At 72.7% G+C, this 103,590-nt stretch carries 93 protein-coding genes and 1 pseudogene; 25 read left to right on the forward strand and 69 right to left on the reverse strand.

What is annotated here, in order from left to right:
- On the forward strand, positions 1-220 hold a 220-nt coding region (locus tag AC068A_RS24385; RefSeq protein ID WP_478588151.1), incomplete at its 5' end, for a hypothetical protein.
- 208 nt (positions 221-428) lie between these two features.
- Here the strand turns inward: AC068A_RS24385 and AC068A_RS24390 are convergent.
- The 3 genes from AC068A_RS24390 to thyX form a co-directional block, all read right to left on the reverse strand.
- Complete coding sequence (locus AC068A_RS24390) at positions 429-2,114, reverse strand: ribonuclease J (RefSeq protein WP_478588152.1); 1,686 nt, start codon at positions 2,112-2,114, stop codon at positions 429-431.
- 123 nt (positions 2,115-2,237) lie between these two features.
- Entirely contained in the window at positions 2,238-3,137 is a 900-nt protein-coding gene (gene dapA, locus AC068A_RS24395) for a 4-hydroxy-tetrahydrodipicolinate synthase (protein ID WP_478588154.1), read from the reverse strand.
- A 258-nt stretch (positions 3,138-3,395) separates the two neighbouring features.
- Positions 3,396-4,136, reverse strand: coding sequence for an FAD-dependent thymidylate synthase (gene thyX, locus AC068A_RS24400; protein WP_478588156.1), 741 nt, complete (start codon positions 4,134-4,136; stop codon positions 3,396-3,398).
- A gap of 235 nt (positions 4,137-4,371) precedes the next feature.
- On the opposite strand from thyX, the gene AC068A_RS24405 reads away from it, so the two are divergent.
- Positions 4,372-4,638 carry a hypothetical protein gene (locus tag AC068A_RS24405; protein WP_478588158.1) on the forward strand — a complete coding sequence of 89 codons (267 nt, stop codon included), beginning with the start codon at positions 4,372-4,374 and terminating at the stop codon, positions 4,636-4,638.
- A 47-nt stretch (positions 4,639-4,685) separates the two neighbouring features.
- The gene (locus AC068A_RS24410) at positions 4,686-5,249 is read left to right on the forward strand and encodes a hypothetical protein (RefSeq protein ID WP_478588160.1); all 564 of its coding nucleotides are present in this window, start codon (positions 4,686-4,688) and stop codon (positions 5,247-5,249) included.
- Between the two features lie 34 nt (positions 5,250-5,283).
- Here the strand turns inward: AC068A_RS24410 and AC068A_RS24415 are convergent, their stop codons facing one another.
- From AC068A_RS24415 to eccD, 6 genes are all read right to left on the reverse strand, one after another.
- On the reverse strand, positions 5,284-5,736 hold the full coding sequence (locus AC068A_RS24415) for a hypothetical protein (protein WP_478588162.1): 453 nt from the start codon (positions 5,734-5,736) through the stop codon (positions 5,284-5,286).
- A gap of 20 nt (positions 5,737-5,756) precedes the next feature.
- A complete protein-coding gene (dapB, locus tag AC068A_RS24420; RefSeq protein ID WP_478588164.1) occupies positions 5,757-6,512 on the reverse strand; it encodes a 4-hydroxy-tetrahydrodipicolinate reductase in 756 nt (251 codons plus the stop codon).
- A 112-nt stretch (positions 6,513-6,624) separates the two neighbouring features.
- A complete protein-coding gene (locus tag AC068A_RS24425; protein ID WP_478588165.1) occupies positions 6,625-8,004 on the reverse strand; it encodes a M16 family metallopeptidase in 1,380 nt (459 codons plus the stop codon).
- A complete protein-coding gene (locus AC068A_RS24430; RefSeq protein ID WP_478588307.1) occupies positions 8,001-10,220 on the reverse strand; it encodes a polyribonucleotide nucleotidyltransferase in 2,220 nt (739 codons plus the stop codon). Before AC068A_RS24430 ends, AC068A_RS24425 begins: the two co-directional genes overlap by 4 nt.
- A 318-nt stretch (positions 10,221-10,538) precedes the next feature.
- Positions 10,539-10,826 carry a 30S ribosomal protein S15 gene (gene rpsO / locus AC068A_RS24435; RefSeq protein WP_360628148.1) on the reverse strand — a complete coding sequence of 96 codons (288 nt, stop codon included), beginning with the start codon at positions 10,824-10,826 and terminating at the stop codon, positions 10,539-10,541.
- Between the two features lie 168 nt (positions 10,827-10,994).
- The gene (eccD, locus tag AC068A_RS24440; protein ID WP_478588168.1) at positions 10,995-12,569 is read right to left on the reverse strand and encodes a type VII secretion integral membrane protein EccD; all 1,575 of its coding nucleotides are present in this window, start codon (positions 12,567-12,569) and stop codon (positions 10,995-10,997) included.
- A 138-nt stretch (positions 12,570-12,707) separates the two neighbouring features.
- Here eccD and eccCa point away from each other — a divergent pair, with 138 nt between their 5' ends.
- The gene (eccCa, locus tag AC068A_RS24445; RefSeq protein ID WP_478588169.1) at positions 12,708-16,673 is read left to right on the forward strand and encodes a type VII secretion protein EccCa; all 3,966 of its coding nucleotides are present in this window, start codon (positions 12,708-12,710) and stop codon (positions 16,671-16,673) included.
- A gap of 128 nt (positions 16,674-16,801) precedes the next feature.
- A complete protein-coding gene (locus tag AC068A_RS24450) occupies positions 16,802-17,047 on the forward strand; it encodes a DUF397 domain-containing protein (RefSeq protein WP_360628154.1) in 246 nt (81 codons plus the stop codon).
- Between the two features lie 95 nt (positions 17,048-17,142).
- On the opposite strand, the gene AC068A_RS24455 is transcribed toward AC068A_RS24450, so the two are convergent.
- The 4 genes from AC068A_RS24455 to eccB form a co-directional block, all read right to left on the reverse strand.
- Positions 17,143-17,451 (reverse strand): WXG100 family type VII secretion target, encoded by a 309-nt coding sequence (locus AC068A_RS24455; RefSeq protein WP_478588172.1) that lies wholly within the window; start codon positions 17,449-17,451, stop codon positions 17,143-17,145.
- A gap of 50 nt (positions 17,452-17,501) precedes the next feature.
- The gene (locus AC068A_RS24460; protein ID WP_478588173.1) at positions 17,502-17,843 is read right to left on the reverse strand and encodes a hypothetical protein; all 342 of its coding nucleotides are present in this window, start codon (positions 17,841-17,843) and stop codon (positions 17,502-17,504) included.
- Positions 17,844-18,056: 213 nt separating this feature from the next.
- Entirely contained in the window at positions 18,057-19,310 is a 1,254-nt protein-coding gene (gene mycP / locus AC068A_RS24465; RefSeq protein ID WP_478588175.1) for a type VII secretion-associated serine protease mycosin, read from the reverse strand.
- 11 nt (positions 19,311-19,321) lie between these two features.
- Positions 19,322-20,905 carry a type VII secretion protein EccB gene (eccB, locus tag AC068A_RS24470; protein WP_478588177.1) on the reverse strand — a complete coding sequence of 528 codons (1,584 nt, stop codon included), beginning with the start codon at positions 20,903-20,905 and terminating at the stop codon, positions 19,322-19,324.
- Between the two features lie 295 nt (positions 20,906-21,200).
- On the opposite strand from eccB, the gene eccE reads away from it, so the two are divergent.
- The 3 genes from eccE to AC068A_RS24485 all read left to right on the forward strand — a co-directional run bounded on the left by eccE (position 21,201) and on the right by AC068A_RS24485 (position 26,014).
- Positions 21,201-22,478, forward strand: coding sequence for a type VII secretion protein EccE (gene eccE / locus AC068A_RS24475; protein WP_478588179.1), 1,278 nt, complete (start codon positions 21,201-21,203; stop codon positions 22,476-22,478).
- Positions 22,475-23,185: a hypothetical protein gene (locus AC068A_RS24480; RefSeq protein ID WP_478588181.1), complete on the forward strand. Its 711-nt coding sequence runs from the start codon at positions 22,475-22,477 to the stop codon at positions 23,183-23,185. Before eccE ends, AC068A_RS24480 begins: the two co-directional genes overlap by 4 nt.
- A gap of 249 nt (positions 23,186-23,434) precedes the next feature.
- Positions 23,435-26,014, forward strand: a complete 2,580-nt coding sequence (locus AC068A_RS24485) for an SCO5717 family growth-regulating ATPase (protein WP_478588183.1) — start codon at positions 23,435-23,437, stop codon at positions 26,012-26,014.
- Between the two features lie 121 nt (positions 26,015-26,135).
- Here AC068A_RS24485 and AC068A_RS24490 read toward each other — a convergent pair whose 3' ends face one another.
- The 8 genes from AC068A_RS24490 to rimP all read right to left on the reverse strand — a co-directional run bounded on the left by AC068A_RS24490 (position 26,136) and on the right by rimP (position 34,457).
- Positions 26,136-27,101, reverse strand: a complete 966-nt coding sequence (locus AC068A_RS24490) for a bifunctional riboflavin kinase/FAD synthetase (RefSeq protein WP_478588185.1) — start codon at positions 27,099-27,101, stop codon at positions 26,136-26,138.
- 392 nt (positions 27,102-27,493) lie between these two features.
- Positions 27,494-28,396, reverse strand: a complete 903-nt coding sequence (gene truB / locus AC068A_RS24495) for a tRNA pseudouridine(55) synthase TruB (protein WP_478588187.1) — start codon at positions 28,394-28,396, stop codon at positions 27,494-27,496.
- Entirely contained in the window at positions 28,393-28,839 is a 447-nt protein-coding gene (gene rbfA / locus AC068A_RS24500; protein WP_478588189.1) for a 30S ribosome-binding factor RbfA, read from the reverse strand. Before rbfA ends, truB begins: the two co-directional genes overlap by 4 nt.
- A gap of 26 nt (positions 28,840-28,865) precedes the next feature.
- Positions 28,866-29,159, reverse strand: a complete 294-nt coding sequence (locus AC068A_RS24505) for a DUF503 domain-containing protein (RefSeq protein WP_054223643.1) — start codon at positions 29,157-29,159, stop codon at positions 28,866-28,868.
- 153 nt (positions 29,160-29,312) lie between these two features.
- Positions 29,313-32,375 (reverse strand): translation initiation factor IF-2, encoded by a 3,063-nt coding sequence (gene infB, locus AC068A_RS24510; protein ID WP_478588190.1) that lies wholly within the window; start codon positions 32,373-32,375, stop codon positions 29,313-29,315.
- Positions 32,376-32,524: 149 nt separating this feature from the next.
- Positions 32,525-32,812 (reverse strand): YlxR family protein, encoded by a 288-nt coding sequence (locus tag AC068A_RS24515; RefSeq protein WP_478588192.1) that lies wholly within the window; start codon positions 32,810-32,812, stop codon positions 32,525-32,527.
- Between the two features lie 131 nt (positions 32,813-32,943).
- Entirely contained in the window at positions 32,944-33,942 is a 999-nt protein-coding gene (gene nusA / locus AC068A_RS24520) for a transcription termination factor NusA (RefSeq protein ID WP_478588194.1), read from the reverse strand.
- A 2-nt stretch (positions 33,943-33,944) separates the two neighbouring features.
- Positions 33,945-34,457: a ribosome maturation factor RimP gene (gene rimP, locus AC068A_RS24525; RefSeq protein ID WP_478588196.1), complete on the reverse strand. Its 513-nt coding sequence runs from the start codon at positions 34,455-34,457 to the stop codon at positions 33,945-33,947.
- A gap of 172 nt (positions 34,458-34,629) precedes the next feature.
- Here rimP and AC068A_RS24530 point away from each other — a divergent pair, with 172 nt between their 5' ends.
- From AC068A_RS24530 to AC068A_RS24545, 4 genes are read left to right on the forward strand one after another with little or no spacing between them, the layout of a single operon-like run.
- The gene (locus tag AC068A_RS24530) at positions 34,630-35,169 is read left to right on the forward strand and encodes a hypothetical protein (protein WP_478588198.1); all 540 of its coding nucleotides are present in this window, start codon (positions 34,630-34,632) and stop codon (positions 35,167-35,169) included.
- Positions 35,166-35,606 carry a ferritin-like domain-containing protein gene (locus tag AC068A_RS24535; RefSeq protein ID WP_478588200.1) on the forward strand — a complete coding sequence of 147 codons (441 nt, stop codon included), beginning with the start codon at positions 35,166-35,168 and terminating at the stop codon, positions 35,604-35,606. Before AC068A_RS24530 ends, AC068A_RS24535 begins: the two co-directional genes overlap by 4 nt.
- A gap of 43 nt (positions 35,607-35,649) precedes the next feature.
- Entirely contained in the window at positions 35,650-36,552 is a 903-nt protein-coding gene (locus tag AC068A_RS24540) for an aminoglycoside phosphotransferase family protein (RefSeq protein ID WP_478588202.1), read from the forward strand.
- A 42-nt stretch (positions 36,553-36,594) separates the two neighbouring features.
- Positions 36,595-37,641 carry a slipin family protein gene (locus AC068A_RS24545; RefSeq protein WP_478588204.1) on the forward strand — a complete coding sequence of 349 codons (1,047 nt, stop codon included), beginning with the start codon at positions 36,595-36,597 and terminating at the stop codon, positions 37,639-37,641.
- Between the two features lie 49 nt (positions 37,642-37,690).
- On the opposite strand, the gene AC068A_RS24550 is transcribed toward AC068A_RS24545, so the two are convergent.
- The 11 genes from AC068A_RS24550 to AC068A_RS24600 form a co-directional block, all read right to left on the reverse strand.
- Positions 37,691-39,403 (reverse strand): proline--tRNA ligase, encoded by a 1,713-nt coding sequence (locus AC068A_RS24550; protein ID WP_478588206.1) that lies wholly within the window; start codon positions 39,401-39,403, stop codon positions 37,691-37,693.
- A 43-nt stretch (positions 39,404-39,446) separates the two neighbouring features.
- Positions 39,447-40,019: a GNAT family N-acetyltransferase gene (locus tag AC068A_RS24555; RefSeq protein WP_478588208.1), complete on the reverse strand. Its 573-nt coding sequence runs from the start codon at positions 40,017-40,019 to the stop codon at positions 39,447-39,449.
- Positions 40,020-40,153: 134 nt separating this feature from the next.
- Positions 40,154-40,999 (reverse strand): GNAT family N-acetyltransferase, encoded by an 846-nt coding sequence (locus tag AC068A_RS24560; protein ID WP_478588210.1) that lies wholly within the window; start codon positions 40,997-40,999, stop codon positions 40,154-40,156.
- Between the two features lie 152 nt (positions 41,000-41,151).
- Positions 41,152-42,309: a flavodoxin-dependent (E)-4-hydroxy-3-methylbut-2-enyl-diphosphate synthase gene (ispG, locus tag AC068A_RS24565; protein WP_478588211.1), complete on the reverse strand. Its 1,158-nt coding sequence runs from the start codon at positions 42,307-42,309 to the stop codon at positions 41,152-41,154.
- 179 nt (positions 42,310-42,488) lie between these two features.
- Positions 42,489-43,790 carry a M50 family metallopeptidase gene (locus AC068A_RS24570; protein ID WP_478588213.1) on the reverse strand — a complete coding sequence of 434 codons (1,302 nt, stop codon included), beginning with the start codon at positions 43,788-43,790 and terminating at the stop codon, positions 42,489-42,491.
- On the reverse strand, positions 43,787-45,040 hold the full coding sequence (dxr, locus tag AC068A_RS24575) for a 1-deoxy-D-xylulose-5-phosphate reductoisomerase (protein WP_478588215.1): 1,254 nt from the start codon (positions 45,038-45,040) through the stop codon (positions 43,787-43,789). The genes AC068A_RS24570 and dxr overlap by 4 nt, the downstream gene beginning before the upstream one ends.
- Positions 45,041-45,060: 20 nt before the next feature.
- Positions 45,061-46,401 (reverse strand): hypothetical protein, encoded by a 1,341-nt coding sequence (locus tag AC068A_RS24580; RefSeq protein ID WP_478588217.1) that lies wholly within the window; start codon positions 46,399-46,401, stop codon positions 45,061-45,063.
- A 63-nt stretch (positions 46,402-46,464) separates the two neighbouring features.
- On the reverse strand, positions 46,465-48,408 hold the full coding sequence (locus AC068A_RS24585) for an acyl-CoA dehydrogenase family protein (RefSeq protein ID WP_478588219.1): 1,944 nt from the start codon (positions 48,406-48,408) through the stop codon (positions 46,465-46,467).
- 210 nt (positions 48,409-48,618) lie between these two features.
- Entirely contained in the window at positions 48,619-50,064 is a 1,446-nt protein-coding gene (locus AC068A_RS24590; RefSeq protein WP_478588220.1) for an aldehyde dehydrogenase family protein, read from the reverse strand.
- A 238-nt stretch (positions 50,065-50,302) separates the two neighbouring features.
- Positions 50,303-51,883, reverse strand: coding sequence for a PucR family transcriptional regulator (locus tag AC068A_RS24595; protein WP_478588222.1), 1,581 nt, complete (start codon positions 51,881-51,883; stop codon positions 50,303-50,305).
- Between the two features lie 110 nt (positions 51,884-51,993).
- Entirely contained in the window at positions 51,994-54,264 is a 2,271-nt protein-coding gene (locus tag AC068A_RS24600) for an ATP-binding protein (RefSeq protein ID WP_478588224.1), read from the reverse strand.
- Between the two features lie 245 nt (positions 54,265-54,509).
- On the opposite strand from AC068A_RS24600, the gene gabT reads away from it, so the two are divergent.
- Together gabT and AC068A_RS24610 are read left to right on the forward strand one after the other, a co-directional pair.
- A complete protein-coding gene (gabT, locus tag AC068A_RS24605) occupies positions 54,510-55,844 on the forward strand; it encodes a 4-aminobutyrate--2-oxoglutarate transaminase (protein ID WP_478588226.1) in 1,335 nt (444 codons plus the stop codon).
- Positions 55,845-55,977: 133 nt separating this feature from the next.
- On the forward strand, positions 55,978-56,769 hold the full coding sequence (locus AC068A_RS24610; protein WP_478588227.1) for a phosphatase PAP2 family protein: 792 nt from the start codon (positions 55,978-55,980) through the stop codon (positions 56,767-56,769).
- Positions 56,770-56,800: 31 nt separating this feature from the next.
- Here the strand turns inward: AC068A_RS24610 and AC068A_RS24615 are convergent, their stop codons facing one another.
- From AC068A_RS24615 to AC068A_RS24645, 7 genes are all read right to left on the reverse strand, one after another.
- Positions 56,801-57,268 (reverse strand): bifunctional DNA primase/polymerase, encoded by a 468-nt coding sequence (locus AC068A_RS24615; protein WP_478588228.1) that lies wholly within the window; start codon positions 57,266-57,268, stop codon positions 56,801-56,803.
- A 151-nt stretch (positions 57,269-57,419) separates the two neighbouring features.
- Complete coding sequence (locus AC068A_RS24620) at positions 57,420-58,838, reverse strand: NAD(P)/FAD-dependent oxidoreductase (protein WP_478588230.1); 1,419 nt, start codon at positions 58,836-58,838, stop codon at positions 57,420-57,422.
- Between the two features lie 21 nt (positions 58,839-58,859).
- Entirely contained in the window at positions 58,860-59,654 is a 795-nt protein-coding gene (locus AC068A_RS24625; RefSeq protein WP_478588232.1) for an ABC transporter permease, read from the reverse strand.
- Positions 59,654-60,583 (reverse strand): ABC transporter permease, encoded by a 930-nt coding sequence (locus AC068A_RS24630; protein ID WP_478588233.1) that lies wholly within the window; start codon positions 60,581-60,583, stop codon positions 59,654-59,656. The genes AC068A_RS24625 and AC068A_RS24630 overlap by 1 nt, the downstream gene beginning before the upstream one ends.
- Positions 60,580-61,731, reverse strand: a complete 1,152-nt coding sequence (locus AC068A_RS24635; RefSeq protein WP_478588235.1) for an ABC transporter ATP-binding protein — start codon at positions 61,729-61,731, stop codon at positions 60,580-60,582. Before AC068A_RS24635 ends, AC068A_RS24630 begins: the two co-directional genes overlap by 4 nt.
- A 68-nt stretch (positions 61,732-61,799) precedes the next feature.
- Complete coding sequence (locus AC068A_RS24640) at positions 61,800-63,047, reverse strand: polyamine ABC transporter substrate-binding protein (RefSeq protein ID WP_478588236.1); 1,248 nt, start codon at positions 63,045-63,047, stop codon at positions 61,800-61,802.
- A gap of 51 nt (positions 63,048-63,098) precedes the next feature.
- Positions 63,099-64,613, reverse strand: a complete 1,515-nt coding sequence (locus AC068A_RS24645) for a gamma-aminobutyraldehyde dehydrogenase (protein WP_478588238.1) — start codon at positions 64,611-64,613, stop codon at positions 63,099-63,101.
- Between the two features lie 181 nt (positions 64,614-64,794).
- Between AC068A_RS24645 and AC068A_RS24650 the strand changes: the two genes are divergently transcribed.
- Positions 64,795-65,373 carry an NADAR family protein gene (locus tag AC068A_RS24650; protein ID WP_478588240.1) on the forward strand — a complete coding sequence of 193 codons (579 nt, stop codon included), beginning with the start codon at positions 64,795-64,797 and terminating at the stop codon, positions 65,371-65,373.
- Between the two features lie 466 nt (positions 65,374-65,839).
- On the forward strand, positions 65,840-67,441 hold the full coding sequence (locus AC068A_RS24655) for a TROVE domain-containing protein (RefSeq protein ID WP_478588242.1): 1,602 nt from the start codon (positions 65,840-65,842) through the stop codon (positions 67,439-67,441).
- Positions 67,442-67,523: 82 nt separating this feature from the next.
- Here AC068A_RS24655 and AC068A_RS24660 read toward each other — a convergent pair whose 3' ends face one another.
- Positions 67,524-68,222, reverse strand: a complete 699-nt coding sequence (locus AC068A_RS24660; RefSeq protein WP_478588244.1) for a DUF4190 domain-containing protein — start codon at positions 68,220-68,222, stop codon at positions 67,524-67,526.
- Positions 68,223-68,332: 110 nt separating this feature from the next.
- Between AC068A_RS24660 and AC068A_RS24665 the strand changes: the two genes are divergently transcribed.
- A complete protein-coding gene (locus AC068A_RS24665) occupies positions 68,333-69,358 on the forward strand; it encodes an adenosine deaminase (protein WP_478588246.1) in 1,026 nt (341 codons plus the stop codon).
- A gap of 21 nt (positions 69,359-69,379) precedes the next feature.
- Positions 69,380-70,069, forward strand: a complete 690-nt coding sequence (locus AC068A_RS24670; protein WP_478588248.1) for a glycerophosphodiester phosphodiesterase — start codon at positions 69,380-69,382, stop codon at positions 70,067-70,069.
- Positions 70,070-70,096: 27 nt separating this feature from the next.
- Here AC068A_RS24670 and AC068A_RS24675 read toward each other — a convergent pair whose 3' ends face one another.
- The 3 genes from AC068A_RS24675 to AC068A_RS24685 all read right to left on the reverse strand — a co-directional run bounded on the left by AC068A_RS24675 (position 70,097) and on the right by AC068A_RS24685 (position 73,385).
- Positions 70,097-70,567 carry a hypothetical protein gene (locus AC068A_RS24675; RefSeq protein ID WP_478588249.1) on the reverse strand — a complete coding sequence of 157 codons (471 nt, stop codon included), beginning with the start codon at positions 70,565-70,567 and terminating at the stop codon, positions 70,097-70,099.
- A gap of 71 nt (positions 70,568-70,638) precedes the next feature.
- Entirely contained in the window at positions 70,639-71,817 is a 1,179-nt protein-coding gene (locus AC068A_RS24680) for a polyamine ABC transporter substrate-binding protein (RefSeq protein ID WP_478588251.1), read from the reverse strand.
- Between the two features lie 128 nt (positions 71,818-71,945).
- Positions 71,946-73,385: a gamma-aminobutyraldehyde dehydrogenase gene (locus tag AC068A_RS24685; protein ID WP_478588253.1), complete on the reverse strand. Its 1,440-nt coding sequence runs from the start codon at positions 73,383-73,385 to the stop codon at positions 71,946-71,948.
- A gap of 169 nt (positions 73,386-73,554) precedes the next feature.
- On the opposite strand from AC068A_RS24685, the gene AC068A_RS24690 reads away from it, so the two are divergent.
- From AC068A_RS24690 to AC068A_RS24715, 6 genes are all read left to right on the forward strand, one after another.
- Positions 73,555-74,058: an Lrp/AsnC family transcriptional regulator gene (locus AC068A_RS24690; protein WP_385427317.1), complete on the forward strand. Its 504-nt coding sequence runs from the start codon at positions 73,555-73,557 to the stop codon at positions 74,056-74,058.
- Between the two features lie 3 nt (positions 74,059-74,061).
- Entirely contained in the window at positions 74,062-75,423 is a 1,362-nt protein-coding gene (locus tag AC068A_RS24695) for an aspartate aminotransferase family protein (RefSeq protein ID WP_478588255.1), read from the forward strand.
- Between the two features lie 215 nt (positions 75,424-75,638).
- A complete protein-coding gene (locus tag AC068A_RS24700; RefSeq protein ID WP_478588257.1) occupies positions 75,639-76,385 on the forward strand; it encodes an ABC transporter ATP-binding protein in 747 nt (248 codons plus the stop codon).
- The gene (locus AC068A_RS24705) at positions 76,367-77,440 is read left to right on the forward strand and encodes a hypothetical protein (protein WP_478588259.1); all 1,074 of its coding nucleotides are present in this window, start codon (positions 76,367-76,369) and stop codon (positions 77,438-77,440) included. Before AC068A_RS24700 ends, AC068A_RS24705 begins: the two co-directional genes overlap by 19 nt.
- Before the next feature lie 116 nt (positions 77,441-77,556).
- Positions 77,557-78,492, forward strand: coding sequence for a DMT family transporter (locus tag AC068A_RS24710; protein ID WP_478588261.1), 936 nt, complete (start codon positions 77,557-77,559; stop codon positions 78,490-78,492).
- 51 nt (positions 78,493-78,543) lie between these two features.
- Positions 78,544-79,473, forward strand: a complete 930-nt coding sequence (locus AC068A_RS24715) for a DMT family transporter (RefSeq protein ID WP_478588263.1) — start codon at positions 78,544-78,546, stop codon at positions 79,471-79,473.
- On the opposite strand, the gene AC068A_RS24720 is transcribed toward AC068A_RS24715, so the two are convergent.
- From AC068A_RS24720 to rpsB, 9 genes are all read right to left on the reverse strand, one after another.
- A complete protein-coding gene (locus tag AC068A_RS24720) occupies positions 79,436-80,488 on the reverse strand; it encodes an ABC transporter ATP-binding protein (protein ID WP_478588265.1) in 1,053 nt (350 codons plus the stop codon). The genes AC068A_RS24715 and AC068A_RS24720 overlap by 38 nt on opposite strands.
- A complete protein-coding gene (locus AC068A_RS24725) occupies positions 80,488-82,104 on the reverse strand; it encodes an ABC transporter permease (protein ID WP_478588267.1) in 1,617 nt (538 codons plus the stop codon). The genes AC068A_RS24720 and AC068A_RS24725 overlap by 1 nt, the downstream gene beginning before the upstream one ends.
- A gap of 98 nt (positions 82,105-82,202) precedes the next feature.
- A complete protein-coding gene (locus tag AC068A_RS24730; protein ID WP_478588269.1) occupies positions 82,203-83,306 on the reverse strand; it encodes a thiamine ABC transporter substrate-binding protein in 1,104 nt (367 codons plus the stop codon).
- A gap of 252 nt (positions 83,307-83,558) precedes the next feature.
- Positions 83,559-84,674, reverse strand: coding sequence for a dual-specificity RNA methyltransferase RlmN (gene rlmN / locus AC068A_RS24735; RefSeq protein WP_478588271.1), 1,116 nt, complete (start codon positions 84,672-84,674; stop codon positions 83,559-83,561).
- Between the two features lie 193 nt (positions 84,675-84,867).
- A complete protein-coding gene (locus AC068A_RS24740; protein WP_478588273.1) occupies positions 84,868-85,944 on the reverse strand; it encodes a phosphatidate cytidylyltransferase in 1,077 nt (358 codons plus the stop codon).
- Positions 85,944-86,501 carry a ribosome recycling factor gene (gene frr, locus AC068A_RS24745; RefSeq protein ID WP_478588275.1) on the reverse strand — a complete coding sequence of 186 codons (558 nt, stop codon included), beginning with the start codon at positions 86,499-86,501 and terminating at the stop codon, positions 85,944-85,946. Before frr ends, AC068A_RS24740 begins: the two co-directional genes overlap by 1 nt.
- A gap of 85 nt (positions 86,502-86,586) precedes the next feature.
- Complete coding sequence (gene pyrH / locus AC068A_RS24750; RefSeq protein ID WP_478588276.1) at positions 86,587-87,366, reverse strand: UMP kinase; 780 nt, start codon at positions 87,364-87,366, stop codon at positions 86,587-86,589.
- Between the two features lie 163 nt (positions 87,367-87,529).
- Positions 87,530-88,366: a translation elongation factor Ts gene (tsf, locus tag AC068A_RS24755; RefSeq protein WP_478588278.1), complete on the reverse strand. Its 837-nt coding sequence runs from the start codon at positions 88,364-88,366 to the stop codon at positions 87,530-87,532.
- Between the two features lie 136 nt (positions 88,367-88,502).
- A complete protein-coding gene (rpsB, locus tag AC068A_RS24760) occupies positions 88,503-89,333 on the reverse strand; it encodes a 30S ribosomal protein S2 (protein WP_385843183.1) in 831 nt (276 codons plus the stop codon).
- A 249-nt stretch (positions 89,334-89,582) separates the two neighbouring features.
- Between rpsB and AC068A_RS24765 the strand changes: the two are divergent.
- Positions 89,583-90,008, forward strand: a pseudogene (locus AC068A_RS24765) (peptidoglycan DD-metalloendopeptidase family protein); the annotation flags it as partial.
- Positions 90,009-90,159: 151 nt separating this feature from the next.
- Here AC068A_RS24765 and AC068A_RS24770 read toward each other — a convergent pair.
- The 17 genes from AC068A_RS24770 to AC068A_RS24850 all read right to left on the reverse strand — a co-directional run bounded on the left by AC068A_RS24770 (position 90,160) and on the right by AC068A_RS24850 (position 103,300).
- Entirely contained in the window at positions 90,160-90,717 is a 558-nt protein-coding gene (locus AC068A_RS24770) for a TetR/AcrR family transcriptional regulator (RefSeq protein WP_478588308.1), read from the reverse strand.
- 52 nt (positions 90,718-90,769) lie between these two features.
- Positions 90,770-91,606: an RNA polymerase sigma factor WhiG gene (gene whiG, locus AC068A_RS24775; protein ID WP_361095282.1), complete on the reverse strand. Its 837-nt coding sequence runs from the start codon at positions 91,604-91,606 to the stop codon at positions 90,770-90,772.
- 248 nt (positions 91,607-91,854) lie between these two features.
- Positions 91,855-93,096, reverse strand: a complete 1,242-nt coding sequence (dprA, locus tag AC068A_RS24780) for a DNA-processing protein DprA (protein ID WP_478588281.1) — start codon at positions 93,094-93,096, stop codon at positions 91,855-91,857.
- Positions 93,093-94,730: a YifB family Mg chelatase-like AAA ATPase gene (locus tag AC068A_RS24785; protein ID WP_478588283.1), complete on the reverse strand. Its 1,638-nt coding sequence runs from the start codon at positions 94,728-94,730 to the stop codon at positions 93,093-93,095. The genes dprA and AC068A_RS24785 overlap by 4 nt, the downstream gene beginning before the upstream one ends.
- Positions 94,730-95,101, reverse strand: coding sequence for a YraN family protein (locus AC068A_RS24790; protein WP_478588285.1), 372 nt, complete (start codon positions 95,099-95,101; stop codon positions 94,730-94,732). Before AC068A_RS24790 ends, AC068A_RS24785 begins: the two co-directional genes overlap by 1 nt.
- Positions 95,102-95,208: 107 nt before the next feature.
- Positions 95,209-95,517 (reverse strand): DUF2469 domain-containing protein, encoded by a 309-nt coding sequence (locus AC068A_RS24795; protein ID WP_358653186.1) that lies wholly within the window; start codon positions 95,515-95,517, stop codon positions 95,209-95,211.
- Positions 95,518-95,572: 55 nt separating this feature from the next.
- The gene (locus AC068A_RS24800) at positions 95,573-96,076 is read right to left on the reverse strand and encodes an NUDIX hydrolase (protein ID WP_478588287.1); all 504 of its coding nucleotides are present in this window, start codon (positions 96,074-96,076) and stop codon (positions 95,573-95,575) included.
- Complete coding sequence (gene lepB, locus AC068A_RS24805) at positions 96,066-96,893, reverse strand: signal peptidase I (protein ID WP_478588289.1); 828 nt, start codon at positions 96,891-96,893, stop codon at positions 96,066-96,068. The genes AC068A_RS24800 and lepB (AC068A_RS24805) overlap by 11 nt, the downstream gene beginning before the upstream one ends.
- Positions 96,894-96,935: 42 nt before the next feature.
- Positions 96,936-97,835 carry a signal peptidase I gene (lepB, locus tag AC068A_RS24810; RefSeq protein ID WP_478588291.1) on the reverse strand — a complete coding sequence of 300 codons (900 nt, stop codon included), beginning with the start codon at positions 97,833-97,835 and terminating at the stop codon, positions 96,936-96,938.
- Positions 97,836-97,947: 112 nt separating this feature from the next.
- Positions 97,948-99,057, reverse strand: coding sequence for a signal peptidase I (lepB, locus tag AC068A_RS24815; RefSeq protein WP_478588293.1), 1,110 nt, complete (start codon positions 99,055-99,057; stop codon positions 97,948-97,950).
- A complete protein-coding gene (gene lepB / locus AC068A_RS24820) occupies positions 99,050-99,823 on the reverse strand; it encodes a signal peptidase I (RefSeq protein WP_478588295.1) in 774 nt (257 codons plus the stop codon). Before lepB (AC068A_RS24820) ends, lepB (AC068A_RS24815) begins: the two co-directional genes overlap by 8 nt.
- Positions 99,824-99,866: 43 nt before the next feature.
- A complete protein-coding gene (rplS, locus tag AC068A_RS24825; protein ID WP_478588297.1) occupies positions 99,867-100,217 on the reverse strand; it encodes a 50S ribosomal protein L19 in 351 nt (116 codons plus the stop codon).
- Positions 100,218-100,350: 133 nt separating this feature from the next.
- Entirely contained in the window at positions 100,351-101,172 is an 822-nt protein-coding gene (gene trmD / locus AC068A_RS24830) for a tRNA (guanosine(37)-N1)-methyltransferase TrmD (protein ID WP_478588299.1), read from the reverse strand.
- Positions 101,172-101,723, reverse strand: a complete 552-nt coding sequence (rimM, locus tag AC068A_RS24835) for a ribosome maturation factor RimM (RefSeq protein ID WP_478588301.1) — start codon at positions 101,721-101,723, stop codon at positions 101,172-101,174. Before rimM ends, trmD begins: the two co-directional genes overlap by 1 nt.
- 81 nt (positions 101,724-101,804) lie before the next feature.
- Positions 101,805-102,044, reverse strand: coding sequence for an RNA-binding protein (locus AC068A_RS24840; protein ID WP_478588303.1), 240 nt, complete (start codon positions 102,042-102,044; stop codon positions 101,805-101,807).
- 2 nt (positions 102,045-102,046) lie between these two features.
- Complete coding sequence (rpsP, locus tag AC068A_RS24845; RefSeq protein ID WP_179176226.1) at positions 102,047-102,484, reverse strand: 30S ribosomal protein S16; 438 nt, start codon at positions 102,482-102,484, stop codon at positions 102,047-102,049.
- A gap of 216 nt (positions 102,485-102,700) precedes the next feature.
- The gene (locus tag AC068A_RS24850) at positions 102,701-103,300 is read right to left on the reverse strand and encodes a hypothetical protein (protein WP_478588305.1); all 600 of its coding nucleotides are present in this window, start codon (positions 103,298-103,300) and stop codon (positions 102,701-102,703) included.
- Positions 103,301-103,590: the final 290 nt, after the last annotated feature.

Genomic DNA, 103,590 nt, shown 5'->3' on the forward strand with positions numbered 1-103,590 from the left:
TCTGGCGTTGATTTTTGGCACGCTGTTGAGTTCTCAAGGAACGGACGCTTCCTTCGTACTCACCCTCTCGGGCTTTCCTCCGGGCTTTCGTTCTTGCGTTTCCCACTCTATCAGAGTGTTTCGCGCTCCGCTTTCCGGGTTCTTCGCTTTCGCGTTTTCCCCTTCCGGCGATTCCAACCTTACCAGATCCTTTTCCGTGCCGTTTCCGGTCCGGATTTGAATTCGGTGGCCGTTGGAGGGCCTTTCCCTTTCGGGCGGATCAGACCTTATCAGGTATTCCTGGGTGCTGATTCCGACCCGCTCGCACGACGAGTCCGGACACAGGAATGTGCCCGGGCTTGTTACGAGGTGGAGCCGTAAACGTACTGGAGCGGGGCCCCCGATGCAAATCCGGTTGCCCCGCTCCGGTGACACGGCTACGTCGGGGCTCAGACCTCGACGACGACCGGGAGGATCATCGGACGGCGCCGGTAGCCGTCGGAGACCCACTTGCCCATGGTCCGGCGGATGAGCTGCTGGATCTGGTGCGGCTCCGCCACGCCGTCGGCGGCGGCGCGGGCGATGGCCTCCTCGATCTTCGGCAGGACCGCGGCGAACGCCGAGTCCTCGATGCCGGAGCCGCGGGCCTGGATGTTCGGGCCGCTCACGACCTTGCCCGTGGTGCTGTCCACCACGACGAAGACCGAGATGATGCCCTCCTCGCCGAGGATCCGGCGGTCCTTGAGGGAGGTCTCCGTGACGTCGCCGACCGACAGGCCGTCCACGTACACGTAGCCGGCCTGGACCTTGCCGGCGATGCGGGCCTTGCCGTCGATGAGGTCGACGACGACGCCGTCCTCGGCGATGACGATGCGGTCCTTCGGGACGCCCGTCATCGCGCCGAGCTCTGCGTTCGCCCGCAGGTGGCGCCACTCGCCGTGGACCGGCATCAGGTTCCGCGGCTTGCAGATGTTGTAGAAGTACAGCAGCTCGCCCGCGGACGCGTGGCCGGACACGTGCACCTTGGCGTTGCCCTTGTGCACGACGTTGGCGCCCCAGCGGGTCAGGCCGTTGATCACGCGGTAGACCGCGTTCTCGTTGCCCGGGATCAGCGACGACGCCAGGATCACGGTGTCGCCGGGGACGATCCGGATCTGGTGGTCGCGGTTGGCCATGCGGGACAGGGCCGCCATGGGCTCGCCCTGGGAGCCGGTGCAGACCAGCACGACCTCGTCGTCCGGCAGGTCGTCCAGGGTCTTCACGTCCACGACGAGGCCCGGCGGGACCCGCAGGTACCCCAGGTCACGGGCGATGCCCATGTTGCGGACCATCGAACGGCCCACGAAGGCCACCCGGCGCCCGTACTCGTGCGCCGCGTCCAGGATCTGCTGGATGCGGTGGACGTGGCTGGCGAAGCTCGCCACGATGATCCGCCGCTGCGCGCCGGCGAAGACGCCGCGGATCACGTTCGAGATGTCGCGCTCCGGCGGGACGAAGCCCGGGACCTCGGCGTTCGTCGAGTCCGACAGGAGGAGGTCGATGCCCTCCTCGCTCAGCCGCGCGAACGCGTGCAGGTCGGTGAGCCGGTTGTCCATCGGGAGCTGGTCCATCTTGAAGTCACCGGTGGCGACGACCAGGCCCGCGGGCGTGCGGATGGCAACCGCCAGCGCGTCCGGGATGGAGTGGTTGACCGCGATGAACTCGCAGTCGAAGACGCCCAGGGCCTCGCGGTCGCCCTCCTTCACCTCGAGGGTGTAGGGGCGGATGCGGTGCTCCTGGAGCTTCGCCTCGATGAGGGCCAGCGTCAGCTTCGAGCCGATCAGCGGGATGTCCGGCTTCTCCCGCAGGAGGTACGGGACGGCGCCGATGTGGTCCTCGTGGCCGTGCGTGAGGACGATGCCGTCGACGTCGTCGAGGCGGTCCCGGATGGACGTGAAGTCCGGCAGGATCAGGTCGATGCCCGGCTGCTCCTCCTCGGGGAACAGCACACCGCAGTCGACGATCAGCAGGCGGCCGTCGAACTCGAAGACGGTCATGTTGCGGCCGATCTCGCCCAGGCCGCCCAGCGGGGTGACCCGCAGGCCGCCCTTGGGAAGCTTCGGCGGCGGGCCCAGCTCAGGGTGCGGATGGCTCAAAAGTATCTCCTCACCACGCACGCCACGTACCTCGTAAGGCACGTGGCGCGCATGTCAGTCGTGCATTCGTGCACTTGCATGTGTCTGGTTCAGGTCTTGCCTATTCAGTTGTGAAGTCTGTTGTCAGAGCTGTACCCCGCCGGCAGCAAGATCGATCTTGAGCTGGGCGGTCTCCTCGGGGGTCAGCTCGACCAGCGGGAGCCGCAGCGGGCCCGCGGGCAGGCCCTGGAGGTTCAGGGCGCCCTTCGTGGTGATCACGCCCTGGGTGCGGAACATGCCGGTGAAGACCGGGAGCAGCTTCTGGTGGATCTCGGTGGCCTTCTGGACGTCGCCGCCGAGGTGGGCCTCGAGCATCGCGCGCAGCTCGGGGGCGACCACGTGGCCGACGACGGAGACGAAGCCGACGGCGCCGACGGACAGCAGCGGCAGGTTCAGCATGTCGTCGCCGGAGTACCAGGCCAGGCCGCTCCGGGCGATGGCCCAGCTGGCGCTGCCGAGGTCGCCCTTGGCGTCCTTGTTGGCCACGATGCGGGGGTGCTCGGCCAGGCGCACCAGGGTCTCGGTGCTGATCGGGACGCCGCTGCGGCCGGGGATGTCGTACAGCATCACCGGGAGCTCGGTGGCGTCGGCGATGGCCGTGAAGTGCCGGTGGAGGCCCTCCTGCGGCGGCTTGTTGTAGTAGGGGGTGACGGCCAGCAGGCCGTGGGCCCCGGCGCGCTCGGCCTGGCGGGCGAGCTCGAGGGTGTGGCGGGTGTCGTTGGTGCCGATGCCGGCGACGACGTGGGCGCGGTCGCCGACCGCATCCAGGACGGCTCGTACGAGGTCGTTTTTCTCCGCGTCGGTGGTGGTCGGGGACTCACCGGTGGTCCCGTTGACGATCAGACCGTCGTTGCCTGCGTCCACCAGGTGGACGGCGAGCCGCTGCGCGCCGTCGAGGTCGAGTGCGCCATCCGCCGTGAACGGCGTGATCATGGCGGTGAGGACCCGCCCGAAGGGGGTCTGCGGAGTCGAGATCGGAGCCATGGGTAACACGCTACTCGCTGCCACGCTCACGGTGACCCCTCGGGGGACGTCAACGCCAGGTGCGCCTTCCTCTGGCCGCCGGGAGGGGCCTTGGAGCCCGGCACTGCCTGCTCGGGGGTTCAGGCAGTGCCGAGTCCGTTTGATCAGCCTAGATGAACTTCACGAAACGCCGCAATACGGACACTTCAGACTTGATTCCGTACATCCGTACGGATCGGGTGAATGTCCGTTCGCCGGGCCTTGCGCGGCCTTCGCCGCTTACGGGGCGATGCGGCCGTTCGCGTTGAAGGCGGCGTACGTGAGCGGCATCAGCTTGGCCCAGTGCTGCTCCATCTTCTCGCCGACCATCTCGATCTCCCGCTGCGGGAAGGACGGCACCTTCGCGAGCTCGTGCTGGGTGCGCAGGCCCAGGAAGTGCATCAGCGAGCGCGCGTTGCAGGTGGCGTACATCGAGGAGAACAGGCCGACCGGCAGGACGGAGCGGGCTACCTCGCGGGCCACGCCCGCCGCCAGCATCTCCTGGTAGGCCTCGTAGGCCTGGCGGTACGTGTCCTCCATGATCCGGCCGGTGAGCTCCAGCTGGGCCTCGGTGCCCTCGACGAAGACGTACTTGCCCGGGCGGCCCTCCTGGACCAGCTTGCGCTCCGCGTCCGGGACGTAGAACACCGGCTCGAGCTCCCTGTAGCGGCCCGACTCCTCGTTGTACGACCAGCCGACCCGGTGCCGCATGAACTCGCGGAACACGAAGATCGGGGCGCTGATGAAGAAGGTCATCGAGTTGTGCTCGAAGGGGCTGCCGTGGCGGTCCCGCATCAGGTAGTTGATGAGGCCCTTGGAGCGCTCCGGGTCCTTCTGGAGCTCCTCGAGCGACATCTCGCCGGCCGTCGAGACCCGGGCGGCCCACAGCACGTCCGGGTCGGCGGCGGTGTGCTTGACCAGTTCCACCGTCACATCACTGCGGAAAATGGGTTTCAGGGCTGAGGCGGCGGTCTCGCTCACCGGGGATCCTTCCGGACGACCTACAGGGGGCGCGCCCACTCTACGGCGCCCCTTGCGGCAGACCGCGCACGCGCCCCTCGGCGGCCGGTCGTCCGCACGGCTGACGGACCGCCATGAGATCTTCCCCGTTGTCCCGAATTCCGGCACCAATGGGGCGGTTCGCACGTCCTTACCGGTGGCACCCCGTCTCCACCCGACGCCCCACCGGGGCCCCGACCGTGAGGAGAGTCGCCCCATGCCCCTCCCCCAGCCCCCGCCGGGCGGTACCCCCCGGCGCGAGCCCGTCCCGTTCGCCTTCGTCGCCGAGGCCGACCGCTTCCGCAGCGATGTCGCCCCGCCGCGGCGCGAGCGCCTGAGCACGACGCAGATGGCCGCACGTAGTCTGGTCGGCCTGACCGTGGCGGCGGGGCTCGTCGGTTCCCTGCTCTTCGGCGTTCCCGCACTGCAGCCCCGCCAGGCACCCGCCACGTCGCAGCAGTCGGAGGCCTCGGAGGGGCGGTAGCCTCACGGACAAGCCCAACCGAACGTGCATGTGAGTGAGGTCCAGCCGTGCCCCTGCCCTTCCTGACGGCCGACGGCGCGTTCGACGCGCAAGAGGAAGACGTCCCCCTCGCCCACGACGACCACGACCGCTGGCGCCGGCCCTACCGGCCGGGGCCCTGGCGGGTGGCCGGCTCCGCGCTGCTGCTCCTGCTCGCGGCGTTCATGCTGCTCGCCACGATGATCATCGCCTTCGCGGGCGCGCTGGCCGGGGCGGGCGTCTGCCTCGTGGCCGCGCTCAGCGTCGTCGGGACCGCGGTGCGGATGCTGATGACGGGCGTGTGGGTGAGCCGTTCGGGGCTGCGCCGGGTCGGGTTCTTCAGCGCCCGCTCGATCGCCTGGAGCGAGATCGGGGAGATCCGCACGGTGCAACAGCCCGTGCGCTGGCTCGGGCTGCCGCGGACGGTGCAGGGCCAGGCCCTCACCGCGGCCCGCCGGGACGGCGCCGAGCTCCCGGTGCTGCTGACCGACCACAATGCCGACTTCCTGTCCCGGACCGAGGCCTTCGACCGGGCGGCCGACACGGTCGGGGCCTGGGCCGACGAGTACCGGACGGTGCGCGCCGCCGCCTGAGGCGCGCGGCGCGCACGAGGAGCCCGTACGGGGATCAGGCCTGTACGGGCTTCTTGTCGTGCAGGGCGATGGCCCGCTGCATGGCCTTGCGCGCCCGCGGGGTGTCGCGGGCGTCGTGGTAGGCGACGGCGAGGCGGAACCAGCTGCGCCAGTCCCCCGGCGCGTCCTCCGTCTCGGCCTTGCGGCGCGCGAAGACCGCATCGGCGGAGTCCCGCAGGATCCGCCCGTACGGGTCCCGCTCCAGCTCGTCGACGGGCAGCCCGCCCTCCGCGTCCAGCTCGGCGGCGAGCTGGTTGGCCCGCGTGACGAACCGGGTGTTCTTCCACAGGAACCAGACGCCGATGACCGGCAGGATCAGCACGGCCGTGCCGAGGGCGACCGTCAGCCAGGTGCCCTGCCCGATCAGCATCAGGCCCCGGCTGCCGACCAGGACGAAGTAGACGACCAGGACGGCGGCCGTGATGAAGTAGGTGATCTTCGCGCGCATGGGGTGTTGCCGCCTGCTCGTCAGCCGAGGTCGAGGAAGTGTTCCAGGCCGAAGGTGAGGCCCGGGGTCTCCACCACGCGCCGCACGCCGAGCAGGATGCCCGGCATGAAGCTGCTGTGGTGCAGTGAGTCGTGACGGATGGTCAGGGTCTCGCCCTCACCGCCGAGCAGCACCTCCTGGTGGGCCAGCAGGCCGCGCAGGCGGATCGCGTGCACCGGGACGCCGTCGACGTCCGCGCCGCGGGCGCCGTCCAGGGCGGTGGCGGTGGCGTCGGGCTGTGGGGCGCAGCCGGCCTCGGCGCGGGCGGCCGCGATGAGCTGGGCGGTGCGGGTGGCCGTGCCGGAGGGGGCGTCCACCTTGTTCGGGTGGTGCAGCTCCACGACCTCGACGGACTCGAAGTAGCGGGCGGCCTGTGCGGCGAACTTCATGGTGAGGACGGCGCCGATGGAGAAGTTCGGGGCGATCAGCACACCGGTCTCGGGGGACTGGGCGAGCCAGCCCCGCAGCTGGCCGAGGCGGTCCTCCGTCCAGCCGGTGGTGCCGACGACGGCGTGGATGCCGTGGCGGATGCAGAAGTCGAGGTTGCCCATGACGGACGCGGGGGTGGTCAGCTCGACGGCGACCTGGGCGCCGGTCTCGGCCAGCGTCTCCAGCTTGTCCCCGCGGGTGAGCGCGGCGACCAGCTCCATGTCCTCGGCGGCCTCGACGGCCCGGACGGCTTCGGATCCGATGCGCCCCTGGGCGCCGAGTACCGCGACCCGCAGCTTGCTGCTCATGCGTACTTCCTTCGCTTCCACTGGTCGTGGCGGCCAGGCCGCCGGGGGTGCGGGCGGGGCGGCGGCCGGCCGTCCCCGAAGGGGGCCGGCCGCCGCCCGTGCCGCGCATGGCTCAGGCCACCGCCTCGTCGAGGCGGGCGGCCTGCTTCTCCTTCAGCGGGCCCATCACCGCGAGCGACGGCCGCTGGGCCAGTACATCCTGTGCGACCGAGCGGACGTCGTCCGGGGTCACGGCGGCGATCTCGGCCAGCATGTCGTCGACCGACATCTGGTCGCCCCAGCACAGCTCGCTCTTGCCGATCCGGTTCATGATCGCGCCGGTGTCCTCCAGGCCGAGGACGGTGGAGCCGGACAGCTGGCCGATGGCCCGCTTGATCTCCTCGTCCGTGAGGCCCTCCGCGACGACCTTCTCGAGCTCGCCGCGGCAGATCCGGAGCACGTCGTGGACCTGGCTGGGGCGGCAGCCCGCGTACACGCCGAACAGTCCGGTGTCGGCGAAGCCCGAGGTGTACGAGTACACGCTGTAGGCCAGGCCGCGCTTCTCCCGGACCTCCTGGAAGAGCCGGGAGGACATGCCGCCGCCGAGGGCGGTGTTCAGCACGCCCAGGGCCCAGCGGCGGTCGTCTGTGCGGGCGAGGCCCGGCATGCCGAGGACGACGTGGGCCTGCTCGGTCTTGCGGCTGACCAGGTCGACGCGGCCGGAGGTGCGGATCCGCTTGGTGCCGCCGCGCGGGCCGATCGGCTGGGCGTCGGTGCGCCCGAGGGCGCCGGCCTTCTCGAAGGCCGCGCGGACCTGGCGTACGACCTTGGCGTGGTCGATGTTGCCGGCGGCGGCCACCACCAGGTGGGTGGGGTCGTAGTGCTTCCGGTAGAAGCGGTGGATCCGGTCGGCGCCGAGGGCGTTGATCGTGTCGACGGTGCCGAGGACGGGACGGCCCAGCGGGGAGTCGCCGAACATGGTGTGCGCGAACAGGTCGTGCACGCAGTCGCCGGGGTCGTCCTCGGTCATCGCGATCTCTTCGAGGATGACGCCGCGCTCGGCGTCGACGTCCTCCTCGCGGATCAGCGAGCCGGTGAGCATGTCGCAGACGACGTCGATCGCCAGCGGAAGGTCGGTGTCGAGCACCCGCGCGTAGTAGCAGGTGTACTCCTTCGCCGTGAAGGCGTTCATCTCGCCGCCGACCGCGTCGATCGCGGAGGAGATGTCGAGGGCGCTGCGCCTGCCGGTGCCCTTGAAGAGGAGGTGCTCGAGGTAGTGCGTGGCGCCGTTGAGCGAGGGGGTCTCGTCGCGGGAGCCGACGTGCGCCCAGATGCCGAAGGTGGCGGAGCGGACGGAGGGCAGCGTCTCGGTGACGATGCGCAGTCCGCCGGGCAGGACGGTGCGCCGGACGGTGCCGATGCCGTTCTCGCCCTTGAGGAGGGTTTGGGTACGGGCGACGGCCCGCCCCTCCGAAGAGGGGCGGGCCGTCACACGGGAACTACGCGACGTCACTTGTCGGAGTCGTCCTTGTCGGCGTCGGCGGCGTCTTCGCCCTCGATCACGGGGATCAGGGAGAGCTTGCCGCGCTGGTCGATCTCGGCGATCTCGACCTGGACCTTGGCGCCGACCGCGAGCACGTCCTCGACGTTCTCCACGCGCTTGCCGCCGGCGAGCTTGCGGATCTGGGAGATGTGCAGCAGGCCGTCCTTGCCCGGGAGCAGGGAGACGAAGGCACCGAAGGTGGTGGTCTTGACGACCGTGCCCAGGTAGCGCTCGCCGACCTCCGGCATGGTCGGGTTGGCGATCGAGTTGATCGTGGCGCGGGCGGCCTCGGCGGCCGGGCCGTCGGCGGCACCGATGTAGATGGTGCCGTCGTCCTCGATCGTGATCTCGGCGCCGGTGTCCTCCTGGATCTGGTTGATCATCTTGCCCTTGGGGCCGATGACCTCGCCGATCTTGTCCACAGGGATCTTGACGGTGATGATCCGCGGGGCGTTCGGGGACATCTCGTCCGGCGTGTCGATCGCTTCCATCATCACGTCGAGGATGTGGAGGCGGGCGTCGCGGGCCTGCTTGAGGGCCGCGGCCAGGACGGAGGCCGGGATGCCGTCCAGCTTGGTGTCGAGCTGGAGGGCGGTGACGAACTCCTTGGTGCCGGCGACCTTGAAGTCCATGTCGCCGAAGGCGTCCTCCGCACCGAGGATGTCGGTGAGGGCGACGTAGTGGGTCTTGCCGTCGATCTCCTGGGAGATCAGGCCCATGGCGATGCCGGCGACGGGGGCCTTGAGCGGCACACCGGCGTTCAGCAGCGACATGGTGGACGCGCAGACGGAGCCCATGGACGTCGAGCCGTTGGAGCCGAGGGCCTCGGACACCTGGCGGATCGCGTACGGGAACTCCTCGCGGCTCGGCAGAACCGGGATGAGGGCGCGCTCGGCGAGGGCGCCGTGGCCGATCTCGCGGCGCTTGGGGGAGCCGACGCGGCCGGTCTCGCCGGTGGAGTACGGCGGGAAGTTGTAGTTGTGCATGTAGCGCTTGCGGGTCACCGGGGAGAGGGTGTCCAGCTGCTGCTCCATGCGGAGCATGTTGAGGGTGGTGACACCCAGGATCTGGGTCTCGCCGCGCTCGAACAGGGCGGAGCCGTGGACCCGCGGGATGGCCTCGACCTCGGCGGCCAGGGTGCGGATGTCGGTGACGCCGCGGCCGTCGATGCGGACCTTGTCCTTGATGACGCGCTCGCGGACCAGGGCCTTGGTCAGGCTGCGGTAGGCGGCGGAGATCTCCTTCTCGCGGCCTTCGAAGGCCGGGAGGAGCTTCTCGGCGGCGAGCTCCTTGACGCGGTCGAGCTCGACCTCGCGCTCCTGCTTGCCGGCGATGGTCAGGGCCTGGGCCAGCTCGCCGCGGACGGCCTGGTCCAGGGCGGCGAAGACGTCGTCCTCGTAGTCGAGGAAGATCGGGAACTCGCCCTCGGGCTTGGCAGCCTTGGCGGCCAGGTCCGACTGGGCCTTGCACAGGACCTTGATGAACGGCTTCGCGGCGTCGAGACCGGCGGCGACGACCTCCTCGGTCGGCGCCTCGGCGCCGCCCTTGACGAGGGTGATGGTCTGCTCGGTGGCCTCGGCCTCGACCATCATGATCGCGACGTCGCCGTCCTCCAGGACACGGCCGGCGACGACCATGTCGAAGACGGCGTCCTCGAGCTCGGAGTGGGTCGGGAAGGCGACCCACTGGCCCTTGATCAGCGCGACGCGGACGCCGCCGATCGGGCCGGAGAAGGGCAGGCCGGCGAGCTGGGTGGACGCGGACGCGGCGTTGATCGCGATGACGTCGTACAGGTGGTCCGGGTTCAGCGCCATGATGGTGGCGACGACCTGGATCTCGTTGCGCAGGCCCTTCTTGAAGGACGGGCGCAGCGGGCGGTCGATCAGGCGGCAGGTGAGGATCGCGTCCTCGGAGGGCCGGCCCTCGCGGCGGAAGAACGAGCCGGGGATCTTGCCGGCCGCGTACTGCCGCTCTTCGACGTCGACCGTCAGGGGGAAGAAGTCGAGCTGGTCCTTGGGCTTCTTCGACGCGGTGGTGGCGGAGAGCACCATCGTGTCGTCGTCCAGGTAGGCGACGGCGGAGCCGGCGGCCTGGCGGGCCAGACGGCCCGTCTCGAAGCGAATCGTACGGGTGCCGAAGGAACCGTTGTCAATGACGGCCTCGGCGTAGTGGGTCTCGTTCTCCACTAGCGTTTTCTCCATTTTCGTCGTCTCCGTCCGCGGCCCGTGTGGCGGCGGACGGCCGGAGAAGCGCTCCTTGCGTGCGGGCCGGTCTTCGATCGAAGTACCCGGTTCGGCGCCCGTGGGGCATTTCCGGGTACCACTACCGAGGACCGGCGGCGTAGGAGGGCGCTCCTCCCTACTTCAGTTGTGCACCGCAGTGCGACGCGCACGTGCGTCCAGATTACAAAGCGTCGGGTACGTCCCGCACGCAGAGCGGGCGTACGGCACGTACAGCAAAGGGAGCGGTCCCCTCATCGTGGGAACCGCTCCCTTCTCAGCGTCTTACTTGGCGCCGGCCGCACCGCGGCGGATGCCGAGGCGGTCGACCAGCGTACGGAAGCGCTGGATGTCCTTCTTGGCCAGGTACTGCAGCAGGCGGCGGCGCTGGCCGACGAGGATCAGCAGACCACGGCGGGAGTGGTGGTCGTGCTTGTGGGCCTTCAGGTGCTCGGTCAGGTCCGAGATGCGGCGGGAGAGCATGGCGACCTGGACCTCGGGGGAGCCGGTGTCGCCCTCCTTGGTGCCGAACTCGGCAATGATCTGCTTCTTCGTGGCGGTGTCGAGCGACACGTTTACTCCTCTTGGGTGTTTCGTGGCCACCGAGTGCCCCAGGTCGTCGTCTCTGGGTATCTTCCGTGACTCGGGTGGCGGGTCCGTCGGGCGCAGTCCCCGAAAGGCTCCGGGGCGGCGTACACAAACGGCCGTCGCACAGCGTACCAGGCCGCCGTGCGGCGTGTCTCAGCTGGTGAGCGAGCGGGCCCGGGAGTACACGTCGAGGACGGCCAGGGCCAGCGGGACGAGGCTGAGCAGGACGGCCGCCTCGGTGAGGTCGAGGAGCCGCCCCCAGAAGGGTGACAGACCCTTGCGGGGTATGACCAGCGCAATTCCGGCGAGGAGGGCGGCGCCGGCGGCGACCGCGGCGGACAGCCAGATCGTCCGGAGGTCCAGGCCGCCGCGGTCGTGGTAGCGGGTGAGCTCCACGAGCAGGTCGGCGGGCGGGTGCAGGGCCAGGCCCAGGATCAGCAGGGCGACGGCGGCCAGTCCGGCGGCCAGGGCGGAGACGACCTGGGAGGTGTAGCGGAAGAGCCGGGCGCGCAGCAGCATGGCCAGCCCGGCGGCCAGGGCCAGGAGCCGGCCCCAGGTGTTGTCGGAGAAGCCGAGGACGGCGGCGGAGCCGACGACGACCGCGGCACAGCCGGCGACCAGGCCGAGCAGCATCTCGTGGCCGCGGCGGGCCTGGGCGGCGATGGCGTCGGCGTCGAGCGGGGTGCCGGGCTCCCCCTGGTCGGGGCCGGCGGCGGGATCACCGTACGGCTCGGTCTCGTAGCGGTCCGGAGTCTCGTAGACCTCGACGGCGCTCTGCGGGGCGGCGTAGCCGATGGGCAGCCGGGCGAAGCGGGCGGAGAGGCCGGGCAGGAAGGCGACGAGGCCGATGGCGACGGGGGCGCAGCCGGCGGCGGTGGCCGTGGCGGAGGCCTCGGTGACGATGGCGAGGAAGGTGGCCAGGGTGCCGGTGGCGGCGACGAAGGTGGCGGCGACGAAGGGGGCGTCGCCGTTCGGGGTGAGCGCGACCAGGGCGACGGAGGCGACCAGGACGCAGGCGCAGCCGAGCAGGAACTGGAGCCGGCCGGGTCCCTGGCCGGCGGCGGGGGCGATGCTGCCGGAGCCGGCGATCAGCAGCTGCGGCAGGGCGCCGAGGCCGAGGGCGACGGCGGAACCGCGGTCGTGGTAGACGCGGGCGCGGACGCCCGCGGCGGCGGTCAGCAGGAGGCCGAAGGCTCCGGCGATGATGCCGGGCAGGCCGTGCATGTCGTGCCGGACGGGGTCGGCGTACCAGAGGACGAAGCCGAGCAGGACGAGGAGGACGGCGGCGCCGGCCAGGCCCGCGCCGCGCAGCATGTCGTCGCTCCACAGGTGGCGGTCGCGGACGACGGCGGAGGCGACGGCGTCGGAGACGTCGTCGAAGACGGCGGGCGGCAGCGACTCGGCGAACGGGCGGAGGCTGAGCACCTCGCCGTCGAGGACCTGCTGGGCGGCGAGGGTGCGCGCGCCGTCGAGGACAGTGCCGTCGCGGCGGACGAGGTGGTAGCCGGTGGGCGTGCCGACGGGCTGGGTCTGGCCGGTGAGGCGCAGCAGTTCGGGGTAGACGTCGGCGACGGCGATGTCCTCGGGGAGGGCGACGTCGATGCGGCTGTCGGGAGCCACGACGGTGACTCTGCAGAAGCCCGTCGCTGCGGCCGTACTCACCTGTGGGACCCCCTGGTTGGCGGAGCGGGTGCGCCCCGCGGTCGTCTCGGATTCGCGGATGCGCATACTGCGCGGGTCACCCTACCGGGAGTATGCATGACAGTCGGCAAGTAGGATCACCGTCGCGCGGGGAGAGCCCCTTCGCGCCCGGGACTTGGGGCGCCGCAGCAGCGTCCGGTCCGTTTTCGAGGGATTGATGCTCCGGTGAGTCAGATCGTCGTCAAACGCCCGCCGCGGTCCCTGCCGCCCGAAGTCCCCTCGGACGAGCTGAGGCTCGAGGCTCCGCCGGAGCTCCCCCGGGGGCAGCAGGAGGGCATGCTGATGCAACTCCTGCCGATGCTGGGCATGGGGTCTTCGGTCGTCTTCTTCTTCATGCCGGGCGCGGCGCCGTTCATGCGCATCATGGGCGTGCTGATGCTGGTGTCGACGGTGGCCATGATCATCGCGCAGTTGGTCCGCCACCGGCGCGGTACGCAGGGGCAAATGGCCGATGTGCGCCGGGACTACCTGAAATACCTCGCGCAGACGCGCCGTCAGGTGCGCCGGACCGCGCGGGCGCAGCGCGATGCGCAGCTGTACCTGCACCCGGCTCCCGAGCAGTTGTGGTCGGTGGTGGCCGAGGGCTCGCGGCTGTGGGAACGGCGCGTGGGCGACGCCGACTTCGGGCAGGCCCGGCTGGGGCTGGGCGTGCAGCGGCTGGCGACGCCGCTGGTGGCGCCGGACACGGCGCCGGTGGACGAGCTGGAGCCGCTGACTGCGGGCGCGATGCAGCGGTTCCTGAAGGTGCACTCCTCGCTGGACGGGCTGCCGGTGGCGGTGTCGCTGCGGGCGTTCTACCACGTGACGGTGTCCGGGGAGCCGGAGTCGGCGCGCGGTGCGGCCCGGGCGATGGTGGCGCAGCTGGCGACGCTGCACTCCCCCGACGACATGGTGCTGGCCGTGGTGGCTGCGCCGGGTGCGGTGGAGGCGTGGGACTGGGTGAAGTGGCTGCCGCACACCCAGGTGCCGGGGCAGGTCGACGGGGCGGGCAGCAAGCGGCTGTTCGGCGACGACCTCACCGAGGTGGAGGCGCTGCTGGCGCCCCGGCTCGAGGGGCGGCCGCGGTTCAGCCGGGACACGTCCCCGGTGCTGGACCAGCCGCACCTGGTCATCGTGCTGGACGCCAACTCCCGCGGCGGGCTGGTGCCGGCCGAGTCGGCGTTCGCGGCGCCCGAGGGCCTGCAGGGCGTGACGATCGTGGAGGTGATCGCGGGCGAGCTGGACGAGCCGCGCGGCGGGCTGTCGGTCGTGGCGCGGCCGGGGAAGCTGCGGCTGGAGTCGGGCGGCGGGGTCGCCTACGAGGGCCTGCCGGACGGCCTGTCGCTGCCGGCGGCGGAGGCGCTGGCGCGGCAGCTGGCGCCGCTGCGCACGGGCGGCGGTGACGACGACGAGCCGCTGCTGGCCAATCTGGACTTCACGGACCTGCTGAACCTGGGCGACGCGGCGTCGATCGACGTGGCCCGGACCTGGCGGCCGCGGTCGGCCGGTGAGCGGCTGCGCGTGCCGATCGGTGTCGGCGAGGACGGCGCCCCGGTGATGCTGGACCTGAAGGAGGCCGCGCAGGAGGGCATGGGCCCGCACGGGCTGTGCGTGGGCGCGACGGGTTCGGGCAAGTCGGAGCTGCTGCGCACGCTGGTGCTGGGCCTGGCGGTCACGCACACCTCGGAGACGCTGAACTTCGTCCTCGCGGACTTCAAGGGCGGTGCCACGTTCACCGGGATGGGGCAGATGCCGCACGTCGCGGCGGTCATCACCAACCTGGCGGACGACCTGACGCTCGTGGACCGCATGGGCGACTCGATCCGCGGCGAGCTCCAGCGCCGTCAGGAGCTGCTGCGCGCGGCGGGCAACTACGCGAACATCCACGACTACGAGAAGGCGCGCGCGGCGGGCGCCCCGCTGGAGCCGCTGGCCTCGCTGGTCCTGGTCATCGACGAGTTCAGCGAGCTGCTGACCGCGAAGCCCGACTTCATCGACATGTTCATCCAGATCGGCCGCATCGGCCGCTCGCTGGGCGTGCACCTGCTGCTGGCCTCGCAGCGCCTGGAGGAGGGCAAGCTGCGCGGCCTGGACACGTACCTGTCGTACCGGATCGGTCTGCGGACCTTCTCGGCGGCGGAGTCGCGCACGGCGATCGGTGTGCCGGACGCGTACCACCTGCCGTCGGTGCCGGGTTCGGGCTACCTGAAGTTCGGTACGGACGAGATGGTCCGCTTCAAGGCGGCGTACGTGTCGGGCACGTACCGCTCGGGCGGGCGGGAGCTGTCGGTGGGCCGGTTCCCGGTGGAGCGGCGTCCCGCGCTGTTCACGGCGGCGCCGGTCCCGGTGGTGTACGCGGCTCCGGACCCGGCGTACCTGGCGGCGCAGGCCGAGCAGGAGGACGACGCGCTCGCGGACACGGTGCTGGACGTGATCGTGTCCCGGCTGGAGGGGCAGGGGGTGCCGGCGCACCAGGTGTGGCTGCCGCCGCTGGACCGGGCTCCGGCGCTGGACCAGCTGCTGCCGGCGCTGGCGGCCTCGGCGGAGCGCGGGCTGCACGCGGAGGGGTACACGCGGCCGGGCGGGCTGGTGGTGCCGCTCGGGCTCATCGACAAGCCGTTCGAGCAGCGGCGCGAGGTGCTGTACCGGGACTTCTCGGGTGCGGCGGGCCACATGATGGTGGTCGGCGGTCCGCAGTCGGGCAAGTCGACGCTGATGCGCACGCTGATCTCCGCGTTCGCGCTGACGCACACGCCGCGCGAGGTGCAGTTCTACGGGCTGGACTTCGGCGGTGGCGGTATGTCGGCGGTGGCGGAGCTGCCGCACGTCGGCGGGATCGCCTCGCGCCTGGACCCGGAGCGGGTGCGGCGCACGGTCGCCGAGGTGGGCGGCATCCTGAACCGCCGCGAGGAGTTCTTCCGGGCCCACGGGATCGACTCGATCGGCACCTACCGGCGCAAGCGGGCGGCGGGCGAGCTGCCCGGCGAGGCGTGGGGCGACGTTTTCCTGGTCATCGACGGCTGGGGCGGCTTCCGGAGCGAGTACGACGTCCTGGAGCAGGTGGTCACGGACATCGCGTCGCGCGGTCTGGGCTACGGCATCCACGTGGTGATCACGGCGGCGCGCTACATGGAGGTGCGGGCCGCGCTGAAGGACCAGATGCTGGGCCGGCTGGAGCTGCGGCTCGGCGACGTCATGGACTCGGAGTTCGACCGCAAGGTCGCGGCGAACGTCCCGCCGGGGATGCCGGGGCGCGGGCAGGTGCCGGAGAAGCTGCACTTCCTGGGGGCGCTGCCGCGGATCGACGGCTCGCACGACGTGGCGGAGCTGTCGGACGCGACGGCCGCGTTCGTGTCGGCGGTGAAGCAGAACTGGTCGGGGCCGGCGGCTCCGGGCGTGCGGCTGCTGCCGCGGCTGCTGCACGCGGACCAGCTGCCGGGCGGCGGGGCGTTCCCCGAGCGCGGCATCGCGATCGGCATCGACGAGACGAACCTGGAGCCGGTGTTCGTCGACTTCGAGACGGACCCCTTCCTCCTCGTCTTCGGCGAGAGCGAGTCGGGCAAGACGAACCTGCTGCGGCTCATCGCGCAGCAGATCGCGCAGCGGTACACCCCGGGCCAGGCCCGGCTGGTCGTCGGCGACTACCGGCGCAGCCTGCTGGGGGAGCTGCCGGAGGAGCACCTGCTGGAGTACGCGCCGATGGCGAGCTCCCTGCAGATGCACATGGAGGCGCTGGGCGGCGTGTTCGCCCGGCGGCAGCCGCCGGACGACGTCACCCCGCAGCAGTTGCGGGACCGCAGCTGGTGGACGGGTCCGGACGTGTTCATCATCATCGACGACTTCGACCTGGTGGCGACGAGCCAGGGCAATCCGCTGGCGCCGCTGGTGGAGTACCTGCCGTTCGCCCGGGACACGGGTGTCCGGTTCATCATCGCGCGCAACTCCGCGGGCGCCTCGCGGTCGCTGTACGAGCCGTTCATGCAGCGCATCAAGGAGCTGGGCGCGCAGGGCGTGGTGCTGTCGGGCGATCCGTCCGAGGGCGACCTGATCGGCACCGTGCGCCCGCGGCCGATGCCGCCGGGCCGGGCGTACTTCTCCTCGCGCCGGCGGGGGACGTCGCTGGTCCAGCTGGGCCGTATGCCGGGGGCCTGAGCCCCGGCCGGGGCCGCCCGGGCCCGGTCTTCCGGGGGAGCGGAGGGTGATCAACCGGAAACGCTCCCCCGGTGCGGTCCCGAGCCCTGATAATCGGCAGCGTAGGACCGCCGAAGGAGAGGCCGCACATGGGCACCCAGCAGGAGAAGGACGAGCTGTACGCGCTCGACATCAGCGGCGTGGAGTGGGAGGGCCCGCCCGGGACCACCCCGGACGAGGAGCGGGTCGAGATCGCCCGCCTGCCCGAGGGTGCGGTGGCGATGCGGTCTTCCCTGGACCGGGACACGGTGCTGCGCTACACGGCGGCCGAGTGGGAGGCGTTCGTACTCGGCGCCCGGGACGGGGAGTTCGACCTCGACCGCGGCCCGCACTGAGAACCGGGACCGGTACGGCCCGGTACGCACGGAAGGGGCGCGCCCGCAGTGGGCGCGCCCCTTCCGTGCGTACCGGGCCGTATGGCTCGGGCGGCTCAGTAGGCCTCGGTGAACAGGCGGGAGGCCTTCACGTCGGTGGCGCGGTAGTCGCCCTTGCCGCGCTCGATCAGCTGGGCGACCTTCTCCAGCTGGTCCTTCATGTGCTCGGCCTTGCCCTTGTACTTGCCCTGGAGCGTGACGTACTCCTTGTGCGCCTCACCGTCCCAGGTATCGGTGACGACCTTCAGGGCCTGCTCCATCTCCTGCAGGTCGTCGATGATGTTCTTGGAGACGACGCGAATGCGGTTCGCCATCTCCTGGACGCTCTCGTACCGTACCCGGGTCGCCCCGTCGTTGGCCGCCATGGTCTTCTCCTTCGCGCTGGGCTTGAGCTGGGTGGGAAACGGCGCGTCGGTCAGACGCCGTTGAGGCCCGAGGTGTTCTGGTTGCCGGAGGCCGCCTGGATGGTCTTGAACGCGGCACGCACGTCGTCGTCCTGGGCGTTGCTCAGGTTCTTGGTCTGGGCGACCGCGTTGTGCAGGACACCGAGCAGGCGGCGGATCTCGTCGTGGTCCTCGTTGACGACGCTCTGGGCGGAGACGAAGCCGGAGGCGCCCACACCGGTCCAGCCGGCGCTCACCGTGGCGAGGATGTCGGCCAGCTCACGGGCCTGCCTGGTGACGGCGTTGGCCGTCGTCTCGATCTTGTTCTTGGCCTGGACGACCGGATCGTCCGCAAGTCCGAAATTGTTGCTCATCCGAAGCTCCTCACTTCTCAATTCGCCGGCAGAACCGGCGGATTGCGCAGCGGAGCGGACGTCCCGGTTGCGAATGATCCTCGCCCACCGGGGAATTCCCCCTCCGCCTCACGCGATCCCCCGATCACAGTCGTGAAGCCTGGTGTCACTCTAGCCAGTTCATGTCACAGCCCCAACATCAGCGGCCTGCATCTGTCGATGAACTGTGACCGTTCACTGCAAACGGCCGCGGCGTCGGCGCGCGTCCCGTACGACGGTCGCGGTGCCGCCGATGACGGCGATCAGCACGGCGCCGATCCCCAGAGCGTACGTGCCGATCCGCACGTCCCGCTCCTGCGCGGTCTCCGCCAGCCGCAGGGCCGCCGCCTCGGGCGCGGCCGCCGGGGGCGGGCCCGGGTCGGGTACGGGGGCCTTCGGCCGCTCGTGGTCCTGGGTGACCGCGCGCACCGGGTCGACGACACCCCAACCGACGTAGTCGTCACGTCCGTTGACCGAGCGCTCGGCGGTGTTCTGGATCTGCCAGACGACCTCCTGCGGGGACCAGTCGGGGTGCTCGGCGCGCAGCAGGGCGGCGACGCCGGCGACGTACGGCGCCGAGAAGCTGGTGCCGTTGTCGATGCACTGGCCGAAGCCGGGGACGGTGGAGACCATGTCGACGCCCGGCGCGGCGATCCCGACGAAGTCGCCGGGCTGGGAGAACACCGCCCGCTCGTTGTTGCGGTCGGAGGAGGCGACGGCGAGGACGCCGGGGAAGGCCGCCGGGTAGGTCTTTCGCTTCTGGCCGCTCATGCCGTCGTTGCCGGCGGAGGCCACGACCAGGACCTTCGCGTCGACGGCCCGCTGGACCGCCTTGCCGAGCTCGGTGTCGGCGGACAGGGGCGCGTCGGTGTCCTGGGAGATGTTGATGATCTGGGCGCCCTTGGCGACGGCGTGGTCGATGGCCTGGCTGAGGGAGAGGGCGTTGCCCTTGCCCTGACCGTCGTTCTGCCGGATCGGGATGATCACGGATTCCGGGGCGAGGCCCACGAAACCGGTGCCCTCCTGCGGGCGGGCCGCGATGATCCCGGCCACCTTCGTGCCGTGGCCGACGGTGTCGGCCGTTCCGTCGCCACCCTTGGAGTCGATGAAGTCCTTGCCCGAGCCCACGTCGAGGGCGCCGCTGAGCTGCGGGTTCACCCGGTCCACCCCGGTGTCGACGACGGCGACGCGGACCGGCTTGCCATCCTTGTCCTTGCCCTTGGTGCGGGCCCAGAGCGTGTCGAGCAGGAGCCGCTGGAGGGCCCAGGGGCGGTCGGCGATCTGCTTCTTCATGGGGAAGGTGCACTCCCCCGCGCCGGCGGGGCGCAGCACGGGGGCGGAGGCGGCCGGGGCAGCGGCGGCCGTGGCGGTGGCGGTCGTACCGCAGGTTGCGGCCAGGGCGACGGCCGCGGCGAGGAGCGCGCGGCGTGCGTACGGGGAGGGGTTCATCGGCGGCCTCCTCACGAACCCTGGGGCTGGCGGGCCGAGTTGGTGTCCAGGCGCGGCCCCTTGGAGAGGAACTCCGACCACGCGATGGGTACGAGGGCCGGTGTGACGCCGCCGTAGCCGAGCCGGATCTGCGCCTGGCTGGCCTCGGGCCGGGCGTCGCCGCCCTGGGCGCCCTGCTGGTCCGGGGCTCCGATCTTCGACTTCTCGGCGTCGCTGTCCCCGTTGGCCTGGACGGCGTACCGCAGGCCGGTGTCGGTGACGAGGAACAGGGCGCCGCCCGCGGTGGTCTGCTTGCCCTGGACCTGGGTGTAGAGCAGCCCGGAGCCGGGCGTGACGTAGGCGCTGGTGCCGCTGGCGGTCATGTCGACGGGGAAGCCGGTGCCGGCCCAGGTGCTCAGGGTCTGGTTGCCCTGGCCGTCGACCGAGCGCAGCACGTTGCAGACGGTGTCGCGGGGTCCGGCGCCCTGCGCGGAGCCGGTGTCGCCGGACGGGGCCTGGTTGATGCGGGCGGTCTTCTTGGACGGCCACCGGACCTCGCCCTTGAAGGGCGTGGGCTCCGGGTTGAGGGTCTGGAGGTCGACCTCGCGGGGCTTGCCGTGCATGTTGAGGCCGTCGGTGGCGGGCGCCGAGATCAGCAGCCAGGCCACGAAGTCGGAGACCGGGGCGACCTTGCCGGGCAGCACCACGTAGTGCTGGGCGCCCGAGCCGGTCTGGGCCCGCAGCACCATGCCGACCTTGTTGTCGGCGGTGCCGAGGCCCGGCACGTCGGCCTTGCTGCCGGCGGTGGCGGGCAGTTGCGGGAAGGCCAGGTCGTCGCCGGAGTTGAGAGTGGCCAGCCACTGCTCGGTGACCTGTTGCGGGGTGGCGCCGGTGTTGCCGACCAGCGCGTTGGTCATCTTGCCCGCGTCGGGGCCGCCTTCGGGGAACTTGTACTTGGTGCCGGTGCCGTCGACGAGGTAGCGCTCCTTGGCCCCGCCGGTGCTCTGCACGTACAGCATCTGGCTGTCGGTGAGCCGGCGCGCGTCGTCCGTCATGCCCGCCTCGCGGTCGGCGAGGACGAAGGTGGCGGTCTGCACGGTGTTGCCGTTGCCGCCCGGCGCCTGGCAGACGACCCAGCGCTTGGCCTTGCCGGCGTCCTTCGGGGCGGGCAGCCGGTCGGGGGCGTACGGGATGCCGATGATGGGGCCGCGCGGCGGCTTGCCCGCGTCGAGGATCTTGTCCTCGATCTGGAGGACCTTGAACTTCTGCGGGTCCAGGAGGAGTCGGGCAGAGGCGAGGTTCAGCACCGGGTGCAGGCGGGTCTGGTCCTTGCCGTTCACCTTCGTCGTGAGGACCACGTACCGGGTCGTCGACTGCTTGCCGACGAGGACCTTGGTGCCGGCCTCGTCCCAGCCCTTGGGGGCCTGCGGCTTGAACATGCCCCAGGCGCCGAATCCGGCGAGGACGACCGCCCCCGCCACCAGACCGGGCACGACCGCGCGCAGGGGCCGCGGCGCGCCCTCCTCGGAGCCCGTCGCGGACGGCTGGAGAAACGCGGCCACCGTCCGCCGCTTCGCGAAGGTGTACGCGTTGAGTTCATCACGCCGTGATGCCATGACCGTCTGCTTCTCCCCGCACGACCCGGTCGGCGACTGCGGTCCCCGGGCCTCGTTTGTCGGACCGGGCACCTACTATGCCTCTTGATCGAGGGGGCGGACGGGCCGGGTAGGGTGAGGCCGCCGCTCAGCGCCTTCCACAGCCTTCCACACCGGGGTGATCAGGGCCTGTTGGGGTGGAATGGGAAGGTTCCGGGGTCACGCGGTGAGCACCGCGCCGCCCCGGCACCCACAGGGGGTCTGGTCCTGGGGGCACCTCCCAGCGGCAGCTGGGGGAGAAAGGGGAGGTGGGCGAGTGACGGCCACCGCGACGGAGCCGCAGGCGGGCGCTCCCGCACCCGTACGCAGCGGGGTGACGCCGAACCCGAAGTCGGGCCCCGGCCGCTTCGGCCCGCTCCGATTGCAACAGCTGGTCCTGCTCCAAGTGGCCGCGGCCGTGCTGCTGGTGGCCTGGGTGGTGGAACCGCTGCTGCTGGTTCCCGCCGGCGTGGTCGCCGTGGTCCTCGTCGTCCTCGCCGTCGTACGCCGCCACCAGCGCTCCCTGCCCGAGTGGATCGGCGGCGCGCTCGCGCTGCGCGCCCGCAGGCGGCGGGCCGCGGCGTTCACCGTGCCCGCGGGCACGGAGCCGGGGCTGGCACCGCTCGTCGAGGCCGACCCGGCGCTGCGGACCATGACGTTCACCGACCGCGACCGGCGGCCCGTCGGCATGGTCGGCGACGGCACCTTCCTGACCGCCGTAGTCCAGGTCGACACCGACGCCACCGCGCTGCGGCCCGACCGGACGGACCGGCCGCTGCCGCTGGCGCTCGTACGGGACGTCCTCGAAACGGACGGCATCCGGCTGGAGTCCGCGCAACTGGTACAGCACACCCAGCCCGCGCCCGCCCCGCACCTGCCCCCGCAGTCGATGGCCACCCGCAACTACGCGCCGCTCCAGGCACAGACGGGCACCCCGGCCGTGCGGCTGACCTGGATCGCGCTCAAGCTCGACCCCGAGCTGTGCCCGGAGGCGGTGGCCGCGCGGGGCGGCGGGCTCGCGGGCGCCCAGCGCTGTGTGGTGCGCGCGGCCGACCAGTTGACGAGCCGGCTGGCCGGCGCCGGCTTCCGGGCCGCTGTGCTCACCGAGCAGGAGCTGACGGCCGCGCTGGCCACCTCCTCGTGCGCGAACCCGAGGGCGATCACCCAGGCGGGCCGCTCGGGCGGCTCGGGCCGCCGTACGGAGGAGACCTCGCGGACCTGGCGCTGCGACGACCGGCGCCACACCACGTACTGGATCGGCCGCTGGCCGCAGCTGGGCGGCTCGGGGACGGCGTCCCTGCCGCAGTTCGTGGCACTGCTGACCTCGCTGCCGGCGCTCGCGACCACGTTCAGCCTGACGGTGTCCCCGGCCGAGCGCCAGGGCGTCACCCTGACCGGACACGTACGGGTGACGGGGCGCAGCGACGAGGAACTGGTGGCGGCCCGCCGGGAACTGGAGCGGACGGCCCGCGGTGTGCGCACCGGGCTGGTCCGGCTCGACCGCGAACAGGTGCCGGGGCTGCTGGCCTCGCTGCCGCTGGGAGGGACGCGATGAAGAACGCGGTCAGGGGCGGCTTCGGGCTCGTCGGCCCGCGCCGGGAACGGCACACGGTCCCCGCGGTGGACCTGGACGCCCTTGCGCTGCCGGTCGGGGACGACGGGGTCGTCATCGGCGTCGACGCCCACGGGCGGGCGGCGGTGCTCGGCATCAACCGGCCCACCGCGTACGAGGTGACGCTGATCGGCGGCGTGTGGACCGCCCAGGTGCTGGCGCTGCGCGCGGCGGCCACGGGCGCCCGGGTCGCGGTGGAGACCGGCCGCGGGCAGGTGTGGTCCGCGCTGGCCCAGGCGGCGGGCGGCGGGCAGCAGTGCGTGACCCTGCACGAGGTGGGCCGCGTACCGCCGCAGGGTGCGTCGGCGGGCAGCCCCGTGCTGGTGATCCGCGACTGCGGGATGCGGCCGCCGCGCGGGCGCGTGGTGGCCGGGCCCTGGCAGTCGGTGGTGACGCTGCTGCCGTACCTGAGCCCGACGGCGCCCAGGCTGCTGCGGAACTCCTCGCTGGCGGGCATCCAGCGGGTGTCCCCCGACGAGGCGGAGCAGATCGGCCGCCTGATGAACCTGCCGCGGCAGACGGTGGATTCGCTGCCGACGCTGGGGGACGGGGTCACCCTGTGGTGCACGCCCCGGGACCGGCAGTTCGTGATGACCCAGGGCACGGAGGCGGAGACGGGGCTCCTGGGGCCGTGCCGGCGCATCGACTGACCGGGCGGGGGCCCTCCAGGGGGGCCGGGGCGCGGTGACGGTTGCTCAGGGCGGCCGCGGCCGATAGGCAGGAGCGCGGGACGCGGGAGCGCGGTGTCGTACCGGCGCGGCACGCGCCGTGCCCGCGCCGTCCCGGGGCCCGGTGGTCCGGCGGGTGGCCGACACGGGCGACGGCGCGCGATTAGGCTGAGCGTGGGCGCGGCGTCGAGGGCGCCGGACCAGTGTTCGACAGACCAGGAGGACGGACGAGTGAGCGGCGATCGGAACGAGGGGCGCGGCGGGACGTGGGACGTCCCGACGGACGATCAGTCCGACGCGGAGCCCGAGATGACGGGCCAGTTCACCATCGACTACACGCCGCCGGCCTGGTACACGCAGAGCTCGGCACCCGCCGCGCCGGTGCCGGCCCTGCCCGAGGGCAGCGGCTTCGAACCGCACCACCCGTCGGACGTGGCGTCCCCGTCCACGATGCGGATGGCTCCGCCGGCCCCGCGGACCCCGTCCGACACCGGCCCGTCGGCTACGGGCCCGTCCGACCAGGCCCCCGCCGTGACCCCGCCGGCGCCTGCCCCCGGCCTGCCGTCCTACCTCTCCGCGTCGGACATCGAGCCCGCGCCCGCCCCGCCGGCCGACGCGGTACCGGCCGTGCCTGCGCCGGCACCTGCCCCCGCGCTGCCGCCCTCCCTGCCCGCGTCGGAGATCGAGCCCGCCGCGCCGGCTCCCGTGCCTCCGGCCGAGGCTGCACCGGCGCCGGGACTGCCGTCGTACCTGTCCGCAGCGGACCTTGAGCCCGCGGCCCCGCACGGAGCGTCAGCCGACGGGTCAACGGGCGTGCCTGTCCCGGGAGTTGGTCCCGCGCCCGAGCTGCCCTCCTACCTGTCCGCAGCCGACGTCGAGCCCGCGCCGCCGGCCGAGGCGGCACTGGCCGCGCTGCCGGCGCCCGTGCCCGCACCTGCGCTGCCCGCGACCTCCGACACTCCCGTCGACGGTGTTCCCGTACTTCCGCCCGCGGGTCGGTCCGGCTCCGGTGTCGTGCTGGGGAAGGCCTCCGCCGGGGCTCCGCGGCAGGACACCCCGCCTGCGCTGCCCGCGCCCGCTCCGGCCGACGCCGTCCCCGCGGCCCCGGCCCCCGCCGAGCCCGTCAGCCCCGCGCCCGCTGCCCACCCGGCCGTGGAGCCCCCCGTCGCGGGACCCGCCGGCGAACTGCCGCAGCCGCCGCCTGCGTTCGCCGCCCCGGAGGGAGCGCAGGCGGGCTACGCCCTCCCGCAGCCCCAGGCCGCCCAGGCCCAGCCGCAGCCGGTCCCGCCGGCCACGCCGCAGGACGGGTACGGCTTCCCGCCGGTCCCGCCGGCCGGCGCGCCGCCGCAGGCCGGGTACGGATTCCCGCCGGCCGCCCCGGCGCCCGTGCCGCCGCAGCACCAGGCGCCCGTGGACACGGTCGGGTACGCGCTCCCGCCCGCCGCGCCGCAGGACGGCTACGGCTTCCCGCCGGCCGGGCCCGCCCCCGTGCCGCCGCAGCCGCAGGCCGCCCAGGCCCCGGCCCAGGCCCACGAGCCGCAGCCGCAGCCGCAGCCGCAGGCCCAGGCGTACGTGGACCCCCGGACCGGCGCCCCGTGGCCGGCCGCCGCCGCTCAGCCGGGCCCGCAGCCCGGCCCGCAGCCGCACGACCCCCGCTACCAGCCCGGCCCGGCCGCCGGCGGGGCGCCGCTCGGCTACACGGCCGCCGTCGAGCTGTCCTCCGACCGGCTGCTGCGCGGCAAGCAGAAGCCCAAGCCGCAGCGCTCCGGCTTCCGCTTCGGCGGCAAGGCCGCCGAGGCCGACCGCCAGCGCAAGCTGGAGCTCATCCGCACGCCGGTGATGTCCTGCTACCGGATCGCCGTCATCAGCCTCAAGGGCGGCGTCGGCAAGACCACGACGACCACCGCCCTCGGCGCGACCCTCGCGACCGAGCGCCAGGACAAGATCCTCGCCATCGACGCGAACCCGGACGCCGGCACCCTCGGCCGCCGCGTCCGCCGCGAGACGGGTGCCACGATCCGGGACCTGGTCCAGGCGATCCCGTACCTGAACTCGTACATGGACATCCGGCGGTTCACCTCGCAGGCCCCGTCCGGCCTGGAGATCATCGCCAACGACGTGGACCCGGCCGTCTCGACGACCTTCAACGACGAGGACTACCGCCGCGTCATCGACACCCTCGGCCGCCAGTACCCGATCATCCTCACCGACTCGGGCACCGGTCTGCTCTACTCCGCCATGCGCGGCGTCCTGGACCTGGCCGATCAGCTGATCATCATCTCCACCCCCTCGGTGGACGGCGCCAGCAGCGCGAGCACCACGCTCGACTGGCTGTCCGCGCACGGGTACGGAGACCTGGTCTCCCGCTCCCTCACCGTCATCTCGGGGGTCCGGGAGACCAGCAAGATGATCAAGACCGAGGACATCGTCCAGCACTTCGAGACGCGCTGCCGCGGTGTCGTCGTGGTGCCGTTCGACGAGCACCTCGCGGCGGGTGCGGAGGTCGACCTGGACCTGATGCGGCCGAAGACCCGCGAGGCGTACTTCAACCTCGCCGCTCTGGTGGCCGAGGACTTCGTACGGGCGGCCCAGCAGGCCCAGCAGAACCACTGGGGAGCACCGCCGCAGCCCCAGCAGGCCCAGCCCCCGCACGCGCAGCAGCCGTACGCCCAGCCGCAGCCCGGCCAGCCGCAGCCGCAGGCTCCGTACCAGCAGCCCCCGCAGCCGTACGCCGGCGGCCAGCCCTGGCCGCAGCAGCCCCAGCCCGGCCAGCCCGGGCAGCAGCCCCCGCGCGACCCGCGCCTCGGCTGACCTCGCGGACGCCCCCGGACAGACGCCCCCGGACAGGAGGGCAAGAGGAAGGGCCCGCACCGCCCCGGTGGATCCCGGGGGCCGGTGCGGGCCCTTCCTTTCCGTCAGGCCGCGGCGCGGTTCAGTGCTGCGCGTGCTCCGCGTCGTACGTCCGCGTCAGCTCCCGCGCGCGCTTCACATCGTCCGCGATGGCCTCCAGCAGGCCTTCCAGCGACTCGAACTTCGCCATGCCGCGCACATACGCGAGGAAGTCCACGGTGACGTGCAGGCCGTACAGGTCCAGCCCGACCCGGTCGATCGCGTACGCCTCCACCGTCCGCTCGGTGGCGTCGAACTGGAGGTTGGTGCCCACCGAGATCGCCGCGGGCATGCGCTCGCCGTTCGCCGTCAGCCAGCCCGCGTACACGCCGTCGGCGGGGATGGCGGTGTGCTGCGGGGTCTCCACGTTGGCGGTCGGGTAGCCGAGCTCGCGGCCGCGCTGCGCGCCGCGCACGACGACGCCCTCGACGCGGTGCGGGCGGCCGAGGACCTCCGCCGCGCCCGCCATGTCGCCCTCGGCGACCAGCTTGCGGGCGAGGGTCGAGGAGAACGGCACGCCGCCGCCCGCCGTGCCGCGCTCGACCAGGTCGATGACGTCGACCTCGTAGTCGTACGTGCCGCCCAGCTCGCGGAGGAAGTCGACGTTGCCCGCGGCGCGGTGGCCGAAGCGGAAGTTGGGGCCCTCGATCACGGCGCGCGCGTGCAGCTTGTCGACGATCACCTTGACGATGAAGTCGGCCGGGGAGAGCTGTGAGAACTCGGCCGTGAACGGCAGGACCAGCAGGGCGTCGACCCCGAGGCCGGCCATCAGTTCGGCACGCCGGTCGTAGCCGGCCAGGATCGGCGGGTGGCTGCCGGGGCGGACGACCTCGCTGGGGTGCGGGTCGAAGGTGACGACGACGGACGGGACGCCGAGCTCGCGCGCCCGGGCCACGGCGCGCCCGATGATCAGCTGATGGCCCCGGTGCACACCGTCGTACGAGCCGATGGTGACGACGCTGCGCCCCCAGTCCTGGGGGATGTCCTCCAAGCCACGCCAGCGCTGCACTGTGACCGCTCCTCGCCCGAACCGTGTAGGCCCTGTACTCGTTGCCGATTGCACGTCTAAGACTGCCATGCCCGCGTCCGGGGCCCCGCATCGGTATCGGGCTGCGGGGCACTCTGTGTCACCTCGGCCGGAAGGCGCCGGGGAGCCCGGCGGGGGCGCGCGGCGCATCCGGGGGCCCACGGGTGGGCGGCCGAAAGCGTCGCGGCGGAAAAGCGCCCCCTTGTGCTCCTCCAGTCACTCCGCGCGCCTGCTCGGACGGGTGAATACGGGCGCTCGGCTGGATAGAGACCTACCCGAGGGGGAGGTGGTGGGGGGGGGGGGGGGGGGGGGGGGGGGGGAGGGGGGGCCCCCCCCCCCCCCCCCCCACGTCACAGCCGATCAGCTGATCCGTATCAGACGAAGACGGCCAGCGACTTCGCCTTGCCGCCCTTGCTCTCCACGAGCGCGAGCAGCTGCCCCTGCGGCCCGAAGGCCGCCACGGGCCGGCCGGCCTCGTACATGTCCGGCATCTCGATCCGCACGCCGTTGGCGAGCAGGGAGGCCCGCCGGGCATCCAGGTCCCAGCGGGGGAACGCCGCGGCCGCCGCCTCGCCGATCGGCATGACGGTCAGCTCCTCCTGGAGCTGGTCCAGGGTGCGGGCCCGGTCGAGCTTGTACGGGCCCACCCGGGTGCGCCGCAGCGCGGTCAGGTGCCCGCCGACGCCGAGGTCGGCGCCCAGGTCGCGGGCCAGGGCGCGGATGTACGTGCCGCTGGAGCAGACGACGGAGACCACGAGGTCGACGACCTTGGTGCCGTCCTCGGCCTCGGCCTCGCGCATGTCGTAGACCTGGAACGAGGAGATGGTCACCGGGCGGGCCGGGATGTCGAAGTCCTCGCCGTCCCGGGCGCGCTTGTACGAGCGCACGCCCTTGATCTTGATGGCGCTGACCTTGGACGGGACCTGCATGATCTCGCCGGTGAGCTTGGCGATACCCGCGTCGACGGCCTCGCGGTTGATCCCGGAGGCGTCCGCGGAGGAGGTGATCTCGCCTTCCGCGTCGTCGGTCAGGGTGTTCTGGCCGAGGCGGATGGTGCCCAGGTACTCCTTCTCCGTGAGCGCGAGGTGGCCGAGGAGCTTGGTGGCCTTCTCGACGCCCAGGACGAGCACGCCCGTCGCCATCGGGTCGAGGGTGCCCGCGTGGCCGACGCGGCGGGTCCTGGCGATCCCGCGCATCTTGGCGACCACGTCGTGCGAAGTGAAGCCGGACGGCTTGTCGACGACGACAAGGCCGTCCGGCACGTGAACCCTGCTCATTCCGCGGCTGCGTCCTCGTCCTCGCCCGGCTTCTTGTACGGGTCGGCCTCACCGGCGTACGTGGCACCGGAGGACGCCTCGCGCACCGCTGCGTCGGAGAGCCGCGCCTGGTCGAGGAGGTCCTCGATGGTCTTGGCGTTCTCCGGCAGCGCGTCCGGCACGAAGGTCAGGGTGGGCGTGAACTTGGTGCCCGCCACCCGGCCGACCGCGGAGCGCAGCATGCCCTTGGCGCTCTCCAGGCCGGCGGCCGCGCTGGCCCGGTCCTCGTCGTCGCCGTACACCGTGTAGAAGACCGTGGCCTCCCGCAGGTCACCGGTGACCCGGGTGTCCGTGATCGTCACGTGCGTACCGAGGCGCGGGTCCTTGATGCCTCGCTGCAGCTTCTGGGCGACCACCTCCCGGATGAGGTCCGCCAGCTTCTTCGCCCGCGCATTGTCGGCCACTGGTCCGTCTCCTTCTTTCCTTGCATTCAGTCTTCATCACCGTGGAGCCGTCGGCGCACCGACAGCAGCTCCACTTCCGGACGTGCCGCGACCAGCCGCTCGCAGCGGTCCAGTACGTCCGAGAGGTACCCCGTGTCCCCGCTCACCAGGGCGACGCCGATGCGGGCCCTGCGGTGCAGATCCTGGTCGCCCACCTCGGCCGCGCTCACGGAGAACTTGCGTTGGAGCTCGGCGACGATGGGTCGGACGACGGAGCGTTTCTCCTTCAGCGAGTGGACGTCGCCGAGGAGCAGGTCGAAGGACAGAGTCCCCACGTACATGCAGTTCCGGATATCCCGCCGGTCCGGGTTCGGTGGCCTGTCGGCCGACGCGCGACAGGGTCACCAGAACCGTACACGCAACGGCCGGGGCCGATCGACGGAAATATTCCGCCGACCGGCCCCGGTCACGACACGGTACGAACCGCCTCGCGCTTACGCGCGGGGCTTCTCGCGCATCTCGTAGGTCGCGATGACGTCGTCGACCTTGATGTCGTTGTAGTTGCCGAGGTTGATACCGCCCTCGAAGCCCTCGCGGATCTCGGTGACGTCGTCCTTGAAGCGACGCAGACCCGAGATGGTGAGGTTCTCGGCGACGACCTTGCCGTCGCGGATGAGGCGCGCCTTGGTGTTGCGCTTGACCTCGCCCGACCGGACCAGGACACCGGCGATGTTGCCCAGCTTGGACGAGCGGAAGACCTCGCGGATCTCCGCCGTACCCAGCTCGACCTCTTCGAACTCCGGCTTGAGCAGACCCTTCAGGGCCGCCTCGATCTCCTCGATGGCCTGGTAGATCACCGAGTAGTAGCGGACCTCGACGCCCTCGCGCTCGGCCATCTGCGTCGCGCGGCCGGCCGCGCGGACGTTGTAGCCGATGACGATCGCGTCGGAGCCCATCGCCAGGTTGATGTCCGACTCCGTGACCTCACCGACGCCGCGGTGCAGGACCCGGATGTCGACCTCGTCGCTGACGTCGAGCTGGAGCAGCGAGGACTCCAGGGCCTCGACGGCACCGGAGGCGTCACCCTTGATGATGAGGTTGAGCTGCTGGATCTCGCCGGCCTTGAGCACGGAGTCGAGGTCCTCGATGGACACCCGGCGGGTGCGCTTGGCGAAGGCCGCGTTGCGCTCGCGCGCAGCGCGCTTCTCGGCGATCTGGCGGGCCGTGCGGTCCTCGTCGACGACGAGGAAGTTGTCGCCGGCGCCCGGGACGTTGGTGAGACCCAGGACCAGGACGGGGGTCGACGGAGTCGCCTCCTCGACGTTGTTGCCCTTGTCGTCGAGCATCGCGCGGACTCGGCCGTACGCGTCGCCCACGACCATCGTGTCGCCGATGCGCAGCGTTCCGCGCTGGACGAGGACGGTCGAGACGGCACCGCGGCCGCGGTCGAGGTGGGACTCGATCGCAATACCCTGGGCGTCCTGCTCCGGGTTGGCACGCAGGTCGAGGGCGGCGTCCGCGGTCAGGACCACGGCCTCCAGCAGCTTGTCGATGTTCAGACCCTGCTTGGCGGAGATGTCGACGAACATCGTGTCGCCGCCGTACTCCTCGGCCACCAGGCCGTACTCGGTCAGCTGACCGCGCACCTTGGTCGGGTCCGCGCCCTCGACGTCGATCTTGTTGACCGCGACCACGATCGGCACGTCGGCCGCCTTGGCGTGGTTCAGGGCCTCGATCGTCTGCGGCATGACACCGTCGTTGGCCGCCACCACGAGGATCGCGATGTCGGTCGACTTGGCACCGCGGGCACGCATGGCGGTGAACGCCTCGTGACCCGGGGTGTCGATGAAGGTGATCTTGCGGTCCTCGTCGTTGACGTGGGTCGCGACCTGGTAGGCACCGATGTGCTGGGTGATGCCGCCGGCCTCGCCCGCGACCACGTTGGTCTTGCGGATCGCGTCGAGGAGGCGGGTCTTGCCGTGGTCGACGTGACCCATGACGGTCACGACCGGCGGACGCGCCACGAGGAACTCCTCGCCGCCCTCGTCCTCGCCGAACTCGATGTCGAAGGACTCGAGCAGCTCGCGGTCCTCCTCCTCCGGGCTGACGATCTGAACGGTGTAGTTCATCTCGTCCGCGAGGAGCTGGAGGGTCGCGTCGGAGACGGACTGCGTGGCAGTGACCATCTCGCCGAGGTTCATCATGACCGCGACCAGCGACGCCGGGTTGGCGTTGATCTTCTCCGCGAAGTCGGTGAGGGACGCACCGCGCGACAGGCGAACGGTCTCGCCGTTGCCGCGGGGCAGCATCACGCCGCCGACGGACGGGGCCTGCATGGCCTCGTACTCCTGGCGCCGCTGCCGCTTCGACTTGCGGCCGCGACGGGCCGGGCCGCCGGGACGGCCGAAGGCACCCTGCGTACCTCCACGGGCACCGGGGCCGCCGGGACGGCCGCCGAAGCCGCCGGGGCGACCGCCGCCACCGCCGGGACCGCCGCCGAAGCCGCCGCCGCCACCGGGACGCGGGCCGCCGAAGCCGCCGCCGCCCGCCGGGCGGGAGCCCGGACCGGCCGGACGGCCGGCGAAGCCGCCGCCGGGACGACCGGCGCCGCCCGGACGCGGACCGCCGGCACCGGGACGGCCGGGGCCGCCGCCGGGACGCGGGCCGGGACCGCCGGCAGCGGGACGCTGCGGCATCATGCCCGGGTTCGGACGGTTGCCGCCCGGGGCCGGACGCGGGCCGCCCTGCGGACGGGGCATGCCGCCCGGGGTCGGACGCGGGCCGCCGGGGGCCTGCGGACGCGGGGCACCCGGACCGGCCTGCGGACGCGGGGCACCGCCGGGGCCGCCGGCGCCGGGGGCACCGGGGCGCGGGGCGCCGCCCGGACGGGGCGCCTGCGGGCGCGCCATGCCGGTGGAGCCGCCGGAGGTGAACGGGTTGTTGCCCGGACGGGGACCCGCCGGACGGGCGCCCGGACGCGGCGCCGAGCCGCCGGACCGCGGGGCCTGGGCACCCGGGGTCGGGGCACCCGGACGCGGAGCGCCGGGACGCGCGCCCTGACCGGAGGCCGCGGGACGCTGCTGCGTCGGACGCGGGCCGGGGGTCGCGGCCGGGCGCGCCGGAGCGGCCGGCGGCGCGGTGAACTCGGTCGCCACGGGCGCCGCCGGAGCGGGCTTCGGGGCGGCCGGAGCCTTCGGGCCGGGACGCGGGCCGGGTGCGGCCGGGGTCACCGGGGCGGGCGCGGCCGGAGCCTCGGCAGCGGCCGGCTTGGGGGCCGGTGCGCCGGGCTTCGGGGCGGCGGGACGTGCAATGGCACCCGGGGTGGGAACCCCGGGCTTGGCGGGGGCGGCCTTACGCGGCGCACCCGGCTTCGCAGCGGACTTGCCGGCGCTGCCGCCGGGCCCCTGCAGTGCGTCAGTCAACTTGCGCACAACCGGCGCCTCGATCGTCGAGGACGCCGAACGGACAAACTCACCGAGTTCCTGGAGCTTGGCCATGACGACCTTGCTCTCCACACCGAACTCCTTGGCGAGTTCGTATACCCGGACCTTAGCCACTTCGCTCCTTTTAGGTCCGGGTTGCGCCGGACCGTCGCTACTTCATGGGCGTACTCATCGCGTACTCATCGAGTGCTCATCGCAATCTCGACCTACTTCCAACTCGCGAGGTACCTGACCGCACGGGGGTATCCGTGCCGTTGTGCTTCCTACGGTGTCGCCCCGGCCTGTGCGGCCACGGCTCTGCTCAGCCCGGCCGTGTCGAGTGTTCCCGGGGACCGGAGGGCCCGGGGGAACGCTCTGCGGCGGACCGCCTTGTCGAGACAGACCTCGGCAGGGTGCACATAGGCACCCCGGCCGGGCAGCGTACCGCGTGGATCGGGGATGCATTCGTCCCCGATCGCCACGATGCGCAGCAGTTCGCTCTTGGCCGCTCGCTCCCGGCACCCCACACAGGTGCGTTCGGGGCATGCGCGGGCTTGCGTCCGGCCAGACACGGCTAAGTCTACCTCCCCGTACCGACCTCACCCCTTCGGGCGAAAAATCGAACGGACGTTGTCGCGATCTGCTGTCTTGATCTGTTGTCTTGAACCTGTGTACCGGGCGACAGCGCCGCCCGGTACCGGTTTTATTCCCCGCCCTGACCCGAGGGGTGCTCGGTGTCCGGGCGGATGTCGATGCGCCAGCCGGTCAGGCGCGCGGCGAGGCGGGCGTTCTGGCCCTCCTTGCCGATGGCCAGCGACAGCTGGTAGTCGGGCACGGTCACCCGGGCCGAGCGGGAGTCCCAGTCGACGACCTCGACCTTGCTCACCCGGGCGGGCGACAGGGCGTTCGCCACCATCTCCGCCGGGTCGTCCGACCAGTCGACGATGTCGATCTTCTCGCCGTGCAGCTCGGCCATGACGTTGCGCACACGGGCGCCCATCGGGCCGATGCAGGCGCCCTTCGGGTTGAGGCCCGAACGGGTGGACCGTACGGCGATCTTGGTGCGGTGGCCGGCCTCGCGGGCGATCGCCGCGATCTCCACGCTGCCGTCCGCGATCTCCGGGACCTCCAGCGCGAAGAGCTTCTTCACGAGGTTCGGGTGGGTGCGCGACAGGGTCACGGACGGGCCGCGGACGCCCTTCGCCACCCGGACGACGTACGCCTTGAGGCGGAGGCCGTGCGGGTACTCCTCGCCGGGGACCTGCTCCTGCACGGGCAGGATGGCCTCCAGCTTGCCGATGTCGACCAGGACGTTCTTGGGGTCCTTGCCCTGCTGGACGACGCCGGTCATGATGTCGCCCTCGCGGCCGGCGAACTCGCCGAAGGTCAGGTCGTCCTCCGCGTCGCGCAGACGCTGCAGGATCACCTGCTTGGCGGTGGTCGCGGCGATCCGGCCGAAGTCCGACGGCGTGTCGTCGAACTCCTTGGGCTCCTGCCCCTCCTCCAGGTCCCGCGGGTCCTCCGTCGCCCAGACGACGACGTGCCCGTTGGTGCGGTCCAGCACCACGCGCGCCCGGCGGAAGCTGCCCTCGGTGCGGTGGTACGCGATGAGGAGGGCCGACTCGATCGCCTCGACGAGCAGGTCGAAGGAGATCTCCTTCTCCCGGACCAGACCCCGCAGGGCACTCATGTCGATGTCCACGGCTACGCCTCCTCTTCCTTCTTGTCCTTGCGGTTGAACTCGATCTCGACACGCGCCTTGGCGATGTCCGTGAACGCGATGCGGCGGGCGGTCGCCTTGCGGCCCTTCACGCCCGGAACCTCGAGGTCCATGCCCTCGTCGTCGACGCCGAGGATGCGGGCGACCAGTTCCCCGGCGGCCTTCTCGCCTTCGGCGGACAGCTGGAACTTCACGAGGCGGCCGACGGCCCGTACGTAGTGGCGGTGCTCGGTCAGCGGGCGGTCGGCCCCCGGGGAGCTCACCTCGAGGACGTACTCGCCCTCGCCCATCGCGTCGGTCTCGTCGAGCTTGTCGGAGACCTCGCGGCTCAGCTCCGCGCACGCGTCCAGTTCCACGCCCTCGTCGGAGTCCACGATGATGCGCAGCATCCGGCGCTTTCCTGCCCTGGACAGCTCGATGTCCTCGAGATCCAGTCCCTTGGCGGCGACGAGCGGCTCCAGCAATCCGCGCAGCCTGTCGCTCTGGGTGGTGCTCATCCGGGTGACTCCTCGGCCGCGTGTGCTGTTGTGGTGTACGTCGCGTGTCAGGTCAAAGGGTATCCGGTCGCGGAGGGTGTTGCCGTCCGCCGGGCGGACACGGCCCCGGGTACCGTGATCACACCCTGCCCGCACCACCCCCGAGGACGTCGCCGTGCCCTGGACCCTGCCCATGAGGCCTTCGCGAAGGAGCCTGCTCGCCGGTGCCGCCGGCGCGGCCGGCGCGGCCCTGCTCACCGGGTGCTCCGGCGGGTCCGCGGAGCCGGGCGCCGCCGGTGCTTCACTCGAACGGCGTATGCGCGAGTCGGCCGTTCGAGAGAGCGAGCGGCTGCTGGAACGTTACGACGCCACCTCCGCCGCCCATCCGGCCCTGGCCGCGCGGCTGGCCCCGCTGCGCTCGGCGGTCGCCGCACACACCGCGGCGCTGGCCCCCGCTTCCCCCGCCGCCTCGCGCACCCCCGGGGCCGGATCCGCCGGGGGAACCGCCGCCCCGGCGCCGGACGGCACGCCCGCCGCGAGCGCCGGGCCGGTGCCGCCGAAGGCCGAGGACGCGCTCACCGCCCTGGCGGACGCCGAGCGGAGCCTGGCCGAGGCCCGGACCGTCGCCCTGGGCGGGGCGCCCGGGGAGCTGGCCCGGCTGCTCGCCTCGGTCGCCGCCTGCGGCGCCGTACACGCCCACCTGCTGACCTCGACCCCGGGAGCCACGCCGTGAAGCCCTCGCCCTCCCCCGCCAACCGGGCCCTGGAGGCCGCGCAGTCCGCCCTCGCCGCCGAGCACGCGGCCGTCTACGGCTACGGCGTGATCGGCGCCCGGGCCGCGTCCGCCCGCGCGGCCGAGGCCCGCGAGGCGCACGGCACCCACCTCGCGCGCCGGGACGCGCTGGCGCGCGCCGTGCGCGAGCTCGGCGGTGCGCCCCGGGCTGCGGAAGCGGCGTACGCCCTGCCCTACGAGGTCCGCACCCCGACCGACGCCGAGCGGCTGGCCGCCGAGATCGAGGACCGGGTGGCGGGCGCGTACTCCGATCTGGTGCGGGCCGCGGACGGCCGGCTGCGCCGCGAGGCGGCCGACGCGCTGAGCGCTGCGGCCGTGCGCGCGGCACGCTGGCGCGGAGTCGGCGTAGCCTTCCCTGGTCTCACGGAAAAGCGCTGATCAGGCGCACGGGCCCGGTCAAGCTGAAAGGGATCACGCACGCATGGCTTTCGAACCGCCGCAGCGGCTCGTACGGGCGCTCGGCGAGGCGCCGGATTCGGACGGGAACGCGGACTGGCTGGCGCAGTTGCCCCGGCTCACCGAGGCGGCACTGGCCCGGCGTGCGGTACAGGCCCTGCGGGTCCAGGCCCCCGGCGGGCGCAGCAGCCTCGTCGTCCTGGTCCGGTACGCCGACGGCACCCCGGCCGCGCTGAAGCTCGCTCCCCCGCAGGCCCGGCCCGACCTGGAGCTGGCCGCGCTGGCGCACTGGGGCGGTTTCGGGGCCGTCCGGGTCCTCGACACCCGCCAGAGCGCCGAGGACGGGGCGCTGCTGCTGGAGCGGCTCCACCCCGAGGTGTCCCTGCGCTCCCTGCCGGAGGCGAAGGCCCTGCTGGAGGCCTGCGGCACGCTGCGCAGGCTGTGGGTGGGGCCGCCGGCCGGGCACGCCTTCGAGACGGTCGCGGAGCACACCGCGCGGCAGGCAGAGGAGCTCCGCAAGGCCCCGCCGGAGGCCGCGGCGCTGGCGTCAGCGGCGCTGGAGGCCCGCGCGGAGCTGACCGCCGTGCCGGGCGAGGAGCTGCTGCTGCACGGGAACTTCCGGCAGGGCAAGGTGCTGGCGGGCGACCGGGCGCCCTGGCTGACGGTGGGCCCGGACCCGCTGGTCGGCGAGCGGGCGTACGACCTGGCCCGGCTGGTCCGGGACCGGCTGGAGGACCTGGTCGCCTCCTCGGCGGGGGCTGCGGGAGCGCGCCGCCGGGTGAACAAGCTGGCCGACAGCCTGGAGGTGGACCGGGACCGGCTGCGGGGCTGGACGCTCTTCCGGGCGGTGGAGTCGGGCAACCGCGCGCTGGCCGCCGGGCGGCGCCGGGACGCGGAGCTGCTGCTGGAGTTCGCCGCCTGGCTGTAGGGCATACGGTAGATACGAACGTATGCCCGGCAGGAGGCCGTCATGGTCCAGGAACTGCTTGCAGCGGGTGTCGCGGTGGGTCTGGCGATCGTGGTGTACGCGGGTGCCGCCGCACGGGTCGTGAGGCAGTACGAGCGGGGCGTGGTCCTGCGCTTCGGCCGGCTGCGGGAGGGCATCCGGCCCCCGGGGTTCACGATGGTCGTGCCGCTCGTCGACCGGCTGCACAAGGTGAACATGCAGATCGTGACGATGCCGGTGCCCGCGCAGGAGGGCATCACCCGGGACAACGTCACGGTGCGGGTCGATGCGGTCGTGTACTTCAAGGTCGTGGACCCGGCGAGCGCGATCATCGAGGTGGAGGACTACCGCTTCGCGGTCTCGCAGATGGCGCAGACCTCGCTGCGCTCGATCATCGGCAAGTCGGACCTGGACGACCTGCTGTCGAACCGGGAGATGCTGAACCAGGGCCTGGAGCTGATGATCGACAGCCCGGCCGTGGGGTGGGGCGTGCAGATCGACCGGGTCGAGATCAAGGACGTCTCGCTGCCGGAGACGATGAAGCGGTCGATGGCCCGGCAGGCGGAGGCCGACCGCGAGCGCCGGGCCCGGGTGATCAACGCGGATGCGGAGCTCCAGGCGTCGAAGAAGCTGGCCGAGGCGGCGGCGGTGATGTCGGACCAGCCGGCGGCGCTCCAGCTGCGGCTGCTCCAGACGGTGGTGGCGGTGGCCGCGGAGAAGAACTCCACGCTGGTGCTGCCGTTCCCGGTGGAGCTGCTGCGGTTCCTGGAGCGCACGACGCCGACGCCGCCCGACGGCGAGTCCGAGCCCCGACCGGTCGCCAGGGCCCGGCCCCGGCCCCCGGCGACCGAGGCCGACGCAGAATCCGGAGCCGAGGCCGCGTACGACGCCGAAGCCGCGTACGGCGCCGCGGCCGTGCCCCCCGCCCCGGCCCCGCCCGCGGTGGATGCCGGGGCGCCGCCCGCTGTCGCGATCGAGGACGGGACGGAGCCCCTGTTCCCGGCCGACGCCGACCCGGCGGCCGGCCCGGCGGCCAACCCGGCGACCGGCCCGGCGACCGGCCCGGCCTGAGGTCCCGGCGGCTGCCGGGGCACAGCGGGCCCCGGCAGCGCCGGACGGGTCAGCGGGCTGCGCGGAGGCGGTCCAGGGCCTCGTCCAGGGGGAGTTCCTCGCGGGCACCGGTGGCGCGGTGCTGGAGCTCGACCACGGACTCGGCGGACCGTCGGCCCGCCACCAGGATCCACGGCACCCCGATCAGCTCCGCGTCGGTGAGCTTCACGCCCGGAGAGAGGCCCGCCCGGTCGTCCAGCAGGACCCGCAGCCCGGACTCCGCCAGCGCCGAGGCCGCCGACTCCGCGAGCGCCAGCTGCGCGGCCTTGCCCGCCGCCACGACGTGGACGTCCGCGGGGGCCACCTCCGCCGGCCAGGCCAGGCCGCGCTCGTCGGCGGTCTGTTCGGCCAGCGCGGCCACGGCCCGCGAGACGCCGATGCCGTAGCTGCCCATCGTGACCCGCACCGGCTTGCCCTCGCGGCCCAGCACGTCCAGCCCGAAGGCGTCCGCGTACTTGCGGCCGAGCTGGAAGATGTGGCCGACCTCGATGGCGCGGTCGAGCCGCAGCCCGGCGCCGCAGCGCGGGCAGGGGTCGCCGGGCTCCACGACGACCACGTCGAGGTACCGGTCCACCTCGAAGTCGCGGCCGCAGACCACGTTCCGGGCGTGCGTGTCGGGCTTGTTGGCGCCCGTCACCCATGAAGTGCCGGGCGCGACACGGGGGTCGGCGATGTAGGGGACCTTGTCGAGGCCCTGCGGGCCCACGTAGCCGCGCACCAGGTCGGGGCGGTCGACGAAGTCCTCAGCCGTCACCAACTCCACTGCCGCCGGGGCGAGATGCTCGCCCAGCTTGCCGAGGTCGACCTCCCGGTCCCCGGGCACGCCGACGGCCGTGATCTCGCCGTCCACCTTCACCAGGAGGTTCTTCAGCGTGGCCGACGCGGGGACGCCGAGGTGGGCGGCGAGGGTCTCGATCGTCGGGGTGTCGGGGGTGGGGATCTCCTCCAGCGGGGGGTGCCCGGCGCCGGCCGCGGCGGCCGGGTCCGGGACGAACGTGACCGCCTCGGTGTTGGCGGCGTAGTCGCAGGCGGGGCAGTCCACGAAGGTGTCCTCGCCCGCCGCCGCCGGCGCCAGGAACTCCTCCGACGCGGAGCCGCCCATCGCGCCCGAGACCGCCGAGACGATCCGGTGGTCGAGGCCGAGGCGGGTGAAGATCCGCTGGTACGCGGCCCGGTGCAGGGCGTAGGACTCGGCCAGTCCCTCGTCGCCGACGTCGAAGGAGTACGAGTCCTTCATCTGGAACTCGCGGCCGCGCAGCACGCCGGACCTCGGCCGTGCCTCGTCGCGGTACTTGGTCTGGATCTGGTAGAGCATCACCGGCAGGTCCTTGTAGGACGTGCACTGGTCCTTCACGACGAGGGTGAAGATCTCCTCGTGGGTGGGGCCGAGCAGGTACTCCGCGCCCTTGCGGTCCCTGAGCCGGAAGAGCAGGTCTCCGTACTCCGACCAGCGCCCGCTGACCTCGTACGGCTCCTTCGGCAGCAGTGCCGGGAGCAGCACCTCCTGGGCGCCGATCGCGTCCATCTCCTCACGGACGATGCGGGAGACGTTGTCCAGGACCCGCTTGCCGAGCGGCAGCCAGGTCCACACCCCGGCCGAGCTGCGGCGGACGTATCCGGCGCGGACGAGGAGGCGGTGGCTGAGGGTCTCGGCGTCGGCCGGGTCCTCGCGGAGGGTCCTGGCCATGAGGCGGGACATGCGCTGCACGGGTTGCTTTGCCATGACCGGAGGCTACCGGGGGACCGCGGGCGCCCCGAACAGAATTTCAGGGCCTGCGCAGCGGCAGCGGGGCGCCCATGACGGCGTACGGCAGGCGGGCGCTCGGGAAGTGCACCTGGCGGGCGAGGTCGGTGTAGCCGAGGGCGCGGTAGAGCCGGCGGGCCGGGCTCTCGGCGTCGATGGCGGAGAGGATCGAGCGGGGTTCCGCGGCGGGGTCGGTGATCCGGGTGATGAGGGCGCGGCCGACGCCGCGGCCCTGGAAGCCGGGGTGGACGTGCAGCTCGGTGATGACGAAGGAGTCGTCGAGCCAGCCGTCGTTCCCCTCGGCCCGCAGGTACGGCTCGACGATCGAGGACCACCAGTAGGCGCGGTCGTTCGGCATCCCGTAGACGAATCCGGCCAGGGCCCCGTCGTCGGTGAACGCGCCGAGGGCCCGGGCCCCGCGGCAGGTCATGTGGCGCTGGACGATGTAGCGCCGGATGCCGACCTCCTCCTCGCTGAGCCCGAAGGCCACGGCCTGCACGCGCAGGGCCTCGTCGACGCGCGCGGCGAGGTCGAGGGGGCCGATGCTCAGTCCGGCGGGCCGGGCGGGGATGTCGCCCTCGGGAGTAGGCAGCATGCGGTGACCTTACTCGGCGGCCCCGGCCCGCCGGTATGCCCGAGCGGGTGCCAGGGGGGAGTTCCCGCCGACCGTGCCGCGGCCGCGCCGCCGCCGGCCCGGCGGGCGCCGTGGCGGCGCGGCGCGGCGGCCGCTCAGAACAGGACGCTCATGAACGCGCCGACCTCGCGGAAGCCGACGCGCCGGTACGCCGCCCGCGCGGCGGCGTTGAAGTCGTTGACGTACAGGCTGACCACGGGCGCGACGTCGTGCAGCGCGAAGCCGACGACGGCGGCCATGCCGGTCTCGGAGTGCCCGCGGCCGCGGAACTCGGGGGCCACCCACACACCCTGGATCTGGCAGGCGGAGGCGGTGGCGGCGCCGATCTCCGCTTTGAAGACGACCTTGCCGTTCTCGACCCGGGCGAACGAGCGGCCGGAACCGACCAGCTCGGCGACCCGGGCCTGGTAGAGGAGCCCGCCGTCGCCGGCCAGCGGCGAGACGCCGACCTCCTCGGTGAACATGGCCACGCAGGCGGGCATGATCAGGTCCATCTCGTCCTTGCGGATGCGGCGGACGAGCGGGTCGGGCCGCACCTCGGCGGACGGCTGCTCGGTGACCATGAGCGGCTGGTGGGCGCGGACCTCGCGGGCCGGGCCCCAGCTGGGCTCCAGGAGCCGCCACAGCAGCCCGGTGGCCTCGGCCGGGCCGACGATGGAGGAACAGCGGCGGCCCGTGCGCCGGGCGCGGTCGGCGAAGGCCCGTACGGCGTCGGGGCCGGCGCAGACGGGGACGAGGTTGGCGCCCGCGTAGCACAGGGAGCGCAGCTCGCCGCCCGCGTAGTAGCCCCACATCTCGCCGCCCAGGCGCCAGGGGTCGAGTCCGGCGACCTGGACCCGGGAGGTGACGAAGGCGTTCTCGACGGGCTCGCGTTCGAGGATCGCGAGCGCGGCGTCGAGATCGCCGGGCTCGAGGACCCGCGTGGTGGTCTGCGTCAACACTGGGGCCTCACCTACAGGGCTACTGATCTGTCGAACTGTACCCGCCGCGCGGTGGGAATGCCTGGTCGCACGGGTCACGAAAAGGCCGCGGCCCCGCCCGCGAGCTGCGGAAACGGGGCCGGGGCCGGTGGGGTGCGGGGCGCTGGCGGGGCTCAGGCGCCGATGGCGACGGTGGGCTCGCCGGAGGGGACGCCGTCCTTCTCCATCTGCTCGGCGATCTTCATCGCCTCCTCGATGAGGGTCTCCACGATCTTCGACTCGGGCACGGTCTTGATGACCTCGCCCTTGACGAAAATCTGGCCCTTGCCGTTGCCGGAGGCGACACCGAGGTCGGCCTCGCGGGCCTCGCCCGGGCCGTTGACGACACAGCCCATGACCGCGACGCGCAGCGGGACCTCCATGCCGGTGAGGCCGGCGGTGACCTCTTCGGCCAGCTTGTAGACGTCGACCTGGGCACGGCCGCAGGACGGGCAGGAGACGATCTCCAAGCGGCGCGGCTTGAGGTTCAGCGACTCCAGGATCTGGCGGCCGACCTTGACCTCCTCGACCGGCGGGGCCGAGAGGGAGACTCGGATGGTGTCGCCGATGCCCTCGGAGAGCAGGGCGCCGAAGGCGACGGCGGACTTGATGGTGCCCTGGAAGGCGGGGCCGGCCTCGGTGACGCCGAGGTGCAGCGGGTAGTCGCACTGCGCGGCCAGCAGGCGGTAGGCGTTGACCATCACGACCGGGTCGTTGTGCTTGACCGAGATCTTGATGTCGCGGAAGCCGTGCTCCTCGAAGAGGGAGCACTCCCACAGCGCGGACTCGACCAGCGCCTCGGGGGTGGCCTTGCCGTACTTCTGGAGCAGGCGGCGGTCGAGGGAACCGGCGTTGACGCCGATGCGGATCGGGGTGCCGGCGTCGCCGGCGGCCTTCGCGATCTCCTTGACCTTGTCGTCGAACTGCTTGATGTTGCCCGGGTTCACGCGGACGGCGGCGCAGCCGGCGTCGATCGCGGCGAACACGTACTTCGGCTGGAAGTGGATGTCGGCGATGACCGGGATCTGCGACTTCTTCGCGATGACGGCGAGGGCGTCGGCGTCGTCCTGGGTCGGGCAGGCCACGCGGACGATCTCGCAGCCGGCGGCGGTCAGCTCCGCGATCTGCTGGAGCGTGGCGCCGATGTCGGAGGTACGGGTGGTGGTCATGGACTGCACCGACACGGGTGCGTCGCCACCGACGGCCACCGTGCCGACCTGGATCTTGCGGCTGACCCTGCGGTCGGCAAGCTTCGTCGGCACGGACGGCATTCCGAGAGAGATGGCAGTCATCTGCTGTGCAACCCCAAGGTGCGGTGTGGATCGAGGTCCCGAGATCGGCGGGCTCCGGCTTCGAGGTTACGCCAACGTGGGCGCCGCCCTTGCATCCGAGGGGGCCCCGACACCCGTACGCAACGGGCCGGGCACGATTCGTGCCCGGCCCGCGCACGCCTGGCGCACATGCGGTCGAATCAGGTGATCTTGATGGGGTTCACCACGTCGGCCACGAGGACGAGCAGCGTGAAGCAGACGAAGACGCCGGCCACGACGTACGCGGCGGGCATCAGCTTCGCCACGTCGAACGGGCCGGGGTCGGGCCGGCGGAACACCTTGGCCACCGTGCGCCGCACCGACTCCCACAGGGCGCCCGCGATGTGCCCGCCGTCCAGCGGCAGCAGCGGGAGCATGTTGAACAGGAAGAGGGAGAGGTTGAAGTAGCCGACGAGCTGGAGGAAGACCACCAGCCGGTCCGTGGCCGGGATGTCCAGGGCGGCGATCTCCCCGCTGATCCGGGCCGCGCCCACGATGCCCATCGGGGAGTCGGGTTCGCGCTCGGCGCCGTCGAAGGCGGCGTTCCACAGCCCCGGGATCTTGGCAGGCAGCTTGAGCAGCCCTTCGAGGCTCCGGTCGACCTCATCGACCATGTGGCCGACGGACTGGCCGAAGGTCAGGGGGACCGTCTCGGTCTTCGGGGTGAAGCCGAGCCAGCCGGCCGTGACGTACTCGCCCTTGACGTAGCCGCCGTGGCCGTCGGTCTTGGCCACCCGGTTCTCGATCAGTGTCACGGGCAGGGTGAGGCGCTTCCCGTCCCGCTCGACGGTGACGGTGGCGGGGCCCACGGTGTCGCGGATGCGCTGCTGCAGGACGGACCAGTCGGTCACGGCGCGGCCGTTGAAGGCGACGATGCGGTCGTCCGGGCGCAGGCCGGCGGCCTTGGACGGGGCGACGGGGTCGCCGTCCTTGCAGACCTCGCGCTTCTCGCTCTGCTGGATGATGCACGGCGAAACGCTGGCGATCTTCGTGGTCGTCTGGTTCGCCCCGAAGGTCATCCAGACGCCGAAGAAGACCGCGATTGCCAGCACCAGGTTCATGAACGGGCCGGCGAACATCACGATGACGCGCTTCCACGGCTTGCGCGTGTAGAAGAGCCGCGTCTCGTCGCCCGGCTGGAGCTCCTCGTACGCCGCCGAGCGGGCGTCCTCGATCATCGAGCGGAACGGGGAGGTCGACCGGGCGGTGACCTTGCCGTCGTCGCCGGGCGGGAACATCCCGATCATGCGGATGTAGCCGCCCATCGGGATGGCCTTGATCCCGTACTCCGTCTCGCCCTTGTGCCGCGACCAGATGGTCGGGCCGAAGCCGACCATGTACTGGGGCACGCGGATGCCGAAGAGCTTGGCCGTGGAGAGGTGGCCGAGCTCGTGCCAGGCGATGGAGACGAGCAGCCCGAATACGAAGATCAGTATGCCGAGCACCGTCATGAGTGCTGTCATGCGCGCGCCTCCACGGCGGCCTGTGCCGCCATCTCCCGTGCCCGGGCCCTGGCCCAGGTCTCCGCTTCGAGGACGTCCTCCACGGTGAGGGAGGTTCCCGTGTCCGGCGTCCCGTGCTCATCGACCACGGCAGAGACCGTATCCATGATTGCCGTGAACGGCAGCCGACCGGCCAGGAACGCGTCCACGCACTCCTCGTTCGCCGCATTGAAGACGGCGGGGGCGGTGGAGCCGAGCGTGCCCACGCGCCGGGCCAGGTCCACGGCCGGGAAGGCCTCGGTGTCGAGGGGGAAGAACTCCCAGGTCGACGCCTTGGTCCAGTCGAAGGCGGGGGCGGCGTCCGGGACCCGCTGCGGCCAGCCGAGGCCGATCGCGATGGGTCCGCGCATGTCCGGCGGGGTGGCCTGGGCGAGGGTGGAGCCGTCGGAGAACTCCACCATCGAGTGGACGTAGGACTGGGGGTGGACGACGACCTCGATGCGCTCGAACGGGATGTCGTAGAGCAGGTGCGCCTCGATGACCTCCAGCCCCTTGTTGACCAGGGTCGCCGAGTTGACGGTGATGACCGGGCCCATCGCCCAGGTGGGGTGCGCGAGCGCGTCCTCGACGGTGACGGACGCCAGCTCGGCGCGGGTGCGGCCGCGGAAGGGGCCGCCGGAGGCGGTGACGACGAGCTTGCGGACGTCGGCCCGGGTGCCGGCGGCGAGGGCCTGGAAGAGGGCGGCGTGCTCGGAGTCGACCGGGATGATCTGCCCGGGCTGCGCGAGCTCCTTGACCAGCGGGCCGCCGACGATCAGCGACTCCTTGTTGGCCAGGGCGAGAGTCCGGCCCGCCCGGAGCGCGGCGAGGGTGGGCGCGAGGCCGATGGAGCCGGTGATGCCGTTGAGAACGGTGTGGCATTCGGAGGCGGCGAGCCCGGTCGCGGCGTCCGGCCCGGCCAGGATCTCGGGCAGCGGCTCGGAGGCTCCGTAGGCGGCGCTCAGCGCCTCTTTCAGGGCCGGTACGGCGTCCTCGCGGGCCACGGCCACGGCGCGCACCCGCAGCTGCCGGGCCTGCTCGGCCAGCAGCCCCGGGCGCCCGCCCGCGGCGGACAGCGCGGTCACCCGGAACCGGTCCGGGTTGCGCAGGGCCAGGTCGATGGCCTGGGTTCCGATGGACCCGGTGGAGCCGAGGATGACGATGTCCCGGCGGCCGGCCGCGGCGTCGAAGAGGAGGTGCGGATCGGCGAGGGGGGCTGGACTGTCGCTCATTCCCCCATTGTCGCGGCAACTCAGGAGCGCTTGGACACGGAGTCCCCACCCGGCTCCCCGCGCAGTACGTCAGCGAGCAGCTCGGGCAGGGTCCCGACGTAGTCGGGCAGGGCGCGGGCGGCCTCCCACCAGGCGTCGGGGTCCGTGCCGAGGGCGGCGTCGCACAGCCGGTCGGCCTCGGCGCGGGCGGCGAGGACGGCCCCTGGCCGGTCGTACCGGTCGGGGTGGTCGGTGTCGCCCAGCCAGTGGTCCTCGTCCAGCGCCCAGGCGGCGGGCGCCTTGTGCCGGACGACGTCGGTGCCGGTGAGCACGCCGCGGTCCAGGCAGGCGCGGACCCAGCGGATGTCCTCCCGCACGTCGCCCATGGCGTTCGGGACCCCGAGGCTGGCCAGGGCCAGCTCGCGGTCGACACCGCCGACGACCGGCCGCGGGGAGCCGGGGGCGAGGTCCGTGACGGCCTGGCCGAGGGTGGCTATCGCGCCCTCCGAGCCCGGCCGGGGAGCGGCCCCGGCGGCCACCGCGGCCGCCAGCTCGGGCAGGGTGCCGCGGAATCCGGGGGCGTGGCGGCCGAGTTCGGCCCACAGCCGCGGGTCGTCGCCCAGCACGGGGCGCAGCACCCGGGTCAGGGCGGCGCGCATGCCGGTCCGTTCGTCGAGGTTCCAGCCCAGGTTGGCGGTGGCGTGCAGCTGCCCGAGCAGCAGCGTGCGGTGGGCCGGTGCCACGGCCGCCGCGAGCTCGTCGAAGGTCAGGGTGCCGGTGCGGACGGCGCGGACCGCCGGCCGGTGCCAGTCGGGCCCGTACGCCTCCTGCGCGCGGGTGTCGAGCAGTGCGAGGCAGGTCTGCCGGTCGAGCCCGCCGACCAGCAGCAGCGCCTCGGCGGAGCCGGGCGGCAGCGGGGAGCGGGCGTGCTCGCTCAGCAGCAGGGCGGGGTCGAGCTGGTGGTCCAGGGTCAGGATGCTGAGCGGGACCCGAGGGCGGCGACGGCCGTGCAGGCGCAGCAGGCCGACCACCTCGGCGCTGGTCAGCGGCGGCTCCGGCGCCCGCCCCAGCTGGGCGCCGATGGTGGCCAGCAGTTCGGGCGAGGGGCCGGGGCGGGCGGCGTACCGGGCGGGGCCGGGCAGGCCGGGCAGCGGACGGCCGAGCACGTGCGGGTTGCGGGCGACGGTGGCGCGGTCCTCGGCGGTGCCGTCCCGCAGCAGCAGGGTGACGACGGGGGCCGGGAGGTACTCGTCGCGGCACAGGTAGCGGCGGGTGGGGGCGTCGAGCCGCCCGAGGACGGCGGCGGCGACGGCGTCCGGTGCGTGGCGCAGCAGCAGCGCCACGCACCAGGCGAGCCTCCGGCTCTCCCTGTCCGTGTTCACATGCATCCGATTCCCCGTCGCCGGTCCTGTACGCCTCAACCGGCGCCCGGCGATGATCGCAGGTCAGCGGAAGGGGCGGTGGACGTTTTCCCGGGTGGACGGGCCGGGGGTGGCATCGGCGATCCACATGCCGTCGCCGGAGGGGTCGAGGACGCCCTCCTCCAGCCAGGTGTAGCTGCCGGCGAGCACCCCGGCGACGACCTTGCGGTCCAGGTCGTCGGTGTTGCTCCAGAGCCGTCCGAACAGCTCCTCGACCCGGATGCGGGACTGCCGGCAGAAGGCGTCGGCCAGCTGGTAGGCCTCGCGGCCGTGGTCGCCGGTGGCGCGCAGGTGCTCGGCGCGGACGCAGGCCGCGCTCATCGCGAAGAGCTCGGCGCCGATGTCGACGATCCGGCCGAGGAAGCCCTGCTTGGTCTCCATCCGGCCCTGCCAGCGGGACATGGCGTAGAAGGTGGAGCGGGCGAGCTTGCGGGCGCTGCGCTCCACGTGGCGCAGGTGGACGGAGAGGTCGGGGTGGCCGGCGGGGTGGAACTCGCGGTAGGTGCCGGGGACCTGGCCGGGGCCGGTGGCGAGCTTGGGCAGCCAGCGGGCGTAGAAGCCGGCGGCGCGGGCGCCTGCCCTGGCCTTGTCGCCGAGGTCCTTGTCGGGGTCGATGAGGTCGCCGGCGACCGACAGGTGGGCGTCGACGGCCTCGCGGGCGATCAGCAGGTGCATGATCTCGGTGGAGCCCTCGAAGATGCGGTTGATGCGCAGGTCGCGCAGCAGCTGCTCGGCGGGGACGGCGCGCTCGCCGCGGGCGGCGAGCGACTCGGCGGTCTCGAAGCCGCGTCCGCCGCGGATCTGGACCAGCTCGTCGGCCATGAGCCAGGCCATCTCCGAGCCGTAGAGCTTGGCGAGGGCGGCCTCGATGCGGATGTCGTTGCGGTCCTCGTCGGCCATCTGGGAGGCGAGGTCGACGACGGCCTCCAGTGCGAAGGTGGTGGCGGCGATGAAGGAGATCTTCGCGCCGACGGCCTCGTGGCGGGCGACCGGGCGGCCCCACTGCTCGCGGACGCCGGTCCACTCGCGGGCGATCTTCAGGCTCCACTTGCCGGCGCCGACGCACATGGCGGGCAGGGACAGCCGGCCGGTGTTGAGGGTGGTCAGCGCGATCTTCAAGCCGGCTCCCTCGGCGCCGATGCGCTGCGAGGCGGGGACCCGGACCCGGTGGAAGCGGGTGACGCCGTTCTCCAGGCCCCGCAGGCCCATGAAGGCGTTGCGGTGCTCGACGGTGATGCCGGGCGAGTCGGCCTCGACGACGAAGGCGGTGATCCCGCCGCGGTGGTTCTCCGAGGCGGGCACCCGGGCCATCACGACGAGCAGGTCGGCGACGACGCCGTTGGTGGTCCACAGCTTCACGCCGTCGAGGACGTAGGCGTCGTCGCCGTCCGGGACGGCGGTGGTGGCCAGCCGGGCCGGGTCGGAGCCGACGTCCGGCTCGGTGAGCAGGAACGCGCTGATGGCGGTGGTGGCGCAGCGCGGCAGGAAGGTTTCCTTCTGCTCCTGTGTGCCGAACATCTTCAGCGGCTGGGGGACGCCGATCGACTGGTGGGCGGAGAGCAGGGCTCCGATGGCGGGGCTGACCGATCCGACGAGGGCCAGCGCCTTGTTGTAGTACACCTGCGTCAGGCCGAGGCCCCCGTACTTGGGGTCGATCTTCATCCCGAGGGCGCCGAGCTCCTTGAGTCCGCGCACGGTCTCGTCGGGGATCCGCGCCTCCCGCTCGATGCGGGGGCCGTCGATGGCAGTCTCGCAGAACGCCCTGAGCCGGGCCAGGAAGGCCTCGCCGCGCCGGACGTCCTCGTCGGCGGGCTGCGGGTGCGGGTGGATCAGGTCGAGGCGGAACCTGCCGAGGAAGAGTTCCTTGGCGAAGCTCGGTTTGTGCCAGTCCTGTTCCCTGGCCGCCTCCGCGACCTGCCGTGCGTCGCGCTCGGTCACCTTGGGCTGTGCGGGCTGTGTTGCGGACATGAGGGGGCTCACCTCGCCGCCGATTGGGGGACGCTTCTGACTACCAGCGGGTGCTACTTGGGAGTCGTACCCGCTTCGTCCGGTCCGGAAAAGCCCGGCTGGGCCGGGCGGGGGAAGGCCGGGTGGGGGAACGCCGGGGGCGGGGGAAAAGGGAACGGCCGGAGCCCCCGCACAGTGGGCTCCGGCCGTCGGCCAGGTGGACGTACGGAATCAGATGTTCAGGCCGGTCAGGACCAGGACTCGCTCGTACGTGTAGTCGTCCATCGCGTAGCGGACGCCCTCGCGCCCGACACCCGACTGCTTGACGCCGCCGTAGGGCATCTGGTCGGCGCGGTAGGACGGCGCGTCACCGATGATCACGCCGCCGACCTCGAGCTCGCGGTGGGCGCGGAAGGCGACCTGGATGTCGTGGGTGAAGACACCGGTCTGCAGGCCGAACTTCGAGTCGTTGACGGCGGCGAAGGCCTCGTCCGTGTTCTCGGCCTTGTGCAGGGTGAGGACCGGGCCGAAGACCTCCTCGCAGGCGAGGGTGACGCCGTCGGGCAGGTCGGCGAGGACGGTCGGCTCGTACGAGGCACCCTCGCGCTTGCCGCCGGTGAGCAGCTTGGCACCGGCGGAGACGGCCTCGTCCACCCAGGACTCGACGCGCTTGGCGGCGTCCTCGGAGACGAGCGGGCCGACGTCGGTGGCGTCGTCGGACGGGTCGCCGGTGACCTGGGCCCGGACCTTCGCGACGACCTTGTCGACGAGGCGGTCGTAGACGGAGGCGTCGGCGATCACGCGCTGCACGGAGATGCAGGACTGGCCGGCCTGGTAGTTCGAGAAGGTCGCGATGCGGGTCGCGGCCCAGTCGAGGTCGGCCTCGGAGGACCAGTCGTCGAGGACGACGGCGGCGGCGTTGCCGCCGAGCTCCAGGGTGCAGTGCTTGTGCGGCACCGACTGCTGGATGGCGTAGCCGACCTTGTCGGAGCCGGTGAAGGAGATGACGGGCAGGCGGTCGTCCTGGACCAGGGCCGGCATCTTCTCGTTGGCGACCGGCAGGACCGACCAGGAGCCGGCCGGGAGGTCGGTCTCGGCGAGCAGCTCGCCGAGGATCAGGCCGGAGAGCGGGGTGGCCGGGGCCGGCTTGAGGATGATCGGCGCGCCGACGGCGATGGCCGGGGCGACCTTGTGGGCGCACAGGTTCAGCGGGAAGTTGAACGGCGCGATGCCGAGGACCGGGCCCTTGACGAAGCGGCGGGTCAGGGCCAGGCGGCCGACGCCGCCGGCGTCGGTGTCGAGGCGCTGGGCCTCCCCGCCGTTGAAGCGGCGGGCTTCCTCGGCGGCGAAGCGGAACACGGAGACGGCACGGCCGACCTCGCCGCGGGCCCACTTGATGGGCTTGCCGTTCTCGGCGGAGATCAGCTGGGCGATCTCCTCGGTGCGCTCGGCGAGCCGCTTGGACACGTGGTCCAGGGCGGCGGCGCGGACATGGGCGGGGGTCGCGGAGAACTCCGCCGTCACGGCGTACGCCGCGGCCACGGCCTCTTCGACCTGGGCGTCGGTCGGCACGCTGACGGTGCCGACGAGACGGCCGTCCCACGGGTTGTGGACGTCGAAGCTGTCCTCGCCGGTGGCCAGGCGGCCGGCGAGCCAGAAGGCGTGGCTGGAGGTCATGCGAATCCCGGCCCTTCGGATGTGTGCGGGTCCTTGTCGACACCACCGTAGGACTCCGGGCCCGATTCGCGGCTTGTCCGCCGTGGAGTACGCGACGGCCCGGCCACGCCGCTTTGTCGGTTTTCCGGGGGCCGGGGCGGCATGCGGGCCGCCTCCGGCGGGGCGGGGGCCCGCCCGGGACCGTCCGGACCGCCCGCGCCCGGGACCGCCCGGGACCGTCGGGGGCGGGGCAGGCCGGTCAGGTCGGGGTCGAGGCGGCCTTCAGGGCGAGCCACAGCTCCATGCGGACGTCCGGGTCGTCCAGGGAGCGGCCGAGGATCTCCTCCACCCGCCGCATCCGGTAGCGCAGGGTGTGCCGGTGCACGCCGAGGTCGGCCGCCGCCGCGTCCCACTGGCCGTGCCGCGAGAGCCACGCCTGGAGCGAGGCCACCAGGTCGCCGCGGCCCTTCTCGTCGTGCTCGCGCAGTGCCCGCAGCGTGCCGTCCGCGAAGGCCCGTACGGCCTCGTCCGCGAGCAGCGGGAGCACCGAGCCGGCCGCGAGGTCCTCGTGCTCCACCATGGGGCGGCCGCGCCGCCGGGCCACGGCCAGCGCCTGGTCGGCCTGCTTGTACGCCGCCGCCACGCCCGAGGGGTCGGCGGGCCCGGACATCCCGACCACCAGCTCGTCCGGTTCGGGGCCGGCGGCCTCGCGGCCGCGCCGCGATTCGAGGGCCTCTGCGTGGTCGGCGCAGGCCTGGACCGCCGCGCCGCCGTCGGCGGCCAGCACCAGCAGCCGTCCCGGCTCGGGCACCACCAGCAGCGCCTCCCCGGTGCGGGCGGCCGCCGACTCCAGGGTGTCGGCCAGCAGCGCGAGCCCCTGGGGCGGTGCGGTGCCCGGCAGCGCCGGCTCGGCCACGATCAGGCGGAACGGGGTGTCCAGCAGCCCCCCGTACAGGTCCCCGGCCACGGTCCGCGCGTGCTCGGCCTCCCCGGCCAGCAGCATCCGCAGCACCGCGGCCCCCAGCCGGAACTCGGCGTCGTGCAGCGACCGCGACCGCTCGGTGGTGAGGGTGAGCAGCGCGACCGCGGAGTGGACGGCGTACCGCTCGGCGGTGCCGAGCGGTGCCCCGGTGCCCACGGCCAGGGCCCCGCGGGCCCGCCGGCCGGTGCCCAGCGACTGGAGCTCGACGCGGTCCTCGGCACTGCCGACGACGGCGCTGGCCGGGGCCGGGCGCTCGCGCAGCCGCTCCACGTCCGGAACGAGCCGGGCGGCGCGGCGCGCGGCCCATTCCGGGGCGGCGGCGACCACGGCGCCGGAGGTGTCGTAGAGGGCGGCCCAGCCGTGCACGTGTGCGGCGAGCCGGGCCAGCAGTTCGGCGGGCCCTTCGGCGGAGAGGGCGGCCCGGGTCAGCTCGCGCTGCGCCTCGAAGCCGGCGGTGACGGCCCGGTACTGGTCGGCGGCGAGGGCTGCGGACACGGCCTTGCTGATGGCGAGGAAGGGGGTCCGGCGCGGCACCTCGAGCAGCGGGAGGTCCTCGGCACGGGCGGCGTCGACCAGGGCCTGCGGGATCTGCTCGTAGTTCACGCCGACGGCGAACCCGATGCCGACGACGCCGGCCGCGGCGAGGCGGCGTACGTAGCGGCGCATCTCCTGCGGGTCCTCGGCGTCCAGCTTCATCGCGGTGATCAGGAGGAGTTCCCCGCCCTCCATATAGGGGACGGGGTCGGCGAGCTCGCTGACGTGCGCCCAGCGGACCGGGGTGTCCAGGCGGCCCTCCCCCGCCCGGACGCTGAGCTTGAGCGCCGAGTGCTGGACGAGTGAGGCGAGGGTGAGCGGCATCGGGGTACCAGGGGCCTTAACGGGAGCGGGGACGGCGCGGACACAGCCGGGGGATTTCGCCGTGTCGTATGAACGGCTCTCCTCGATTCTGCCACCCCGTACGGGTCCGCTCAGCCGGCTCCGGCGAGCCGGACCAGCAGCGGAGCCGCCCGCTCGCCGCGCACCGAGGTCAGCGACAGCACCGCGTGCCCCGGCGGTACGGCGTGCGCGAGGTCGGAGGCGGACCAGCGCTCGCGCTCCACCTGCCGTACGGTCACCGCGTCGGTGGTGACGGCCTTGCCGGTGACGAGCTTGCGGAAGGCGTGCACGGCCCGGGTCAGGGGCTGGTCGGCGAAGACGGTCCGGTGGGTGACGTCGCGGGCCTCGACCCACTCGGTGCCCCAGGCCTCCGCGAAGCGCTTGCCGTCCCAGGTGGTGACGCCGGAGAAGGCCATCCGGCAGCCGACCGCGCCGAGCAGCGGGGTGCGCAGCGCCTCGGGCACGTCGTCCAGGGTGCGCAGCGCGAGCAGTACGCCCGCGTTGGCCGAGCGCAGCCGCTGGAGGCCGCGCACGGTCTGCGGGGTCAGGGTGTGCGAGGCGTCGTCGAAGGCGAGGAAGGCGAACAGGGACCGGTCGGTGCGGGCGGCGGCGGAGGCGTTGAACTGCGCGAGGAGCAGCCGGGCCAGGATCCGGGAGGCGTCGGCGTGCCCGCGCTCGGGCAGGTCGATGCGGACCCGCAGCGGGTGTTCCAGGGTGCGCAGGGAGAAGGGGCGCCCCTGTCCGGTGGTGTCGAAGAAGCCGGCGAAGGCGGGCCGGTCCAGCAGGGCCACCCGGTCGGCGAGGGCCGGTCCGGGGTCGCCGTGGGTGCCGTGCTGCCGTTCGCGGGCGTCGAGCTCGCGGAGCATGACGTGCTGTCCGGCGGCGTCGAGGTCGGCGCGCAGCCCGTCGAGGGCGCCGGGCACCCGGTCGAGGAGCTCGCGCAGTTCCGGCACGGCGGGGAAGCGGCCGTACGCGGTCCGGAACGGGCCGAGGAGCTGGGCCAGGGCGGTCGCGGCGCGGCGCACCTCCAGGCCGGGGACGTCGCCGACGAAGGCCTCGGCGAGCAGGGTGGCGGCCTCGTCGGGGTCGGTGGTGCCGCCGTAGAGGTCGAGGTCGTAAACGGAGTCGGGGTCGCCGACGCGGACCACGACGTCGAAGCCGTCGTCGGGGCCGAGCCGGGTGCCGGCCGAGGCGACCGCGATGACGGCGGCCTGCCCGGCGAGCGCCTGGAGGGCGAGCGATTCGACGACGGGCCGCACGAGCCGGTCGGTCTTGCCCGCGCCGGAGGGGCCGACGGCGAGCAGCGAGGTGCCGAGCACGGAGGGGTCCAGGGCGAGGCGGGTGCCGCGGCGGGCGTACGGGTTGCGCTCGCCGGGATCGACGGTGCCGAGCAGCACCTGCCGGGCCAGCAGGTCGTGCCGGGCGGCCCGCACGGGCAGGTCGCGGGCGCCAGAGGGGTGCAGGCAGGCGGCGGCGCCCTTGTCCCGCACGGCTCCGGCGAAGGCCACCGCCCGCGAGGGCTCGGCGCTCACGGAGTCCCAGGCGCGCCGGATCCGGGTGTAGTCCACGTCGTTCATCCGGCCGGAGGCGGCCTCGTCGCCGAGCCGGTCGGCGAGGTCGGGGAACCCGGCCTGCCGCAGCTGCGGCCAGCCGGCGGGGTCGTCGGGGCCGCCCGGCTCGGGCCGGTCGGGAGCGGTGTGCACGGCCTGCACGGCCTTGACGGCGCGGCTGCCGACGGCGCGGCGGGCCAGCTCGGGCCAGCGGCCGAGGCGGCCGAAGCCGATGGCGAGGGTGAGGCCGACGATGGTGTACCAGGTGTACGCGGCGACGACGGAGGGCATCGTCCCGGCCCAGGAGTCGGGCGTGAACATGTAGAGCGGCCAGAGCCAGAAGCCGCCCAGGTAGCCGTTCCAGAGCAGGGACCACAGCAGCAGCCCGGCGAGCAGGGCGATCAGGGCCCCGCTGACGAGCTGGCGGGTCGGGGTGCGCTCCGGCTCCTCGGCGGGGCGCGGGACGTGCCCGTACGACCACACGCCCGGCCCGTCGGGGACGCGGGGGATGCGCAGCCAGTCGGCGAGGGAGGGCCCGGCGCCGGGGGCGTGGACGGGCTTGGGCGGCAGCCCGGCGGCCGCGGGCGGCGCGGCGGCCGCGGGCGGCGCGGCGGCCGCGGGCGCTGCCGGCGGAGCTGCCGGGGCCGGCCGCGCCGCGGGGCTCGGCGGCGGGCCAGCCGGGCTCGGCGGCGGGCCGGCGGGCCGCGGGACCTGTCCGGCGGCCGGCGGGGCGCTTGCCGTGGGCGGCGGGACGTGCCCGCTGTGCGGCGGCCGCCTCTCGCCGGTGCCGTGCGGCGTGCCGTCGGTGTCCATGAACCCCTGCCCCCCTGCCCGTGCCTGCGCTGCGTCGCTCAATGTAGTTGCCCGACGGCGGATCCGGGCCGGTACCGGCCGGTGTCGCCGCGGTCCGCACGGCGCGCGCCGGGTCCTTGCTATGGCCGCCGCGGACAAGGACACGCACAGATCACTCCCGATCGGAGCATGCCGTACCCCCTCCCCCGGGCCTAGCCTGCGGACAAAGACACAAGTGCGTCCGAAAACACCCCCAGGAGCCCTCCATGACCGCTGTCCCGCAGGAGCGCAAGCTCGTCACCGCGATCCCCGGCCCCAAGTCGCAGGAGCTGCAGGCCCGCCGTCTCGACGCGGTGGCCGGCGGCGTGGGCTCCGTCCTGCCTGTCTTCACGGCGCGCCTGGACGGCGGCATCCTCGAGGACGTCGACGGCAACCGCCTGATCGACTTCGGCTCCGGCATCGCCGTGACCTCGGTCGGCGGCTCCGCCGAGGCCGTCGTGCGCCGCGCGACCGCGCAGCTCGCCGACTTCACCCACACCTGCTTCATGGTCACCCCGTACGAGGGCTACGTGGAGGTCTGCGAGGCGCTGGCCGAGCTGACCCCGGGTGACCACGCCAAGAAGTCGGCCCTGTTCAACTCCGGCGCCGAGGCCGTCGAGAACGCCGTCAAGATCGCCCGCGCGTACACCAAGCGCCAGGCCGTCGTCGTCTTCGACCACGGCTACCACGGCCGCACCAACCTCACCATGGCGCTGACGGCGAAGAACATGCCGTACAAGCACGGCTTCGGCCCGTTCGCCCCCGAGGTCTACCGCGTCCCGGTCGCCTACGGCTACCGCTGGCCCACCGGTGCCGAGAACTGCGGCCCGGAGGCCGCCGCCCAGGCGATCGACCAGATCACCAAGCAGATCGGCGCCGAGAACGTGGCCGCGATCATCATCGAGCCGGTGCTCGGCGAGGGCGGCTTCATCGAGCCGGCCAAGGGCTTCCTGCCGGCGATCGTGGAGTTCGCCAACGACAACGGCATCGTCTTCGTCGCGGACGAGATCCAGTCCGGCTTCTGCCGCACCGGCCAGTGGTTCGCCTGCGAGGACGAGGGCATCGTCCCGGACCTGATCACCACCGCCAAGGGCATCGCCGGCGGTCTGCCGCTGGCCGCCGTGACCGGCCGCGCCGAGATCATGGACGCCGCGCACCCGGGCGGCCTGGGCGGTACCTACGGCGGCAACCCGGTGGCCTGCGCCGGTGCGCTGGGCTCCATCGAGACCATGAAGGAGCTCGACCTCAACGCCAAGGCGAAGAGGATCGAGTCCGTCATGAAGTCGCGCCTGACCGCGCTGCAGGAGAAGCACGAGATCATCGGCGACATCCGCGGCCGCGGCGCCATGATCGCCATCGAGCTGGTCAAGGACCCGGAGTCCAAGACCCCGAACCCGGAGGCCGCCGCCGCGCTGGCCAAGGCCTGCCACGCCGAGGGCCTGATCGTCCTCACCTGCGGCACCTACGGCAACGTGCTCCGCTTCCTGCCGCCGATCGTCATCGGCGAGGACCTGCTGAACGAGGGCCTGGACATCATCGAGGCCGCTTTCGCGGGCATCTGAGCGACCGTCCGAACACGCGTCCCGGTCGCTACCGCCGGTAACGGGCGGGCGCTGTGAAGAAGATGTGGGGGGCCGATGGCAGGACCGCGTTCCTGCTGTCGGTCCCCTTTCCGCTGCCGTACGGTTTCTGCAGATGAGTGAGACACCCCGCTCCCGGGCAACCGGGGGCGATCCCGGTACCGGGCATCCCCAGCGCCGTACTGGGCCTGCGTTCGCGCGCACTCCTCACCGATCGGACGGCCGTCCGCCCCAAACCCCCCGGGGCGCACGGCGGCCCGATCCGGCCGGCCCTCCCGGAACCATCCCCCCTGTTCCGGGACGGCCGGCCACTCTTCTCCTTCTCCTCCTGTGCCTGCCGGCCCTCGCCCTCGCGACCTGGCAGGTCCTGGTCTCGGGCCCGCTGCTGGCGCCGGACGAGGCCCTCAGCCGCGCCCTGGTCCGCGGCCTCCCCGACGCCGTCACCGAGCGCCTCTCCGACCTCGGCAACCTTCCGGTCGCCGTCCCGGTGCTGGCGCTGGCGCTGGCGTACGCGGTCCGGCGCGGCAACCGGCTCGGCGCGCTGGCGGCCGGCCTGGCCATGGCCCTGGTCCCGGCCCTCGTGGTCCCGCTGAAGCTGTGGACCGCCCGCCCGGGCCCGCTGGAGCCGTGGGCCGCCGGCTACTTCCCCTCCGGCCACACGGCCACCGCGGCCGTCGCCTACCTCGGGGCGGCCCTGCTGCTGCGCCCGTACACCCGGGGCCCGTGGCCGGTGGCCGCCGCCCTCGTCCTGACGGGCGCGACGGCCGCCGGCCTGATCCTGCGCGGCTGGCACTGGCCCCTGGACGTCCTGGCCAGCCTGCTGCTCTGCGTCCCGCTCCTGCTCGGGGTCGCCCACGCGGTCGGCCGCGGAGCACGGATCCGCCCCGGCAGGCCGCACGGGCCCTGAGGCACCGTGGGCCTGCCGGGCACGGGGGCGCTCACGGGCTGCGGTCCGCTTCCCCCGCCGTCAGTTCCGCCGCGGCCTCGTGCATCGCGAGTTCCAGCACCGCCGGGTCGGTCAGCGTCCCCCGGCCGTCCGGAACCACCAGCCAGCGGACCCCCTGCGCCGCCCGGCCCGGGTACGGAACCACGATCCAGGTCCCGCGCCCCGCACCCCGTACGCCGGTGCCGACCCAGTGCGAGGCCGTGCCCGGGGGCACGAAGAAGCCCAGCCGGGTGCCGCCCGGGCCGGCGAGCACCGGGCCGGGCCGGTCGCGCAGGCGGCGCAGGACGGTGAGGGTCGCCCGCCCCAGCGCCCCGGGCAGGATCAGCACGTCCCACCGCCGGCCGGCGGGCAGCAGGGCGGTGCCGCGGGGGCTGCGCTCCCAGTCCCACCGGCAGGCGTCCGGATCGGGGGCCGCCAACACGAGCCAGTTCACCACGGTCTTGATCTCCGAGCCCTGCATCGCCCGGCCTCCGTTCCCTGTAGGTGAGGGGTTCTCACCAGGAGAGAGCGGGGCCGGTCGCATCGATGACGCGGGTTCGGTTCCCCCGAGATGGTGAACCGGCTCACGCAGAGACGACGGGGATGCGCCGGCCGCCCGGCCGTCAGCCGGATCAGGAATCGAACCCGAGGCCGAATTTGTCGAGCGTCCTCAGCCACAGGTTGCGGCGGCCGCCACGGGCGTCGGCCCGGGCCAGGGACCACTTGGTGAGCGTGATGCCGGTCCAGGCGAAGGGCTCGGGCGGGAACGGCATCGGCTTGGACCTGACCATCTGGAGCCGGGTCCGCTCGGTGCGCGCGCCGTCCAGCAGGTCCAGCATCACCTCCGCGCCGAAGCGGGTGGCGCCGACGCCGAGCCCGGTGAAGCCGGCGGCGTAGGCGGCCCGGCCGGAGTGTGCGGTGCCGAAGAATGCGGAGAAGCGGGAGCAGGTGTCGATGGCCCCGCCCCAGGCGTGGCTGAAGTTGATGCCCTCCAGCTGCGGGAACGCGGTGAAGAAGTGCTGGGCGAGCTTCAGGTACGTCTCGGGGCGGTGGTCGTACTCGGAGTCGAGCCGGCCCTTGTAGGGGTAGACGGCGTCGTAGCCGCCCCACAGGATCCGGTTCTCCGGGGTGATGCGGAAGTAGTGGAACTGGTTGGCGCTGTCGCCCATGCCCTGGCGGCGCTGCCAGCCGATGGCCTTCAGCTGGCCGGCGGTCAGCGGCTCGGTCATCAGCGCATAGTCGTAGACCGGGACGGTGAACGGGCGGATCCGCCTGACCAGGGAGGGGAAGATGTTGGTGCCGAGCGCCACCCGCCGGGCGAAGATCCGCCCGTACGGCGTGCGTACGGCCATCCCCGCGCCCGAGGGGGCCAGCGACAGGCCCCGGGTGTTCTCGTAGATGCGCACGCCGAGGCCGAGGCACGCCCGCTTCAGGCCCCAGGCGAGCTTGGCGGGGTTGAGCATGGCCACGCCGTCGGTGTCCCACAGGCCGGCGAGGAACGTCGGCGAGTCGACCTCGGCGCGCAGCTCGTCGCGGTCGAGCCAGCGCGAGCCGCCCGCCAGGCCCAGCCTCTGCGCCTCCTCGTGGAGTGCGCGCAGCTCCTCGACCTGGTGGGGCTCGGTGGCCACGTCGATCTCGCCGGTGCGCTCGAAGTCGCAGTCGATGCCGTAGCGGGCGACCGCCGCCTCGATCCCGTCGAGGTTGCGGGCGCCCAGCTCCTCCAGCCGGGCGAGTTCGCCCGGCCACCGGGCCAGGCCGTTGGCCAGGCCGTGCGTGAGGGAGGCGGCGCAGAAGCCGCCGTTGCGGCCGGAGGCGGCCCAGCCCGCCTCCTTCGACTCGATCAGGACGACGTCCCGGGCGGGGTCGCGCTCCTTGGCGATCAGCGCGGTCCATAGGCCGCTGTACCCGCCGCCGATGACCAGCAGGTCGCAGGCCTCGTCGGAGGTCAGGGCCGGCTGTGCGGCGGGCTTGCCGGGGTCGTCCAGCCAGTACGAGACCGGCAGTGCTTCGGAAAGGGATTTCGCAACGCTTCGCATGGCGACCGGGGCCATGTCTTCCAACTCCCTACAGGGTTACTTGGGCTGTGCGTTCTTGCGGCGGTTGCCGACCGTCTGGGCGGCGAGGACCACCAGCACCGCGATGACGAACATCGCCGTGCCGATGACGTTGATCTGCACGGGCGTACCGCGCTGGGCCGATCCCCACACGAACATGGGGAAGGTGACGGTGTTGCCCGAGTTGAAATTGGTGATGATGAAGTCGTCGAAGGAGAGCGCGAAGGCCAGCAGCGCGCCCGCCGCGATGCCGGGCGCCGCGATCGGCAGGGTGACCCGTACGAAGGTCTGCACCGGGCCCGCGTAGAGGTCGCGGGCGGCCTCCTCCAGCCGCGGGTCCATCGACAGCACCCGCGCCTTGACGGCGGCGACGACGAAGCTGAGGCAGAACATGACGTGGGCGATCAGGATCGTCCGGAAGCCCAGCTGCACGCCCATGTTGAGGAACAGCGCGAGCAGCGAGGCGGCCATCACGATCTCGGGCATGGCCATCGGCATGAAGATCAGCGAGTTGACCGCACCGCGCGCCCGGAACCGGTACCTGACCAGGGCGAACGCGATGGCGGTGCCCAGCAGGGTGGCGGCGAGGGTGGACCACAGGGCGATCTGGAGCGACAGGGACAGGGAGCCGCACAGGTCGGCGACCCCGCAGGGGTCCTTCCAGGCGTCGAGGGAGAACTCCTGCCAGGCGTAGTTGAACCGCCCGGCGGGGTTGTTGAAGGAGAACAGCGTCACGACGGCGTTCGGCAGCACCATGTAGGCGAGCGTGCCGAGGCCGGCGATGACGACGAGGTTGCGGCGGAACCACTGCATCAGACCAGGTCCTCCGTTCCCGCACGGCGGATGTAGAGGGTGACCACGACCAGCACGACGGCCATGAGGATGAAGGAGAGCGCGGCCGCCGTCGGGTAGTCGAGGACGCGCAGGTACTGCGACTGGATGACGTTGCCGATCATGCGGGTGTCCGTGGAGCCGAGGAGCTCGGCGTTGACGTAGTCGCCGCTCGCCGGGATGAAGGTGAGCAGGGTCCCGGAGACCACGCCCGGCATGGACAGCGGGAAGGTGACCTTGCGGAAGATCGTGGCGGGGCGGGCGTACAGGTCCCCGGCCGCCTCGTGGAGGCGCGGGTCGATGCGCTCCAGGGAGGTGTAGAGCGGAAGGACCATGAAGGGGAGGAAGTTGTACGTGAGGCCGCAGACCACCGCGAGCGGCGTGGCCAGCACCCGGTCGCCCTCGGTGAGGCCGAGCCAGCCGGTGACGTCCAGGAAGCCGGTCGCGTTGAGGAAGGACACGACCGGGCCGCCGTCGGACAGGATCGTCTTCCAGGCCAGCGTGCGGATCAGGAAGCTGGTGAAGAACGGGGCGATGACCAGCACCAGCAGCAGGTTGCGCCAGCGGCCCGCCCGGAAGGCGATCAGGTAGGCCAGCGGGTACCCGAGCAGCAGGCACAGCACGGTCGCGGCGCCGGCGTACAGCAGGGAGCGCAGGAACTGCGGGAGGTACTCGGTGAAGGCCTCCCAGTAGGTCCCGAAGTGCCAGGTGACCTCGAAGCCCTCTTCGAGGGAGCCGGTCTGCACCGAGGTCGAGGCCTGGTAGATCATCGGCAGCACGAAGAAGACGAGCAGCCACAGGATGCCGGGCAGCAGCAGCCAGTACGGGACCAGCCGCTTGCGCAGGGAGGGCTTGTGGAGCGGGGGCTCGGCGGGGGCGGGGGCCCCGGGTGGGGCCGCGGTGGCGGTCATGCGCTCTCCTCGACCGTCTCGATGCCCGCCTCGATGTCCTGTGCGGCGTCCAGGCCGAACGTGTGCTCCGGGTTCCAGTGCAGGACGACCTCGGTGCCCGGGGTCAGGCGGGGGTCGCGCTCGATGTTCTGTACGTACACCTCCAGCTCGGGGCAGACCGGGCTGTCGATCACGAACTGGGTGGAGACGCCGATGAAGGAGGAGTCGGCGATCCGGCCGGCGACCTTGTTGCGGCCGGCCGCGACGGTGTGCTCCTCGTCCGCGGGGACCAGGGAAATCTTCTCGGGGCGCACGCCGACCAGCAGCTTTCCACCGGTCCTGGGGGTGGTCGCGCAGCGGGCGGCGGGCAGCCTGAGCTTGGTCCCGGCGGAGCCGACGACCACGTCGGGGCCGCCCGCCTCGACGACCTCGGCCTCGATGAGGTTGGAGGTGCCGAGGAAGTTCGCGACGAAGGTGGTGCGCGGGTTCTCGTAGAGCTCGGCGGGCGCGCCGAGCTGCTCCACCCGGCCGCCGTTCATCACGGCGACGGTGTCGGCCATGGTCATGGCCTCTTCCTGGTCGTGCGTGACGTGCACGAAGGTGATGCCGACCTCGGTCTGGATCCGCTTGAGCTCCAGCTGCATCTGGCGGCGCAGCTTGAGGTCGAGGGCGCCGAGGGGCTCGTCGAGCAGGAGCACCCGGGGGTGGTTGATCAGGGCGCGGGCGACGGCGACGCGCTGCTGCTGGCCGCCGGAGAGCTGGTGCGGCTTGCGCTGGGCGAACTGGCCGAGCTCGACCAGGTCGAGCATCTCCTCGACCTGCTTCTTGACGGACTTGATGCCGCGGCGGCGCAGGCCGAAGGCCACGTTCTCGTAGATGCTCAGGTGCGGGAAGAGCGCGTAGCTCTGGAAGACCGTGTTCACGGGGCGCTTGTACGGCGGCAGCCGGGTGACGTCGCGCTCGCCCAGGTGGACCGTGCCGGTGGAGGGCTCCTCCAGGCCGGCGATCATGCGCAGGGTCGTGGTCTTTCCGCAGCCGGAGGCGCCGAGCAGGGCGAAGAAGGAGCCCTGGGGGACGGTGAGGTCCAGCGGGTGCACGGCGGTGAACGTGCCGTAGTTCTTGCTGATCCCGGCGAGGCGGACGTCGCCGCCCGCGGTCTTGTCAGTCATGGGTCGCGGCCTTCGGTGGTGGTGTTCTTCGGAAGAGTGCGGGGGGGCGGTGCCGGTACGGGTGCTCGTCAGGCTCCGATGAGCTTGGCGAACCTTTCCTCGTACTCGGTCTCTTCCTCGCTGGTGAGCATGCGGAAGGCATGGGCCCTGGCGGTCATCTCCTCGTCGGGAATGATCAAGGGGTTGTCCGCGAGCGCAGGATCGATTTTCGCAAGGTCGTCCTTGACGCCTGCGACCGGGCACACGTAGCTGATGAAGGCCGCGAGCCGGGCGGCGATCGGGGGCTCGTAGTAGAAGTCGATGAGCTTCTCCGCGTTGGCCTTGTGCCGGGCGCGGGCCGGTACGAGGAGGTTGTCGCTGGAGGTGATGTAGCCGGCGGCGGGGATGGCGTACCGGATGTCCGGGTTGCCGGCCTGGAGCTGGATGACGTCGCCGGCCCAGGCCAGGCAGGCCGCGAGGTCGCCCTTGTCCAGGTCGGAGGTGTAGTCGTTGCCGGTGAAGCGGCGGATCTGCCGGGTGTCCACGCCCTTCTGGAGCCGGGCGACGGCCGCGTCGTAGTCCGCGGTGGTGAAGGCCGCGGGGTCCTTGCCCTGGTCGAGGAGGGTCATGCCGATGGTGTCGCGCATCTCGGTGAGGAAGCCGACCCGGCCCTTGAGGGTGGGGTCGTCGAGCATCTGGGTGACGGAGTCGACCTTCTTCCCGCCGGTCGCCTTGGTGTTGTACGCGATGACGGTGTTGATGCCGGTCCACGGGTAGCTGTGGGCGCGGCCCGGGTCCCAGTCGGGGCTGCGGTACTGCGGGATCAGGTTGGCGAAGGCGTGCGGCAGGTGGGAGGGGTCGAGCTGCTGCGCCCAGCCCAGGCGGATGATGCGGGCCGCCAGCCAGTCGGTGACGACGATCAGGTCGCGGCCGGTGTCCTGGCCGGCCGCCAGCTGCGGGCGGATCTTGCCGAAGAACTCGACGTTGTCGTTGATGTCCTCGGTGTAGTTGACCTCGATGCCGGTCCGCTTGGTGAACTCCTCCAGCGTCGGGTGGGTCTTCTCGTCGTCGCTGATGTCCATGTACTCGGTCCAGTTGGAGAAGTTGATCATCTTCTCCGTGTCCGAGTGGTCGTCGGAGGCCGCCGTCGCGGGGTCGCGCCGGGCCGGCGGGATGCCGCAGGCGCTCAGGGAGGCCAGGCCGCCGAGGGCGAGGGCGCCGGCGCCGGAGGCGCGCAGCAGGGAGCGGCGGGTGAGGGCGCCGCGTCCGCCGGTGAGGCTGCGACGCATCGCGGCGACCTGGGCCGCGGAGAGGCGTTCGGGCTCGAACTGCTCCATGGGCTGTGCCCTTTCGGGATGGGTGGCCGCTGGTCGGACGGCCGGCTGCTGCTATCGGTCCCCGAAGATCGTGCGGTGCCAGTCCTTCGCGGCAACCGCGGTGTTGTCGTACATCACGTGCTTGACCTGTGTGTACTCCTCGAAGGAGTACGAGCTCATGTCCTTTCCGAAGCCGCTCGCCCGGTATCCCCCATGGGGCATCTCACTGATGATCGGGATGTGGTCGTTGACCCAGACGCAGCCCGCCCGGAGCTCGCGGGTGGCGCGGCCCGCCCGGTAGACGTCGCGGCTCCAGGCGGATGCGGCGAGTCCGTACGGGGTGTCGTTGGCCAGCGCGATGCCCTCGTCGTCGGTGTCGAAGGGCAGGACGACGAGGACCGGCCCGAAGACCTCGGACTGGACGATCTCGCTGTCCTGGGGTGCGCCGGTGATCAGGGTGGGCCGGTAGTAGGCGCCGTCGGCGAGGTCGCCGCCCGGGATCGCGCCGCCGGTGGCGACGGTGGCGTAGGCGCGGGCGCGCTCGACGAAGCCGGCGACGCGGTCGCGCTGGGCGTGGGAGACGAGCGGCCCGAGGTCGGTGGCCGGGTCGAAGGGGTCGCCCAGGCGGACGCCCTCCATCAGCTCGGCGACACGGGCGGTGAAGGCCTCGTACAGGGGGCGCTGGACGTAGGCGCGGGTGGCGGCCGTGCAGTCCTGGCCGGTGTTGATCAGGGAGGCGGCGACGGCGCCGTGGGCGGCGGCCTCCGGGTCGGCGTCGTCGAAGACGAGGAAGGGGGCCTTGCCGCCGAGCTCGAGGTGGAGCCGCTTGACGCTGGCGGTGGCGATCTCGGCGACGCGCCTGCCGACGGAGGTGGAGCCGGTGAAGGAGGTCATGGCGACGTCCGGGTGGCCGACCAGGTGCTCGCCGGCGTCCCGGCCGGCGCCGGTGACGATGTTGACCACGCCGTCGGGGATGCCCGCCTCCGTGGCGGCCCGGGCGAACATCAGGGAGGTCAGCGGGGTCGGCTCGGCGGGCTTCAGGACGATGGTGTTGCCCGCGGCGACGGCCGGGAGGATCTTCCAGGCGGCCATCTGGAGGGGGTAGTTCCAGGGTGCGATGGAGCCGACGACCCCGATGGCCTCGCGGCGTACGTACGAGGTGTGGTCCCCGGAGTACTCGGCGGCCGCCTGCCCCTGGAGGTGGCGGGCGGCGCCCGCGAAGAAGGCGGTGTTGTCGATCGTGCCCGGTACGTCGAACTCCGTGGTCAGCTTGATCGGCTTGCCGCACTGGAGCGACTCGGCGTACGCGAGGTCCTCCGCCTGCGCGGCCAGGACGGCCGCCAGCCGGTGCAGGGCGTCCGAGCGCTCGCCGGGAGTGGCCGCAGACCAGGCCGGGAAGGCGCGCCGGGCGGCTGCCACGGCCTCGTCCACGTCGGCGGTGGAGGCCGGCTCGTAGGTGAGCACCTCGCCACCGGTGGCGGGGTCGACCACGGTGTGCGACCGTCCGGAGGTACCGGACCTCAGGCGGCCGTCGATGTACTGCGCGCCGTCCGCGAAGCGCTCCTTGACCGGGAAGCGACTGCCCATCACGCTCTCACGCCCTCGTGGCTTCAGCTCGAATTGAGTGCCGATCCTGGCAGAGGTGTGGCCTGCCGCCAAGTGATTCCGTTGTTGCCTTTTGATTACGCGACGGATTCGGTCGACCATGTGTCGAGACGCACGTCAAATCCCGTACGGAGTGTCCGTGGCGACTGCCAGACTCCCGTGCATGGAGAAGATCGACGCGTTGATCGAGCAGGTCAGCCGAGGTGACCGGGTGAAGTTCCTGCCGTTCTGGGGACACCGGCCGCGGCCGGACGGGACGCTCGGCCCGAGCTGCCTGAGCCAGTGGTGGCCGTCTCCGTTCACCGTGGACGGAGTCCGCTACGAGACCGCCGAGCACTGGATGATGGCCGGGAAGGCGCGGCTGTTCGGGGACGCCGACGGGGAGCGCGCCGCGCTCGCGGCCAAGACCCCGGCCGAGGCCAAGAAGGCCGGGCGGCTGGTCCGCGGCTTCGACGACGCCGTGTGGGAGCGGGAGCGGTTCGCCCTCGTGGTGGAGGGCAGCGTGCACAAGTTCCGCTCCACGCCGCAGCTGCGCTCGTACCTGCTGACGACCGGGGACCGGGTCCTGGTGGAGGCGAGCCCGCTGGACCGCGTCTGGGGCATCGGCCTGGCGGCCGATGACGCGCGGGCGCTGGACCCGGCGCGCTGGCGCGGGCTGAACCTGCTCGGCTTCGCCCTGATGGAGGCCCGCGAGCGGCTGCGCGCGGAGGCGCAGGAGCCGCAGGAGGCGCAGGAGGCGTAGCGCCCGCAGAAATTGCGTGGCGGCCCCGCGGGGCCGCGGCCTACGGTGTGATCGTCCAGGTGCGCAGGCGAGACATACTTCCACTCTTAATGGGCAGGCCGCGGGTTCGAGTCCCGTCACCGGCTTCGGGCCGGTGTAGCTCAGTCGGTAGAGCAGCATGTGGTTTCGCCGCCTTGAACTCTGGACACACCTCACGCACCTCCCGGTGCGCAGGCTGCGGCTCCTTCTTTTGCAAAGAAAACCCAGGCCGCCGCCACCTTGATCTCGGGAGGCCGCGTGCGGGATGCCCGGTGCGCAGGCGACGGCTACTTCGGACCATGAGGTCGCGGGTTCGAATCCCGCCCGGCCACGGCCGGTGGAGCAGCCCGGAAGCTCGCATGGCATACAGCCCGTCGCCGACCTTTCGATCTCGGGCATCCCGCACGCCACGCCTTCCCCCATGTGTATGGAATTCGGGGGGATTCTCATGGCCCGCTTCAACCGCCGCGCGTCCGCGGCCGCATCCGGAACCACGACCGCGTCGCCGGTGTCCCCGGTGCGCTCGACCGGCCGGCGCGCCCGCAACCACCACGGCAGCCCCGGCTTCGTCCGCGATCGGCGCTCGGAGCTGTTCCTGCTCGCCGTCGCCAACTTCGTGACGCAGCGCACCGCCTACGAGGGCGCCGGGGAGCGCGACGACCGCTTCGCCGGCCTGGTCCGCACCCTGGCCGTCGAGGACCCGCAGTGGACCGCCGGCCTGCTGCGCTGGCTGCGCGGCGAGGGCAACATGCGCACCGCCTCGCTGGTCGGGGCCGCCGAGTACGTCAAGGCGCGGCTCGACGCGGGTGCCACCGGCGGTCCGTCCAACCGGCAGGTGGTGGACTCCGTCCTGCAGCGGGCCGACGAGCCCGGCGAGCTCCTGGCCTACTGGACGGCGACGTACGGGCGCGCCGTGCCCAAGCCCGTCAAGCGCGGCATCGCCGACGCCGTGCGCCGGCTCTACTCGGGCACCTCCCTGCTGAAGTACGACACCGCGTCCAAGGGCTTCCGCTTCGGTGACGTGCTGAACCTCGTGCACGCCGCGCCGGACCCGGCCAAGCCCTGGCAGGGCGAGCTGTTCCGCTACGCCCTCGACCGCCGCCACCACCCGGAGGCGGCCGAGGTGCCGTCCGGCAACCGCACCCTGGTCGCCCACCGGGAGCTCATGGCGCTGCCGGTCGGGGAGCGCCGGGCCGTGGTGACGGGCCCCGGCGGCGCCGAGCGGCTCGCGGCGGCGGGCATGACCTGGGAGGCGCTGGCCGGCTGGCTGCAGGGGCCGATGGACGCGGCCGCCTGGGAGGCGGTCATCCCGTCCATGGGCGTGATGGCGCTGCTGCGCAACCTGCGCAACTTCGACGGGGCCGGGGTCTCGGACGAGGTGGCGGCGCAGGTCGCGGCACGGATCTCCGACCCGGAGGCCGTCGCCCGGTCCCGGCAGTTCCCGTTCCGGTACCTGGCCGCCTACCAGCACGCTCCGTCGCTGCGCTGGGCGTACCCGCTGGAGCAGGCGCTCGGGCACTCGCTGGCGTCCGTGCCCGCGCTGCCGGGGCGCACCCTCGTCCTCGTCGACCGGTCCGGGTCGATGTGGTCGCCGCTGTCGGACCGCTCCCAGCTCAACCGGGCCGACGCCGCGGCCGTGTTCGGCACGGCGCTGGCGCTGCGGGCCGAGCACGCGGACCTGGTGCAGTTCGGGACGGCCAGCAAGCCGGTCCCGTACCGCCGGGGCGAGAGCGTGCTGAAGGTGCTGGAGCGGTTCGAGGACCTCGGCGGCACATACACCGCAGAGGCCGTCCGGCAGCACTACCGGGGCCACGACCGGGTCCTGATCGTCACCGACGAGCAGGCGACGTACGGCTACGGCGGCGACCCGACGGCCCTGGTCCCGGAGGAGGTGCCGGTCTACACCTGGAACCTGGCCGGGTACCGGGTGGGGCACGCGCCCTCGGGGTCCGCGAACCGGCACACCTTCGGCGGGCTCACCGACGCGGCCTTCCGGATGGTGCCGCTGATCGAGGCGGGCCGGGACGCCGACTGGCCCTGGGCCGGCTGACTCCGGCCGTGCGCGCGCCGGGCCGGGTGACTCCGGCCGTGCGCGCGCCGGGCCGGGTGCCGACCGACCCGGTGTCGCGCCGTCAGACCTTCTCGCGCATCCGCGAGTTGGAGTACGGGCTGTCGTAACCGCCGCCCCCGGCGTCGCGTTCGAGGAGCCCGGCGATCCCGATCGCGAGGATCGCGGCGCCCAGCAGGATGCCTATCCCGCCCAGGATGATGCCCGCCAGGGCCATGCCGCCGTTGGTGGCCTCGCCCCGGCGGGCCTTGCCGCGCCCGAGCGCGCCGAAGACGACCGCTGCGATGCCGAGCGCGATCGCCAGGAAGCTGGTGATGCACCCGACGACCGCGATGATGCCGAGGACGAGCGCGGTGGTGCCGAACCCGTTGCGCGGCTGCCCGCCGTAGGGGACGTACGAGGCGTAGCCCGGGTAGCCGGGGTAGCCGTACGCGGACGGGGCGGACGGCGGACCGGGGTGGGCGTACCCGCCGGGGGCCGGCTGGGCCGGGTAGGCGTAGGCCGGGGGCACGGGGGCCGGTGCGGGCTGTACGGGCTGTGCGGGCTGTGCGGGCGCCGGGGCCTGCGCGGCCCCCGGGTACGCGGCGGGTATCGGCGCGGGCGGGGCGCCGGCCCCCGCCCCCGGCATCCCGGCGATCGTGATCTGGTCGTGCACGGACGGCGGCCCCGGCACCCCCGGTCGGCCCTGCGGCCCGCCGTGGTCCCCCGCCGGCCGCTCCGGCGGCGCCCACGGGTCCCTCGGGTCGGGACTCTGGTCGGTCATGCGTCGGCCCCCCTCTCGTACGGCCATGCTATGCGCTGCCGCCGACATCCCCCGGGCTGCCTACGATGAAGCCGTTCCGTCCGCACCCGCGTCGCCCCGGAGGCCTCACCGTGCCCGACCTGACCCCCTTCATCGCAGGGCTCCCCAAGGCCGAACTCCACGTCCACCACGTCGGCTCGGCCTCCCCGCGCATCGTGGCCGAGCTCGCCGCCCGGCACCCCGACTCCAAGGTCCCCACCGAACCGGAGGCGCTCGCCGACTACTTCACCTTCACCGACTTCGCCCACTTCATCGAGGTCTACCTCTCCGTCGTGGACCTGGTGCGCACCCCCGACGACGTGCGCACCCTCACCTTCGAGGTCGCCCGCGACATGGCGCGGCAGAACATCCGCTACGCCGAGCTGACCATCACCCCGTACTCCTCGACCCGCCGCGGCATCGACGAGCACGCGTTCATGGCGGCCATCGAGGACGCCCGCAAGGCCGCCGAGTCCGAACTCGGCGTCATCCTGCGCTGGTGCTTCGACATCCCCGGCGAGGCCGGCCTGGAGTCCGCCGCCGAGACCGCGCGCCTCGCCGTCGACCTGCGTCCGGAGGGCCTGGTCTCCTTCGGCCTCGGCGGCCCCGAAATCGGCGTCCCGCGCCCGCAGTTCAAGCCGTACTTCGACGCCGCCCGGGCCGCCGGCCTGCACAGCGTGCCGCACGCCGGCGAGACCACCGGACCGGAGACCGTCTGGGACGCCATCCGCGAGCTGGGTGCCGAGCGGATCGGCCACGGCACCAGCGCCGTGCAGGACCCGGAGCTGCTGGCGTACCTCGCCGAGCACCGCATCGCGCTGGAGGTGTGCCCGACCTCGAACATCGCCACCCGCGCCGTGGCCGACCTGGACCGGCACCCGGTCAAGGAGATGGTCCGGGCGGGCGTGCTGGTCACCATCAACAGCGACGACCCTCCGATGTTCGGCACCGACCTCAACACCGAGTACGCCGTCGCCGCCCGGCTCCTCGACCTCGACGAGCGCGGGGTCGCGCAGCTGGCGAAGAACGCGGTGGAGGCCTCCTTCCTGGACCAGGCCGGCAAGGAGCGGATCATCGCGGAGATCGACACCTACACGGAGGCCTGGCCGGCGCGCTGAGGCCACCGGACAATGGGCGGCATGCGCACCCTGACGGCCGTCGCCCACCGCGGCGACCCCTACCGCTTCCCCGAGAACACCGTGCCCTCCGTCCGCTCGGCGTTCGCGCGCGGAGCGGACGCGGTGGAGATCGACGTACGGCTGACCCGCGACGGGGAGCCCGTGCTCCTGCACGACGACACGCTGTGGCGGCTGTGGCGGCACGACGTGCGGCTGGACGCCGTCACGGCCGCCCAGCTGCGGGAGATGACGGCGGGCGGGGTCCCGACCCTGCGCGAGGTGCTGGCGGCGTCGGGCACGGGCCGGGTGATGATCGACCTGCCGGGTGCGACCGCCGAGTCGGTGCGGACGGTGGTCGGGGTGGTCCGCGAGTGCGGGGCCCGCGAGCGTACGTACTACAGCGCGGGCCCGGACACCATGCTGGCCGTGCGCGCCGCCGACCCGGCCGCGGAGATCGCGCTGACGTGGACGACGCTGTCGCCGCCGCGCCGGGTGCTGATCGACGCGGTGGCGCCGGCCTGGCTCAACTACCGCTTCGGGCTGGTCGACCGGGAGCTGGTGGACGCACTGCATCGGGACGGCCTGCTGGTCTCGGCGTGGACCGCCGACACCCGCTGCTCGATGCGCAGACTGCTGGCGGCCGGGGTGGACGCCGTCACCACGAACCGGATCGACGTCCTGGCGGCCGCCCGCGCCCGGTTCGGCCGGTGAGGCCGCGGGCGCGGGCGGCGGCCGCCGTCAGGTGGTGGCGGGCAGCGCCTCCAGCCGTTTGACGAGACGGCGGAGCGCGATCAGCGGGATCACCCCGAAGACCCCGAAGGACATGTCGATGAGGCTCCACCCGAAGGGGATGCCCCGGATGGGCCCGCAGATCAGCGCCAGGGGGATGATGCCGGCGCAGGCGATCATGCCGGCTTCGATGATCCAGACGTTGCGCACGGGGTCGCGCAGGACGCCGTAGAAGAAGACCGCGATCACCAGGTGGGCGAACGCGAGCCAGTCGGTGCCGTAGAGGAGGAACGGGTACTGCGCGTCGGCCCGGTCCAGGCCCTCGCCGACCCGGCTCAGCCACTCGTGGGACACCAGGGAGTTCGCCCAGCGCACCTCGGTGACCAGGGGGAAGGCGGTGAGCCCGCTGAGGACCAGGCAGACGGTGAACAGGATCAGCCAGGCACGGATCCGCCGCTGGAGGGCGCTTCTCTCGCTCATGGCAGGAGCCTACGCCCAGAGTTGAACACGTTCAGCCGATTTCCTGAACATGTTCAGTTCTGTGGTGGTGATCACAGGCCGGCGATGGCGTTCCAGCGGCGGGCGAAGGTGCGGCGCTCCGCGGAGGTGATGGCGCGGGCCACCGCCAGGCGCCCCCGCATCTCCCCGTCCGGGAACATCAGCTGGTTCTCGGCGAGTTCCGCGGTCTCCTTGTCCTCCGAGCGGGCCAGCACCTCGCGGGCGGCCGGCACGGGGCAGACGTAGTTGACGAAGGCGGCGAGCTCGGCGGCCACCTCCGGGTCGTAGTAGTAGTCGACGAGGGCCTCGGCATTGGCCTTGTGCCGGGCCAGGTTGGGCACGAGCATGCTCTCCGACCACAGCTCGCCGCCCTCCTCGGGGACCACGAACTCGATGTCGGGGTTGTCGGCCTTGAGCTGGATGGCGTCGCCGGAGTAGGCCTGGCAGGCCAGGACGTCGCCCTTGGCGAGGTCGGAGGTGTAGTCGTTGCCGGTGAAGCGGCGGATGTGCTTCCTGCGCACCAGCTCCTCGACCTGGTCGCACATCCGGTGGAAGTCGGACTCGGTCCACCGGGTGACGTCCACGCCGTTGCCCTGCATCAGCAGGGCGAAGGACTCGTCGAGGCCGGAGAAGAGGGTGACCCGGCCCGCCAGGTCCGGGTGCCACAGGTCCTTGACGGACTTGATCTCCCGGCCGAGGGCCTTGCGGTGGTAGGCGATGCCGGTGATCCCCGACTGCCAGGGGACGGTGCGCAGACGGCCCTCGTCGAAGGCGGGCGAGCGCAGCTGCGGGTCGAGGTGCGCGGCCACGTTGGGCTGCGCGGCGCGGTCCATCCTCTGCGCCCAGCCCAGCTGGACGTACCGGGCGGCCATCCAGTCGGTGACCACCACCAGGTCGCGGCCGGTGTCCTGACGGTTCATCAGGGCGGGGCTGATCTTGCCGAAGAACTCGTCGTTGTCGTTGATCTCCTCGCTGTACGCGACCTCGATGCCGGTCTTCCGCGAGAAGGCCTCCAGGGTGGGGCGGCGCTCCTCGTCCTCCTCGTCGGTGTCTATGTACAGCGGCCAGTTGGAGAAGTTGAGGCTCCGGTCCCGCCCCGAGCGGTCCGGGCCTCCCCGCCGGTCCTCGGGGACGTACGCGGACGGCACGCCGCAGCCGGCGAGGGCCGCGAGCAGGCCGGCGGCACCGATTCCGCGCAGCGCCGTACGGCGGGAGAAGGCGAGTTCAGGCATGGACAAGAGCCTCGGGGAACGTGACGGGGGCGGGCAATGGACACATTGTCCACTGCCCGCCCCTTGATCGAACTCCGGCGGCCCTTGCGCGGTCCTCACCGGCCGCGCGCCCCGCCGGAACCGCCCGGTCAGCCGTCGAGCGAGGTCATCACGTGCTTGATGCGGGTGTAGTCCTCGAAGCCGTAGGCGGAGAGGTCCTTGCCGTAGCCGGACTTCTTGAAGCCGCCGTGGGGCATCTCGGCGACCAGCGGGATGTGGGTGTTGATCCACACGCAGCCGAAGTCGAGCTTCTTGGACATGCGCATCGCCCGGGCGTGGTCCTTGGTCCACACCGAGGAGGCCAGGGCGTACTCGACGCCGTTCGCGTACTCCACGGCCTGCGCCTCGTCCGTGAAGGACTGGACGGTGATGACCGGGCCGAAGACCTCGTTCTGGACGATCTCGTCGTCCTGCTTGAGGCCGGAGACGACGGTCGGGGCGTAGAAGTAGCCCTTGTCGCCGACCCGGTGGCCGCCGGCCTCGACCTTGGCGTGCGCCGGGAGGCGGTCGATGAAGCCCGCGACCTGGTTCAGCTGGTTGGGGTTGTTCAGCGGGCCGTAGAGCACGTCCTCGTCGTCCGGGGCGCCGGTCTTGGTGTCGGCGGCGGCCTTGGCGAGGGCGGCCACGAACTCGTCGTGGATGGACCGGTGCACGAGGACGCGGGTGGCGGCGGTGCAGTCCTGGCCGGCGTTGAAGTAGCCGGCGACGGCGATGTCCTCGACGGCCTTGGCGATGTCGGCGTCCTCGAAGACCACGACCGGGGCCTTGCCGCCGAGCTCCAGGTGGACGCGCTTGACGTCCTTCGAGGCGCTCTCGGCGACCTGCATGCCCGCGCGGACGGAGCCGGTGATGGAGGCCATCGCCGGGGTGGAGTGCTCGACCATGGCCTTGCCGGTCTCGCGGTCGCCGCAGACGACGTTGAAGACGCCCTTGGGCAGGATCGAGTCGATGATCTCCGCCATCAGGACGGTGGAGGCGGGGGTGGTGTCCGATGGCTTGAGCACCACGGTGTTGCCCGCGGCGATGGCCGGGGCGAACTTCCAGACGGCCATCATCATCGGGTAGTTCCACGGCGCGACCTGGGCGCAGACGCCGACCGGCTCACGGCGGATGATCGAGGTCATCCCGTCCATGTACTCACCGGCGGAGCGGCCCTCCAGCAGACGGGCCGCACCCGCGAAGAAGCGGATCTGGTCCACCATCGGGGGCAGCTCCTCGCTGGCCGTGAGGCCCAGCGGCTTGCCCGTGTTCTCCGACTCGGCGGCCACCAGCTCGTCCGCGCGCGCCTCGAAGGCGTCGGCGATCTTGAGCAGGGCCTTCTGCCGCTCGGAGGGGGTCGTGTCGCGCCAGCCCGGGAAGGCGGCGGCAGCGGCGGCCATGGCCGCGTCCACGTCGGCCTGGCCGGAGAGCGGGGCCGTCGCGTACACCTCGCCGGTGGCGGGGTTGACCACATCGGTGGTCCGCCCGTCGGCGGCGTCCTTGAACTCCCCGCCGATGTAGTTGCGCAGACGACGCAGTTCGGTGGTCACTACAGCCACACTCCTGATCAATGTCCAATGGTTGAGACGCTCCCCCAAGCCTAGCTCCTCGGCCGACGCTTTCGACAGGGCCAGACACGGCCACCTACGAAATCAGTGAGATCCAGATCCAAAGACAACGGATTTCATCGAATCCGTCTTGCGGAACAGACGACTCCTCGTGCACAGTGAGGTCGTGGTCAGTCGAAGCGCAGATTCCAGGAGCAGGCAGCCGTCCCCTTCGGTCGATGCTGTGTCGCTCGCGATCATCGAGCAACTGCAGGAGGACGGCCGCCGGCCGTACGCGGCGATCGGCAAGGCGGTGGGCCTCTCCGAGGCAGCCGTGCGCCAGCGCGTGCAGAAGCTCCTCGACCAGGGCGTCATGCAGATCGTCGCCGTCACCGACCCGCTCACCGTGGGCCTGCGCCGCCAGGCCATGGTCGGCATCAACGTCGAGGGCGACGTCGACCCGGTGGCCGATGCGCTGACCCAGATGGCCGAGTGCGAGTACGTGGTGATGACGGCCGGCTCGTTCGACCTGATGGTGGAGATCGTCTGCGAGGACGACGACCACCTGCTGGAAACGATCAACAAGAAGATCCGCGCGCTCCCCGGCGTGCGATCCACCGAAAGCTTCGTCTATCTGAAGCTGAAGAAGCAGACCTACATGTGGGGAACCCGATAACCCGTGACCCAGGACCTGTCCAAGACCGCGTACGACCACCTGTGGATGCACTTCACCCGCATGTCCTCGTACGAGAACACCCCCGTCCCCACCATCGTCCGCGGTGAGGGCACCTACATCTACGACGACAAGGGCAAGCGCTACCTGGACGGTCTCGCCGGACTGTTCGTGGTCAACGCCGGTCACGGCCGCCGGGAGCTCGCCGAGGTCGCCTACAAGCAGGCGCAGGAGCTCGCGTTCTTCCCCGTGTGGTCCTACGCCCACCCCAAGGCCGTCGAGCTGGCCGAGCGCCTCGCCGGCTACGCCCCGGGCGACCTGAACAAGGTCTTCTTCACCACCGGCGGCGGCGAGGCCGTCGAGACCGCCTGGAAGCTGGCCAAGCAGTACTTCAAGCTCAAGGGCAAGCCGACCAAGTACAAGGTCATCTCGCGTGCGGTCGCCTACCACGGCACCCCGCAGGGCGCGCTGTCCATCACCGGCCTGCCGGCCCTCAAGGCCCCCTTCGAGCCGCTGGTCCCCGGTACGCACAAGGTGCCGAACACCAACATCTACCGCGCCCCGATCCACGGCGACGACCCCGAGGCCTTCGGCCGCTGGTGCGCCGACCAGATCGAGCAGCAGATCCTCTTCGAGGGCGCCGACACCGTCGCCGCCGTCTTCCTCGAGCCGGTGCAGAACGCCGGCGGCTGCTTCCCGCCGCCGCCCGGGTACTTCCAGCGCGTCCGCGAAATCTGCGACGAGTACGACGTGCTCCTCGTCTCCGACGAGACGATCTGCGCCTTCGGCCGCCTCGGCACGATGTTCGCCTGCGACAAGTTCGACTACGTACCGGACATGATCACCTGTGCCAAGGGCATGACCTCGGGCTACTCCCCGATCGGCGCCTGCATCGTGTCGGACCGCGTCGCCGAGCCCTTCTACAAGGGCAGCAACACCTTCCTGCACGGCTACACCTTCGGCGGGCACCCGGTGTCCTCCGCCGTGGCCCTCGCCAACCTCGACATCTTCGACGAGGAAGGCCTCAACCAGCACGTGCTGGACAACGAGTCCGCCTTCCTGAAGACGCTGCAGAAGCTGCACGACCTGCCGATCGTCGGCGACGTCCGCGGAAACGGCTACTTCTACGGCATCGAGCTCGTCAAGGACAAGGTCACCAAGGAGTCCTTCACGGACGAGGAGACCGAGCGCGTGCTCTACGGCTTCCTCTCCAAGGCGCTCTTCGAGAACGGCCTGTACTGCCGGGCCGACGACCGCGGCGACCCGGTCGTGCAGCTGGCCCCGCCGCTGATCGCGGACCAGGGCACCTTCGACGAGATCGAGGGGATCCTGCGCTCGGTGCTCAGCGAGGCGTGGACCAAGCTGTAGGACCGGGCTGCGAAGCCGTGGGACCGGGCGGCGAAGCCGTGGTGCGAGGCGGCAAACAGTCGGAACCGCACGGCCCGGATGCCCCGTTCGAGTGAGAACGGGGGAGTCCGGGCCGTGTGCTGTCGGCATTCACGACGTTCACCTCTTTACATCTCAGTGCGGGCGCCAGTGACCGAAGGGGCTCCGCTTCGTTCCCCCGGACGGAGGTGTACGCCATGGTTGATCCACCGGACAACGATGTGCTCTGGGCACGGTCCGTTCACTACTCCCACAGCGGTTCACCCGCCCTCATCGGGGTCTCGGTCGGCGTCCGCCAAGGCGAGGTCCTCGCCGTGACCGGCCCGCGCGGCAGCGGGAAGACCACCCTGCTGCGCTGCCTCAGCGGCCAGCTCGTCCCCCACGAGGGCGAGGTCTGGTTCAACAGCCTGCCCGTCCACACCATGGGCGCCCTCAGCCGCGAACGGCTGCGGCGCGACCGGTTCGGCTGGATCGGCCCCGAGCCGGACCTGCTGCCCGAGCTCACCGTCTGGGAGAACGCCGCCCTCCCCCTGCTGGTCTCCGGCACCTCGCACCGCACCGCCAAGCGGGCCGCCTCCGCATGGCTGGACCGGCTCGACATCGGCGGCTTCGCCCGCAAACGCCCCCGCTCCCTGGACCGCGCCGAGTCCCAGCGCGTCGCCCTGGCCCGGGCCCTGGTCGGCGAGCCCGCCGTGATCTTCGCCGACGAGCCCACCGCGCCGCTGCACCGCGCCGAATGCGCCCTGCTCCTGCGCACCCTGACCACCGCGGCCCGCTCGCACGAGATCACCATCGTGCTCGCCACCCACGACGAGGACACCGCGTCCGTCGCCGACCGCCGGTTCGCCCTCCTCGACGGCCGCCCCGCCGGAGCGGCCCCCGGCATGTCCGGCCCGTCCGGCGACTTCCCGGAGGGCCAGGCCGCGTGCTCGCTCTCCGCCTAGCCCGCGGCTCCCGCCCCCTCGTCCAGCTGCGCCGTCTGCTGGTCGCCGCAGCCTGCGCCGGCACCGGCTTCCTGCTGCTGTACGTGCTCGCGGGAGCCCTCGCCCGGCCCGCCGGATCGTTCCCTCGCCTGCTGTGGGCGCTGGTCCCGCTCGCCGCCACCGCCCACCTCGCCGTCGCCGTCGCCCGGACCGACCCCGCCACCCGGCCCCGCGCCGGAATGGACGCCGTCGGGCTGGGCCCCGTCCGCCTCACCCTCGTCGCGGCCGTCTCCACCGCCGTCTCCTGCACCCTGGGCAGCGCCGTGGCCCTGGCCGCCTTCCTCCACCTGCGCGGCGACCTCGGCGGACTCCCCTTCGACGGAGTCGGCGCCCGGCTGCTGCACGCCGACCGGCCGCTGCCCCTCCCCGCAGCCCTGACCCTGCTGGCCTTCGTCCCGCTGGCCGCCTCGGCCGCCACCGCCCTCGCCCTGCGCCCGCACACCCCGCCCTCCCCGCAGGCCGGCCTGCCCTGGGGCATCGCCCTCACCGCCTGCGGGCTCGCCGTCGAGGGGTACGCGGGCCGCGGCGGGGCCCTGCTGCCCGCCGGCTGGGTCCTGACGGCCCTCGGGCTCGCCCTCGCCGGCCCGGCCCTGGCCCACGCCTGCGGGAGCCTGGTCCAGGCCGCCCGCCCGGGCGCGCTCCGACTGCTCGCCGGCCGGGCCCTGCAGGAGGAGGCACCCCGCATCGGCCCCCCGCTCGGCGTGCTCTGCGCGGTCGGGGCCGCCGCCCTCAGTGCCGCAGCCCTGCCCGGCGGGGGCGGGCCCGGCGCCCCGCTCGGCCCGCTGACCGCCCCGGCCTGCGCCCTCGTGGCCCTGTGCACCGCCGCGACCCTGCTCACCTCCGCCGTCGAGGTCCGCCAGACCCGGTCCGCGGCCCGCGCCGCCCTGCTCGACCTCGGCACCCCCGGCACGGTCCTGCGGACGGCCGCCGCCGTCCGCGCCGGCGCACTGCTCACGGTGTGCGCACCCGTCAGCTGGGGCGTGGCGCAGCTGACTTCGCTCGCCCTGACCGGCTGAGCGCCGCAACAAGCCGGTCCCGGGAGGCAACCTCCGGACCCGTTCTCACGTCTGGCAGTCGTACCCGCGCCAGCGGTACTCACTGCACAACCTGTCACACGTGAACGGAGCCACCGGTGCTCATAGGCCTGCTGACCGCGATAGCGGCGTCCATCTGCTACGGCACGGGATCCGTCCTGCAAGCCGTCGGGTCGCGCCGCGCCGCCCGGGCGACCCCGGCCGCCGCCGGGGTAACCGCACACGGCGGCCCCAACCTGTCGTCCACCGCAAAGGCGGCGATGACCTGGGAGTTCATCATCGGGACCATCCTGGACTTCGCGGGCTTCGGCCTGGGCGCGCTCGCCTCCCGGATGCTCCCCCTCTTCCTGTCCCAGACGGTCATCAGCGCCAACCTGGTGATCACGGCGGTCCTGAGCGTGCGGATGCTGGGCATCCGGCTCACCCGCAAGGAGTGGATCTCCATCGGGGTCGTGTGCGCGGCACTGGTGCTGCTCGCCACGGCCGCCGGCCACGAGGGCGGCCACCACGCCCCCATGGCCACGCACTGGTGGCTGTTCGCCGTGACCGCGCTGATCATCGTGGGCGGCACCGTGGCCGTGCGCCTGCTCGGCGGGCGGGCGGCGATCCTCGCGGGCCTGCTGTCCGGCCTCGCCTTCGGCGCGCTCGGCGTCGGCGTCCGGATCCTGAACGGCATCGACCCCTTCGACCCGTTCGCCCTGCTCGGCGACCCGGCCCTGTACGCCATCGTGCTGGCCGGCGTCGGCGGCATGTACCTGCACACCGTGGCCCTCCAGATCGGCTCCGTGAACGGGGCGACCGCCGCGCTGGTGGTCGGCGAGACCGTGCTGCCCGGGGCGATCGGCGTGCTCTGGCTCGGCGACACGTCCCGGCCGGGCCTGGCCTGGCTGGCCGTGCTGGGCTTCGTCCTCGCGGTGGCCGGCGCCGTGGCCGTGGCCTGGTACGGCAAGCACGACGGGGCCGAGGCACCGGCCCCGGACGCGCTGCCGGCCCGGGACCCGGAGCCGGCGCGGGAGCCGGCGCAGCTGGGCTAGACCGGGCTGGACCGCCCGGCGGGGTCCCCCGCGGCGGCCTACGGTGCGGGGATGGACCACCGCCGCGACCGGGTGGCCACGGCTGCGTTCGCGGCCGGCGCCGTGCTCGCCGGGGGCAACGCCGTCGGGGTCAGGTTCTGCCTGCGGGAACTCGCCCCGCTGTGGAGCGCCGCCCTGCGGTTCGGGGCCGCGGCCCTCGTGCTCGTCTGCGTGATGGCCGCGCTCCGGCTGCCCTGGCCGCGGGAGCGGGCGCTGGCCGGGGCGGCCCTGCACGGGCTGCTCAACTTCGGCATCGCCTTCGCCCTCGCGTACCACGCCCTCGTACACATCCACGCGGGGCTCGGGCAGACGCTCCTCGCGCTCGTCCCCCTGGCCACGCTGCTGCTCGCCGTCGTGCAGCGGCAGGAGCGGCTGCGCGCCACGGCCGCCGTGGGCACGCTGTGCGCCGCGGCCGGGGTCGCGGTCATCTCCCGGGCCCCGCTCCAGGGCTCGGTGCCGCCGCTCGCCCTGCTCGCCATGCTGGGGAGCGTACTGTCGCTGGCCGAGGCCGCGGTGCTGGTGCAGCGGCTGCCGAAGGTGCATCCGGTGGCCATGAACGCGGTGGGCATGGGGGCCGCTGCGGCGGCCCTGCTCGCCGGGTCGGCCCTCGCGGGCGACCGCTGGGCGGCGCCGGAACGCGCCGCGACCTGGTGGGCTCTGCTGTACCTGGTCGTGGCGGGTTCGGTGCTCACCTTCGTCTTCTACCTGCTCGTGATCCAGCGCTGGGGCGCCTCGCGGGCGGCGTACGCGTTCGTCGTCGTCCCGGTCGTCGCGATCCTCGCCTCGGCCTGGCTCGACGACGAACCGCTGACCCCCTCGCTGCTGGTGGGCGCCCCGGTCATCCTCGCCGGGGTGTACCTCGGCGCACTGCGCCGGACCGGCCCCGCCCCCGGCCGCGGCCCGGTCAGTCCGCCGGAAGGACCACCACCTCGCTCGGCGTGAACGCCACCGCGACCCGGTCCCCCGCCGCCGGGGCGGCGGCCAGCCCGCACTCGGCCTCCAGGTCCGGACCGGCCTCCGGGCGCAGCCGCAGCGCCACGTGCGTGCCCCGGAAGGTACGGGACACCACCTCGCAGCCGAGGCCGGCCGCCGCGAGCACCACGCCCGCCGGACGGATCAGCACCCGCTGCTCCCCCTCCGGGGATCCCTCCGGCACCGGGACCTTGCCCCAGGCGGTCGCCGCGGCGCTGCCCGACACCGTCGCCGGGACGACGTTCTCGAAGCCGAGGAACCGGGCCACGAACTCGGAGGCCGGCCGCTGCCACACCTCCAGCGGGGTCCCGGCCTGCGCGATCCGGCCCTCGCTCATCACCACGACCCGGTCGGCCAGGGCGAAGGCCTCCCCCTGGTCGTGGGTGACGGCCAGCACGGTGGTGCCCAGGCGGGAGAACAGCCCGCGCAGCTCCACCACGAGGCGCTCGCGCAGCCCGCGGTCCAGCTGGCCCAGCGGCTCGTCCAGCATCAGCAGCCGCGGCGACGGCGCCAGCGCCCGGGCCAGCGCGACCCGCTGCTGCTCGCCGCCCGACAGGGAGGACACCGAGCGCTGCCGGGCCCCGGGCAGCCCGACCAGCTCCAGCAGCTCCGCGACCCGGTCCTCCGCCGGGCCGCGCGCTGCGCGGCGCCATCCGCGCGGCCCGCCCGCGGCGCCCTGCATGCGCAGGCCGAAGGCCACGTTCTCGCCGACGTTGCGGTGCGGGAACAGCTGGTGGTCCTGGAACATCAGCCCGACGCCCCGCCGGTGCACGGGCACCCGCGCCTGGTCGGCCCCGCCCAGCAGGACCCGGCCGGCCGAGACGGGCTGGAGCCCGGCGACGACCCGCAGCAGCGTGGACTTCCCGCTGCCGCTCGGCCCCAGCACGCAGACGATCTCGTGCTCGGCGACCCGGAGGTCCACCCGGTCGACGACGGCACGCTCGCCGAAGCGGACCGAGACCCCGGCCAGTTCGAGCAGGGTCATCAGAACTCTCCCGAGGTCTTGTCGGGCCGCAGCCGCTCCAGCAGCAGCAGGGCGGCCGCGCACACCAGCATCAGAATCGTGCTCAGGGCCATCGCCTGCCCGTAGTTCAGCTCCCCGGCCCGTCCCAGCAGCCGGGCCACGGCCACCGGCAGCGTCGGCCGGTCGGGCCGGGCGATGAAGACGGTGGCCCCGAACTCCCCCAGCGACACGGCGAAGGCGAACCCGGCCGCGACCAGCAGCGCCCGCCGCACCAGTGGCAGGTCCACCTCCCGCCACGCCCGCAGCGGGGAGGCACCCAGCACGGCGGCCGCCTCCCGGAGCCGGCTGTCCACGGCCCGCAGCACGGGCAGCATGGTCCGTACGACGAAGGGCACGCCGACCAGCGCCTGCGCCAGCGGCACCAGGATCCACGAGGTCCGCAGGTCCAGCGGCGGCTCGTCCAGGGTGATCAGGAACCCGAAGCCCACGGTCACCGCGGACACCCCGAGCGGCAGCATCAGCAGCGCGTCGAAGCCGCGGACGAGGGGGCCCGCCTTCCGGGTCAGCGCGGCGGCCGCGAGCCCGCCGACCGCGACGGCGATCGCGGTGGCGGCCAGCGCGTACTCGAGGGAGTTCCAGACGGCCTCCAGCGGCGGCACCAGAAACGTTCCGCCGCCCGAGCCCGCGCTCTGCAGCGCCTGGTAGAAGCCCAGCCCGTACCCGCCCGGGGCATCGAAGGACCGCTCCACCAGCACGCCGAGCGGCAGCACGATCAGCAGCGCCACCGTCAGCAGCACCCCGCCCAGCAGGGCCCGCTGCCCGAACCCGCGCGGCCGGTGCACGGTCCGCACCGGGTCCACGAGCCGCAGCGCGGCCTCGCGCCGGCGCACGGTCCAGGCGTGCACGGCGAGGATCAGGGCGACGGCGGCGAACTGCACCATCGTCAGGACGGCGGCCGTGGACAGGTCCAGCAGCTGCGCGGTCTGCCGGTAGACCTCCACCTCCAGCGTGGCGTACGAGGGCCCGCCGAGGACCTGCACGACGCCGAACGAGGTGAAGGTGAACAGGAAGACCATGAGCGCGGCGGCGGCCACCGCCGGGACCAGCGCGGGCAGCGTCACCCGCCGCCAGGCGGCGAACCGCCCGGCGCCCAGCACCCGGGCGGCCTCCTCCTGGCGCGGGTCCAGCTGCGCCCACAGACCGCCGACGGTGCGGACGACCACCGCGTAGTTGAAGAAGACGTGCGCGAGCAGGATCGCCCACACGGTGGTGTCCAGCCGGACGCCCCACAGCTCCTCCAGCAGCCCGCCCCGCCCGACCAGCGCCAGGAAGGCGGTGCCGACGACCACGGTGGGCAGCACGAAGGGGACGGTGACCACGGCCCGCAGCAGCTGCTTGCCGGGGAACTCCAGCCGCGCGAAGACGTACGCCCCGGGAAGTGCGATCAGCAGGGTGAGCAGCGTGGAGGCGAACGCCTGCCAGGCGGTGAACCAGAGCACCCCGGCGATGTCGGGCCGGGCCAGCACCTCGCCGATGCGGCCGAACTGCCAGCCGGCCTCGGTCCTGACTCCGCGGCCGACGATCGCGGTGACGGGGTAGGCGAAGAACAGTGCGAAGAAGGCCAGCGGTGCGGCCATCAGGGCCAGCCTGACGGCCGCACCGCGGGCGCCGCCGCGGCCGCCGCGCGCACCGCGCGGCGCGGGGGCGGCGCTCCCGTGTCCTGCGTCGGCCGGGGCTACTTCACGACGAGCGAGGACCATGCCTTGACCCACTGCTCACGGTTCTTGGCGATGGTCTCGGGAGCCACGGTCTCGGGCTTCTCGACGACCACGCCGTGCTTCGTGAACAGCTCCGGCAGTGCGGCGTCCTTGACCACCGGGTTCACGAACATCTGGAGCGGCATGTCCTCCTGGAACTTCTTGCCGATCATGAAGTCGATCAGCGCCTTGCCGCCCTCCTCGTTCTTCGCGCCCTTGAGCAGGCCAGCGAACTCGATCTGGCGGAAGCAGGTGCCGGCGGCCACGCCCGTGGGGGCCTCGGCCGGCTTCGGCTCGGCGTACAGGACCTCGACCGGCGGGCTGGAGGCGTACGAGACCACCAGCGGGCGGTCGCCCTTGGCCTTCTTGCCGCCCGCGGAGCCGGAGAAGCGCTCGTTGTACGCCTGCTCCCAGCCGTCGACGACCTCGACGCCGTTGGCCTTGAGCTTGCTCCAGTAGTCCTTCCAGCCCTCCTCGCCGTACTTGCCGACGGTGGCCAGCAGGAAGCCCAGGCCCGGGGAGGAGGTGGCCGCGTTCTCGGTGACCAGCAGGTTCTTGTACTCGGGCTTGACCAGGTCGTCCAGGGTCTGCGGCGGGGCGATCTTCTTGTCGGCGAAGTACGCCCTGTCGTAGTTGACGCAGATGTCGCCGGAGTCGACCGGCGTGACCCGGTGCTGCTTGTCGAGGACGTACTCGGGCTTCACGCCGGCCAGGCCCTTGGCCTCGTACGGGGTGAAGATGCCGTTGTCCAGGGCGCGGGAGAGGAGCGTGTTGTCCACGCCGAAGAACACGTCGCCGCGCGGGGAGCCCTTGGTGAGGATCTCCTGGTTGAGGGCGGCGCCCGCGTCCCCGGACTTGAGGACCTTGACGGTGTAGCCGCTCTGCTGCTCGAACTCCTTCAGGACCGCCTCGGTCACGGCGAAGGAGTCGTGGGAGACGAGCGTGACCGTCCCGGACTTCGGCGACCCGCCGGCGCTGCCCTCGGCCTTGTCCTGGCCGCCGTCGCCGCCGCAGGCGCTGAGCGTGGTGACGCCGAGGGCGGCCGCGAGCGCGGCGCCCGCGATCTTCCTGGTGGTGCTCACTGGTGTATTCCTCCTGGGATGACCAGGAGAAGACGCGGCCCCGCCCGGCGCTCTGACGGAGCGGACGCCGGACAGGGCGCAACAGCTTGAGTGGTGACCGAACTTCCTACCCCGAATGACCGGGGCGAGGTTCAGAGGGTCTGCGGCTGACGGTGCCGCACTCTCAGCGCTGTGGCGCTCCCCTGTCGGAATATGCAATTGGTTCGGCCACAGGGTACCCCGTGGCCGAACCGGCACCGCCAGAAGCGGAAGCTAGCGCTCCGCTGCGGCCAGCTGGCCGCACGCACCGTCGATCTCCTGGCCGCGGGTGTCACGGACGGTCACGGGCACGCCGTGCCGGGCGATGGCCTCGACGAAGGCCCGCTCGTCCTCGGGGCGCGAGGCGGTCCACTTCGAGCCCGGCGTCGGGTTCAGCGGGATCAGGTTGACGTGGACACGCTTGCCCTTGAGGAGCTTGCCGAGGAGGTCGCCGCGCCAGGCCTGGTCGTTGATGTCGCGGATCAGGGCGTACTCGATGGAGACCCGGCGGCCGGACTTCTCGGCGTACTCCCAGGCCGCGTCGAGGACCTCGCGGACCTTCCAGCGGGTGTTCACCGGCACGAGGGTGTCGCGCAGCTCGTCGTCGGGGGCGTGCAGCGAGACCGCGAGGCGGCACTTGAAGCCCTCGTCGGCGAACCGCAGCATCGCCGGGACCAGGCCGACGGTGGAGACGGTGATGCCGCGCTGCGACAGGCCCAGGCCGTCGGGCTCGGGGTCGGTCAGCCGGCGGATGGCGCCGACGACCCGGTTGTAGTTGGCCAGCGGCTCGCCCATGCCCATGAAGACGATGTTCGACAGCCGGGCCGGGCCGCCGGGGACCTCGCCGTCGCGCAGGGCGCGCATGCCGTCGACGATCTGGTGCACGATCTCCGCGGTGGACAGGTTGCGGTCCAGGCCGGCCTGGCCGGTGGCGCAGAACGGGCAGTTCATGCCGCAGCCGGCCTGCGAGGAGATGCACATGGTGACCCGGTCGGGGTAGCGCATCAGCACGGACTCGACGAGGGTGCCGTCGTGCAGCCGCCACAGGGTCTTGCGGGTGGTGTCGTCGTCGCAGGAGATGTGGCGTACGACGTTCATCAGCTCGGGCAGCAGCTCCTCGCGGAGCTTCTCGCGGGAGCCGGCGGGGATGTCGGTCCACTCGGCCGGGTCATGGGCGTAGCGGGCGAAGTAGTGCTGCGAGAGCTGCTTGGCCCGGAAGGGCTTCTCGCCGATCGCGGCGACCGCCTCGCGCCGCTCGGCCGGCGAGAGGTCGGCGAGGTGCCGGGGCGGCTTCTTCGCCCCCTTGGGCGCGGCGAAGGTGAGCTCTCCCGGAGCGGGGCGGGGTGCCATGATCGGTCCTTCCTCAGGCGACGAGGTCCGACGGGCTCCGCACGTGCGGAGCGATGGCGATGGCGCGGTCCGCGCCCGGAGACCTCACGAGATGCATCCCCGCGATCACGGGGAAAGGGCGCACCACGGAAATGGTGCGCCCTTCAGGATAACCCGGTCGGCTCAGCCGGTACCGGCGGTCCGGTCCCGGCGGTCAGCCGGTGCCGACGAACAGGGCCAGCAGCAGCCAGACCACCGGGGCGGTCGGCAGCAGCGAGTCCAGCCGGTCCATGATCCCGCCATGGCCCGGGAGCAGGGTGCCCATGTCCTTGATGCCCAGGTCCCGCTTGATCATCGACTCGCCGAGGTCGCCGAGCGTGGCGCTGACCGCGACCGCGAGACCGAGCAGCAGGCCCTGCCACCAGGCTCCGCCGTCGACCAGGAACTCCATGCACAGCGCGCCGGCCGCCATCGCGAAGGCCACCGCGCCGAAGAGCCCCTCGCGGGTCTTCCCGGGGCTGATGCGCGGCGCGAGCTTGGTCTTGCCGAAGCGCCAGCCCACCGCGTAGGCGCCGGTGTCGCTGACGACGGTCAGGATCAGGAAGGTGGCCACCCGCTGCGGGCCGTCGTCCGCCGTGAGCAGCATCGCGACGAAGGTCGCCAGGAACGGCACGTAGAACGCCGCGAAGACACCCGCCGTGACGTCCTTGAGGTAGTCCTCGGGCGGTTCGGTCATCCGCCAGACCAGGACCGCCAGCGCGGTCAGGGCCATGGCCACCCAGGCGCCCTCGGCGCCCGTCACGTACCCGGCGATGACCATGGCGGCGCCGCCGATCGCGAGCGGGACGAGCGGCGCCTTGATGCCCTTCTTCTCCCGGAGCCGGGAGGTGAGCTCCCACAGGCCGACGACGACCGCGACGACGATGACGCCGACGAAGACCGCCTTCACGATGAAGAGCGAAGCGAAGATCACCGCACCGAGGCCGACGCCGACCCCTATGGCGGCACGCAGGTCTCGCCCTGCCCGCTTCTTCTGCGGCGGGGGCGAGGAATCCTGTGGTGCCTGCGAAGGCGGGGGCGGGGGGCTGGGCATGGGCTCCTGCGGCGGCGTCTCGGCGCGGAACGGGGGGCCGCCGTCAGCGGCAGCCCCCCGATCGCGTGCTTCCCGGTCGTCGAAGTCACGGCCGGCGGCATCGGGCACGATGGGCATGGGCCGAGTGTGCGGTCCCACCAGCGCATCGTATGCGGGACCCGCCGGAACCGGCTCCGTGGCCCAGGGAGAGTCGTTCATCAGACCTCGAGCAGCTCGGCTTCCTTGTGCTTGAGCAGCTCGTCCACCTGCGCGACGTACTTCGCGGTGGTGTCGTCGAGCTCCTTCTCGGCGCGGCGCACCTCGTCCTCGCCCGTCTCCTTGTCCTTGACGAGCTTGTCGAGGGCGTCCTTGGCCTTGCGGCGGACGGAGCGGATGGAGACCTTGGAGTCCTCGGCCTTGCCGCGCGCGACCTTGATGTACTCCTTGCGGCGCTCCTCGGTGAGCTCCGGGAACACCACACGGATGATGTTGCCGTCGTTGCTCGGGTTGACGCCCAGGTCGGAGTCGCGGATGGCCTGCTCGATGTTGCGCAGGGCGCTCTTGTCGAACGGGGTCACCACGGCCATGCGGGGCTCGGGCACCGAGAAGGACGCGAGCTGGTTGATGGGGGTCAGCGCGCCGTAGTAGTCCGCCACGATCTTGTTGAACATCGCCGGGTGCGCACGGCCCGTGCGGATCGCGGCGAAGTCCTCCTTGGCGACGACGACGGCCTTCTCCATCTTCTCCTCGGCCTCGAGGAGGATTTCTTCGATCACCACGTGCTCCTGCATGTCTTGAATGGATGGTTCAGGCGGGCGGTGCGAGCCGGGCCCCCAGGGGCCCGGTCCGGCTGCGGACCGCTCAGGCCCGGGTTCCCTGGTCGCTCACGAGCGTGCCGATCTTCTCACCCTTGACGGCGCGGGCGATATTGCCCTCGGCGAGCAGTTCGAACACCAGGATCGGCAGCTTGTTGTCGCGGCACAGCGTGATGGCGGTGGCGTCGGCGACCTTGAGGTCGCGGGAGAGCACCTCGCCGTACTCCAGCGCGTCGAACTTCACCGCGTCGGGGTTCTTCTTGGGGTCGGAGTCGTAGACGCCGTCGACACCGTTCTTGCCCATGAGCAGGGCCTCGGCGTCGATCTCCAGGGCACGCTGGGCGGCCGTGGTGTCGGTGGAGAAGTAGGGCATGCCCATGCCCGCGCCGAAGATCACGACGCGGCCCTTCTCCAGGTGCCGTACGGCCCGCAGCGGAATGTACGGCTCGGCGACCTGGCCCATGGTGATCGCCGTCTGGACGCGGGAGTCGATGCCCTCCTTCTCCAGGAAGTCCTGGAGGGCGAGGCAGTTCATGACGGTGCCGAGCATGCCCATGTAGTCGGACCGGGCGCGGTCCATGCCGCGCTGCTGGAGTTCGGCGCCGCGGAAGAAGTTGCCGCCGCCGATCACGACGGCAATCTCCGCGCCGTCCCGGACCACCGCGCCGATCTCGCGCGCGATGGCATGGACGACGTCGGGGTCGACGCCCAGTCCGCCGCCACCGGAGAAGGCTTCGCCGGACAGCTTCAGCAGGTAGCGGCGGGTCTTCGTCCCGTGGTCGTTCTTGTCGTCGGAAGCGTTGTGGGGGTCCACGCCCTGATTCATGGAGATCTCCTCGTGCACATACGAAGAAGGCCATTGCCGGTGGGTCCTCGCGGTTCCCTCTACGGCAATGGCCTCCTCGTCAGATCTGCGGTCGTTCCGCGCGTACGCGGACGACTGCCTCAGACCCTACCGGGGTCCGGTGTCCGTCGTTGTACGGACGGACTCAGATGCCGACCTTGATGCGCGTGAAGCGCTTCAGGGTGACACCGGCCTCGTCCAGGACCTTCTGGACGGACTTCTTGTTGTCCAGGGCGTACGGCTGGCCCAGGAGGGTGGCCTCCTTGAAGAAGCCGTTGACGCGACCCTCGACGATCTTGGCGATGGCAGCCTCGGGCTTGCCCTCCGCGCGGGTGACCTCTTCGGCGATGCGGCGCTCGGACTCGACCTTCTCGGCCGGGACGTCGTCGGCGGACAGCCACTGCGGGGCGAACGCGGCGATGTGCTGCGCGACACCGCGGGCGACGTCGGCGTTCTCCTTGTCCAGCTCGACCAGGACGCCGATCTGGAACGGCAGGTCGGGCATGGTGCGGTGCATGTAGGAGGTCACGTAGCCGCCGGTGAACTGCGCGAAGCGGTCCAGGACGATCTTCTCGCCGAGGTTGGCGTTGGCCTCGTCGACGAAGGCGGCGACGGTCTTGCCGGGCTCGATCTCGGAGGCGAGCAGGGCCTCGACGTCGGCCGGAGAGGTGGCGGCGACGTGGGCGGCGAGCTGGTTGGCGACGGCGAGGAACTTCTCACCCTTGGCGACGAAGTCCGTCTCGCACTTCAGCTCGAGCAGGACGCCGGAGGTGTTGTCGTCGGCGATCAGAGTGACGACGGCACCGTTCTCGGCGGAACGGCCCTCGCGCTTGGCGACGCCCTTCTGGCCCTTGATGCGGAGGGCTTCCTGGGCCTTCTCGACGTCACCGTCGGCCTCGACGAGCGCGTTCTTGCAGTCCAGCATGCCGGCGCCGGTGAGCTCGCGGAGCTTCTTGACGTCAGCGGCGGTGTAGTTCGCCATGAGTCTTTTGCTTCTCTCTCGAAGTCGTAGATCTACGGGTGAGCGGCGGAGGAGGCGCGCTCGTGGCACGACTCCCCCGCCGTCATCGTCCGTCCTGCGAGTGCCCGGAGCGTGAACCCCGGGCGCCCTCAGCGGGTCAGGCCTGCTCGGCCTCGGCGGCCGGGGCGGCCTCGGCCGCGTCGGCCTTCTTCTCGCCCTCGAGCAGGTCGCGCTCCCACTCGGCGAGCGGCTCGCCGGCGGCCTTGTCGCCCGGCTTCGAGTCACCGGTCGCAGCGCCGGAGCGGGCGATGAGGCCCTCGGCGACGGCGTCGGCGATCACACGGGTGAGCAGGGTGACGGAGCGGATCGCGTCGTCGTTGCCCGGGATCTTGTAGTCGACCTCGTCGGGGTCGCAGTTGGTGTCGAGGATCGCGACGACCGGGATGTTCAGCTTGCGAGCCTCGCCGACGGCGATGTGCTCCTTCTTGGTGTCGACGATCCAGACGGCGCTCGGCACCTTCTGCATCTCGCGGATACCACCGAGGGTCTTCTCCAGCTTGGCCTTCTCGCGGGAGAGGACCAGGAGCTCCTTCTTGGTGAGGCCGGAGGCGGCCACGTCCTCGAAGTCGATCGCCTCGAGCTCCTTCAGGCGCTGCAGGCGCTTGTAGACGGTCGAGAAGTTGGTGAGCATGCCACCCAGCCAGCGCTGGTTGACGTACGGCATGCCGACGCGCGTCGCCTGCTCGGCGATGGCCTCCTGGGCCTGCTTCTTCGTACCCACGAACATGATGGAGCCGCCGTGCGCGACGGTCTCCTTGACGAACTCGTAGGCGCGGTCGATGTACGACAGCGACTGGAGCAGGTCGATGATGTAGATGCCGTTGCGCTCGGTGAAGATGAAGCGCTTCATCTTCGGGTTCCAGCGACGGGTCTGGTGACCGAAGTGGACGCCGCTCTCCAGCAGCTCCCGCATCGTTACGACGGCCATGGCCATCTCCTTGGTTTCTCGGTTTGGTCCTGACGTCCCACCGCGTCCTGCCCCCGGAAAAGGGACCGAGAGACGCTGCCACGCGGCCTGTCCGGCCGGTGCTGGGGCGTGCGAAGTCGACCCGGTGACCCGGATCGCCGTAAGAAGTGTACGGGACCGGGCGGTATGCCAGGTGACTCCGTTGTCCACACCCCGCCGTCCGTCCACAGGCTCCGCCGTGCCGTCCGGGCGGTGCGGGACGCTGCCGGCATGACGACTCTGCTGCTCGCGCTACTGCTGGCGGTGGCCCGGACGGGCACCCCGCCCGCCGCGGCCGCCGTGCCCGCGGCACCCGCTCCGCCCGCCCGGCACGCCCCGTATCCCGCGCATGCCGCGGCCGGGCCGGCCGCCCGGCCGCTGCCCGCCCCGCTCGTGGTGGCCCGCTGGTTCGATCCGCCGCCGACCCCGTACGCGGCGGGCCACCGCGGGGTGGACCTCGCCGCCCCGGCGGGCACGCGGGTGCGGGCCGTGGGGCCCGGCCGGGTCCACTTCGCGGGCCCGGTGGCCGGGCGCGGGGTGCTGTCCCTGACCCTGCCCGGCGGCCTGCGCACCACCTACGAGCCGGTCCGCCCGCTCGTCGCCGAAGGGGAGCCGGTCACCGCGGGCCAGGTCGTCGGCGTCCTGACCGAAGGGGGCCACTGCGCAAGCCCCTGCCTGCACTGGGGCCTGCTGTCGGGCGACGCCTACCTCAACCCCCTGGCGCTGCTCCCGCGCCCCACGCCGAGGCTGCTTCCGGCGGCGGACCCGCCCGGCGGCCCGCCCCGGGCGGCGCAGCGCGCGCCGCAGGTCAGCCGCGCACGCCCCGGAGGGCCATCGCGACCGCCGTCTCCGTCACCACGGCCGGGTCCTCGGCGGCGCCGAGCTCGATCCGCCGCACCGCCGCGTCGACCACACCCTGGAGCAGCATGGCCGCCAGTGTGGGCTGCTCCTGGCCCAGGGCGGCGAGGGCTTCCACGATCATCGCCACGAGTCCGCCGTGCGCCGCGCGGATCTTCTCGCGAGCGCCCGCGTCCAGCTCGCTCGCCGAGATCGCGACCACCGCCCGGTGCCGGCGGTCGCCGACCAGGCCCAGCTGGCTGCGCACGTACGCCTCGATCTTCGCCTCGGGGGTCGGCGCCTGCTCCATGGCGGCCTCGATCTCGGCCGCCCACACGGGGAAGTCCACCGCGCACAGCTCTTCGACCACGGCTGCGCGGGACCGGAAGTACTCGTACACGGAGGACCGGGCGAGCCCGGTGCGCTGCGCCAGGGCGGGGAAGGTCAGCGCCTCCGTCCCACCTTCGGACAGCAGGGAGCGCGCCGCGTCCAGCAGGGCGCGGCGCTGCATCGAACGGTGCTCGGCCACGGAGGCCGCTCGAATCCTGGGCACCCGTCCACTGTACGGAGATCCGGGTGTCTCAGCGCCCTACATCCGCAAGCTTTGCGCGCAGTTGCAGCACCGACTTGGTGTGGATCTGGCTGACCCGGCTCTCGGTCACCCCGAGCACGTTGCCGATCTCGGCGAGCGTGAGGCCCTCGTAGTAGTAGAGGGTCACCACGGTCTTCTCGCGCTCCGGCAGCGTGTTGATGGCACGGGCCAGCAGCCTGCGCAGCTCGCGGTCCTCGGCCACCTCCACCGGATCGTCGGCGGCGGTGTCCTCCAGGGTGTCCATCAGGGAGAGGCGGTCGCCGCCCTCCCCGCCGACGTGCAGCAGCTCCTCCAGGGCGACCACGTTCGCCAGCGACAACTGGCTGAAGACCGTGTGGAGTTCCTCCACCGCGATGCCCATTTCGCCCGCGACCTCCTGCTCGGTCGGGGTGCGGCGCAGCTGGGCCTCCAGCGTGGCGTAGGCCCGCTCGACCGCCCGCGCCTTCTGCCGTACGGAGCGCGGGATCCAGTCCAGCGCCCGCAGCTCGTCGATCATCGCGCCGCGGATCCGGGTGATCGCGTACGTCTCGAACTTGATGGAGCGGTCGAGGTCGAACTTCTCGATGGCGTCGATCAGCCCGAAGACCCCCGAGGAGACGAAGTCGGCCTGCTCCACGTTGGGCGGCAGGCCCACGCTGACCCGGCCGGCCACGTACTTCACCAGGGGCGAGTAGTGCAGGATCAGCTGCTCCCTCAGGCGTTCGTCACCCGTCTCCTTGTACGAGCGCCACAGCGCGTCCAGGGACGAGGGCGCGGTGGCCCGCACGCTGCCGCGGGCAGCGGGGGGCGCGGCGGCGCGGTCGGACCCTGAGATGTGCTGGGGCATGCTTCGCCTTTGCCGGAGCGGGATTCCTTGGGAGCGTAGCGTGACGAGATTGTCGCGGTGCGCGAAGAGTACGGGATCGTATGAGGCCCCCGGCGCGCCCCGGCTCGCACGGGCGACCCGGGACCGGCGCCTGGCGCTCGGTCCCGGCGGCTGCCGACGGAAGGACCGCGTGTTTCATCGGCTTCACTCTTTCACCGGAACGCCCCAGGTCAGCGAACGCCTCGCCGGGTGCCACCGGTTCGTGTGGCTCATCGGCGTGTCTGCGGCGTCAACCGCCAGCCATCGCCCAGCCGTTCGACGAACCCAAGAGAGTGAAGTTCGTACAGTCTGCCGATGACTTCATCGGTGCCGGTGCCCGCGGCCAGGGCGACCTCCTCCACGTGCGCGGGGCGGCCGGCCGGGAGCGCTTCGAGCACCCGGGCCGTGTCCGGAGGCAGCAGGTCCCGGGGCAGGACGGGCCCGCGCCGTTCGGGGGCGAGCTCCCCCATCCCGCCGACGAGTTCGACGATTTCCGCCGCGTCGGTGACGAGCACCGCCTCGCCGCGCAGCAGTTCGTGCACCCCGGCCGAGAGACCGCTGGTGGCGGGCCCGGGGACGCCCATGGTGAACCGCCCCAGCTCGCGGGCCCGGCGCGCGGTCACCAGCGCGCCGCTGCGGTAGGCGGCCTCGACCACGACGGTGCCCCGGGTCAGGGCCGCGATGACCCGGTTGCGCAGCACGAACCGGGCAGGCGTCGGGTGGCTGCCGGGCGGCAGCTCCCCCAGCACCAGCCCTTGGCCGGCGATGGCGCCGAGCAGTCCCGCATGTCCGCGCGGGTAGGCGACGTCCACCCCGCAGGCCAGCACCGCCGCCGTGGCCCCGCCGCTGCCGAGGGCTCCGCGGTGGGCCGCGCCGTCGATCCCGTACGCGGCCCCGGACACCACCACCCAGCCCCGCTCGGCAAGCCCGGCGGCCAGGGTGTGGGCCATGTGCGCGCCGTACGGGGTGCAGGCGCGGGCGCCGACGACGGCGACCGAGCGCAGCGCCCAGGTCCGCAGGTCGGGGGTGCCCCGCACCCACAGGCCGACGGGCCGGGCGTCGCCGAGGTCGTCGAGCTGGGTCGGCCACTGCGCCGATCCGGGGCAGATGAACCGGCAGCCCGCCTCGGCGGCGGCCGCCAGGTCGCGCCGGGGGTCGGCGAGTTCGGCCCGTCTGCGGTATCCGGCGAGCCGACGGCGGCCCATGCCGCCGAGGGCCTCCGGCTCCGGGTCGGGGCCGGTCAGCAGCCGTATCAGTGCGACGGCGCCGTGCTCGCGCAGCCAGCGCCCGGCGTGCTCGTCCCCGGGCTCCAGCACCCGGGTCAGCGCGGCGCGGGCCGAGACCTCGGGCCCGGGGTCCTCCCACGCGTCCCGTGCATCCGCTGTCGGCGCACTACCCGGCACCGGCACCGGGCCCGGGGCCGCGCCCGGGGCCGGCTCCGGCTGCGGCGCGGGCCCCTGCGCCGCGGTCACGACCCGGCCCCCGCGGCCAGGACGGCCCCGCGGCCGATCCCGGTCCGCAGCTCCAGCGCGACGGCCACGTCGAGCGCGTCGGGCCGGTCGTTGCCCCGCAGGTCGGCCACAGTCCAGGCGACCCGCAGCACCCGGTCCAGCCCGCGGGCCGTGAGCAGGCCGCGCTCCAGGTCCCGCTCGGCCTGCGCCATCGCGCCGGGTACCGCCGGCCAGCGGGTCCGCAGCTCGTGTCCGGGGATCTCGGCGTTGAGCCGCCACGGGGTGCCGGCCAGCCGGGCGGCGGCGCGGTCCCGGGCCCGCCGGACCCGGGCGGCGACCGCCGCCGTGGCCTCCCCGCGGCCGCCGCCCCCGAGCAGCTCGGAGCGGCCGACGGGCTCGACCCCGACGCGCAGGTCCACCCTGTCCAGCAGCGGCCCCGACAGCCGCGCCTGGTAGCGCCGGACCGCCGAGGCCGGGCACTCGCAGCCGGCGCCCTGCAGCCCGTACCGCCCGCAGGGGCAGGGGTTCGCCGCGAGTACCATGAGGAACCTGGCCGGCAGCTGCACCACCCCGGCGGCCCGGGCGATGACCACCCGCCCCGATTCCAGGGGCTGGCGCAGCGCGTCCAGCGCCTTGGTGCCGAACTCCGCGGCCTCGTCCAGGAAGAGCACGCCCCGGTGGGCCAGCGAGACCGCCCCGGGCCGGGGCACCCCCGCCCCGCCGCCGACCAGCGACTGCATCGTCGCCGAGTGGTGCGGCGCGCAGTACGGGGGCCTGCTGACCAGTGGATCGCCGGGCGGCAGGATCCCCGCGACCGAGTGGACGGCGGTGACCTCCAGGGAATCCTGCCGGGTGAGCGGCGGGAGGATCCAGGGGAGCCGCTCGGCCAGCATCGTCTTGCCGGCTCCCGGGGGTCCGCTGAGGAAGAGGTGGTGGCCCCCGGAGGCAGCCACCTCCAGGGCCCGGCGCGCCGTGTGCTGTCCGGCGACGTCGCACAGGTCGGGGAAGTCCGCCGCCCCTCCCGCCGCTGCCCCGACGGGCACGACCCCGGTGCCCAGCCCGGCGCCCGGGACCAGCAGCCCGGCCGGCCCCGGCCCGGGATCCGGCGGCCCTCCCTCGTCCTGCGGCTCCTCCTCGGCGGCCCCGCCGGTGAGGACCGCGATCAGGCCGCGCAGGCTGCTCACGCCGACCACCGAGACGTCCGGGACCAGCCGCGCCTCGGCGGCGCAGCGGTGCGGCACGACCACGCTGCGGTATCCGGCCTCCGCAGCGGCGAGGACCGCGGGCAGCACCCCCGGCACCGGGCGGACCCTGCCGTCCAGGCCGAGCTCCCCGACGAGCACCAGGTCGGCGATGACCGCGGGATCGACCACCTCGGCCGCCCCCAGCACCGCCGCGGCCACGGCCAGGTCGAAGCCGGCGCCCGATTTCGGCACCGAGGCGGGGCTGAGCCCGACCGTGAGCTTCTTCTGCGGCCAGGCGGCGCCCGAGTTCACGACGGCGGCCCGGACCCGGTCCCGGCTCTCGACGAGCGTCTTGTCGGGCAGCCCCACCAGCGTGAACGCGGCGACGCCGGGCTCCAGGTCGGCCTGGACCTCCACCACCACGCCCTCGACGCCCACCAAGGCGACCGAGCAGGCCCGTGCGAAGCCCATCACGCCACCCCCCGGACGTGCTCCACCACCGGCGCGCCGCGCCGCGGCAGGAGGATCCCCACCAGGTCGATGCGCACCCCGCCCGGGGGCGGCCCGCCGTGGTCGGCGAGCCAGCGCCCGGCGAGCCGGCGCAGCCGCTCGGCCTTGCCCGGCCGGACCGCGGCCATGGGGTGCTCGAAGCGCCCCGCCCGGCGGGTCTTGACCTCGCACACGACGAGGGCGTCACCGTCCCGCGCGACGATGTCGATCTCGCCGCCCCGGCACCGCCAGTTCCGCGCGATGACCGTCATGCCGGCCTCGGCCAGCCGCCGCGCCGCCAGATCCTCCCCGTACCGCCCCAGCGCCTGTCGCGCCACGTCCTTCGCGTTCATCGGGCACCACCTCCGGCCCCGACGATCCCGCGGACCCGCCCACCTTGTGGATCTTGGTGGACGGCGGGGCCGTTGTGGACAACCCGTTCACCCCCGAGGGGGAGGGATCAGCCGCCCGGGAGTTCGAGATCGGTCTTGTTGAGCTCCTCGATGTTCACGTCCTTGAAGGTCAGCACCCGTACCTGCTTCACGAAGCGGGCCGGCCGGTACATGTCCCACACCCAGGCGTCGGCCATCGTGACCTCGAAGAACACCTCACCCTGCACCGAGTGCACCTGCATCTCGTAGTCGTTGGTGAGGTAGAAGCGGCGTTCCGTCTCGATCACGTACTTGAACAGCCCGACGACGTCGCGGTACTCGCGATAGAGCTTCAGCTCCATCTCGGTCTCGTACTTCTCGAGGTCCTCGGCGCTCATGGCATGTTCCCCTTCAGCCGTGCGTCCCCCTATTGTGCGGCAGGCCGGTGCGGCCCTAGACGATTTCCGGCGCCAGCTCCACCGGCGTGGCCGGGGGACCGTCGTCCAGCAGCGCCCTCAGCAGCTCGGCCAGCCTGATCGGGTACACCGTGTCACGCGCCGCCAGGAGCTCCTCGGGCCGCCACCACCTGGCCCCGGAGACACTGCGCCGCTCCAGCTCGGTCAGCCCGTGCAGCTCGGTCCGGGTCTGCGCGGTCCGGGCCAGGTAGTACCACTCGTCCTGCTCCCAGCGCCGCCCGGCGAACGGGAAGGAGCAGTACCGGTGCCACAGCACCGGCCCCAGGTCCACCTCGGTGATCCCGGTCTCCTCGGCGAGTTCCCGCAGCGCGGCCTCCTCCCGGCTCTCGCCGCCCTCCAGCCCGCCGCCCGGGGTGAACCACCAGGTGACCGTCGGGTCGTCCGGCTCGAAGCCGTGCAGCAGCAGGATCCGGTCCTCGGGGTCCAGCAGGATCACCCGGGACACCTTGCGGGGGCCGCCCGCGGCCAGGTCAGCGGACACCGGCACGCTCCCGCCTCCGGCCGCGCCCCAGGACCCGTACGAGCGGCCCGTACGCGGCCCCCAGCACCACCAGGGCGGCCCCGGCGGCGACGGCGCCGAGCTGGAGCCGCAGCGGCCCCGGCTCCGAGGTGCCGCCGGGCAGGCCGGCGTACGCCTCCGGCCGCGCGACCATGGCCATGGAGGGCCAGGCCAGGGCGTCGACGCGGGCGCGGACGGCCGAGCGGGGCACGGTCCCCTGGCCGGCCTCCTGGAGGTGGGCCCGGGAGTCGATCGAGTTGGAGCGCCGGTCGCCGAGCAGGAAGAGGTTGCCCTCGGGCACGGTCACCTCGAACGGGGTGGTGCCGGCGGCGGAGGCCGCGCCCGGAACCGTGCCGGGGGCCGCTCCGTCCGGGGTCACGGGCTCGCTGCGGTAGACATACGGCTCGTCGAGCTCCTTGCCGTTCACGCTGAGCCGGCCGCCCTCCCCGCAGCACCTCACGGTGTCGCCGCCGATGCCGACGACCCGCTTGACCATGGGGGAGTCGCTCCACATGGCATCAGTGAAGACGACGATGTCCCCGCGGCGCACCCGGCCGCCGTCGATGCGCTGCGCCAGCACCCGGTCACCGGGCTTCACCGTCGGCATCATCGAGTCGGTCGGCACCGTGTAGGGCTGGTAGAGCAGCGCGGCCCAAACGAAGCCCCCCAGGAAGAGCACGAAGCCGACGGCCACGACGATCCCGGACAACACGTTGCCGACACCGCCGCGGCCGTCACCGCCACTGCGTATCCCCTGTGTACTGCTTGTCTGTGTAGTGCCTTTCGGCGTTCCGCCCATAGCAGCGCCCCCACATCCGGGATCGACGACCTGGGCGGCACCCTACCTGCCGGTAGTCCCGCTGGTCAGCCTCCGCCGGCGCCAGATCACGACCGGGACGGCTCCGGCGAGCCCCAGCGCGGCCGGGCCGGCGCCGATCGCCTTGGCCGCGGCCCGGTCCCCGACGCCCGGCTGGTCGAACGTGTCCGGAACCGGGAGGGTCGCCCAGCGGGTGACCGGCCAGGCGACGACCACGGCCCGTCCGACGACCTTGTCAACGGGCACGAAGCCCTGGGTCGAGTCCTGCATGTGGTAGCGGGAGTCCTGCGAGTTCTGGCGGTGGTCGCCCATGACCCAGATCTTGCCCTGGGGCACGGTCAGCGGGCCGAACGGGGCGTCGTCGCACGGGGTGTTCCCGGGGAAGATGTACGGCTCGTCCAGCGGCTTGCCGTTGACGACGACCGGGCCGCCCTTCTTGCACTCGACCGTGTCCCCGCCGATGGCGATGACCCGCTTGATCAGGTCCTTCTCGTCCGCGGACGGCATCAGACCGATCTTGCTGAGGATCGTCTGCAGGAAGTTGGGCTCCGGGGTGGGCTCCCCGGCCAGCCAGTTCGCCGGGTCGTGGAAGACCACGACCTCGCCGCGCTCGGGCTCCGAACCGAACCACGGGGTCAGCTTGTCCACGAGCACCCGGTCGCCGCGCTGCAGGGTGTTCTGCATCGAGTCGGACGGAATGGAGAACGCCTGTACCAGGAAGGTCTTGATCAGCAGGGCGAGCAGCAGGGCGATGCCGACGAGGAGCGGGAGCTCCTTCCAGAACGAGCGCTGCGGGCGCTCCTCGGCGCCGTCCTCGGCATCCTCGGCACCCTCGGCCTCGCGGGCCTCGCGCTCGGCATCGCGCCTGATGCCGTCCGGCCGCTCCTCACCTTCGTCGCGTCCGGACCGCGCGCCTACCGCCACGTCCCCCACATCCACTCCTCACTCGGAATTGCCGCCCGCGCCGGGTGCGGCACGGGTCCTCCCCTCCCCTAACGAGCGGGAGTTCCCAAGGGCGCGGGAGACCGAAGACACACTATGCGACGGGCTGGCCTCCGCGGTGTCCCCGGCGGCCGCGTCGACCGCTGCGTTGCTGGTCGGGCACCGTGAGGAAGGTCGCGGGCTGTTCCAGCCTGCGCCAGTGGTCGAACGGCCATGCGATGACCACGGCCTCCCCGACGACCCCCTCCTCGTCGATGGTGCCCTGGAACGGCTCGTCGAGGTGGAAGCGGGAATCGGCCGAATTCGCCCGGTGGTCGCCCATGACGAAGAGCCGCCCGGGCGGGACCTGCACCTCGAAGCGGATCTCGGAGGGGGCGTTCCCGGGGTTCACGTACGGCTCGTCGAGCGGCGCCCCGTTGACGGTGACGCGGCCCTCGGCGTCGCAGCACACGACGGTGTCGCCGCCGATGCCGATGACCCGCTTGATCAGGTCCTGCTCGTCGGCCGACGGCAGCAGGCCGATGAACGTCAGGGTCTGCTTGATCTGCTTGATGCCGACGGGGTCGCGGGGCGGGCGCGCGGCCTCGCCCTTGAGCCAGCCCCCGGGGTCCTTGAACACGACGACGTCGCCCCGCTCGATCGGGGAGCCGAACCACGGGGTCAGCTTGTCGACGAGCACCCGGTCACCGATCCGGATGGTCTGCTCCATGGACCCGGAGGGGATGAAGAACGCCTGGACCAGGAAGGTCTTCAGCAGGAGCGCGATGCACAGCGCCGCGACCACCAGCAGGGGCACCTCGCCCGCCCGGCGCGTGCGCCTGCGCCTGCGGATCCGGCGGGCCAGCCGCCGCCGCTCGGCACGGCCGCCGCCCTCCGGCACGCCGGCCGGCGCGCCGGTTTTCCTGCCGGTCTCCCGCTCGGGGGACGAATCCCGTCCGCGGCGCGTCCGCTCGGCCCGCCGCTGCTCGGCGCGGCCGCCCCCGCCGCGCGCCGCCTCGCCCCGCATCGCCTCGCCGCGCGGCCGGTCGTCGCTGATCCAGTCGGGGCGGACCTGGTCGGCGCGGGGCCGGTCGGCGCGGGGCCGGTCGGCGCGTGCCCGGTCCGTGCGGGCCCGGTCCGTGCGGGCCCGGTCCGTGCGGGCCCGGTCCGTGCGCGCCTGGTCCGTGCGGGCCCGCTCGCCGCGCGGCCGGCCGCGGCTACCCATGGCCGCCGCCCGCCGTGCCGCCGTGCGGGCCCGTCGTACCCCAGCGCGAGACCGGCCAGCCGATCCAGTCGGCCCGCCCGATCACCTTCTCCACCGGCACCATGCCCCCGCCGGGCTCCCCCAGGTGGTCCCGCGAGTCCCGGGACTGGGAACGGTGGTCGCCCATGACCCACAGGGTTCCCAGGGGCACGACGATCCGGAACGGCACCTTCGACGGGGTGTCGCCGGGGTACAGGTACGGCTCGTCCACCGGCGTCCCGTTGACCTTGATCCGCCCGTCGGCGTCGCAGCACACCACGTCGTCACCGCCGACCCCGACGACCCGCTTGACGAAGTCCGTCTCGGACGGCTCGCCGATCCCGAGGACGGAGGCCGCCCCGCGTACGAGCCCGGCGACCGGGTCCGCCCCGGCCGGCTCCCGCACGAAGGACCCGGTGCCGTCGAACACCACCACGTCCCCGCGCTGCGGCTGATGGCCGAAACGGTACGCCAGCTTGTTGACCAGGATCCGGTCCCCGACCCCGAGCGTCGGTTCCATCGACTTGCTCGGGATGAGGAAGGGCTGCAGGACGAAGTTGCCGAACAGCAGCAGGAAGACCGTGCACAGCACACCGAGGACGGCGGCGCCGCGCCAGGTCGGCAGCGCCCGCAGGCCGCGCCGGGCGAGTCTGCGGGCGGAAGCCCGACCAAAAGCAGAACGCGGCCGCCCCTCCCCCGTACCGGGGGACGAGTAGCCGCGTCGTGTGAGCTCTGCTTCGGTGTCCATTGGGGGGAGCCTATCCGGCCTCCCCCGGGATCCGGAGAGGAGATCAGCGGTCGCGCTTCTCCTTGATCTTCGCGGCCTTGCCGCGGAGCTCACGGAGGTAGTACAGCTTGGCGCGACGCACGTCACCGCGGGTGACGACCTCGATCTTCTCGAAGATCGGGGAGTTCACCGGGAAGGTGCGCTCGACACCGACGCTGAAGGAGACCTTGCGAACGGTGAAGGTCTCGGAGACGCCGGAGCCCTGGCGGCGGATGACGACACCCTTGAACTGCTGGATACGGGAGCGGTTGCCCTCGATGACGCGGACGTGGACGTTGACGGTGTCACCCGGGCGGAAGGCCGGGACGTCCGAGCGCAGCGTGGCGGCGTTGACGCCGTCGAGCAGGTGAGACATGTTCTTCGTCTGCTTTCTTCGCACGACGCCACAGGCCGCCGGTGCGGGTTTTCGTAGAGAGTTCGGGAGCTGCGCCACCCGTCGTACGACTGTCCCCCTGTGGCAGGGGCGCACGCGAGCACACAGCAGCCGCCTATTCTTCCACGGCCCGGGGTCTGCGCCAAAATCGGCCGTCGGCGGTCGGCTGCCAGCCCATGATGCTGAGCACCTCCCGGTCCTTCTTGTCGTACGCGGACGCCTCGCAGCGCTCGATCAGGTCCGGACGGTTCTGCGCGGTCCGGCGCAGCGCCTCGTCGCGGCGCCACCGGGCGATCTTCCCGTGGTGGCCGCTCAGGAGCACGTCCGGGATGCCGCGGCCGCGCCACTCGGGCGGCTTGGTGTAAACGGGCCCTTCCAGCAGGTTCTCCATCTCGCCGGGGGCGAAGGAGTCGTCGCGGTGGGATTCGGCGTTGCCGAGGACGCCGGGCAGCAGCCGGGCCACGGCCTCGGTGATCACGAGCACTGCGGCCTCGCCGCCCGCCAGGACGTAGTCGCCGATGGAGACCTCGTAGACCGGCATCCGCGTGGCGTACTCATCCATGACGCGGCGGTCGATGCCCTCGTAGCGGGCGGGGGTGAAGATCAGCCAGGGGCGCTCGGAGAGCTCGACGGCCAGTTCCTGGGTGAACGGGCGGCCGCTGGGCGTGGGCACGACCATGACGGGTCCATGGGCGCCGGCCTCGTACCCGTCGGCCAGGGCCTCGTCGAGGGCCTCGCCCCACGGCCCGGTCTTCATCACCATGCCGGGACCGCCGCCGTACGGGGTGTCGTCGACGGTGCTGTGCCGGTCGTAGGTCCAGTCGCGCAGGTCGTGGACGTGCACGTCGAGCTGCCCGCGGGCCCGCGCCTTGCCGACGAGGGAGACGTTCAGCGGCTCGAGGTACTCGGGGAAGATCGTGACGACGTCGAGCCGCATCAGGCCTCCTGCCCGTTGTCGCGCGAGGAGACGATCTCGGCGCGGTCGTCGATCAGCCCGGGCGGCGGGGTGATGACGCAGCGCTGCTCCTCCAGGTCGATCTCGGCCACGATCTCCTCGACGAAGGGGATCATCACCTCGGAGCCGTCCGGGCGCTCGACGATGAACAGGTCCTGCGAGGGCAGGTGGCTGATCTCGGTGATCCGCCCGACCTCGGTGCCGTCCTCCAGGACGACGTCCAGGTCGATCAGCTGGTGGTCGTAGTACTCGTCGGGCTCCTCGGGCAGCTCCGCCGGGTCCACCTCGGCGATCAGCAGGGTGTTGCGCAGCGCCTCGGCGGCGTTGCGGTCCCGGACGCCCTCGAAGCGCAGCAGGAGGCGCCCGCTGTGCACCCGGCCCGTCTCGATGGTCAGCGGACCCGTGGCGGCCGGCTCCGTCAGCAGTACGGCGCCGGGGGCGAGCCGCAGCTCCGGCTCGTCGGTCCGCACCTCGACGGTGACCTCACCCTTGATCCCGTGGGCGCGGCCGATCCGCGCGACTACCAGCTGCACTGTCTGTCTCTCCTGTCCAGACGACGACGGGCCGGGGCGGGCACGCATGCCCTCCCCGGCCCGTGCCGGTGATTCAACTGCTCAGCGGACGTGGTCCGCGTCGACGAGGTCGACGCGGATGCCGCGGCCGCCGATGGCGCCCACGACGGTGCGCAGGGCACGTGCGGTGCGGCCGTTGCGGCCGATCACCTTCCCGAGGTCGTCCGGGTGGACCCGGACCTCGAGCACCTGCCCGCGCCGCAGGTTGCGCGAGGCGACCTGCACGTCGTCGGGGTTGTCCACAATGCCCTTTACGAGGTGCTCAAGAGCCTCCTCGAGCATGCTCAGGCCTCGGTCGACTCGGCGGCGGCCTCAGCCTCGTCCGCCTTCTTGTCGGCCTTCTTCTTCTGCGTGATGGCCTCGCCCTTGGTCTCGCCGATGCCCTCGAGGGCCTTGGCGAACTCCTCGAAGGAGCGGCGCTTGTCCTCCTTGGTGGCCGGCTGCAGCAGCGGCGCCGGGGCCGGCAGGCCCTTGTGCTTCTGCCAGTCGCCGGTCAGCTTCAGGATGGCGAGGACGGCGTCGGTCGGCTGGGCGCCGACGGACAGCCAGTACTGGGCACGCTCGGCGTTGACCTCGATGCGCGAGGGGTTGTAGGTCGGCTGGTAGATGCCGATCTCCTCGATCGCGCGGCCGTCCCGGCGGGTGCGGGCGTCGGCGACGACGATGCGGTAGTGCGGAGAGCGAATCTTGCCGAGGCGCTTGAGCTTGATCTTGACTGCCACTGGAGTGGTGTCTCCTGAACTTGACGTGGTTGGGCACTTTGAGATGCCACGTGGGGATGCGGTACTCGGGTGCCCGATGGACGCGTCAGCCGGAGGAGAGAGGGGTCCTGTGCGACTGTCGAGTACAGCTTGTCATTGTGCCACATGCCGCCGGCGCCTCCTCCCCGGGGCCGGCGATCAGCGGCACGCCGCCCCGCGGCGCCATGCGCCGCCGGATCAGGACGCGGCGGCGGTGACGGCGACCTCGGGGATGCGGAACGGCTTCATGCAGCCGCCGCACACGATCGGCGCCTGGGCCAGCACGGAGGGGACCACCCGCACGTTGCGCCCGCACTCGCAGACCGCCTTGACGCGCACACCGCCGCCCGAGGAGCCGTGCCGTGCGGCCGGCCCGCGGAAGCTGCGCTTGGTGTCCGCGGCCGTCGCGGCCGTATGCGCCTTCAGTGCGCGCTGGAGCCGCTCGATCGTGGGGCGGTAGCGCTTCTTCGCCTCGGCGTTGAGCGTGACCAGCGAGAAGCCGCTGCTCGGGTGCGGCTCGTCGGAGTGGTCCAGCCCCATCTCCTCGGCGATCGCGAGGAATCTGCGGTTGTGGTAGCGGCCGGCCCGGGAGGTGTCGCGCACTCCGCGGGCGGCGGCAATGCCGTGGACTGCCTCGTGCAGCAGTCGCTCGAAGGAGAGCTCGGCGCCGCAGGCGGACGAGGACTCTCCGATCAGGGACTCGGGGGCGGCAAGATCGGGCAGCTCGGGGTGGTGCCGCTGAATGTCGGCCCACGCCTGCGCCAGCTCTGCGGCGAGAACAGGTGGTGTCGTGCTCACGTCGTGACAACGAGCCGAGGGGCCTCGGTGTTCCGATTCCGGGCCATTCCAAAATTTTTTGCACGTACCAGTCAGTTCAGCCTGATGCGTCCCGACGAGGACGGGTGCGCCGATCCCAGGAGGAGTCGGTACGTAACGCCGACCGACAGACATCGGCCCCGGGGGGGGGGGGGGGGGGGGGGGGGGGGGGGGAGAGAGGGGGGGGGGGGGGGGGAGGGGGGAAGGGGGGGGGGGGGGGAGGGGGGCGCCCAACGGACCGGAAGGGAGGGGGGGGGGGGGAGGGTTTTTGC

The organism is Streptomyces sp. NPDC043854 (genome assembly GCF_056436005.1).

What these genes read in the sequence shown, in the direction of transcription:
- AC068A_RS24785 (WP_478588283.1), bottom strand. Translation starts at nt 94,730, where the DNA reads ATGGGCTTCGCACGGGCCTGCTCGGTCGCCTTGGTGGGCGTCGAGGGC.
- AC068A_RS24555 (WP_478588208.1), bottom strand. Translation starts at nt 40,019, where the DNA reads ATGCTGCCTACTCCCGAGGGCGACATCCCCGCCCGGCCCGCCGGACTG.
- rimP (WP_478588196.1), bottom strand. Translation starts at nt 34,457, where the DNA reads ATGAGCACCACCCAGAGCGACAGGCTGCGCGGATTGCTGGAGCCGCTC.
- AC068A_RS24530 (WP_478588198.1), top strand. Translation starts at nt 34,630, where the DNA reads ATGAGGCCTTCGCGAAGGAGCCTGCTCGCCGGTGCCGCCGGCGCGGCC.
- rpsB (WP_385843183.1), bottom strand. Translation starts at nt 89,333, where the DNA reads ATGGCCGTCGTAACGATGCGGGAGCTGCTGGAGAGCGGCGTCCACTTC.
- AC068A_RS24460 (WP_478588173.1), bottom strand. Translation starts at nt 17,843, where the DNA reads ATGAGCAACAATTTCGGACTTGCGGACGATCCGGTCGTCCAGGCCAAG.
- AC068A_RS24600 (WP_478588224.1), bottom strand. Translation starts at nt 54,264, where the DNA reads ATGGACACCGACGGCACGCCGCACGGCACCGGCGAGAGGCGGCCGCCG.
- eccD (WP_478588168.1), bottom strand. Translation starts at nt 12,569, where the DNA reads ATGCGCATCCGCGAATCCGAGACGACCGCGGGGCGCACCCGCTCCGCC.
- trmD (WP_478588299.1), bottom strand. Translation starts at nt 101,172, where the DNA reads ATGCGGCTCGACGTCGTCACGATCTTCCCCGAGTACCTCGAGCCGCTG.
- AC068A_RS24545 (WP_478588204.1), top strand. Translation starts at nt 36,595, where the DNA reads ATGGTCCAGGAACTGCTTGCAGCGGGTGTCGCGGTGGGTCTGGCGATC.
- lepB (WP_478588289.1), bottom strand. Translation starts at nt 96,893, where the DNA reads ATGGGCGGAACGCCGAAAGGCACTACACAGACAAGCAGTACACAGGGG.
- truB (WP_478588187.1), bottom strand. Translation starts at nt 28,396, where the DNA reads ATGAGCAGGGTTCACGTGCCGGACGGCCTTGTCGTCGTCGACAAGCCG.
- AC068A_RS24550 (WP_478588206.1), bottom strand. Translation starts at nt 39,403, where the DNA reads ATGGCAAAGCAACCCGTGCAGCGCATGTCCCGCCTCATGGCCAGGACC.
- AC068A_RS24455 (WP_478588172.1), bottom strand. Translation starts at nt 17,451, where the DNA reads ATGGCGGCCAACGACGGGGCGACCCGGGTACGGTACGAGAGCGTCCAG.
- AC068A_RS24450 (WP_360628154.1), top strand. Translation starts at nt 16,802, where the DNA reads ATGGGCACCCAGCAGGAGAAGGACGAGCTGTACGCGCTCGACATCAGC.
- AC068A_RS24660 (WP_478588244.1), bottom strand. Translation starts at nt 68,222, where the DNA reads ATGACCGACCAGAGTCCCGACCCGAGGGACCCGTGGGCGCCGCCGGAG.
- dapB (WP_478588164.1), bottom strand. Translation starts at nt 6,512, where the DNA reads ATGAGCAGCAAGCTGCGGGTCGCGGTACTCGGCGCCCAGGGGCGCATC.
- AC068A_RS24795 (WP_358653186.1), bottom strand. Translation starts at nt 95,517, where the DNA reads ATGAGCGCCGAGGACCTCGAGAAGTACGAGACCGAGATGGAGCTGAAG.
- tsf (WP_478588278.1), bottom strand. Translation starts at nt 88,366, where the DNA reads ATGGCGAACTACACCGCCGCTGACGTCAAGAAGCTCCGCGAGCTCACC.
- AC068A_RS24655 (WP_478588242.1), top strand. Translation starts at nt 65,840, where the DNA reads ATGGCCCGCTTCAACCGCCGCGCGTCCGCGGCCGCATCCGGAACCACG.
- ispG (WP_478588211.1), bottom strand. Translation starts at nt 42,309, where the DNA reads ATGACTGCCATCTCTCTCGGAATGCCGTCCGTGCCGACGAAGCTTGCC.
- AC068A_RS24615 (WP_478588228.1), bottom strand. Translation starts at nt 57,268, where the DNA reads ATGCAGGGCTCGGAGATCAAGACCGTGGTGAACTGGCTCGTGTTGGCG.
- AC068A_RS24630 (WP_478588233.1), bottom strand. Translation starts at nt 60,583, where the DNA reads ATGACCGCCACCGCGGCCCCACCCGGGGCCCCCGCCCCCGCCGAGCCC.
- eccB (WP_478588177.1), bottom strand. Translation starts at nt 20,905, where the DNA reads ATGGCATCACGGCGTGATGAACTCAACGCGTACACCTTCGCGAAGCGG.
- AC068A_RS24635 (WP_478588235.1), bottom strand. Translation starts at nt 61,731, where the DNA reads ATGACTGACAAGACCGCGGGCGGCGACGTCCGCCTCGCCGGGATCAGC.
- rlmN (WP_478588271.1), bottom strand. Translation starts at nt 84,674, where the DNA reads ATGGCACCCCGCCCCGCTCCGGGAGAGCTCACCTTCGCCGCGCCCAAG.
- AC068A_RS24640 (WP_478588236.1), bottom strand. Translation starts at nt 63,047, where the DNA reads ATGGAGCAGTTCGAGCCCGAACGCCTCTCCGCGGCCCAGGTCGCCGCG.
- AC068A_RS24595 (WP_478588222.1), bottom strand. Translation starts at nt 51,883, where the DNA reads ATGCCGCTCACCCTCGCCTCACTCGTCCAGCACTCGGCGCTCAAGCTC.
- dxr (WP_478588215.1), bottom strand. Translation starts at nt 45,040, where the DNA reads ATGAGCGACAGTCCAGCCCCCCTCGCCGATCCGCACCTCCTCTTCGAC.
- AC068A_RS24675 (WP_478588249.1), bottom strand. Translation starts at nt 70,567, where the DNA reads ATGAGCGAGAGAAGCGCCCTCCAGCGGCGGATCCGTGCCTGGCTGATC.
- AC068A_RS24480 (WP_478588181.1), top strand. Translation starts at nt 22,475, where the DNA reads ATGAAGAACGCGGTCAGGGGCGGCTTCGGGCTCGTCGGCCCGCGCCGG.
- AC068A_RS24670 (WP_478588248.1), top strand. Translation starts at nt 69,380, where the DNA reads ATGCGCACCCTGACGGCCGTCGCCCACCGCGGCGACCCCTACCGCTTC.
- AC068A_RS24405 (WP_478588158.1), top strand. Translation starts at nt 4,372, where the DNA reads ATGCCCCTCCCCCAGCCCCCGCCGGGCGGTACCCCCCGGCGCGAGCCC.
- AC068A_RS24570 (WP_478588213.1), bottom strand. Translation starts at nt 43,790, where the DNA reads ATGACAGCACTCATGACGGTGCTCGGCATACTGATCTTCGTATTCGGG.
- dapA (WP_478588154.1), bottom strand. Translation starts at nt 3,137, where the DNA reads ATGGCTCCGATCTCGACTCCGCAGACCCCCTTCGGGCGGGTCCTCACC.
- AC068A_RS24610 (WP_478588227.1), top strand. Translation starts at nt 55,978, where the DNA reads ATGAGTGAGACACCCCGCTCCCGGGCAACCGGGGGCGATCCCGGTACC.
- AC068A_RS24680 (WP_478588251.1), bottom strand. Translation starts at nt 71,817, where the DNA reads ATGCCTGAACTCGCCTTCTCCCGCCGTACGGCGCTGCGCGGAATCGGT.
- AC068A_RS24715 (WP_478588263.1), top strand. Translation starts at nt 78,544, where the DNA reads ATGGACCACCGCCGCGACCGGGTGGCCACGGCTGCGTTCGCGGCCGGC.
- AC068A_RS24700 (WP_478588257.1), top strand. Translation starts at nt 75,639, where the DNA reads ATGGTTGATCCACCGGACAACGATGTGCTCTGGGCACGGTCCGTTCAC.
- AC068A_RS24585 (WP_478588219.1), bottom strand. Translation starts at nt 48,408, where the DNA reads ATGTCCGCAACACAGCCCGCACAGCCCAAGGTGACCGAGCGCGACGCA.
- whiG (WP_361095282.1), bottom strand. Translation starts at nt 91,606, where the DNA reads ATGCCCCAGCACATCTCAGGGTCCGACCGCGCCGCCGCGCCCCCCGCT.
- AC068A_RS24650 (WP_478588240.1), top strand. Translation starts at nt 64,795, where the DNA reads ATGGAGAAGATCGACGCGTTGATCGAGCAGGTCAGCCGAGGTGACCGG.
- lepB (WP_478588295.1), bottom strand. Translation starts at nt 99,823, where the DNA reads ATGGACACCGAAGCAGAGCTCACACGACGCGGCTACTCGTCCCCCGGT.
- AC068A_RS24540 (WP_478588202.1), top strand. Translation starts at nt 35,650, where the DNA reads ATGGCTTTCGAACCGCCGCAGCGGCTCGTACGGGCGCTCGGCGAGGCG.
- AC068A_RS24720 (WP_478588265.1), bottom strand. Translation starts at nt 80,488, where the DNA reads ATGACCCTGCTCGAACTGGCCGGGGTCTCGGTCCGCTTCGGCGAGCGT.
- mycP (WP_478588175.1), bottom strand. Translation starts at nt 19,310, where the DNA reads ATGAACCCCTCCCCGTACGCACGCCGCGCGCTCCTCGCCGCGGCCGTC.
- AC068A_RS24645 (WP_478588238.1), bottom strand. Translation starts at nt 64,613, where the DNA reads ATGGGCAGTCGCTTCCCGGTCAAGGAGCGCTTCGCGGACGGCGCGCAG.
- AC068A_RS24590 (WP_478588220.1), bottom strand. Translation starts at nt 50,064, where the DNA reads ATGACCTCCAGCCACGCCTTCTGGCTCGCCGGCCGCCTGGCCACCGGC.
- AC068A_RS24725 (WP_478588267.1), bottom strand. Translation starts at nt 82,104, where the DNA reads ATGGCCGCACCGCTGGCCTTCTTCGCACTGTTCTTCGCCTACCCCGTC.
- gabT (WP_478588226.1), top strand. Translation starts at nt 54,510, where the DNA reads ATGACCGCTGTCCCGCAGGAGCGCAAGCTCGTCACCGCGATCCCCGGC.
- rplS (WP_478588297.1), bottom strand. Translation starts at nt 100,217, where the DNA reads ATGTCTCACCTGCTCGACGGCGTCAACGCCGCCACGCTGCGCTCGGAC.
- AC068A_RS24840 (WP_478588303.1), bottom strand. Translation starts at nt 102,044, where the DNA reads ATGCTCGAGGAGGCTCTTGAGCACCTCGTAAAGGGCATTGTGGACAAC.
- AC068A_RS24740 (WP_478588273.1), bottom strand. Translation starts at nt 85,944, where the DNA reads ATGAACGACTCTCCCTGGGCCACGGAGCCGGTTCCGGCGGGTCCCGCA.
- AC068A_RS24790 (WP_478588285.1), bottom strand. Translation starts at nt 95,101, where the DNA reads ATGAACGCGAAGGACGTGGCGCGACAGGCGCTGGGGCGGTACGGGGAG.
- pyrH (WP_478588276.1), bottom strand. Translation starts at nt 87,366, where the DNA reads ATGAATCAGGGCGTGGACCCCCACAACGCTTCCGACGACAAGAACGAC.
- lepB (WP_478588293.1), bottom strand. Translation starts at nt 99,057, where the DNA reads ATGGGTAGCCGCGGCCGGCCGCGCGGCGAGCGGGCCCGCACGGACCAG.
- AC068A_RS24620 (WP_478588230.1), bottom strand. Translation starts at nt 58,838, where the DNA reads ATGGCCCCGGTCGCCATGCGAAGCGTTGCGAAATCCCTTTCCGAAGCA.
- AC068A_RS24415 (WP_478588162.1), bottom strand. Translation starts at nt 5,736, where the DNA reads ATGCGCGCGAAGATCACCTACTTCATCACGGCCGCCGTCCTGGTCGTC.
- AC068A_RS24505 (WP_054223643.1), bottom strand. Translation starts at nt 29,159, where the DNA reads ATGTACGTGGGGACTCTGTCCTTCGACCTGCTCCTCGGCGACGTCCAC.
- AC068A_RS24625 (WP_478588232.1), bottom strand. Translation starts at nt 59,654, where the DNA reads ATGCAGTGGTTCCGCCGCAACCTCGTCGTCATCGCCGGCCTCGGCACG.